101 protein-coding genes, 6 tRNA genes and 1 riboswitch (2 of these 108 only partly in view) are annotated in these 115343 nt (G+C 56.9%); of the genes, 22 read left to right on the forward strand and 85 right to left on the reverse strand.

Annotated elements, in window-relative coordinates:
* The 17 genes from NNL35_RS27395 to cobD all read right to left on the reverse strand — a co-directional run.
* A protein-coding gene (locus NNL35_RS27395; RefSeq protein ID WP_006678110.1) for an ABC transporter permease crosses the window boundary here: on the reverse strand, positions 1-570 show its 5' portion. Its footprint begins 132 nt before the window's first position; the window shows 570 of its 702 coding nt (coding positions 1-570); its start codon is at positions 568-570; its stop codon lies off the left edge, out of view.
* Positions 571-584: 14 nt separating this feature from the next.
* Positions 585-1481: a glycine betaine ABC transporter substrate-binding protein gene (locus NNL35_RS27400; RefSeq protein ID WP_006678109.1), complete on the reverse strand. Its 897-nt coding sequence runs from the start codon at positions 1479-1481 to the stop codon at positions 585-587.
* A 62-nt stretch (positions 1482-1543) separates the two neighbouring features.
* Positions 1544-2203, reverse strand: a complete 660-nt coding sequence (locus NNL35_RS27405) for an ABC transporter permease (protein WP_006678108.1) — start codon at positions 2201-2203, stop codon at positions 1544-1546.
* Positions 2204-2206: 3 nt separating this feature from the next.
* On the reverse strand, positions 2207-3370 hold the full coding sequence (locus NNL35_RS27410; RefSeq protein WP_006678107.1) for an ABC transporter ATP-binding protein: 1164 nt from the start codon (positions 3368-3370) through the stop codon (positions 2207-2209).
* A gap of 340 nt (positions 3371-3710) precedes the next feature.
* Positions 3711-4226, reverse strand: coding sequence for a DUF2179 domain-containing protein (locus NNL35_RS27415; protein ID WP_006678106.1), 516 nt, complete (start codon positions 4224-4226; stop codon positions 3711-3713).
* Positions 4227-4443: 217 nt separating this feature from the next.
* Positions 4444-4575 carry a hypothetical protein gene (locus tag NNL35_RS30485; RefSeq protein WP_274380416.1) on the reverse strand — a complete coding sequence of 44 codons (132 nt, stop codon included), beginning with the start codon at positions 4573-4575 and terminating at the stop codon, positions 4444-4446.
* 566 nt (positions 4576-5141) lie between these two features.
* Complete coding sequence (locus tag NNL35_RS27420; RefSeq protein ID WP_006678105.1) at positions 5142-6806, reverse strand: cobyric acid synthase; 1665 nt, start codon at positions 6804-6806, stop codon at positions 5142-5144.
* A 5-nt stretch (positions 6807-6811) separates the two neighbouring features.
* The gene (cobS, locus tag NNL35_RS27425) at positions 6812-7651 is read right to left on the reverse strand and encodes an adenosylcobinamide-GDP ribazoletransferase (protein WP_006678104.1); all 840 of its coding nucleotides are present in this window, start codon (positions 7649-7651) and stop codon (positions 6812-6814) included.
* A complete protein-coding gene (cobU, locus tag NNL35_RS27430) occupies positions 7648-8259 on the reverse strand; it encodes a bifunctional adenosylcobinamide kinase/adenosylcobinamide-phosphate guanylyltransferase (protein ID WP_006678103.1) in 612 nt (203 codons plus the stop codon). The genes cobS and cobU overlap by 4 nt, the downstream gene beginning before the upstream one ends.
* Positions 8256-9335: a nicotinate-nucleotide--dimethylbenzimidazole phosphoribosyltransferase gene (gene cobT, locus NNL35_RS27435; protein WP_040732250.1), complete on the reverse strand. Its 1080-nt coding sequence runs from the start codon at positions 9333-9335 to the stop codon at positions 8256-8258. Before cobT ends, cobU begins: the two co-directional genes overlap by 4 nt.
* Positions 9336-9535: 200 nt before the next feature.
* Positions 9536-10402 (reverse strand): ABC transporter ATP-binding protein, encoded by an 867-nt coding sequence (locus tag NNL35_RS27440; protein ID WP_006678101.1) that lies wholly within the window; start codon positions 10400-10402, stop codon positions 9536-9538.
* Entirely contained in the window at positions 10399-11442 is a 1044-nt protein-coding gene (locus tag NNL35_RS27445; RefSeq protein WP_006678100.1) for a FecCD family ABC transporter permease, read from the reverse strand. The genes NNL35_RS27440 and NNL35_RS27445 overlap by 4 nt, the downstream gene beginning before the upstream one ends.
* 20 nt (positions 11443-11462) lie before the next feature.
* On the reverse strand, positions 11463-12458 hold the full coding sequence (locus NNL35_RS27450) for an ABC transporter substrate-binding protein (protein WP_006678099.1): 996 nt from the start codon (positions 12456-12458) through the stop codon (positions 11463-11465).
* A gap of 329 nt (positions 12459-12787) precedes the next feature.
* Positions 12788-13009, reverse strand: a riboswitch (cobalamin riboswitch).
* A gap of 118 nt (positions 13010-13127) precedes the next feature.
* On the reverse strand, positions 13128-14012 hold the full coding sequence (locus NNL35_RS27455) for a histidine phosphatase family protein (protein WP_006678097.1): 885 nt from the start codon (positions 14010-14012) through the stop codon (positions 13128-13130).
* Positions 14013-14044: 32 nt separating this feature from the next.
* Positions 14045-15007: an adenosylcobinamide-phosphate synthase CbiB gene (gene cbiB, locus NNL35_RS27460; RefSeq protein WP_006678096.1), complete on the reverse strand. Its 963-nt coding sequence runs from the start codon at positions 15005-15007 to the stop codon at positions 14045-14047.
* Between the two features lie 94 nt (positions 15008-15101).
* The gene (locus tag NNL35_RS27465; protein WP_006678095.1) at positions 15102-15839 is read right to left on the reverse strand and encodes an adenosylcobinamide amidohydrolase; all 738 of its coding nucleotides are present in this window, start codon (positions 15837-15839) and stop codon (positions 15102-15104) included.
* Positions 15840-16087: 248 nt separating this feature from the next.
* On the reverse strand, positions 16088-17266 hold the full coding sequence (cobD, locus tag NNL35_RS27470) for a threonine-phosphate decarboxylase CobD (protein ID WP_006678094.1): 1179 nt from the start codon (positions 17264-17266) through the stop codon (positions 16088-16090).
* Positions 17267-17529: 263 nt separating this feature from the next.
* On the opposite strand from cobD, the gene NNL35_RS27475 reads away from it, so the two are divergent.
* Entirely contained in the window at positions 17530-17988 is a 459-nt protein-coding gene (locus NNL35_RS27475; RefSeq protein WP_006678093.1) for a hypothetical protein, read from the forward strand.
* A gap of 92 nt (positions 17989-18080) precedes the next feature.
* Here NNL35_RS27475 and NNL35_RS27480 read toward each other — a convergent pair whose 3' ends face one another.
* A complete protein-coding gene (locus tag NNL35_RS27480) occupies positions 18081-18638 on the reverse strand; it encodes a nitroreductase family protein (RefSeq protein WP_006678092.1) in 558 nt (185 codons plus the stop codon).
* 150 nt (positions 18639-18788) lie between these two features.
* Between NNL35_RS27480 and NNL35_RS27485 the strand changes: the two genes are divergently transcribed.
* The gene (locus NNL35_RS27485) at positions 18789-19793 is read left to right on the forward strand and encodes a lipoate--protein ligase (protein WP_006678091.1); all 1005 of its coding nucleotides are present in this window, start codon (positions 18789-18791) and stop codon (positions 19791-19793) included.
* A 94-nt stretch (positions 19794-19887) separates the two neighbouring features.
* Here NNL35_RS27485 and NNL35_RS27490 read toward each other — a convergent pair whose 3' ends face one another.
* Positions 19888-20745 (reverse strand): MurR/RpiR family transcriptional regulator, encoded by an 858-nt coding sequence (locus tag NNL35_RS27490; protein WP_006678090.1) that lies wholly within the window; start codon positions 20743-20745, stop codon positions 19888-19890.
* A 209-nt stretch (positions 20746-20954) separates the two neighbouring features.
* Here NNL35_RS27490 and NNL35_RS27495 point away from each other — a divergent pair, with 209 nt between their 5' ends.
* Both NNL35_RS27495 and NNL35_RS27500 read left to right on the forward strand, forming a co-directional pair.
* Positions 20955-21866, forward strand: coding sequence for a DMT family transporter (locus NNL35_RS27495; RefSeq protein ID WP_006678089.1), 912 nt, complete (start codon positions 20955-20957; stop codon positions 21864-21866).
* A gap of 92 nt (positions 21867-21958) precedes the next feature.
* Positions 21959-22759 (forward strand): Cof-type HAD-IIB family hydrolase, encoded by an 801-nt coding sequence (locus NNL35_RS27500; RefSeq protein WP_006678088.1) that lies wholly within the window; start codon positions 21959-21961, stop codon positions 22757-22759.
* 43 nt (positions 22760-22802) lie between these two features.
* Here NNL35_RS27500 and NNL35_RS27505 read toward each other — a convergent pair whose 3' ends face one another.
* Complete coding sequence (locus NNL35_RS27505; protein ID WP_006678087.1) at positions 22803-23684, reverse strand: MBL fold metallo-hydrolase; 882 nt, start codon at positions 23682-23684, stop codon at positions 22803-22805.
* Between the two features lie 235 nt (positions 23685-23919).
* On the opposite strand from NNL35_RS27505, the gene NNL35_RS27510 reads away from it, so the two are divergent.
* The gene (locus NNL35_RS27510; protein ID WP_006678086.1) at positions 23920-24660 is read left to right on the forward strand and encodes a glycerophosphodiester phosphodiesterase; all 741 of its coding nucleotides are present in this window, start codon (positions 23920-23922) and stop codon (positions 24658-24660) included.
* Positions 24661-26095: 1435 nt separating this feature from the next.
* Here NNL35_RS27510 and NNL35_RS27515 read toward each other — a convergent pair.
* The 7 genes from NNL35_RS27515 to NNL35_RS27545 all read right to left on the reverse strand — a co-directional run bounded on the left by NNL35_RS27515 (position 26096) and on the right by NNL35_RS27545 (position 33158).
* Positions 26096-27238, reverse strand: coding sequence for a sulfate ABC transporter substrate-binding protein (locus NNL35_RS27515; protein WP_006678486.1), 1143 nt, complete (start codon positions 27236-27238; stop codon positions 26096-26098).
* A 19-nt stretch (positions 27239-27257) separates the two neighbouring features.
* On the reverse strand, positions 27258-28328 hold the full coding sequence (locus NNL35_RS27520) for a sulfate/molybdate ABC transporter ATP-binding protein (protein WP_006678487.1): 1071 nt from the start codon (positions 28326-28328) through the stop codon (positions 27258-27260).
* A gap of 1 nt (position 28329) precedes the next feature.
* On the reverse strand, positions 28330-29202 hold the full coding sequence (locus NNL35_RS27525; protein ID WP_006678488.1) for a sulfate ABC transporter permease subunit: 873 nt from the start codon (positions 29200-29202) through the stop codon (positions 28330-28332).
* Positions 29199-30014 (reverse strand): sulfate ABC transporter permease subunit CysT, encoded by an 816-nt coding sequence (gene cysT / locus NNL35_RS27530; protein WP_006678489.1) that lies wholly within the window; start codon positions 30012-30014, stop codon positions 29199-29201. Before cysT ends, NNL35_RS27525 begins: the two co-directional genes overlap by 4 nt.
* Before the next feature lie 392 nt (positions 30015-30406).
* Complete coding sequence (locus tag NNL35_RS27535) at positions 30407-31009, reverse strand: TetR/AcrR family transcriptional regulator (RefSeq protein ID WP_006678490.1); 603 nt, start codon at positions 31007-31009, stop codon at positions 30407-30409.
* An 11-nt stretch (positions 31010-31020) separates the two neighbouring features.
* Positions 31021-31653, reverse strand: coding sequence for a YigZ family protein (locus NNL35_RS27540; RefSeq protein ID WP_040732978.1), 633 nt, complete (start codon positions 31651-31653; stop codon positions 31021-31023).
* Positions 31654-31802: 149 nt separating this feature from the next.
* Positions 31803-33158 carry a glucose-6-phosphate isomerase gene (locus NNL35_RS27545; RefSeq protein WP_006678492.1) on the reverse strand — a complete coding sequence of 452 codons (1356 nt, stop codon included), beginning with the start codon at positions 33156-33158 and terminating at the stop codon, positions 31803-31805.
* 250 nt (positions 33159-33408) lie between these two features.
* On the opposite strand from NNL35_RS27545, the gene NNL35_RS27550 reads away from it, so the two are divergent.
* Positions 33409-34299, forward strand: a complete 891-nt coding sequence (locus NNL35_RS27550; RefSeq protein WP_006678493.1) for an NAD(P)-dependent oxidoreductase — start codon at positions 33409-33411, stop codon at positions 34297-34299.
* A 121-nt stretch (positions 34300-34420) separates the two neighbouring features.
* On the opposite strand, the gene rarD is transcribed toward NNL35_RS27550, so the two are convergent.
* From rarD to NNL35_RS27570, 4 genes are all read right to left on the reverse strand, one after another.
* On the reverse strand, positions 34421-35365 hold the full coding sequence (rarD, locus tag NNL35_RS27555; RefSeq protein ID WP_006678494.1) for an EamA family transporter RarD: 945 nt from the start codon (positions 35363-35365) through the stop codon (positions 34421-34423).
* Positions 35366-35510: 145 nt separating this feature from the next.
* Positions 35511-37529: a transketolase gene (gene tkt, locus NNL35_RS27560; protein ID WP_040732949.1), complete on the reverse strand. Its 2019-nt coding sequence runs from the start codon at positions 37527-37529 to the stop codon at positions 35511-35513.
* Between the two features lie 319 nt (positions 37530-37848).
* Complete coding sequence (gene purU / locus NNL35_RS27565; RefSeq protein ID WP_006678496.1) at positions 37849-38754, reverse strand: formyltetrahydrofolate deformylase; 906 nt, start codon at positions 38752-38754, stop codon at positions 37849-37851.
* A 115-nt stretch (positions 38755-38869) separates the two neighbouring features.
* Positions 38870-39988: a deoxyribonuclease IV gene (locus tag NNL35_RS27570; RefSeq protein WP_006678497.1), complete on the reverse strand. Its 1119-nt coding sequence runs from the start codon at positions 39986-39988 to the stop codon at positions 38870-38872.
* A 232-nt stretch (positions 39989-40220) separates the two neighbouring features.
* Between NNL35_RS27570 and NNL35_RS27575 the strand changes: the two genes are divergently transcribed.
* From NNL35_RS27575 to NNL35_RS27605, 7 genes are all read left to right on the forward strand, one after another.
* On the forward strand, positions 40221-40634 hold the full coding sequence (locus tag NNL35_RS27575) for a DUF2621 domain-containing protein (RefSeq protein WP_050979470.1): 414 nt from the start codon (positions 40221-40223) through the stop codon (positions 40632-40634).
* Between the two features lie 49 nt (positions 40635-40683).
* Positions 40684-41580 carry a TIGR01777 family oxidoreductase gene (locus NNL35_RS27580; RefSeq protein WP_337999316.1) on the forward strand — a complete coding sequence of 299 codons (897 nt, stop codon included), beginning with the start codon at positions 40684-40686 and terminating at the stop codon, positions 41578-41580.
* A gap of 294 nt (positions 41581-41874) precedes the next feature.
* Positions 41875-43587, forward strand: coding sequence for an ABC transporter substrate-binding protein (locus tag NNL35_RS27585; RefSeq protein ID WP_006678500.1), 1713 nt, complete (start codon positions 41875-41877; stop codon positions 43585-43587).
* Between the two features lie 86 nt (positions 43588-43673).
* Positions 43674-44627, forward strand: a complete 954-nt coding sequence (locus NNL35_RS27590) for an ABC transporter permease (protein WP_006678501.1) — start codon at positions 43674-43676, stop codon at positions 44625-44627.
* A 16-nt stretch (positions 44628-44643) separates the two neighbouring features.
* Entirely contained in the window at positions 44644-45576 is a 933-nt protein-coding gene (gene opp4C / locus NNL35_RS27595; RefSeq protein WP_006678502.1) for an oligopeptide ABC transporter permease, read from the forward strand.
* Positions 45577-45590: 14 nt separating this feature from the next.
* Positions 45591-46589 (forward strand): ABC transporter ATP-binding protein, encoded by a 999-nt coding sequence (locus tag NNL35_RS27600; protein ID WP_006678503.1) that lies wholly within the window; start codon positions 45591-45593, stop codon positions 46587-46589.
* Positions 46570-47535, forward strand: coding sequence for an ABC transporter ATP-binding protein (locus NNL35_RS27605; protein WP_006678504.1), 966 nt, complete (start codon positions 46570-46572; stop codon positions 47533-47535). Before NNL35_RS27600 ends, NNL35_RS27605 begins: the two co-directional genes overlap by 20 nt.
* Positions 47536-48323: 788 nt before the next feature.
* Here the strand turns inward: NNL35_RS27605 and NNL35_RS27610 are convergent.
* From NNL35_RS27610 to NNL35_RS27660, 11 genes are all read right to left on the reverse strand, one after another.
* Positions 48324-50129, reverse strand: a complete 1806-nt coding sequence (locus tag NNL35_RS27610; protein ID WP_040731873.1) for a DUF6382 domain-containing protein — start codon at positions 50127-50129, stop codon at positions 48324-48326.
* 24 nt (positions 50130-50153) lie between these two features.
* Positions 50154-50675 carry an A24 family peptidase gene (locus NNL35_RS27615; protein WP_006677672.1) on the reverse strand — a complete coding sequence of 174 codons (522 nt, stop codon included), beginning with the start codon at positions 50673-50675 and terminating at the stop codon, positions 50154-50156.
* Between the two features lie 50 nt (positions 50676-50725).
* Positions 50726-51607, reverse strand: a complete 882-nt coding sequence (locus NNL35_RS27620; protein WP_040731869.1) for a hypothetical protein — start codon at positions 51605-51607, stop codon at positions 50726-50728.
* Positions 51608-51716: 109 nt separating this feature from the next.
* Positions 51717-53969 carry a TadE/TadG family type IV pilus assembly protein gene (locus tag NNL35_RS27625; protein ID WP_006677670.1) on the reverse strand — a complete coding sequence of 751 codons (2253 nt, stop codon included), beginning with the start codon at positions 53967-53969 and terminating at the stop codon, positions 51717-51719.
* A gap of 22 nt (positions 53970-53991) precedes the next feature.
* A complete protein-coding gene (locus NNL35_RS27630; RefSeq protein WP_006677669.1) occupies positions 53992-54687 on the reverse strand; it encodes a TadE family protein in 696 nt (231 codons plus the stop codon).
* Positions 54688-54714: 27 nt separating this feature from the next.
* Positions 54715-54900: a Flp1 family type IVb pilin gene (locus tag NNL35_RS27635; protein ID WP_006677668.1), complete on the reverse strand. Its 186-nt coding sequence runs from the start codon at positions 54898-54900 to the stop codon at positions 54715-54717.
* Positions 54901-54943: 43 nt separating this feature from the next.
* Positions 54944-55822, reverse strand: a complete 879-nt coding sequence (locus tag NNL35_RS27640; protein WP_238535368.1) for a type II secretion system F family protein — start codon at positions 55820-55822, stop codon at positions 54944-54946.
* A gap of 51 nt (positions 55823-55873) precedes the next feature.
* The gene (locus NNL35_RS27645; protein ID WP_006677666.1) at positions 55874-56647 is read right to left on the reverse strand and encodes a type II secretion system F family protein; all 774 of its coding nucleotides are present in this window, start codon (positions 56645-56647) and stop codon (positions 55874-55876) included.
* Positions 56622-57920 carry a TadA family conjugal transfer-associated ATPase gene (locus NNL35_RS27650; RefSeq protein WP_006677665.1) on the reverse strand — a complete coding sequence of 433 codons (1299 nt, stop codon included), beginning with the start codon at positions 57918-57920 and terminating at the stop codon, positions 56622-56624. The genes NNL35_RS27645 and NNL35_RS27650 overlap by 26 nt, the downstream gene beginning before the upstream one ends.
* On the reverse strand, positions 57917-59143 hold the full coding sequence (locus NNL35_RS27655; protein ID WP_006677664.1) for a nucleotide-binding protein: 1227 nt from the start codon (positions 59141-59143) through the stop codon (positions 57917-57919). The genes NNL35_RS27650 and NNL35_RS27655 overlap by 4 nt, the downstream gene beginning before the upstream one ends.
* Positions 59144-59354: 211 nt before the next feature.
* A complete protein-coding gene (locus tag NNL35_RS27660; RefSeq protein ID WP_100226370.1) occupies positions 59355-61544 on the reverse strand; it encodes a methyl-accepting chemotaxis protein in 2190 nt (729 codons plus the stop codon).
* A gap of 57 nt (positions 61545-61601) precedes the next feature.
* Here NNL35_RS27660 and NNL35_RS30490 point away from each other — a divergent pair, with 57 nt between their 5' ends.
* Positions 61602-61736, forward strand: coding sequence for a hypothetical protein (locus NNL35_RS30490; RefSeq protein ID WP_276540145.1), 135 nt, complete (start codon positions 61602-61604; stop codon positions 61734-61736).
* 187 nt (positions 61737-61923) lie between these two features.
* On the opposite strand, the gene NNL35_RS27665 is transcribed toward NNL35_RS30490, so the two are convergent.
* Both NNL35_RS27665 and NNL35_RS27670 read right to left on the reverse strand, forming a co-directional pair.
* Positions 61924-63417: a potassium/proton antiporter gene (locus tag NNL35_RS27665; RefSeq protein WP_006677662.1), complete on the reverse strand. Its 1494-nt coding sequence runs from the start codon at positions 63415-63417 to the stop codon at positions 61924-61926.
* 177 nt (positions 63418-63594) lie between these two features.
* On the reverse strand, positions 63595-65490 hold the full coding sequence (locus NNL35_RS27670) for a heavy metal translocating P-type ATPase (protein WP_006677661.1): 1896 nt from the start codon (positions 65488-65490) through the stop codon (positions 63595-63597).
* Positions 65491-65810: 320 nt separating this feature from the next.
* Here NNL35_RS27670 and NNL35_RS27675 point away from each other — a divergent pair, with 320 nt between their 5' ends.
* Positions 65811-67148, forward strand: a complete 1338-nt coding sequence (locus tag NNL35_RS27675; protein WP_040731865.1) for an Nramp family divalent metal transporter — start codon at positions 65811-65813, stop codon at positions 67146-67148.
* 59 nt (positions 67149-67207) lie between these two features.
* On the opposite strand, the gene NNL35_RS27680 is transcribed toward NNL35_RS27675, so the two are convergent.
* From NNL35_RS27680 to NNL35_RS27695, 4 genes are all read right to left on the reverse strand, one after another.
* Positions 67208-67480: a hypothetical protein gene (locus NNL35_RS27680; protein ID WP_006677659.1), complete on the reverse strand. Its 273-nt coding sequence runs from the start codon at positions 67478-67480 to the stop codon at positions 67208-67210.
* The gene (locus NNL35_RS27685; RefSeq protein WP_158000456.1) at positions 67477-68778 is read right to left on the reverse strand and encodes a DUF4097 family beta strand repeat-containing protein; all 1302 of its coding nucleotides are present in this window, start codon (positions 68776-68778) and stop codon (positions 67477-67479) included. The genes NNL35_RS27680 and NNL35_RS27685 overlap by 4 nt, the downstream gene beginning before the upstream one ends.
* Entirely contained in the window at positions 68765-69094 is a 330-nt protein-coding gene (locus NNL35_RS27690) for a PadR family transcriptional regulator (RefSeq protein WP_006677657.1), read from the reverse strand. Before NNL35_RS27690 ends, NNL35_RS27685 begins: the two co-directional genes overlap by 14 nt.
* Before the next feature lie 172 nt (positions 69095-69266).
* Positions 69267-70520 (reverse strand): MFS transporter, encoded by a 1254-nt coding sequence (locus tag NNL35_RS27695; protein ID WP_238535366.1) that lies wholly within the window; start codon positions 70518-70520, stop codon positions 69267-69269.
* 260 nt (positions 70521-70780) lie between these two features.
* Here NNL35_RS27695 and NNL35_RS27700 point away from each other — a divergent pair, with 260 nt between their 5' ends.
* Both NNL35_RS27700 and NNL35_RS27705 read left to right on the forward strand, forming a co-directional pair.
* The gene (locus NNL35_RS27700) at positions 70781-70993 is read left to right on the forward strand and encodes a hypothetical protein (RefSeq protein ID WP_006677655.1); all 213 of its coding nucleotides are present in this window, start codon (positions 70781-70783) and stop codon (positions 70991-70993) included.
* Positions 70994-71082: 89 nt separating this feature from the next.
* A complete protein-coding gene (locus NNL35_RS27705) occupies positions 71083-71493 on the forward strand; it encodes a GNAT family N-acetyltransferase (RefSeq protein ID WP_006677654.1) in 411 nt (136 codons plus the stop codon).
* Between the two features lie 155 nt (positions 71494-71648).
* Here NNL35_RS27705 and NNL35_RS27710 read toward each other — a convergent pair whose 3' ends face one another.
* From NNL35_RS27710 to NNL35_RS27810, 21 genes are all read right to left on the reverse strand, one after another.
* Positions 71649-72521 (reverse strand): alpha/beta hydrolase, encoded by an 873-nt coding sequence (locus NNL35_RS27710; RefSeq protein ID WP_006677653.1) that lies wholly within the window; start codon positions 72519-72521, stop codon positions 71649-71651.
* Between the two features lie 34 nt (positions 72522-72555).
* Positions 72556-73587, reverse strand: coding sequence for a FecCD family ABC transporter permease (locus NNL35_RS27715; RefSeq protein WP_006677652.1), 1032 nt, complete (start codon positions 73585-73587; stop codon positions 72556-72558).
* Positions 73580-74587, reverse strand: coding sequence for a FecCD family ABC transporter permease (locus NNL35_RS27720; protein ID WP_006677651.1), 1008 nt, complete (start codon positions 74585-74587; stop codon positions 73580-73582). Before NNL35_RS27720 ends, NNL35_RS27715 begins: the two co-directional genes overlap by 8 nt.
* A gap of 10 nt (positions 74588-74597) precedes the next feature.
* Positions 74598-75605 carry an ABC transporter substrate-binding protein gene (locus tag NNL35_RS27725; protein WP_254553924.1) on the reverse strand — a complete coding sequence of 336 codons (1008 nt, stop codon included), beginning with the start codon at positions 75603-75605 and terminating at the stop codon, positions 74598-74600.
* Between the two features lie 143 nt (positions 75606-75748).
* Positions 75749-77353, reverse strand: a complete 1605-nt coding sequence (locus NNL35_RS27730) for an AraC family transcriptional regulator (RefSeq protein ID WP_040731859.1) — start codon at positions 77351-77353, stop codon at positions 75749-75751.
* An 873-nt stretch (positions 77354-78226) separates the two neighbouring features.
* On the reverse strand, positions 78227-78529 hold the full coding sequence (locus NNL35_RS27735; RefSeq protein ID WP_238535369.1) for a PepSY domain-containing protein: 303 nt from the start codon (positions 78527-78529) through the stop codon (positions 78227-78229).
* Between the two features lie 144 nt (positions 78530-78673).
* A tRNA-Leu gene (locus NNL35_RS27740) sits at positions 78674-78759 on the reverse strand.
* Between the two features lie 90 nt (positions 78760-78849).
* A complete protein-coding gene (locus NNL35_RS27745; protein WP_006677646.1) occupies positions 78850-79449 on the reverse strand; it encodes a response regulator transcription factor in 600 nt (199 codons plus the stop codon).
* A gap of 11 nt (positions 79450-79460) precedes the next feature.
* Entirely contained in the window at positions 79461-80582 is a 1122-nt protein-coding gene (locus NNL35_RS27750; protein WP_006677645.1) for a sensor histidine kinase, read from the reverse strand.
* A 57-nt stretch (positions 80583-80639) separates the two neighbouring features.
* A complete protein-coding gene (desA, locus tag NNL35_RS27755; RefSeq protein ID WP_006677644.1) occupies positions 80640-81701 on the reverse strand; it encodes a Delta(5) desaturase DesA in 1062 nt (353 codons plus the stop codon).
* A 153-nt stretch (positions 81702-81854) separates the two neighbouring features.
* Positions 81855-83198 carry an MATE family efflux transporter gene (locus tag NNL35_RS27760; protein WP_006677643.1) on the reverse strand — a complete coding sequence of 448 codons (1344 nt, stop codon included), beginning with the start codon at positions 83196-83198 and terminating at the stop codon, positions 81855-81857.
* Positions 83182-84090 (reverse strand): metallophosphoesterase family protein, encoded by a 909-nt coding sequence (locus tag NNL35_RS27765; protein WP_006677642.1) that lies wholly within the window; start codon positions 84088-84090, stop codon positions 83182-83184. The genes NNL35_RS27760 and NNL35_RS27765 overlap by 17 nt, the downstream gene beginning before the upstream one ends.
* Positions 84091-84095: 5 nt before the next feature.
* Positions 84096-84989 carry a CehA/McbA family metallohydrolase domain-containing protein gene (locus NNL35_RS27770; RefSeq protein WP_006677641.1) on the reverse strand — a complete coding sequence of 298 codons (894 nt, stop codon included), beginning with the start codon at positions 84987-84989 and terminating at the stop codon, positions 84096-84098.
* A 53-nt stretch (positions 84990-85042) separates the two neighbouring features.
* Entirely contained in the window at positions 85043-85942 is a 900-nt protein-coding gene (locus tag NNL35_RS27775; protein WP_006677640.1) for a carbohydrate ABC transporter permease, read from the reverse strand.
* Between the two features lie 83 nt (positions 85943-86025).
* Positions 86026-87753, reverse strand: a complete 1728-nt coding sequence (locus NNL35_RS27780) for an extracellular solute-binding protein (RefSeq protein ID WP_006677639.1) — start codon at positions 87751-87753, stop codon at positions 86026-86028.
* Positions 87754-87819: 66 nt separating this feature from the next.
* Positions 87820-88797 carry an ABC transporter permease gene (locus tag NNL35_RS27785; RefSeq protein WP_006677638.1) on the reverse strand — a complete coding sequence of 326 codons (978 nt, stop codon included), beginning with the start codon at positions 88795-88797 and terminating at the stop codon, positions 87820-87822.
* A 30-nt stretch (positions 88798-88827) separates the two neighbouring features.
* Positions 88828-89625, reverse strand: a complete 798-nt coding sequence (locus NNL35_RS27790; RefSeq protein WP_006677637.1) for a glycerophosphodiester phosphodiesterase — start codon at positions 89623-89625, stop codon at positions 88828-88830.
* 355 nt (positions 89626-89980) lie between these two features.
* Positions 89981-90247 (reverse strand): hypothetical protein, encoded by a 267-nt coding sequence (locus NNL35_RS27795; RefSeq protein WP_254553925.1) that lies wholly within the window; start codon positions 90245-90247, stop codon positions 89981-89983.
* A 544-nt stretch (positions 90248-90791) separates the two neighbouring features.
* Positions 90792-91604, reverse strand: a complete 813-nt coding sequence (locus tag NNL35_RS27800) for a DeoR/GlpR family DNA-binding transcription regulator (RefSeq protein WP_006679536.1) — start codon at positions 91602-91604, stop codon at positions 90792-90794.
* Between the two features lie 52 nt (positions 91605-91656).
* Positions 91657-93426, reverse strand: coding sequence for a LamG-like jellyroll fold domain-containing protein (locus NNL35_RS27805; RefSeq protein ID WP_006679537.1), 1770 nt, complete (start codon positions 93424-93426; stop codon positions 91657-91659).
* Positions 93408-93992, reverse strand: coding sequence for a 5' nucleotidase, NT5C type (locus NNL35_RS27810; protein WP_006679538.1), 585 nt, complete (start codon positions 93990-93992; stop codon positions 93408-93410). Before NNL35_RS27810 ends, NNL35_RS27805 begins: the two co-directional genes overlap by 19 nt.
* A gap of 476 nt (positions 93993-94468) precedes the next feature.
* On the opposite strand from NNL35_RS27810, the gene rocF reads away from it, so the two are divergent.
* Together rocF and NNL35_RS27820 are read left to right on the forward strand one after the other, a co-directional pair.
* Entirely contained in the window at positions 94469-95374 is a 906-nt protein-coding gene (gene rocF, locus NNL35_RS27815; RefSeq protein ID WP_006679539.1) for an arginase, read from the forward strand.
* 119 nt (positions 95375-95493) lie between these two features.
* Complete coding sequence (locus tag NNL35_RS27820) at positions 95494-96675, forward strand: ornithine--oxo-acid transaminase (RefSeq protein ID WP_193372698.1); 1182 nt, start codon at positions 95494-95496, stop codon at positions 96673-96675.
* Between the two features lie 475 nt (positions 96676-97150).
* Here NNL35_RS27820 and map read toward each other — a convergent pair whose 3' ends face one another.
* The 15 genes from map to NNL35_RS27895 all read right to left on the reverse strand — a co-directional run bounded on the left by map (position 97151) and on the right by NNL35_RS27895 (position 110839).
* A complete protein-coding gene (gene map, locus NNL35_RS27825; protein ID WP_006679541.1) occupies positions 97151-97900 on the reverse strand; it encodes a type I methionyl aminopeptidase in 750 nt (249 codons plus the stop codon).
* A gap of 161 nt (positions 97901-98061) precedes the next feature.
* Positions 98062-98147 (reverse strand) — tRNA-Leu (locus NNL35_RS27830).
* 48 nt (positions 98148-98195) lie between these two features.
* Positions 98196-98271, reverse strand: a tRNA-Lys gene (locus NNL35_RS27835).
* Positions 98272-98317: 46 nt separating this feature from the next.
* A tRNA-Glu gene (locus NNL35_RS27840) sits at positions 98318-98392 on the reverse strand.
* 551 nt (positions 98393-98943) lie between these two features.
* The gene (gene mgtE, locus NNL35_RS27845) at positions 98944-100335 is read right to left on the reverse strand and encodes a magnesium transporter (protein WP_006680048.1); all 1392 of its coding nucleotides are present in this window, start codon (positions 100333-100335) and stop codon (positions 98944-98946) included.
* Between the two features lie 240 nt (positions 100336-100575).
* Complete coding sequence (locus NNL35_RS27850) at positions 100576-101811, reverse strand: alpha-L-fucosidase (RefSeq protein WP_006680049.1); 1236 nt, start codon at positions 101809-101811, stop codon at positions 100576-100578.
* Between the two features lie 108 nt (positions 101812-101919).
* Complete coding sequence (locus NNL35_RS27855) at positions 101920-103599, reverse strand: ABC transporter substrate-binding protein (RefSeq protein WP_254553926.1); 1680 nt, start codon at positions 103597-103599, stop codon at positions 101920-101922.
* Positions 103600-103656: 57 nt separating this feature from the next.
* Positions 103657-104553, reverse strand: coding sequence for a carbohydrate ABC transporter permease (locus NNL35_RS27860; RefSeq protein ID WP_006680051.1), 897 nt, complete (start codon positions 104551-104553; stop codon positions 103657-103659).
* A gap of 15 nt (positions 104554-104568) precedes the next feature.
* Positions 104569-105531, reverse strand: a complete 963-nt coding sequence (locus NNL35_RS27865) for an ABC transporter permease (RefSeq protein ID WP_006680052.1) — start codon at positions 105529-105531, stop codon at positions 104569-104571.
* A gap of 197 nt (positions 105532-105728) precedes the next feature.
* On the reverse strand, positions 105729-105926 hold the full coding sequence (locus NNL35_RS27870) for a hypothetical protein (RefSeq protein ID WP_040734547.1): 198 nt from the start codon (positions 105924-105926) through the stop codon (positions 105729-105731).
* Between the two features lie 994 nt (positions 105927-106920).
* Positions 106921-109164, reverse strand: a complete 2244-nt coding sequence (locus NNL35_RS27875) for a helix-turn-helix domain-containing protein (protein WP_006677701.1) — start codon at positions 109162-109164, stop codon at positions 106921-106923.
* A gap of 95 nt (positions 109165-109259) precedes the next feature.
* A tRNA-Ser gene (locus tag NNL35_RS27880) sits at positions 109260-109348 on the reverse strand.
* Positions 109349-109357: 9 nt separating this feature from the next.
* Positions 109358-109433: transfer RNA gene (locus NNL35_RS27885), tRNA-Asn, on the reverse strand.
* Positions 109434-109521: 88 nt separating this feature from the next.
* Positions 109522-110349 carry a uroporphyrinogen-III synthase gene (locus tag NNL35_RS27890; RefSeq protein ID WP_006677700.1) on the reverse strand — a complete coding sequence of 276 codons (828 nt, stop codon included), beginning with the start codon at positions 110347-110349 and terminating at the stop codon, positions 109522-109524.
* Positions 110342-110839 carry a SprT family protein gene (locus tag NNL35_RS27895; protein WP_006677699.1) on the reverse strand — a complete coding sequence of 166 codons (498 nt, stop codon included), beginning with the start codon at positions 110837-110839 and terminating at the stop codon, positions 110342-110344. The genes NNL35_RS27890 and NNL35_RS27895 overlap by 8 nt, the downstream gene beginning before the upstream one ends.
* Before the next feature lie 90 nt (positions 110840-110929).
* On the opposite strand from NNL35_RS27895, the gene NNL35_RS27900 reads away from it, so the two are divergent.
* The gene (locus NNL35_RS27900) at positions 110930-111295 is read left to right on the forward strand and encodes a hypothetical protein (RefSeq protein WP_006677698.1); all 366 of its coding nucleotides are present in this window, start codon (positions 110930-110932) and stop codon (positions 111293-111295) included.
* 183 nt (positions 111296-111478) lie between these two features.
* Positions 111479-111598, forward strand: coding sequence for a cortex morphogenetic protein CmpA (cmpA, locus tag NNL35_RS27905; protein WP_006677697.1), 120 nt, complete (start codon positions 111479-111481; stop codon positions 111596-111598).
* Between the two features lie 155 nt (positions 111599-111753).
* On the opposite strand, the gene NNL35_RS27910 is transcribed toward cmpA, so the two are convergent.
* Positions 111754-113988 (reverse strand): Tex family protein, encoded by a 2235-nt coding sequence (locus NNL35_RS27910; RefSeq protein ID WP_006677696.1) that lies wholly within the window; start codon positions 113986-113988, stop codon positions 111754-111756.
* Positions 113989-114552: 564 nt separating this feature from the next.
* Here NNL35_RS27910 and NNL35_RS27915 point away from each other — a divergent pair.
* Positions 114553-115343 carry the 5' end (the start) of a M60 family metallopeptidase gene (locus NNL35_RS27915; protein ID WP_006677695.1) on the forward strand. The gene runs 1681 nt beyond the window's last position, so 791 of the gene's 2472 nt are visible here — the first part of the coding sequence; it begins with the start codon at positions 114553-114555; the stop codon falls past the right edge of the window.

Consider the following 115343-nt stretch of genomic DNA (forward strand, 5'->3'; position numbering starts at 1 on the left):
CCCGGCGTAAATGCGCAGCGGGTTCTGCGAATTGATGCCGGCATAGATTTCCCGGCCTAATCCGTCCCCGCCGACGATAGGCGCAATCGTCGCGACCCCGATCGCGATGACGGCCGCGATGCGCAGCCCGGTCAGCATATACGTCAGCGCCAGCGGGAACCGCACCTTGAAGAGCAGCTGCAGCGGGCTCATGCCGACGCCGCGGCCGGCTTCGACATAGCTCGAATTGACCTGCTTCAGCCCGACGTACGTATTGCGCACGATCGGGTTGAGCGAGTACAGGAGCAGGCCGACGACGACCGTCTTCGTGCCGAGCCCGAACGCGAGCATCAGCAGCACGAGCAAGGCCAGACTCGGGATGACCTGCAGCGTGCTCGTCACCGCGAGAATGAGCTTGGACAAGCCTTTGTACCGGGCGCACAGCACGCCGAGCGGAACGCCGATGACGAAGGCCAGGCCGACGCCGGTGAGCACCATGATAATATGGGTCACGAAATATTCCCATAATAAATCCGTATTGCGGCCCATATAAGCGAGCAAATCCGCAATTGTCCATTCATAGCTTCCCATAGCGGGCCTCCTTTCTACTGAAGCAATCCGACTCGTTTTAAATAATTGACGGCCACTTCCCGTTCACTTTTCTTTTCGACATCCACTTCATAGTTCAGATCGATCATCGTCTTCTCGTCCAAGGTTCCCACAAGCAGGCCGAGCACCTCCTTCAAGTCCGGATGCGCCTCCAGCACATCATTGCGCACCACCGTCGAAGCGTCATACGGCGGGAAAAACTGCTTGTCATCCTGCAGCGTCTTCAATTGGTAAGCCTTCAGACGCGAATCGGTGGAATAAGCAAGCACAATATCGACCTGTTTGTTCGCCACCGCCTCGTATACGAGGCTTTGCTCCATCGGGAACTCCTTACCGAACCGGAAGCCGTACTCATCCTGGAAGCCCTTGTATCCGTCCAGTCCCCGCTCAAGCCAGGTCGTATCGACGCCAAGCCGCAGAGTGCCGGCATCCTTCTGCACATCGGATATTTTCTGATATCCCCGCTCCTCCGCCAGATCGCTGCGCACGGTGAAGGCATACGTATTCTCGAAGCCGAGCGGATCGAACCATGTAAAATCAAAATATTGATCGAAGCCCTCCTGGGCCTGCTTCAATACCTCATCCCGCTGCTTCGTCTCGACGACCGGGAAATGGTTGTTGAAGATTTCGCCCGTATAGAGCGTGGCAATCTGAAGCTCGTTCTTCTTCATCGAGTTAATGACGATGCCGCTCGCCGCCAGATCTGGCAGCACCTTGGCCTTCAGGTCGGTGCGGTCTTCAATAAGCGCCTTGTACATTTCGGCCAATATTTTCGCCTCGGAATAGGTCTGCGTCCCTATAACGAGCCGATTGTCCAGCCCGCAGGAAGACAGCAATATCGTCAACGCCAGCAGGGCAATCGCGATGCCCGCCGGCCGTGTTCGTCCAGTCATACCGAATCCTCCTCCTTCATTCACACAAGTCCCGGACCGTACACCCCGTTACGGACGGCAAATTAAGCAGACAAGCTGCTCGTCCGTCCAAAACGGCGTGTAAGTGCTTTTTCCAATAGCCCGAGCAGTCCGTCGATGACAAACGCGAGCACGATGGCTCCGACGGCTCCGGTAACGATCAGCTCCGGCTTGTTGACGCCCATGCCCGATACGATCAGCTGTCCCAGACCCCCGGCCCCGATCAAGGCGGCGAGCGTCGCCCAACTGATAATATAGACCGTCGTCACGCGCACGCCGGACATAATATAAGGCAAGGCCAGCGGAAGCTGAATGCGCACAATCCGCTGGAACGTTCCATAGCCCATGCCGCGGGCCGATTCCAGCACGCTGTGGTCCACAGATTCGAAGCCATCGTATGTATTGCGCAGGATCGGCATAATCGAATAGAGGAACAAAGCGAAGATGGCCGGCTTCATGCCGATGCCCATCAGCGGAATCATAATGGCCAGCAGCGCCAGACTCGGCACGGTCTGCAGCAGATTGGCAACGAAGAAAACGATGCTGTTCAGCCAGGAAAAGGTGTTGTAGATAAGCGCGATGCCGAGCGGAATCGCAACGAGGCACCCAATCAGCACCGAGGCGGCCGAGATGACCATATGTTCAGTCAGCGCTGTGGCGATGTCGCTTCCCCGCTCTTGCAGAAATGTCCACCATCCATCCATCGGTTACGCCTCCTCTCTGAACGTATTCGGCGCGCTCTCCACGATCGAAGGATAGACGTCCGCCAAATGCTTCACGATGCTGCCACGGGTAATCAAGCCGATGAACTTGCCGTTCTCATCGACGACCGCCAAAATCGTAAGCCGATTGTCGCTCATGATCTGCACCGCTTCCGGCAGCGGCGTTCCCGGCCGGACGAAGTAGCCGATCGGCCGCATCACATCCTTCACCCGCTTGTTCTCCTCGCCGTATTGGTCCAGCACCTTATAAATGGAGACGATGCCCTGCAGCTTGTCGTCACGGTCGACGATGAACAGCGAGTCCACCTTGCGGCTCTCCATCAGCTTGATCGCTTCCGCCAGCCCCCGGTTCGGATACGCCGTGACCGGCTTCGGCACCATCACTTCATCCACGACCGGAATATCGAAGCCGGCCGCTCCTTCCAGGCGCTTCTGCCCGATGAACGTGCGGACGAAATCATTGGCCGGGTGCCGAAGTATGTATTCCGGCGATCCGGTCTGCACGACCTCGCCATCCTTCATCAGCACGATCGTATCCGCGATTTTGATCGCCTCATCCATATCATGGGTAACGAAAATAATCGTCTTGTTCAGCTCCTGCTGCAGCCGGATCAGCTCATCCTGCAGCTGCTCCCTGCTGATCGGATCGAGCGCGCTGAACGGTTCGTCCATCAAGATGATGTCCGGATCGGCGGCGAAGGCGCGGATGACGCCAATGCGCTGCTGCTGCCCTCCGCTCAGCTCGGAAGGATAGCGATCGCGGTATACTTCCGGATCGAGGTGAACGAGCCGCAGCAGTTCATCCACCCGTTGTTCGGTCTTGGCTTTATCCCATTTCTTCAATTGCGGGACGACGGCAACATTTTTGCCGATGGTCATGTGGGGGAATAATCCGATGTTTTGAATGACGTAGCCGATATTGCGCCGGAGCTCCACAGCGTTCTGCTCCGAAATATCTCGGCCGTTAATGAGGATTTTTCCGCTTGAAGGGGTCATCAGACGGTTAATCATTTTCATAGTGGTCGATTTGCCGCATCCGCTCGGTCCGATCAGGACGGTGAGCTCGCCCTTCTTGAATTCCAGATTGATGTCTTTCAACGCGTGAAAGCCACCTTCGTACACCTTATTCACTTGTTGGAATTGGATCATGCACCATCACCTCTTTTTTATAAAAAATATTGATAGAAGCTGTTGACCCCTGCGGGTGCTGCCAAGTATGTAGATGAATCCGGCCGGCCTGAAATGGGGAGCAGTTATTTGTTATGTGTACGCGAATCAGCACAAGGAATAGAACGCGCGATCGCTGATAGCGCATTTACACATAAGCATACTTTATAATTACACCGATCCTGACCATATGAAACAAAAGACTTAGGTTTCGACAAAAAACAGGACTGTTGGTCTTCATTATCTGCAATTTTTGGATTCTTATGTTTACCAAAAAAACCGTCCTTGTCCGGGGATCCGCAACAAAAAAAGGCCCCGCGCCCTAACGGCGCGTGACCTTGGTCCAAAATCCTCCGTGAAGCTGTGTCGGCTCGGAGGTGACGATAAATGCCTTCGGTTCGATCTCCAAAATCGATTGTTGGAGCATCCCGCGGTTCTTCCGCTTCGCCAGCACCTCAAGCATGAGCCGATGTCCGTCCCGGCCGCTGCCGATCCAGGAGGTGACGCCGAAGCCATGATCCCGCAGATAATTCGGCAGCGGGCTGTCCGGATTGTTGACGATGACCTTGAATACGACATAGCCGAGCGCAATTTTGTCCTCGATCCAGGAGCCGACCAGCACCCCGATGCCATACCCGACGGCGTACACGATCAAGCTGACCGGTTCATCCAAATATTTGAGCACCATGTTCAGACCAAGCACATAGATGATAATCTCGACCGTACTGATCGAGGCGGCCAAATACCGCTGTCCCTTCAAGGTCAAGATCATGCGCAGCGTGAAAAAAGAAACATAGACGATTTGTATCGTGAAAATGGCGATGAGAATCGTAAACATGCGTAATCCTTTCCTTCCGCCGATGCAATTGCAACGCGAGTAATAAATATCTATACCCTTCTACGCCTTTCCGGAAACGCAGGCACAAAAAGAAGGACCCCGGCAGGCAGCCAGACTCCCTTGATTGTAATCTCTTTACAGCCGCAACACAAGCGGCTTCCTGGCGGACGGCCCTTGCCAATTCAAGGGTTCGGGCAACCGAATCCCCACTGTGCCGTTAGCCGGAGGCATCCATCTCCTTGCCTGCCGTTCTTCCCGTCGCTTTGCCCATCCTTCCATGCACCTTGCTCGTCCTTCCATGCGCCTGGCGCGTCCTTCCATGCTCCCTGCGCGTCTTTCCCCCCGTCATGCCCGTCTTCCGTTCCGGCACGCTCGGATCACGTACCTTCTATCGGTCCCGTTCCGCTTGAACAGACCTACCTTCTGTCCAGCCTTCGGCCCATCCACCCGCTAATAATCGGGACAGCCCACTCGACATGCTCGATCATGATCATATGGCCCGCGTTGGCGACGACTGCCATATCCTTCTCTGTCGTGGCCAGACAGCGTCCACAACATCAAGCACATCCTCCAAAAGCTATGCCTGGGAACGAGGAAAAGAGGAGGGTGCTTACCCCTTACGACCACTCTCCCATCGGGTCAGAATCCGGGAGGCACGATACATTGAGCGAAACACCACATCGGAAAAGCGCGATACATCAGGAAGCACGATACATCAGAAGAGCACCGGAGCGCTATACATCGGGAGAAGACGACTTATCGCGAGAGCAAAATACTTGGGGTAGAAGCACTTTTTGAGCAGGACAGCTTCTGAGTAAAAGGGAGAGTACTCCAAAGAGGCCGAGCCCCCTGTCCAGGCCCCATTAAGCGTACGCAAAAAGCCCGGCACCTGCATCGCAAGCGCCGGACGGTCCGCTATCGAGCGGCCATACGGCAGGAGGCAGCATTGCTGCCCCCCTCAATGTCAGGACTGGGTTCCGCAATCCGCAGTATACGATAGATCCGCTCCATGTCCAAGTGGCTGCGAGCCCGATCCGCCAGGCGGTCAAAGGCGGCCTCCCGCTGGGCGGCAAAGTTCAACTCGACGGGCAGAGGCGCAAGTCCTTTCGCCTCGCGGAGCCTGTTTAACCATCCCCTGCGGAAGGCGTCATTATGGAACAAGCCATGCAGATAGGTACCCATGACGCGTCCATTCGGATGCAGCAGGCCGTCATGACCGGTGCAACCCGCATCTGCCTCGTCCGCAGCCCGCAGCTCCAGCAGCGGTTCAGCCGCGATATCCGCCGCCGTCGGCAGCGAACGGCCCATATGAATCTCATAGCCTTCCATCGGGCAAGCTTCAAGCGGCGTCCCACGCAGTCCGGAGGCGATGACCGTTCCCCGCACGCGCTCCGTTCGCTTGTCGGCGGCGAACACCGTCTCCATCGCCAGCAGCCCCAAGCCATCCATGACCGCACCCGCTTCGTCCTCCGCTCCGTGCGGATCGCGCAGACGCTCGCCCAACATTTGATATCCCCCGCAAATGCCCGTCACGACCCCGTCCTTCGCATAAGATACCAATGCGTCGGCCAGCCCGTTCTCCTGCAGCCATTGCAGATCGGCCATCGTGCTCTTCGTCCCCGGAATAATGATGGCATCCGGCGTGCCCAGCTCTTCCGGCCGCCGAATATAACGGATGCGCACATCACGCTCCGCGGCCAGCGGATCGATGTCGGTAAAGTTGGAGATGCGCGGCAAGCCCACGACCGCAATATCCAGGTCGTTCTCCGGGAGCACCTTCCCCTTCCACTGCTCCAACGCGACCGAATCCTCCGCTTCAATGTCCAGATCGTCGGCATAAGGCAGCACGCCGATTACCGGAATGCCGGTGCGCTCTTCGAGCCAGTCGAGTCCGGGCTGCAGCAGCGTGACGTCGCCGCGGAATTTGTTGATGATGAATCCTTGAACCCGCTCCCGCTCATGCGGCTCCAGCAGCTCCAAGGTGCCCACGATAGAAGCGAACACGCCGCCGCGATCGATGTCCGCCACGAGCAGGACTGGAGCCTCCGCCCAGGCAGCCATGTTCATATTGACGATATCATTCTGCTTCAGATTGATTTCGGCCGGGCTGCCCGCTCCCTCCATAACGACAATATCGTAGGCGGCGCGCAGCCGGTTCACCGCGTCCACCACGGTCCGCTTCGCTTCGGGCAGGAAGCCTGAACGGTAATCGCGGGCGCTCAGGTTCTTATAAGGCTTGCCGTGGACGACGACCTGCGAATGCATGTCCTTCGTCGGCTTGAGCAGCACCGGATTCATATCCGTCGTCGCCGCGATGCCGCAAGCTTCCGCCTGCACGCCCTGTGCGCGCCCAATCTCCTTGCCGTCCGGCGTCACATACGAATTGAGCGCCATATTTTGCGACTTGAACGGGGCTACCCGATACCCGTCCTGCTTGAATATGCGGCATAGCGCCGTCGTCACGACGCTCTTGCCGACATCGGAGGCGGTTCCTTGGAGCATGATCGTCCGCCCCTGCGGCCGTCCTTCCGTCTCCTTCGCCTGTTCCGCGCCTTGCCCGGCGCCGGATTTCTCGCTCATATCCTTCATCCTTTCCCGGTTGCCGCCAGGAGAAGCAGCAGCAAGCCGACAACCTCCGTCCATTCGTTAATCGCACCGTACGTATCTCCGGTCAGCCCGCCCAGCTTGCGCGACAAGTATTGGATCGGCAAGCAGGCCCCCGCCGTGCACAGCAGCGGCGCAGCGACGCTCATCACCATCGCGGCGTCCGAGGACGAGAGACCCAGCCCCGTGAGCGCGCTTAGGCTCGTTCCGGCATCTGCCATTCCCGATGCTGCAACGGCCAGAGCGGCAAGCGCGAAGCCGAGAAGATAGGCGATCGTGACATGCCCGGCCTTCACGCCAAGGAAATACCCGCCGAGTCCCTCTTCCGGGCGCGCCTGAGGCTTGCTCGCCAGCGCCAATACCATCGCGACACGCGACCAGATGAACGGAACGACAACCCAGCCGTTCCATAAGCCCAGCTCCATCAGAGAGACGAGGAACGTCCATTTGAGCAGCAGCAGCAGAACGCATGCGATCACGCCCATCGCGCCGGAGCGGCTGTCCTTCATAATCTCGAGCATCCGCTCGCGGGAACGCGAGCTGAGCACGCCGTCGGCCGTGTCCATCCAGCCGTCCATATGAAGCCCGCCCTGCAGCGCAACGGCCAGGGTAAGCGTCAGCGCGGCCGCCGGGAAGACGGGAAGCAGATGCAGCAATCCCCAGCCGACCGCCCAGACCAGCCCGCCGATGCAGAAGCCCGCCAGCGGAAAGAAGAAGGTGCTTCGCTTCAGCACCTCGTTCGTGAACGGCACCGAGAACGGAACCGGGATCCGGGTCAGAAATTGCATCGCCGCAACGAGTCCTTGCCATGTCTCCTTCATAGCCGCACCTCCCGGCTCTTCAGCTCGATCGGTATGCCTGCGGTCACGAGATACACTTCATCCGCCTTCCCGGCGATGCGCTGGTTCAAGCGGCCGGCCGCGTCGCGGAATATCCGGCCGAGCTTGTAGACGGGAACGATGCTGTCCCCGACCTCGTTCGTAACCATCACTAGGGTTCCGCGGAAGCGGCTCGCTTCCTCCGCCAGCCGTTCGATGCGCGCCTCCAGATAGCGCTCGGCTTCCGGGCCCTCTCCCCACTGCCGCTCGGCCTGAAGCAGCTCGTTCGACAGCCAGAGCGTCAGGCAGTCGATAAGCACGGCCGGGCCTTCATCCGCAGCTTCTGCGTCCAGGCTGGTGCGGGCGAGCCATTCCGGCAGCCGGAGCGGCTCGTTCACCGTCATCCAGCCGTAGCCCGATTGCTCCCGGTCTGACTGGTGGCGGCGAATCCGCTCGCGCATCTCGTCATCATGGGCTTCCGCGGTCGCGACATAGATGCCCCCATCCGGGATGCGCTTCATGAACAGCCGCTCCGCGAAGCCGCTCTTGCCGCTGCGTGCGCCGCCCGTTACGAGGACAAGCTTATATCCTTCGGCAGCCGTACCGGTCATGCTTGTCCCTCGCTATCGTCCGTGTCTTTATTGGATACGCCTGCTTGAGCGAAGGTGGCCATCTCTTGCATAATGCGCAGCGAAGCATCGATAATCGAGAACATCAGAGCGCCGCCCGTTCCTTCGCCGAGGCGCATATTCAAGTGCAGGCCCGGCTTCAGGCCAAGCTCGGCCAGCAAGGCGGCATGACCGCGCTCTTCGGACAGATGCGAACCGATCAGATAAGGCTGCGCCGCCGGAGCGAGCCGCACCGCCGCCAGCGCCGCCGCGCTGGAGATGAAGCCGTCGACGACGACCGGGAGGCGATGGGCCGCCGCGCCGAGAATGACGCCGGTCAATCCTGCGATCTCGAGTCCGCCAACCTTCGCGAGCACATCCAGCGCATCGTTGCGATCGGGCTGGTTCACCTCGAGCGCCTGGCGTACGACGTTGCATTTATGCGCCCACTGCGCATCGCCGATGCCGGTTCCCCGGCCGACGGCCTCTTCCGGAGCAAGTCCGGTCAAGGCACACAGAATAGCGGCGCTTGGCGTCGTGTTGCCGATGCCCATTTCCCCGGTAGAGAACATGCGAATGCCGGCCTGGACGCACTCGTTCACTGTATCGACGCCGGCCAGAATCGCCGCCACCGCCTCTTCCCGGGTCATCGCCGGACCTTGGGCCATATTGCCGGTTCCGCGGCGCACCTTGCGCGATTGCAGCTGCGGATGGCTCAAATCCGCGTTGACGCCGACATCAACGCAGATGACCTCGGCTCCGGCCTGCCGCGCCAGCACATTGACGGCCGCGCCGCCGGCAAGGAAGTTCATGACCATCTGTGGAGTCACTTCGGCCGTGAAGGCGCTGATCCCTTCCGCGCATACGCCATGATCGCCCGCCATGACAATAATCGCCTTTTGCTTGAATTCCGGTGTGACCGTTCCCGTAATGCCGGCCAACTGAACCGCAAGCTCCTCCAGCAGACCGAGGCTTCCCGGCGGCTTCGTCAGCTGATTCTGATGCGCAGCGGCCGCCTCCATCGCCGTATTGTCAAGGGCAGGAATCCGCCCGATTACTTCGCTAAGCCGTTCATTCATCACATTCATCGCATTCATCTCATTCATCTCCGTTTTCCCATTGTTGGTTGCTAGTTGTCATTGCCATTGATGTTCATCCCAATTACAGAAATGATTCTTTTCCTGCGTATTCGTCATTCCATCTCCCGCCATGCCGTGGAAGCGGCCCGCTTCCCGTTCACGGCTTCCACTTCCTTCCGCGCCTCTTTGATCCCCGCCTCCTATTCCGCGTCCGTGTGGGCCGGACACATCAGCAGCTGCGGACGGCCGTTCCCCGGATGCGGCACGATGGCGGCGCGGGTATCGAAGTAGCGCGCGATGACATCCGGCGACATCATCTCTTCCGGAGAACCATCGGCTGCGATGCGCCCCTCATGCACGACGACGAGCCGGTCGCAATACAGCGCCGCCAGGTTCAGATCATGCAGCACCGAGACGACCGTCAAGCCGCAGTCCTGCTGCCAGTCGCGGACGACATCCATGAACTGCACCTGATACCGGATGTCCAGATAGGTCGTCGGCTCATCCAGCAGCACGATAGACGGCGATTGGGCCATCAGCTTCGCCAGGGCGACCCGCTGGCGCTGGCCGCCGCTGAGCCGGTCGATCGGCCGCTCCTCCAATTCCGTCAGCTGCAGCCGCTCCATAATCGAATCGATATAGGGTCCGCTGTCCTCCGTCTCCGAGCCGAACCAGGACTGATACGGGAAGCGGCCCATCTCGACAACCTCGCGGACCGAGTACCCAATCGGCGGAAGCGACTCCTGGAGCAGGACCGCCATCGTTTGCGACAGCGCTTTGCGCGTGTAGGATCGCAGGGAGCGCCCCTTCAGCTCGATGCGCCCGCCGGCAGGAGAATCGGCGCCGGACAGCAGCGAGAGCAGCGTTGACTTGCCGCTGCCGTTCGGGCCGATGATGCCGACCCATTCTCCGGCGCGGACAGTCAAGGAGACGTCGTTCAGCACCGAGCGGCTGCCGTAGCTTTTGCTGATATGCTCGGCCTGAAGAATCGGCTCTCCCGGGCGGACCTGTCCGGATGATGCCCCCGGCTTCGCGGTGAATTCCCGATGCGCAGCTCCCGTCCTCATGACCATCTCCTCCGTTTCGACCGTTTATTTCGGATGAGCAAATACGCGAAGAACGGAGCGCCGATGAAGGCCGTCACCACTCCGAGCGGTATCTCAGTCGGCGCCAGGGCCGTCCGTGCAATCGTATCCGCCCACATGACATAGATCGCTCCGCCCACAGCCGAGAACGGCACGAGCAGGCGATAGTCGGGGCCGACCAGCAGCCGAATCATATGCGGGACGACGAGCCCGACGAAGCCGATAACTCCCGATACGGATACGGCCGCCGCCGTAATGAACGTCGACACGAGCAGAACGACCCACTTCGTGCGCTCGACATTGAGCCCGAGATGAGACGCCTGCCGCTCTCCGAGGGCCAGCAGATTCAGCGGGCGGGCATAGGCGATCAGGGCGATGAGCCCGATCGCCATATACGGCGCCAGGACTGCCGAATAAGACCAGCCCCGCAGCGCCAGGCTTCCCATGACCCAGTATAGAATCTCGTTGATCGTCTGCTTCGACATCGCAACGAGGAAGGAGACGATCGAGCCGAGGAACGCCTGCGTGACGACCCCGGCCAGAATCAGCGTCTCGATCGGGATTTTGCCGTCTTCCCTGGCCAGGCGCATGACGGCCAACAGCGTAAGCGTGCCGGTTATGAAGGCGACGATTGGAACCGTCCACTGACCGAGCAGCGCATATTGCAGACCGAAGTAGATCAGGAACGCGGCACCGACGGAGGCTCCGGAAGACACGCCCAGGGTGTACGGATCCGCCAGCGGATTGCGCAGCACGCCCTGGAAGCCCGTCCCCGCCAGCCCCAGCGACGCGCCGACGAGCATCGCGAGCACGACTCGCGGGAAGCGGACCTTCATCATAATGGTCGCGGAAGCGTCATCCCAGGTGACGGGTATGAGCGATTCCAGCCCGGGAACGTGATGCAGCAATATTTTCGCAATCTCTCCCATCGGCATCTTCACCGACCCGACGGACAGACAACCTACAATAGATAAAAGGAGCAGCGCCAACATCGCTACTCCAAAGCCAAACCCTTTTTTCATCGATATGTCCATCCCATCATCTATTTGAACAAATCAGGATAGATCGCCTTCGCCACATCCTGCAGCGCTTCGGCTACACGCGGGCCCGGGCGGCTCAGCTTGTTATTGTCCAGTCCGAACAACTGATTATCCTTGATCGCGGTGATCGCTTCCCAGCCGCTGCGTCCGCGGATAATGTCTTCCAGCGTCTTGTTCGTCTCGCTGTCGACGAGATCCTTCGCGAACAGAATGACGTCCGGATTCTCCTTGATGATGTTCTCCTCATTAATCTGGTTCCAGCCGGTCATGTCCGCGGCAGCAATATTGACGCCGCCCGCCGTCTCGATCAGCTCGTTCATGAATTCGCCGCTGCCGACGGTCCAGCCCGGCGAGAATTCAATATAAACCTTCTTCTTGTCGGTGACGCCCTTGACCGCTTCAGCTACGTCATCGCGCACCTTTTTCATCTGATCGGTAATTTCTTTTGCTTCCTTCTGATGATCGGTAATGAGACCATACAGCTCGATATTGCTGATTACGTCGTCATAGGTTTTCGGCTCGACCTTGAAAATTTCAATGCCCAGCTCACGGAATTTGTTGACTGCTTCTTCCTTCATCGAGATGCCGGTAAATACGACATCCGGCTTCGCCGCAATGATCGCTTCCTCATTCGGTTTCGTGATGCCGCCCATTTTCGGCTTTTGCGCCGCTTCTGCCGGGTAGTCGTCATAATCCGACACGCCGACGATATTGTCGCCAAGGCCAAGGGCAAACAACGATTCCGTCTCTGCCGGCGATACGGAAATGATCCGTTCCGGCGCTTTGTCGAACGTGAATTCATGCCCGGTCGCATCCTTCACCGTCAGCGGGTAGGTCGTCTTCGCGGCCTCAGAAGCCGCATTGCCGTTCTCCTGCTGCTGCGCAGTCTCAGGAGCTTTGTCCGCCTCCTTCGACGGGGCCGCTCCGCAAGCCGCCAAGCTCAAAGCCAGCACGGCCGCTGCCGCGACCGCTATCGTTCTGTTCCACCATTTGCTCATCATGTTTTTTCTCCCTCGCTTACCTGAATATCATACCTGCTTCCTTGCGGAAGCGGTGCGAACGCCGTTCCTTCCTGCAGAAGGGCCGGCGCCTGGTTTTCCCCGGTTCGGCATGATGCCTAACCGGTTCCTTCATCCGCTTCAAGGCGGGGTTGTCAAAGAGCGCACAAACACAAAACCCCCGATCCTTGGGATCGGGGGAACGCAGTCTCCTGGATAGGACCTTCCGAACTGATCTGCAAAGCGATCTTACGCTGTCTGACAGCATGGCCGCTCAGCAGCAACAGGAAGTCCGTTCCAATGACGCCGCTCCTCTCCGCGAAGGAAATAACTCGTCTTCCTATCGGGCAGGTCTCCTGACTTAGGAGCATCTTGCTGTGCTCGCCTTCCCATCAGCGGATTCGCTTGAATCCGCGCAGACAGTGGCATTCTGAGCGCAACACTCCATTTACAGTGGCGGGACCGTGCCGGATTCACACCGGCTTCCCTATTATCCTTGGGCACAAGCTCAATGCTCGTGCGGCGCAAGGACCCGATAGATTACTATTCGCTTGTCTTCTAATCATAGCTTGACTATTGATTATAGGGGAATTGCCCTGTCCTTGCAATAACATTCCTCACATACCGCAGGGCATCTATCTGTTCCCTCGCTCATCGCAGATCGCTCCATCAAGGCAGCCGCTCCGCCCGCAGGAACTTCCAGCGGCGGGGAGACTTGGCAGCCGTAATCAAGATCCCCGCCCCGATCGGGACGGTCGCTTCCCAGAACGTCTTCTTCGGGAAGGCGAGCGTGTACAGCCTCCGCACCATTCCTCCGTGGGTTACGACCAGCACATCGGGCCGCGCCTCATACGCGTTGCCTACCCGTCCCGGCCGCTTCCGGCACAGCCGGGCCGTTCTGCCCCGATCGCTGCCCGGATAAGGCCCGTCCCTGTCCGGCTCACGTTCCCGCCGATGGCGATGCCCGCGGGCGCCTTGTCCCGCCGTCACAGCCGTCTGTCTCCCAGCCTTCTGCAGAATCTCCCACCAGACATGGGCCGTCCGCGTGCTGAATGTCTGCCACGGCTCGCCGCGCGGCGGCTGAACGGAGGTCATATCGTCCAGCCAGCGGCGGTAGGACGGATCCTCCTTCAGATCGTTGTACGTCAAGCCTTCCCACATGCCAAAATCGTATTCGCGCAGCCTCGTGTCGACGTGAGCCCTTCCCGCATCGCGCGGACGCAGCTGAGCCAGCGTCTCGCGGCAGCGCCGCATATCGCTCGTATACAGGAGCGGCGCCGGATGGGCAACGGCCCTGCGCATCGGCCGCAGCACCTCTTCCGCTTCCGGTAGAAGCGGGCTGTCCGTATAGCTGATATACCGCCGCTCCACATTCGCCTGCGTCAGCGAATGTCTAACGAGCGCGAACCGCACGATGACGCTGGACGCGCCTGCACGGCGGCAGATATGCCGGGTGCCGCGGCGCGGAGGCTTGGGCCGGGATTGTCGTCTAGCTCCTGCTTGACGCCGCTTGCGGCGAACGGGGGGAGCTTTGTATGTGCGCTTTTGTTTCATTTCATCCCATTACTCCTTCATTCGCCTTTCGTCTACAGGAGCCATCCGCCGCAGGCCCAGAGGACGCTTGCGGCCAGGATGGCGAAGAGCAGTGTGCTTCGGGTCAGCAGCCTGCACACTGCCGCAATATGTTCCCCTCCCATCTCCACGACGGGATCGCCCATATGGGCGCGGAAGGAACATACGCCTTTGTAACAATTCAATCCGCCAAGGCGGATGCCGAGCGCCCCGGCGGTGGCCGCTTCCGGCCATCCGCTGTTCGGGCTCGGATGCTTCGGCGCGTCGCGCAGCGCCGTCTTCCACGCCCGCTTCGCGTCATAGCCGAACAGGGCGCATACGATGATCAACAGCGCGGTCAAGCGCGCCGGTATCCAATTCGCCAGATCATCAAGCCGCGCCGAGGCGTAGCCGAGATTGGCGTATTTCTCATTTTTATAGCCGACCATGGAATCCAGCGTATTAATAGCCCGATAGGCCATAGCCAACGGCGCGCCGCCGATGGCCGCGTACAGGAGCGGAGAGATGACGGCATCCATAATATTTTCAGCTACCGTCTCGACGGCGGCGCGGGTAATTTCCGGTTCATCGAGCGTCTCGGTGTCCCTTCCTACGATCATGCCGACCTCGCGCCGCGCTCCGGCCAGATCCCCTGCAGCCAGTCGGGCATAGACGGCCATTCCGGCATCGCGAAGCCCTTTGGTGGCGATGGTCGTGCCGATCAGAAGCGCCTCAACCGCCGCGCCCAGCCAGACGTTGACAGCATAAAGCCCTGCCAATACACCCCACGTCAAGGCAAATGCCCCGCCCGCCATCACCAGCGGCAGCAGGAAGCCCAGCGGCTTGAGCGCCGCTTCGGACGGTGCCGCTCTCCGGATAAGGCGTTCCAGGGCCGAGATCGCTTTCCCCATGCCGATGACCGGATGGGGGAGCCACCTCGGATCGCCAACGACCCGATCCCATACATATGCTGCGATGATTATTAATGCCGCGATCATGATTGCTCACCTGACTCCTCTTGCCTGCAGCCCGCTCCTCCACTGCCGCCGCGGCGCCGCTCCCGGCTGCCTGGCAGTGGCGCGCCTGCTTCACTTATTCGAACAGCGGCCCGTCGTCTTCCCGCTGCGTGCGGACCGCCTCCGCAACGGTGCCGTACACCAGCCGCCCCACGGCGGCGCCCAGCGTCGTCGCCGCGCCTGCATAACGGTGCACGACCTCGTAGCGCCCGCTGTCGACGATCGCGATCGCCACCGCATCGGTCGTCGTTCCCGTCGCGACGCCGCCCGTCTCCTTGTCGATCACGCCTAGGTCGTCCAACGCCGCGCTCTTGGCTTCCGTTGCGGTAATGACCGCATTCCATACCGCCGCTTCCGCGAGCCTGCCGTCCAGCACGATGATCGTGTTGATCGTGCCCGGCTTCAGCGGCTCGTAAGCCGAGTATACCTGCCGCGGCAGCCCGGCGCGGGCGGCGTTGCCCGTTCCGGCCGTCGTAACGCACAGCAGAGAGAAGCCGTCGCCCTCCTCTTCCATCACGGACGCATGGGTCACCTTCGCCGCCGTCATCAGGCCGACGGTAGATTCCGGCGCATACCCTTGCTGGAGGCATGTCTCCTGCATATAGGCGACCGGATCGGAGCAATCGAACCCGGTCCGAACCATTCGGTTCATGATGCGCGACGCTAGCTTGGAGCCCCCGTTCCATACCGCGCTGCTCCATACCGGAGTCCGCTCCGGCAGCTCCACGGTCATGGTCTCGCTGCCCCAGCATACCTTCACGCCCAGCATGACTTCCGATGTATAGCTGCGAATGCCTTCGCGGCAAGGCTGCATCACGCTTCCCCCTTGCTTGTCCGCTCCGATTGCGTTCTGTCTTGCAAATGCCGTTCCAAAAAATGGCCTTGCCTGATCACCTTCCCGGTGCTGAAAAACCGACTTTTTGAACAGGCGCTTACAGAGCGGGCTTCACCAAAATGATCTATACGAGCCGATAACGGACATCCTCACAACTCGTTCCTCATATCCCGGCAATGTAGCAAAGCCAACGGACGAAGGCCTCTGCACATTGCAGGATCCACATCTTATAAATGTAACACAGCTTGCAGGGCCTCGACTAGTCGTTTATTTGCCTGACGATCCTTCACCGCGATGCGGAAATGTCCGGCCCCAAGCCCTGCGTAACCGTCACAATTGCGGATCAGGACGCCCCGGCGACCAAGTTCTTCCTGCAAGCGCCGGGCGCTCCACGGCGCCGCAGCCTCAACGAGCAGGAAGTTCGCCTGGCTCGTCCACAGCCGCAGGCCTAGCGCGGTTAGCTTCCCGCTCAGCCATTCCCGTTCGCCGGCAATCAGGCTTCGGGTCCGTTCCGCATAGTCATCCGCCGCTTCGTCAAGCAGCAGCGCCTCGCCGGCGGCGAGCGCCAGCCCGTTCACGCTCCACGTGACCTGCTTCGAAGCCAGCGAGCGGATCGTATCCGGATGCCCCGCCGCATACCCGAGGCGAAGGCCCGGAATGGCATAGAATTTCGTCAGCGACCGGATGACAAGCACGTTCCGGCTGGCTGCCGCGAACCGCAGCAGACTCGCCTCTTCCTCATTCGGGAGAAAATCGATGAACGCCTCATCCACAATCAGCAGCGTTCCGTTCCGCTCCGCAACCCGGCCCGCTTCCTCCAGCATCCGGCGTTCGTATACGGCGCCAGTCGGATTGTTCGGCTGGCCGAGGAAGACGACATCGGCATCTACAATCAGCCGTTCCAGATCAGGCCAGTCTGCCAAGTAATCCCGGGAGGCCTGTCCGATGACACGCTCGACGTCCGCGCCGAATTGCCGCGACAGCGCCTCGTATTCCGAGAAGCAGGGCGCCACCACGCCGACCGTACGCGGCGCGTGCGCCAGAATCGCCAGAGCCATGCATTCGGCCGCGCCGTTGCCGATCAACAGCTGCTCGCTGCCCACCTGAAGGCGGCGGGACAGCGCCTCCTTCATCCGCCGGTGCCCCGGATCAGGATAATGAATAATGCCGGCCATCTCCTCTGCGAGCCGCGCCATTACAGATGGCGGCGGTCCGAGCGGATTGATGTTCGCGCTGAAATCCACGAACTCGCCGCTCGATCGCCCGAATGCCTCCGCTGCCGTCCATACGTCCCCGCCATGTCCAAACCGTTCAATTGTGACCATAAGCCCCTCCTTGAAGACGGACAGACGGTCGCGTACAATATCTCTATAGCGGTTGTTCCAACGGAACTCCGCCATCGTCAATCGGTCCGGTCTGCCCTTGTTCTGCCGTACGCTCCATTCTCCTCAGTCCACCCTGAAGGCAGACGGAGGAAGCAGGACGCGCATGATTTCTCATGGTACATTATGCGTAACGCAGACCCATTCGTCAAACGGTTTTTCCTTTTCTACGAAATGCCGAAAAACATTGGCACATCGCACACTGTAACGCTACTGTTAAATGCTGTATAATCACATTGCAGACCGGTATTGGCGCAATGCTATGTCAAGCTCAAGGAGGTTCAATTATGTCGGTGCATCACAAAACATCATGGGCATCCCTGGGCGCCGCCATTATCGTCACCACCTATTACGCGGTGATCCTGTTTCGCCTCAAGGGTGACATCGGTTTGTACAGCACAGAGATGATGGCGCTGGCCCGCAACGTGTTCGGCGTCGCCGCCGTCGTGCAGGCCGTCATGTACTTCGTGAATTTCATGTCCAAGGACGAGCCCGAGGACAAGGAATTGTCCCGCCTGATATCGCTGCAAGCGAACCAGATGGGATTGGTCTTCCTTGTGCTCTCGGTCGCCTGCTGCGCGGCTTATCTGATATATGTGTCCGATACAAGCACTCTGCTGCTGTCCCCGTTGGTCAGCGCCCATTTGCTGGTCAGTGTGCTGTTGGCCGCCTGGATCATCAAGTATACGGTCGAGCTGGTGCTGTACTACCGCTATCTGAAAGCCGACTCCTCAGACCTTCCCTAATTATGAAAACGATTACTTTCGTTCCTGACATTGACAACACGAAGCAAGCGCAGCGGCCGCCGGCCCTGCGCTTGTCAGTTATTCGTATCATATTAGGAGAGCTCGGTGAAGCGTTCCGATGCGTCGGTACGCGGGCGGGCCGGCGGAATCTCATCGAAATGCCCCATCCGCAGCACCCCGACGATCTTCTCGCCCGGCTGCACCCCTGCCATTTCGCGGAACTTGCGATTAAAGATATAGTCCCCGGTATGCCACAGCATTCCGAGCTCCCGTTCCCACGCCAGCAGCTGAAAGTTCTGGATCAGGGCGCTTACGGCCGCCAGATCCTCTTCCCAAATATGAGGCCGCGGATCCTCAGGCATGACGACGATAAGGTAGGCAGGCACGGCCAGATTCGTCTGGACGAACTTCGCCTTTTTCTCTTCATCCCAGCCTCTCATTTTCGTTCCTTCGACCAGTTCCATCACGCAGCGCACAAGCCGATCCTTCGCTTCTCCCGCCGCATAAATGAACCGCCACGGCTCGCGCAGCCCATGATTGGGAGCCCAGACGGCATCCTTCAGCAGGGATAGCACCAATTCCTTGTCAACAGGCCGATCAGAGAATCGATGAATGCTCCGGCGTTCCCGGATTGTATTTGCAATTGACATTGTTTATCCTCCTTGAATCCCTTTTTACTCTCATTCTCTTTCTATGCATCCGATACTCCCATTATATTGATAACGATTATCAATATCAAATATAAGTTGTGTTTTGTTCCAAATTGATTACAATTAACAGAAGAAGGAGGCGGACGAGCCATGAAGTTTATCGACAATCAAGGCATCACCGACCCTCGCGTCAACCTGGCGATCGAGGAATTTGTTCTGAAGCATTTGCCGCTGGAAGAGGATAGTTATTTGTTATTTTATATCAACGAGCCCTCCATCATCATCGGCAAAAATCAAAATACGATCGAAGAAATCAACAGCGATTACGTCAAAGCGAATAACATCCACGTTGTGCGCCGCCTGTCGGGCGGAGGCGCCGTGTATCACGATACAGGCAATTTGAATTTCAGCTTCATCACGAAGGATGACGGGCAGTCATTCCACAATTTCCGCAAATTTACGCAGCCGGTCATCGATACGCTTCGCTCTCTCGGCGTCAATGCCGACTTGACCGGACGCAATGACATCCAGGTCGGAGAGCAGAAAATATCCGGCAATGCCCAATTCTCCACGCGCGGACGCATGTTCAGCCACGGCACGCTGCTGTTCAAGTCCGAGATGGAGCATGTCGCCTCGGCGCTCAAAGTAAAGGCCATCAAAATCGAATCCAAAGGAACGAAGTCCATTCGCTCCCGCGTCGCCAACATTTCGGATTTCCTCCCCGAGCCAATGACGATCGAGCAGTTCAAGGACACGATCCTGCGCCATATTTTCGGCATGGAGCCGGATCAGGTGCCGCAGTACAAGCTGACGGAGCAGGATTGGGAGACGATTCACCGCATCTCGCAGGAGCGATATCAGAACTGGGATTGGAACTATGGCTCATCGCCGAAGTTCAACGTCGAGCATTCGAAGAAATTCCCGGCCGGAATCGTCGACGTGCGCATGGATGTCGAGGACGGATTGATTCAACGCATGAAAATATACGGCGACTTCTTCGGAGTGGGGGAAGTCAGCGATATCGAAGCGCGCTTGCAGGGGGTCCGCTATGAGGAGAAGGCGATTCGCGAAGCGCTTGCCGATATGGATATCAACCATTATCTCGGCAATATCAGCGCGGAAGACTTCATCGGACTCGTCATGCTGAACGAATAGATTAATAGGCCCGGACTGTCTTGGATGTCAAGACGGCCCGGGCCTGTCTATGTTTGCCTGACAGCCCGAGCATGGGCGGCAGGCAGTTCAATGGTCAGTATAGCTTGTCCTGCACGGCTTGAGCCGTCCGGTTGATGGCTCGGTACGCCCTGTCCTTCGCCTGCAGCGCCACAGCGGTAGACAAAATGTCCAGCACGTGAATTTGCGCGATTTTGGACGAGAACGCCCCGCCCTGAAGCGGCGTCTCCTTCGCTTGGATCAGCAGAATCGAATCCGCGTATTTCGTGATCGGCGACTTCGCATGGCTCGTGAGGCAGATGAAAAAGACGTTGTTCTCCTTCGCCAGGCGCACGGCGTCAACCAGATCCTTCGTGCTGCCCGAGGTGGAGATGCCAAATACGACATCTTGATCGGTCATTAGCACCGCGTTCATGGCCATCACATGCGGATCCGTTATCGCCTCTCCCGCGAAGCCCAGCCGCATGAAGCGGTACTGCGCATCCATCGCAGTCATGGCGGACAAGCCGACGCCGAAGAAAAAGATCCGGTTGGAACGAACGATCGCTTCCACCGCTTTTTGCAGGTCCTTCATATTCAGCAGGGACAGCGTATGCTCCAGCGACGCGACGTTCTCCAGCGTCATCTTCTGGGCCACGGCCGCCAGATCGTCCTCCTCGTCAATCTCGCTCTCTTGATGCTTGAGCGGCGTCACCAGATCTTTGGCCAGGGACAGCTTGAACTCCTGGTAGCTGGTATAGCCGAGGTTGCGGCAGAACCGCAGCACCGACGTCTCGCCGGCATCCGACTTCTCGGCCAGATCCGTTACCGTCGCATACAGGACCTCGTCCGGGCTCCTCAGCACGTAGTCCGCGATTTTTTTCTCCGTTTTCGTCAAAGAAGGATATAAGCTCCTTATCAAGAGAAGCGTGTTCGTATGCTCGCCAGTGATCATGATGGATTCACTTCCATTCCTCATTCTCCCCCCATTATACCGAACCGGAAAATAAGCCGTCCACACCGATTCCAGGCAAGCTTCATCCCGATCCCAGACCCGCAAGCAAGGAAGCGCATCGAAGCCTATCCCGCTGCGTTCTTGCCAACTCGCCGCGCCTGCTGTAAAATTTGAAAATTCATCCGCACATCAAAGGAGCGTCGCTTGCTGTGAAACATCGTCAATTCGCGTCGGATTTATGCTTGTTGCTTATTGCTTTCGTATGGGGAAGCACCTTCCTCGTTGTCCAGCATGCCGTATTCGTCCTGCCCCCGCTGGCCTTCAACGCCGTAAGATTCGCCGGAGCCGCACTCCTGTTCGGCCTCGTCGCGCTGCTTAGCAGAAAGCGCCGCCGCGGCAGCCGCTCTGGCACGCGAGCGCTCCTTCTGCATGGCGCGCTGCTCGGCGTCTTCCTGTTCGGGGGCTACGCCTTCCAGACCATCGGTCTCGTGTACACGACGACGACCAATGCCGGCTTCATTACCGGGCTGTCGGTTGTGCTCGTGCCCTTTATCAGCCTGCGGCTGGCCAAGCAGCGCCTGCAGCCGCCTACCTGGATCGCGGCCGTTCTGGCGCTGGCGGGACTCTATTTTCTCGCCTTCAATGGCGGTGCGGTTCAATTGAATGAAGGCGACGGCTTCGTGCTCCTATGCTCGTTCTGCTTCGCGCTCCATATCGCCTTCACCGGGAAATATGCGGCCATCCATAACACCGTGCTGCTCGTCACGGTACAGTTCGCGGTCGTCGCGCTGGCGGCCGCCAGCAGCTCCTTCCTGTTCGAGCCGCAGCTTACGGGAGCGGCGCTGTGGGAAGCGCTGACGGAGCCGAAGGTCATCGTCGCCCTGCTTATCTCCATCTGCATCTCCACCGCCTTCGCGTACTGGGCGCAGACGTGGTGCCAGCAATACACCTCCGCCAGCCGAGTCGCCGTCATCTTCGCGATGGAGCCGGTCTTCGCCGCCATTACGGGCGTGACCTTCGCCGGAGAGACGCTCGGCTTGTGGGCGATCGTAGGTTGCCTGCTGATTTTGGCGGGAATGATCGTCGTTGAATTGAAATGGGGCCGGCATGCGGTACAATAGAGGGAGAGATTCGCATCTATTGACTATCATCGGAGCGCCGGTCTGACATAGAGAGAGTGCCTGGCGGCTCGGAAAAAGGAGAGACATCGACATTGTACAAGCTCATTGCCATTGATATCGACGATACGCTCATTACGGACGCCAAGGAGATTACGCCCGGCACGAAGCGCGCGCTTGAGCTGGCTGTCGCCGCCGGCGCTACCGTCACGCTTGCCACGGGCCGCATGTATGCGTCCGCCCGCAACCTGGCGCTGCAGACCGGACTGAACGTTCCGCTCATCACCTATCAGGGCTCCCTCGTGAAAAACGTGATGGACGGCCATATTTTGTACGAGCGGGCGGTCCCGAAGGAAGCGGCGATGCGCCTGCTCCGCTATTGCGACGAACGCGGACTTCATCTTCAGCTCTATATCGACGATCATCTGTACGCCCGCCAGGAAAATGAGAAGTTGATCGCTTATGCGCAGCTATCCGATATTCCTTATACGATCGAACCGGATTTCGATCGGCTGCTCGCTTCCCCTTCCACCAAAATGCTCATGATTGACGAGCCGGCGACGCTGGACGCGGCCGCCGCCGAATTGAAAGAGCTGCTTGGACCGGATGTCCATATTACGAAGTCGAAGCCTCACTTCCTGGAAGTAACGCACCGGGAAGGCACCAAGGGCAGCGCCCTGCGCCATTTGGCGCAGCATGTCGGCTGCAGCCTGGAGGAGACGATCGCCATCGGCGATTCGTGGAACGATCATGACATGATCGAGACGGCCGGCCTCGGGGTCGCCATGGGCAATGCCGTCGACTCGCTGAAGGCCGTCGCCGATTACGTGACACGCACCAACAACGAGGAAGGCGTGCGTCATGTTATCGAGAAATTCGTCCTGAACCAGGCATAAAGCCTGCCTACCGCCGCCGGGCTCGTTCCCGGCGGCTTCTCTGTTATTGCAGCGGAATGACCAGTCCCGTGCGGGCCAGCGTGACCGAGGCCGGCAGCTGCGGGTAATTCTCCCGGAGGTCGACGCCGTGTGACAAGTGGGTGAACACCGTCTTGCGCGGCTTCACCTCGCGAAGGACCTCCTCTGCTTCCCGCATGTCATAGACCGAACGGGTCTCGTAAGGGGCCTCCTCATAGACGAAATTCGTCCCGAGAATCAGCAGATTCAGCCCCCGGAACCAGGCCAGCTCCTGCTCGCCGAGCCCGATCGCATCCGAGGCATAGAGCCAGCTGTGAACTTCCGGCTTGTTCTCGCTTGCGGGCCCGCCGCTTGTCCACGGATCGAAGCGATAGGCGTACGAATAGCCATTTTTGCCGTGATTGACGCGAATCGGCTGAATGCTCCAATCCTTCCAGCGCCAAGGCCCTTCGATATATTGGAACTCAATATACCGATCCAGCCAAGGATACATCGTCCGGATCGTCTCTCCGACCTCGGGCGGCATCGTCGCCCGCCCCTTCCGCTGCAGCCAGCGGCAGGCGTCCGCGTACGCCGTCAAGCCCGCAATATGATCCTGATGCGCATGCGTAATCAAGATATCATCCAGCCAGAACAGCCCTGCTCTCTCCATCTGCCCCGTCCAGTCCGGCCCGCAATCAACGAGCAGCCGGTCTTCGCCCCGTTCGAGAAGCACGGACGAGCGGTAGCGCCGGTTAACGCCTTCCTTCCTCGCCTCCTCGCACACCTGACAAGCGCAATATACGCGCGGCACGCCCATCGAGTCGCCAGTCCCCCAGAACGTGACGCTCCAGCCTCTGTCGGAACCTTTGGCGGAACCCACTTCGTCACGGGGGAATCCTGGAAGCTGCATCGATTGGTCTTTCATGTCTATTCCTCCTCTAGAACAGGCGGTGCCTTTACAATATTCATATGATTTTGTTGGCAATTCTCCATTGTTCTCCTGTCATGCTTCCAGTATAATCGGTTTCGAATCGATATGCATGGCAAGCAAGCGGCAGCCTGCAGATTTCCCTTGCCGACGAACATACAGCCGACAGCTGGCCGCCTCGTTAACCCAAGGATGCTGCTACATATCGTCAACACCGAAGGAGGCCTATTTCATGACCGTTCCATTAAAAACGAGCCCTGTGGAAATCGTCGCCCATCGCGGCTACGCCGCCCTTTTTCCCGAAAATACGATGATTGCATTCCGGAGGGCGCTTGACATGGGCGCGGATGCGCTGGAGATTGACGTGCACCATTCGGCTGAAGGCGTGCCAGTCGTCATCCATGACGACACGCTCGATCGGACGACAGATCGCTCGGGATCTGTCCGGAGCAAGACCGTGGCGGAGCTGCAGCAGGCTGACGCCGGCGTCAAATTCCATCCCGATTACGCCGGAAGCGGCATCCCTCTCCTCGAAGAGGTGCTGGCGCTGCTGTCCGAGGGCCAGGCCGGTCTCCAACTGGAGTTGAAGGAGCGCATTAACGAGCAGGAAGCGGCAGGACTGCTGCATTTGCTGGATACCTATAAGTTGACGGAACGAACCATGATCATTTCATTCCATGTAGACAATTTGCGATTGATTCGAAGCCTGCATTCCGATATCGAGGTAGGCTGGCTCTCCGATAAATTGGTCGATCTCGACCTGTTGACCAGACTCGGCCATGCGGCGCTGCTGCTGCAATATCACGCCGTCCTGAAACATCCCGACATCGTCGCCACCGCCCGGGAGAAGGGCTTCAGTCTCGCTGCCTGGACCATCCGGGACGAAGCTGATGCCCGCAAGCTGTACGATCTGGGCGTGCGCCGCATAACGACCGACATTCCATTGAAAGGCGTCTTGCCCGCCTCGGAATAATCCGTAAGCGTAAGGGGAGACTTCTGCTGCGATGTAAACCATCGCTTTGCCTCTCCCCTCGTAAGAGAATCTGTCGCCTCGCTCAAGCCACGATGTGGGGTCTGGGCGGGGCTTTCTTATTTTTTGGACTGACTTATTGATGGTGGCAGATGGCATTTTTCGGTTGCTTGGAGGCAGTCTCTTACTCATTCTTTATTTTTCCGTTTTTTCCCTCTCGGTTCCTGGTTCCCGTTCCCGCTCGTTCCTGTTTCGACTTGTTCCTGCTCGTTCCTTCTTTCTCGTCTTCACGCGTTTCCCTGCTTCGCTGTTCCACTTATCCAAGCTTTTTATTTCCTTATCACCATTCTCCCGTCTACTCAGAACCGGTCGCATTCCGGGCTGAAAAGCCAATTCACCTATCCGTCTTTTCCCTTTATCCGCATTCTCCCACTCACTCAGAACCGGTCGCATTGCTTCGCCTATATCCACCCATCCGGTCTTATATCCCTTATCACCATTCTCCCGTCTACTCAGAACCGGTCGCATTTCGGCTGAAAAGCCAATTCACCTATCCGTCTTTTTCCTTTATCCGTATTCTCCCATCCGCTCAGAACCGTTAGGATTGCTTCACCTGTATCTACCCATCCGGTCTTATATCCCTTATCACCGTTCTCCCGTCTACTCAGAACCGGTCGCATTTCGGGCTGAAAAGCCAATTTACCTGTCCGTCTTTTTTCCTTTATCCGCATTCTCCCACTCACTCAGAACCGGTCGCATTGCTTCGCCTATATCCACCCATCCGGTCTTATATCCCTTATCACCATTCTCCCGTCTACTCAGAACCGGTCGCATTTCGGGCTGAAAAGCCAATTCAGCTATCCGTCTTTTTTCCTTTATCCCCATTCTCCCATCTGCTCAGAAGGTATTATATTGATGAACGGTTTCTAAATGAACGGGTCACTCCGGTATCCATGGGATGCTGCAGGGTAGAGAAGAACTCAAGGTCTGTTTCAAAATCCTAGCTTGCGGTCCGAACGACTAATTCTCTTTTCTGAGTAGAGGGGAGAGTGCTCGTAAGGACATGAAAACCTATATCTTCATCTGCAGCAACCCATTATTTACACATCAAAAGAAACTACTCAAGTACCCCTATCCCGCGCATTCATATATCAAAATTATTTCTTAACCGATGGGCCGTATCGGCACCACCAAGCGGCTGTATGTATAGAACTCAATGCATGTTGAAAACTCCTATCTTTGCGGCCCGAACGACTAATTCTCTTTTCTGAGTGGAGGGGAGAATGCTCGTAAGGACATGAAAACCTATACCTTCACCTGCAGCAGCCCATCCCCATCAAAAGAAAATGCGCAAGCATTCCCGCCCGCGCATTCTATATAGCGTATAACATTCTATATAGCGTATAAGTTTGTTCGTTACGCATTGCTTAACCGGGTTCTACTCTTCAATCCCTGCAAGCACTTCGTACCAGACGCCCCGCTTGCTGTACAAGGTCTCGCGGACATGCTTCCAGCCGCCCATCTCTTCGATGCCGAACAATCCCGCCGGTTCGGGATAGCGGTCCCCCGTCTCCTCCCTCACTGACGGAGCGACAGGACGGAACCCGGCTTCCGCCAGCAGGCGCTGGGCCTTCGGCTCCCGCAAGTAATCGACGAACGCTTGGGCGATGTCTGTCGTGCCATGTTCTTGTGCATAGCGATCGACTACGACGACAGGGTTGTCGATGCGAATCGTCCGCTCCGGCCGGACCAGCTCGTATGCGACGCCCGCTTGCATGCGGGACAGGATTTCGTTCTCGTAGGTCACGATGACGTCGCCTACGCCGTATTCGAAGGCGGCCATCGACGCCCTGCCGCTTTTGTCCATCGAGATGACATTCCGGTGAACGCTCATCAACAGCTCCTTCGCCCGGCGCTGACCGTCCTCACCCCGATCCTTCGCCTCCAGAAGGCCGGCTCCGTATATCGCATTAATATCCCATTGGGCGCCGCCCGATGTCTTCGGGTTCGGATAGAGGACTTGAACGCCCGGCTTGGTCAGATCGTTCCAGTCGCGAATCTGATGCGGGTTCCCTTGCCGCGTCCCCAGCACGACGATGGAGCCGGTGACCATGCCTCCATAAGTGTCCCGTGATTGCCAATCAGCCGGTACCAGTCCGGCCTGTACGAGCTTATCGACATCGCCCTCCATCGAGAAGAGCGCGACATCCGCTTCCAGGCCGCCGGCAATCGAGCGCGCTTGCGTGCCCGAGGCTTCGTAGGACTCCTGGAATACGACATGCTGTCCGGTCTTCGCCTTCCAATCCGCCGCGAATTCAGGCAATATCCGCTGCATCACGTCCTTCATGACGGAATAGGCGCCAATGACGAGCGTAACGCTGTCTTGACCAGACTCCCCCGGCAAAGGAGAGACGATCTCCCCGGACGGGGACGGTAGAGGGGCAGATACGGCAGTTGTCTGGTCCTGCCTCCCCTCCTGCGGAGAGGAAGCCCGCTCGCCTGGACTGCAGCCGAACAAGAGGATGAAGATGATGACTGTCGCTATAAAGCCGGATAGGCCGCGTGATTCGTCCCTGTCCATCTTGCCCCTCCTCCTTCGTTCAGCCCGTAATATGAACAGGCACAAGCTCCGACTTCAGCCGGTTCTCGACCACCCAGCTCTCGTCTCCCTCGAACATATAGACGCGATGGATCAGAACCTGGACCTGCTCGCCTGCCTGAAGCTGCGGTCTTTCCAAGGAACGGTACGTTTTCAGCACCAGATCGCCCACCTGGACCTCTACCATCCATTCGCTGCCCCGGAAATGGACCGCCTTGACGCGTCCGGACTCGCTCGCGGACGCCAGCCTTACCTCGCCTTCCCTCCCGACCTCGATATATTCCGGCCGAATAAGGATTCTCATCTCTCCCCCGGCGTCCAGCATTTCAAACCCTTTCAAGGCGTATATATCATTCAAAATGGTCGATTCCCCAATGAATTCGGCGACAAAAGGCGTCTCCGGCATTTTATAGATTTCCCATGGCGTCCCTTTCTGCTCGACGCGTCCCTGGTTGATGATCATAATCTCATCCGCCACCTCGATCGCCTCGTCCTGATCATGCGTCACGAAAATCGAGGTGATGCCTACGCGCTCGATCAGCTCCCGCAGCCAGCTTCGCAGCTCCTGGCGAATCTTCGCATCAATGGCCGCGAACGGCTCGTCGAGGAGCAGCAGCTGCGGCTCAGGGGCCAGCGCCCGGGCGAATGCGACCCGCTGCCGCTGCCCGCCGGACAGCTGATGCGGGTACCTCCGTTCCACTCCGGATAGTCCGGTCAGCTCCAAGAGCTCGGCTACACGTTCACGAATCCGCGGCTTCGGCCATTTCTGAATATGCAGCCCGAAGGCAATGTTGTCATAGACATTCATATGCTTGAACAGCGCATAGTTCTGGAACACGAAGCCGATGCCCCGCTGCTGCGGAGGCACATCATTGACGACGGTCCCCTGGAACAATATCTCGCCTCGATCCGGATGTTCCAGCCCGGCCAGCATCCGCAGCACCGATGTCTTCCCGCCGCCGCTCGGCCCGAGCAGGCCGATGAGCTGGCCGGGTTCGACGGAGAAGCTAACATCCCGAACGGCGTGATAGGCGCCGAACCATTTATTTAACTGGCGAACCTCGATATGCATGTCAATCGACTCCTTTGTGCCCTTTATGCTTTTTTGCCCATTCCATAAGCAAAAGCAGTACGACCGATACGCATGCCAACACAAGCGCGAGGCTGCCGGCCGAACCGATATTGAAATTCTCCACATCCTGGTAGACCAGCGTCGTCGCCGTCTGTGTCTTATTCATGATGTTGCCGGATACGACCAGGACGGCCCCGAATTCACCCAGCGAACGGGCAATCGTAAGCACGACCCCGTACGTGACCGCCCATTGGATGGACGGCCAAGTGACCTTCCAGAAGATCGTCCAGTCGTACGCTCCCAGCGTCGAAGCCGCCTCTTCCTGCTGCGTACCAAGCTCCTGCAGCACGGGGGCCACTTCCCTGACCATCATCGGGAACGTCACGAACAAGGTCGCGAGCACCATTCCGGGGAAAGCATAGACGACAGGCATGCCCATCCCGGAGAACAGGGCGCCGAGCACGGTATTCGGCCCGAGCAGCAGTACGATCATGAAGCCGCCGATGACAGGCGATACGGCGAACGGAAGATCGACGATGCTGTTCAGCAGCCGCCGGGCCCGCTTGCCCAGCCAGCGCCCGCGAACGAGCAGCAGGGCGAACAGGACGCCGAATATCGTGTTGAGTATCGTCACGACGATAACAACGGCTCCGGTCATGGCCATCGCATGCAGCGCCTCCGGCCGGGTGAGAGCGGCAGCGAAGGAGGAGAAGCCGCCGCGGAACGCTTCGGCTCCGATCTGGGCCAATGGAGCCAGCAGCAGGAGCAAAAAAATGGCATACGTCATCCCGATGAAGGCGGCGCGCGTTTTGGATAACTGCGCTGGTCTCGAATGCCGGGAAGCTACGGGGAGGGAAGCGGATTTGTCTGTCATGGCGATACCCTCCGCGACTGCAGCATGCCCACCAGCCAGAGAATGAGGAACGAGATCGTCAGCAGCAGCACCGAGACGACGGCGGCGCCTTGGGGATTGTCGCTCTCGATCTCCCCGAAAATATAGACTGACGCAACGAGCGTCTTGCTTGGAATGTTGCCCGCGACGAGCACGACAGCCCCGAATTCGGCCATCGCCCGGGAGAAGGCGAGCATCGCGCCGCTGAGGATGCCCGGCAGCATCTGAGGCAGCAGTACGCGCAGGAAGGTCCGCAGCCGTGACGCGCCGAGCGTGTAGGATGCTTCCTCTTCGGAGCGATCCGCCTCTTCGAGCAGCGGCTGCACCGCCCGGATAACGAACGGGAACGTCACAAAGACCATCGAGACGACGATCGCCGGCTCAGCAAGCACAAGGCGCCAGCCAACGGCTTCCGCCGTCTGGCCCGCCAGGCTGCCCGGACCGAGCAGAAGCAAAATCATCAGCCCGCCCACTGCGGTCGGCAGCGCAAACGGCAGATCAACGAGGCTGTTCAGCCATGCTCTTCCCACGAACCGGTACCGGTGAAGCACCCAGGCTGTCATCGTGCCGATGATCATATTGATTGCGGTCGCGATCAGCGCCAACCGGAACGTCAATGCAATGGCATGCCAGGCGAGCGGCTCGGCAATGCTTTCTCCAAATGCCTGCCAGCCTCCGCTGAACGATTGCACATAAATCCCGCCGATGGGCAGCACAATGAGCAGAAAAACATATAACAGCAATGTCGAGCGGAATCCCCAGATTGCCCCTTTGTGCCGCAGGACACCATTCACCCCAGACTCCTCCAATCCGCAACAAATATAACATTAATCCTACTTGTTTACTTGGTGTTTATTGTGAATACAATACCAAAAACTAGAACAGAACGTCAATACCTAACTGATTCTTATGCAACTTATTCGAAATGCTTATGATAGGTGATTACCCAGTGCTAGATTTTTGCGGAGGGTGATAATCTTGGGGCGGATGCTTCGGGCAAGAACGGAAAGAGCGGAAAAGTGCTTCGGAGGCGAAGGCAGCAGAATCGGAGGCAAATACAGCAGATTTCAAAGGGGATGACGTGGGCATGGGAAGCCGGGTCAGATCTAAACAGGACAGCCGCGGCAAAATGACGAGGCTGCCCTGTCTGTCGGATGAGCAGGATATATCGGGGGAAAGGCAGGAACTACGCCGATTGCGCCGCATCCAATACCCTCCGGTACAAAAAACGAATATGGGCCAGGGCAGCCGGTTTGATCTCTTCATAGGTGACTTGATCTTGAATGTAGAAGGAGATGAATCCGTGCATTGCCAAAAATATACTAAGCGGAATATTATGACGCTCCTGCTCCGAATGCGCATTGCCTGCCATGGCCTGCCTGACGATGGTCGAGAACATCTCCAGGCAGCGGCCCTGCTCGGTCCGTGCATAGGCAAGCAATTCCTCATCTCGCGTCATGAACATAATCTCGTAATGGTGGGGATGATCCAGACCGAACCGGACGAACTCCAGCATGACTTGCTCCATCTTGGACAATCCTTCGGAAGGAGCCTGGTTGAGAACACGTTCGAACAGCCGTTCGAGCCGATTGAAATCTTCCCGGACAAGCGCATAGAACAGTTCGGCTTTATCTTTGAAATGATAGTAGAGCGAGCCATGGCTGTACCCCAGATGCTGGCCGATGCTTCGCATGGAGATAGCCCGGTACCCTTTGGTTACGAACAAGTGGCGCGCCACTTCCAAGATTCGCTCTCGCGACAATTCTTGATCCACTGCTTTTCTCGGCATAGCGGTTCTCCTTATTCCCCTTCAATGTAATAAGTAGGATCTCCCTTCCGAATCACGGCCTGCCCTTGCGTGAGATCCGTGATCCATGCGACAAACCGGTCGGCGTCCGACGCCACGGGCAAGCACGTCAAGGTCACCTTGTCGGTAAATTGCGTCTCTCCCATCCTCGTCTCTTTGTTACGCAATTCATTTTCCAATTTGCCAAGCCATGTGTAATCAATGTCAACGAACACTTCCTGATGCAGCACTTTCTCAATAGCCTCCGCCGCTTCGATAGCGGCAACGGCACCATCGGTGTAGGCCCGAATCAGACCTCCGGCTCCGAGCAGAATTCCGCCGAAATACCGGGTTACGACGATAGCCGTATTTTTCAGCCCTTGGTTGCGAATGACTTCCAGGATCGGCTTGCCGGCCGTTCCGCTTGGTTCGCCGTCATCTGACGCCTTCTGAATCTCGTCGCGCTCGCCTATCATATAGGCCGAGCAGTTGTGCGTGGCATTCCAATGTTTACGTTTAATCTCCTCTATAAATGCAATTGCCTCTTCCTCGGTCTCGACCGGGCGGCCGTATCCGATAAAGCGAGACTTTTTGATGACAATCTCCTTGCTCCCGAATTGACGAACCGTCTTGTAACGTTCTAACAGGGGAATCACCTCTCCATGCATGTTCAACAAGGCCCGGTATCCGCCCCTGTCAAACACCCTCTTCCATGAGTGCCAAGAAAGCAGTTCTCCCGTACGGAGAACTGCTTCCCGGCTTATCGCTTATCTTCGATGTATCGGCGGCTGCCCGATTAGCGGGACAGTCTCGCCTCCAGTTCAGCCTTCTCTGCCTCATAGCCTGGTTTGCCCAGCAAGGCGAACATATTTTTCTTATAGGCTTCCACGCCCGGCTGATCAAAAGGATTGACGCCAAGCAGGTAGCCGCTGATCCCGCATGCCTTTTCAAAGAAGTATACCAAATAACCGAAGGAGTAAGGGGTCATGTCCGGAATCGTAACAATCAGATTCGGCACATTGCCATCCGTATGCGCAAGCATCGTTCCTTCGAACGCTTTCTTGTTGACGAAGTCCATCGTCTTGCCGGCCAGGAAGTTCAGCCCGTCCAAATCGTCCGCATCTTCCTGAATCGTTACTTGATGCGGCACTTCCGCAACCTGAATAATCGTCTCGAACAGGTTCCGCGTTCCTTCTTGAATGAACTGCCCCATCGAGTGAAGATCAGTGGAGAAGTCGACGGCGGCCGGGTAGATTCCTTTGTTGTCTTTGCCTTCGCTCTCCCCGTACAGCTGCTTCCACCATTCCGACACATAGTGCAGGGACGGCTCATAGTTCACGAGAATCTCGATAGCCTTGCCTTTGCGGTACAGCGCATTGCGGACGGCCGCATACTGATAGCTCTCGTTCTGCGCCACATCAGGGTTGCTGTACGCTTCCGCCGCGGCTTGCGCCCCTTGCATCATCTCGTCGATGTTGATGCCGGCTACTGCGATTGGCAGCAAGCCTACCGCTGTCAACACTGAGTATCTTCCGCCCACGTCGTCCGGAATGACGAACGTCTCGTAGCCTTCCTCGGTCGACAGCTTTTTCAGCGCGCCCTTCTCGCGGTCCGTCGTCGCAAAGATGCGCTTCTTCGCTTCTTCCTTGCCATATTTTTTCTCCAGCGCCTCGCGGAAGATGCGGAACGCAATCGCCGGCTCTGTCGTTGTGCCGGATTTGGAGATGACATTGACGGAGAAATCCTTGCCCTCGATGAGTTCCATCAGATGGGCGATATACGTCGAGCTGATGTTGTTCCCCGCGAAATAAATCTCCGGCGTCTTGCGCTTGTCCTTCGGCAGCATGTTGTAGAAGGAATGTCCCAGCATCTCGATGGCTGCACGCGCTCCCAGATAGGAGCCCCCGATGCCGATGACGATCAGCACGTCGGAGTTGGATTGAATCCGGGCCGCCGCTTCCTTGATGCGTGCGAATTCTTCCTTGTCATATTGGGAAGGGAGGTCGATCCAGCCCAGGTAATCCGTACCGGCTCCGCTCTTATTATGTAGCTGCTCATGCGCCAAGCGAATGGGCTCTTTAAAGTAATCAATTTCATGCTGACTTACGAATGTCAACGCCTTGCTGTAATCAAAGTGCACTTTTTTGGTCATCGTACACCCTCCTCGAGTATTGGTTGACTTTGCCACTTTAACCCATGAAAATCAATATAGTCCTAGGATACTGGATTTCGCCTTGAAACACAAGGGAACGCCCTGTAATAAAAAGGTTTACATGATAAAATTAATTGTTATTATACCATGAAACGGGCGGTAACATACAGAAACAACATGCAGACAAGAAGGTTGCTTTCCTATGTTACAATGGAGACGAAGGAAATGACAACGTGAGGTGACGATGCGAATGAAAGTAGCCGTATTGGGTTTAGGAACGATGGGGGCGCCAATGGCCGCCAATCTGATTCGCCAAGGCTTCGAGGTGACGGTGTACAACCGTTCCGCCGGCAAAGCGGACGAGCTGGTGGCGATGGGTGCCCGTGCAACGCAATCGCCGCAGGAAGCGGCCCTCAATCAGGAAATCGTCTTGACGATGGTAAGCGACGACCAGTCGATTGAAGCGGTCTATTATGGCGAGCAGGGTCTATTGAACAGCGTTCGCGAAGGCATGATCGTGATTGATTCGAGCACCATCTCGCCTTCTCTGGTCAAGCGGGTGACTGCGGATGTGGAAGCTCGCGGGGGAACCTTCCTCGATGCCCCGGTTACGGGGAGCAAGCCAGCCGCGATCGCGGGCACGCTCGTGTTCATGGTCGGCGGGCCGCAGGAGGCGCTCCACAAGGCAATGCCGGCTTTCGAAGCGATGGGAGGCCGAATCGTCCATGTCGGACCGAACGGCAGCGGATCCATTACGAAGCTGGCACATAACGCCATCGTCGGCATCAACAATGCGGCGCTCGCCGAAGGCTTCTCGATGGTGGCGCGCGCAGGCGTCGACCCGGCGGCCTTTCTCGAAGTGGTGCGCAACGGCAGCGCCGGCAGCAAGGCAGCCGAGCTGAAGGGAGAGAAAATTATCGAAGGCAACTTCGACAATCAGTTCTCCTTGAAGCTGATGCTGAAGGATCTGAAGCTCGCTTCCCGTCTCACTGAAGATATGCAATCGCCTTCCCCGATGCTGGATGCGGCCAAGAGCCTGTTCCAGATGGGGCAGACGGCAGGTTATGGCGAAGAGGATTTGTGCTCCGTCGTGAAAATGTACGAGCAGTGGATCGGGCAGCCGATCGGGAAAAGCAAATAAACGTCGATGCATAATAAAGGGAGTGGGCGCCTATGCGCCGCACTCCCTTCGTGCGTTTATCCGCTAAGGACCGCGGACATCAGCCTCCCGCCGCGAGCTAGCGCCCGTGCAAGCTGAGCGCCTAGGCCTGCAGCTTCTTGCGCGCGTCAAGCTTCCCCTCGCCCGTTCTGCGCGCGAGCATGTCTCTTGACCGGGACCAGGAAAAAATAATAAGCGCGACCCAGATCAAGGAGAACGCGAACAGTTGCGACGCGTCGAACGGTTCATGGAACACGAACAACCCCAAGAGCAGCATGATCGTCGGCGCGATGTATTGAAGAAAGCCCACCAGCGTAAACGAGATGCGCTTCGTTCCCGCCGCGAACAGAAGCAGCGGAACCGCCGTCACGACGCCCGCCCCCATCAGCAGCAGCACGGTCGATAGCTGCTCCTCCGCCAACGGAACCGCGCCGGAATTGAAAAAGAACAAGAAGATAAGAGCAAAAGACGCCATAATGAAGGTCTCTAAGGTCAACCCCGTCCAGGCGCCAACCGGAATTTTCTTTTTGATGAGCCCGTACACGCCGAAGGTCGCCGCCAACGTCAGCGCCGCCCAAGGAAAGCTGCCGTAGTATACCGTCAGCCACAGCACGCCGGCCGCCGCGATGGCAACCGACAGCCATTCGGCCTTGTTCAAGCGCTCCTTCAGGAAGAAGGTCGCCAGAAATACATTGAACAGCGGATTGATATAATAGCCCAGACTTGCCTCGACGACATGATTGCTTTCTACCGCAAAAATATAGATGAGCCAATTGATGCTGATGAGCACGGAGGCGATGATGACGCCGGCGGCCTGCTTTTTGTGCCGGCAGATCGCTTTAATCTCCGCGGCGACAACCTTCCACTTCCCCAGCAGGAGCAAGAGAAAGATCATGAATACAAGCGACCATATGATTCGATGCGCCAATACCTCTCCGGCAGGAACCGTGCCGACGGCCTTCCAGTACAGCGGCAGAAAGCCCCAGATCAGATAAGACAGCCCGGCTGCCAGCACCCCCATCACATATTGGCTTTGCTTTTGTTCCACCGTTAATCCACCCTTCCATCCATTGCAAAGACCGCTGGCATCGGACTGAGAGCTATGCCCATATCCGTCCGCCAGCGGCCTGTATGCTATTGCAACCCGGTACATCGCGCCGGATCACGTCTATGATATTGCCAGAGGCCTGCTATTACAGCAGCGCCTTCACGCGGCTGACGACATTCTCAACCGTGAAGCCGTATTCGGCCATGACACGGTCGCCAGGCGCGGATGCGCCGAACGTCGAGATGCCCAGGATGTCGCCTTGATCGCCGACATAGCGTTCCCATCCGAATGGATGAGCCATTTCCACCGCCAGGCGGGCTTTGACATTCGGCAGCAGGACGGAATCCTTGTATTCTTGCGTCTGCTTCTCGAACAGATCCCAGCTTGGCATGCTGATGACGCGAACGTGGATGCCTTCTTCCGCCAGCGCTTGCTGCGCGCGCACAGCCAGTTGCACTTCGGAGCCCGTCGCGATAATTTGCGCCTGCGGCTGGCCGTTCGCCGCGTCGCTGACAACGTACGCGCCGCGGGCCACGCCTTCGCGCGCACGCTCTGCCGACGTATCCAGAATCGGCAGATTCTGGCGCGTCAGAACGAGCACGACCGGATTCGAACGGTTCTCCATCGAATACGCCCAGGCAGCCGATGTCTCGTTGCCGTCTGCCGGACGGATCACCGTCAAGCCCGGAATGATGCGAACGGAAGCCAGCTGTTCGATCGGCTCATGCGTCGGTCCGTCTTCGCCGACCGCAATGCTGTCATGCGTCAGCACGTAGGTGACCGGAAGCTGCATCAAGGCAGAGAGGCGAACCGCCGGACGGAGGTAATCCGTGAACACGAAGAAGGTGCCGCCGAATACCTTCACGCCGCCGTGCAGCGCCATGCCGTTCATGGCCGCCGCCATCGCGAACTCGCGGACGCCGAAGTAAATGTTGCGGCCGTCATATTGGCCCGGACGGTATACCGGCAAGCCTTTGAGATGCGTCATCGTGGAGCTCTCCAGATCCGCCGAACCGCCCGTCAGGTTCGGCACGTTGCCTGCCAAGCCGTTCAGCGCATTTCCGGAAGAGACGCGTGTCGATACCGGCTTGTCTGCTGCCGTATATGCCGGCAATTCCGCATCCCAATTCGCAGGAAGCTCGCCCTTCACCGCCGTCTCGAACTGAGCGGCCAATTCCGGATACGCCTGCTTATATTGCTCGAACATGCGATCCCAAGCTTCGTTCGCCTGGATTCCCTTGTTCTTCACATTCTCTTCGAAATTTTGGTATACTTCTTCCGGCACGAAGAAATCTTCATGCTCCCATTGGTAGAATTGCTTCGTCAGCTTCGCTTCCTCCGCTCCGAGCGGGGAACCGTGGGTGCCGCCATGGCCGCCCTTGCCTTGCTTGTTCGGGCTGCCGTAGCCGATCACCGTTTTCACTTCGATGAGCGTCGGCTTGTCCCCTACTTGCTTCGCCTGCGCCACTGCGCGCGCAAGCGCGTCGAGATCGTTGCCGTCCTCGACCAGCAGCGTCTGCCAGCCGTACGCTTCATAGCGCTGGCGCACATTCTCGCTGAAGGACAGGTCTGCTTCCCCGTCCAGCGTAATATTATTGGAATCGTACAGAACGATTAATTTGCCCAATTTCAGATGGCCGGCTAGAGAAGCCGCCTCGCTGGCCACGCCTTCCATCATGTCCCCATCGCCGCAGATGACGAAGGTATGATGGTCAATGACTGAATAACCGTCACGATTGTAAGTGGCTCCCATTTGCGCCTCGGCCATTGCCATGCCGACAGCCATGGCGATACCTTGGCCCAGCGGACCGGTCGTCGCATCTACCCCTGCTGTATGGCCGAACTCAGGATGCCCCGGCGTCTTGCTGCCCCATTGGCGGAACTGCTTGATTTCTTCCATCGGAAGATCATAGCCGCTCAGATGAAGCAATCCGTACAGCAGCATCGATCCATGGCCCGCGGACAATACAAAGCGGTCACGGTTAATCCATGTCGGATTGGCTGGGTTATGTGTCATCTCTTTCGCGAACAGATGATAACCCATCGGTGCAGCCCCCATCGGCATTCCCGGATGTCCCGACTTTGCTTTTTCGATCGCATCGATAGCCAAAGTTCGGATGGCCGCTACAGAGAGCGTGTCCAATTGCGCTTGGTTGACAGTCATTGCTGATTTCCTCCTCATATCCTTCTATGTCCAAGCGAACGAGCGGCTGCGGCAATTCGCCCGCCCTCGCTCAACTTGTCCTTATATGCATTTGATTTATTGTACCATTACTCTTGCTCCGACGCCACTTTTTACATGACGAAAAGCCGCCTGCAGCCGGAATGAAATCATTTCCATAAAGGATCGATGCTCCTTCTATTATGGTTCGATTCCTGGCTCTGCATTCGGGCCGCCGCGGCGACAGGCCGGGCCCAAATGCCGCAACGCCCTTCTGCAGCGAAGGGCGTTGCCGTTGACTCTCACATTTTGAACTACCACTTTAACTGAATACGACCGTCTTGTTCTGATGCACCAAAATCCGGTCTTCAATATGCCAATGGACGGCCCGTGCGAGGACAACGCGCTCGATCGTGCGCCCCATTCGCTTCAGCTCGTTCACGTCGGCGCGATGAGTTACCCTCTCCACGTCCTGCTCGATAATCGGCCCGCCGTCCAGTTCTTCCGTCACATAATGCGCCGTCGCGCCGATCAGCTTCACGCCGCGCACGTAGGCCTGCTGATAAGGCTTGCCTCCGATAAAGGCGGGCAGGAAGGAATGGTGGATATTGATAATCCGGTTCGGATACCGTTCGATGAATTCCGGAGGGATGATCTGCATGTAGCGGGCCAATATAATGAGGTCCGCCTTCCCTTCCACCGCTTCCAGCTGCAGACGCGCCGCTTCCGGCTTATTGTCCGGGGTGACCGGAATATGCACATACGGAATGCCGAAGGATTCCACGTATTCCCGCATATCCGGATGATTGCTTACGACCATCGCGATGTCGGCGTCCAGATCGCCGGCCTGCCACTGCCAGAGCAGCTCGACGAGGCAATGATCCTCCTTCGATACAAAAATCGCCAACCGCTTCTTCTGGCTGACCCGCGAAAAACGCCACTCCATCTTGAATTCTTCCGCGATGACGCGGAAGTCCTCCTCCATCTGCGGCAGGCGCTGCTCCAATCCGGCCATGTCGAACTCGATCCGCATGAAGAACATGCCGCCCTCCGGATCCAATGTATATTGATCCGACTGAACGATATTCGCTTCATGCTCGTACAGGAAGCGCGATACCGCCGCGACAATCCCCGCCCGATCCGGGCAGGAGATAAGCAAGCGCGCGCGGTTCCGCGTGTTCTCGCCAGCCTGCTCGCGGGCGTGAACCATCGTATGCTGGTGCTTCATTAGCCTATGTCCTCCACTGCTCCAATATTGGTCTATCGTTCTCTTTATTCACATTTCTTATATCTAGTATCTAGGCATCGCTAACGGCCATCGCGGCCCGCGGGGCCCGCAAGCGCTATTCCGCAGCTTGTCCCGTATACCATGCGGTAATACGCTGATTAATCTCTTCTTCCGTTCGATCCGGCAGCAGTTCCGCATCGACGATCATATCGTACAGACGCTCCATCGGCTCGCGCGGATCGGCCTTCTTCGCCTTCGCATCGTTTTTGAGCACATTCCACGTCTCAAGCACGAATTCGCGGCAATGGACATCCTGCTTCTCGAAGAAGTGACGCATCCGCTCGACGTCCGCCCAGAACTCCTCGCCGAAGCGCTCCTTGGCATCGCCGCGCAGAAGCGCGATCTCCGCCTCGTACATCGGGCGCTGCTGCTTCGGATCTTTGCCGATCCAGGGCGTCTCCAGAATGAACGGTCTGCCGAGCAGCGCTTCATGCTGCACGACATTGCGAATCGCGTCGAAGCCGAGATAGCCCGCTCCGATCGGGGCATGGCGGTCTTTGCCTGCTCCGGTCGGATTTTTGCTGTCATTGATATGAACGACGGCGATGCGGCCGAGGCCGATCACGCGGTCGAACTCCTCCAGCACGCCGTCCAGATCGTTGACGATATCGTAGCCGGCATCATGGATATGGCAGGTGTCCAGACAGACGGTCAGGCGGCCGTTGTCCTCGACCTTGTCGATAATCGCCGCGATCTCCTCGAAGCTCCGGCCGACCTCGGTGCCTTTGCCCGCCATCGTCTCCAGCGCGATATTCACCTTCGTCTCCTTCGTGTTCCGCAGAACTTCATTCAAGCCTTCCGCAATGCGGCTGATCCCGTATTCCGCATCCTTGTCCGTATAGGCGCCCGGATGAAGCACGATATTGTTGACGCCGATGCAATCCGTGCGGTGAATCTCATCCTGCAGGAACGACACGGCCAATTCGAACGTCTGGGGCTTGTACGATCCAAGATTGATAATATAAGGCGCGTGCACCACGATTTCGTCGATGCCGTGCTTGTTCATCAGTTCCTTGCCTTCCTCGATGAACAGCTTGTCAATCGGTTTGCGCCGCGTATTTTGAGGCGCTCCGGTATATATCATGAACGAGCTGGAGCCATAGCTTATCGCTTCCTTCGTCGCCGTCAACAGCCCTTTTTCGGAAAAGGATACATGAGATCCAATCTTCAGCATACGTTCTCTCCTCTCAAATCATTTCCCTTATTCTACAAGGATTATCGAAATAAATCTAGGAATGCGGTATAATTTCTATAGCTATCATTTATGTTCATATAAAGCTGATTTCGGAACGAATCTTAGGAAAAATAAGCGCGCAAAGGGAATAGATTATCATCCGGTGAGGTGAATTGGTGTGCATTCTTTCTTCTATTTACCACTGGCGGCCGAGGCGCCTAACACGTGGTTCATGAATTCTATCGCGTTCTGGACATTCGTTCTTCTTGGGCTCATGGCGATCGGCGGATTTTTCATGTTCCGCAAATTTCTCAAAGTGCTGCCAAAGAGCGACGGGATGTCCAAGCTCGACTGGCAAAATTACTGGGTGGAGCGAAGCCGGGATCTGTGGACGGAAGATACGAAGGCGTTCCTGGATATGCTGGTTGCCCCGGTTCCGAAGCCGTTCCGCGATATCGCGCGCCACTCCATCGCCGCCAAGATCGGCGAAGTCGCCATTGAGAGCGGCGCCGACGAAGTAACCCGCGAACACTGCATCAAGGGATATATTATGGCGACGCCGAAGCGGGACTACCGCAGCCTTGTCCGCTACCTGGACAAAAACAACATCGACTATAGTCCATACCAGCATCTGTTGAACAAATAGATGGCCGCTGCCAGGGCATCCGTTCGAGGGGGGGATTGGATTGAAAATCATGATTAGCGGCGGTACCGGACTGATCGGGAAAGCGCTGTACAAAGCATGGCTGGAGCAAGGACATGAGATCATTATTTTGTCGCGCTCCGGCACGAAGCTGCGGGCGAAGGAGACTCACCCGCATATTCATGTCGTCAGCTGGTCCGAACTGGAGAATCATCCCCCAAGCTGCAGCGACGTCGACGTGGTGGTCAATCTGGCCGGCGAGACGATCAGCCAGCGCTGGACAGTGACAGCGAAGAACCGGATCGTCGCTTCGCGCATCGTGCCCGCCCGCAGGCTGGCGGAATGGGCAGAGCAGCAGCCGCGCAAGCTCCCCTTGCTCATCAACGCCTCAGGCAGCTCGGGCTACGGTTCGTCCGAGACGGTGGTCTTCGACGAAGAGAGCCCGCTTGCGGGGCAAGATTTTTTGTCGGATGTGATCCGGCAATGGGAGGCGGCGGCTGACGCGATTCCCGCCGAACGGCGCGTCAAGCTCCGCATCGCCCCCGTACTCTCCAATGACGGCGGCGTCTTCCCTCTCATGAGGTTGCCCTACAAGCTCGGCTTCGGCGGTAAAATCGGGAGTGGGCGTCAGCCCTTCTCCTGGATTCATATCAACGATATGGTGCGGCTTATCGATTACGCCGTCCAGGAACCGTCCCTGTCCGGCCCCGTCAATGCCAGCGCTCCGGATGCGGTGACGAATGATGAGTTCGGCCGGAAGCTGGGGGCCGTCTATCGTCGTCCGCACTGGTTCCCCGCTCCCGCCTGGGCGATCAAGCTGGCGCTCGGCGAGATGTCGATGCTGATACTGGAAGGGCAGCGGGTCTATCCAGCCGCCGCCTTGAACGCCGGCTTCACCTTCCGATACGGGCAGCTGGATGAAGCATTGCAGGCGCTGCGGGACGAGTAAGCGCAGCCCCTCGTTATTTTTCACGCGCGTGCTTCTAGATAGCGAACAGCGGCATGATCCGGATGATCGCATCACGATACGGCATGCCGAGTTCATATCACATAGTAAACGGTGCCTGTCCTTGAGACAGACGCCGTTTTTTGCGTTTCCCGCTTCTCTGCCTGTTCCTGGTCGATAGATTCTTTTGCCCAAAATGAATTCAACTTTTAATGTTGACTTATCCGATCGGATTAATTAAAATTTGGCTTACATTTCAATGATTTTCCATCTCATCGTTCAGGAGGTAATTCATTCATGGCCAAATTGATCCGCACGCTCGTCCTGCTGTCCCTTATCGGAGGCTTGCTCGCAGGCTGCGGGGCCCAGCCGCCTGCCGCTTCCGGCAAGGAGTCTGCCGCCGCCGCTCCCGTCAGCACGAGCGTTCAACATTTGGGCACCGATGTCATTCCCGCTTCGGATATCAGCAAGCTGCCGGAAGCAGCCAAGAAGCGCAGCGATACATTTGTCGCCGGCTTGATCGAGCCAAGCGGTGCGTTCACGCCGCATTTCCACCAGAGCGGCTATGACGGCAATGTCGCATCCGTCCTGTTCGCTCCGCTGGTCACCGTCGACAAGACGGGGCTCCCTATTCCGCTGCTGGCAGAGAAGTGGGAGATATCTCCCGACCAGCTTACGTACACATATACGCTGCGCAAAGGCTTAAAGTTCAGCGACGGTTCGCCGCTGACCGCAGACGATGTCGCCTTTACGCTGACGATTCTGCACGACAAGTCCTATGACGGGGGCACAGACATTTTCCAGACTCATATCAAAGGCGGGCTGGCCTACAAGGAGGGCAAGGCTGATACGATCGAAGGCATTAGGGTCATCGATCCGTTGACAATTGAGATCACGACAGAGCAAGTGAACGCGACCGCTCTGCTCACCCTTGGCGGCATGGTGCTGTCGAAGGCCTATTATGGCAAAGACTACGTACCCGGACATCTCGACTACATTCGCGAGCTTCATGCGAAGCCGGTGGGCGCCGGCCCATACAAGCTGGAGAAGCATCTGCCGGGGCAGGAAATCCGGTTTATTGCCAACGAGCATTACTTTGCCGGCAAGCCGCAGGTCGAACGGTTCATTTATAAGACGACGGAGGGCGACACGTTCCAATTTCTCGAGACGGGAGAGCAGGACTTCGCTTCCTTCGCGGCGACACAGGACAATCTGGAGAAGCTTCAGCGGCTCGGCTTCGTCAATCTGCAGTTGAACACCTCCAGCGCTTACGGCTATATCGCGTTCAACCACCACAAGCCGTATTTGAAGGATAAAAAGGTTCGCCAAGCGCTCATCTATGGACTGGATCGCAAGACGATCGTCGAAGGCGTGTCGCAAGGCTCCGCTCAAGTCGCCAACGTGCCTGTCGCTCCTACCTCCTGGGCCTACACGGAGGAAGGCATCAACCCGTACGACTATGATCCGGACAAAGCGAAGCAGCTGCTGGAGGAAGCGGGCTGGAAAGCCGGGGCACAGGGCATCCGGGAAAAAGACGGTCAGAAGCTGGTCATCCGCTATCTATCGTCCAAGAGCAAAAACAGCGACGCCTTCATCGCCATCGCCAAAGAAAATTACGAAGCGATCGGCATCCGATTCGAGCCGGAGCAGTTCGCCGACTTCAACTCGCTGCGGGCCAAGGTCGAGGGCGGAGATTACGATCTCGCCAGCTTCTCGACGCCGATGATCATCGATCCGGCATACGGCGTAGCGGATTTCTCCACGGAGGAAGCGGAAGGCTACTCCAATCCGACCGTCGACAAGCTCATTCAGGAAGGGCTGGGGATATTAGACACCGAGAAGCGGAAGGAAATCTACAAAAAGCTGTTTCAGGAGCTAAACGAGGATCCGCCGTACATTTTTTACAGCTATTCGAAGCTGCTCTACGCCTATAACGCCCGGGTACAGGGACTCGAGCCAAATCCGTACCGGGGGATCGCCACGAGTCTGCCGTCGATCCGCATCGAATAGAAAAGCATCCATCTCCCGCCTGATGCCATGGCGGCGCGCCTAAGCAGGCGGGCGGGATTCACTTTTATTCAAAGGGGGCGCATCAATTGGGCACGTACTTGCTGAGAAGAACGCTGTACATGCTGCTTACGCTGCTGGGCGCATCCGTCCTTATTTTTGCGCTGTACGCGCTGACGCCGGGCGATTTCGTCGACAACGACATGAATCTGACCCAAGCCCGGAAGCTCGAATTGAAAGAAATGTACGGTCTGAACAAGCCGATTATCGAACGTTACCTTATCTGGATAGGCAACGTGCTGAAAGGGGATTTCGGTTATTCTCTCCAGCACCAGCAGCCGATCACCACCTTGTTCAGCCAATATATTTGGAACTCTTTCCTGCTCGCGGCCGCTTCTACGTTCCTGACCTGGTTCATCGCCGTCATTATCGGCGTCTTGAGCGCCTATAAGCAATATTCATGGTTCGATCGGATCGTGACGATCAGCATCTTCGCCGCGATGTCGGTGCCGGTGTTCTTCATCGGGCTGTTCCTCATCAAGCTGCTGGCAGTGGATGCCAAGCTGCTTCCGCCAGGGGGCATGATTACGACCGGAAGCAATGCGACCGGACTGGCCTATATTATGGAGGTCGCGCATCATATGTTCCTGCCTGTCATGGTGATGACACTGCTCGGCACTGGCGGGCTGACTCGATATTTCCGAACGCATATGCTCGAGGCAATGAAGCAGGACTACGTGCGCACCGCGCGGGCCAAAGGAATGAAGGAGCGGGTGATTTTGTACCGTCATGCCTTGCGGAATGCGATGCTGCCGGCCATTACGCTCATCGGCTTCGAGCTGCCGGGGCTGTTCGGCGGATCGCTGATATTGGAGAAAATCTTCAATTGGCCGGGAATCGGCCAGTTATACATGCAGTCGTTCACCATGCGGGATTATCCCTTGCTCATGGGCTTCACAATGCTCATCGCGATCCTGACTGTTATCGGGACCTTGCTGTCCGACTTGCTGTATCGTGTCGCCGATCCGCGCGTTCGGCTGTAGGAAGGAGGAATCGATCATGACCAATTTATCGGTGACAGGAAAATTATCGCGCCGGCGTTCCGTTGCCCAGCCAGCGGCGAGGCCCTCGCTCTGGAGGCAGTCGCTCCAGCGGCTGCAGCGCAACAAGCTGGCGCTAAGCGGGTTGGCGGTCATTGCCTTCATGTTCACGGCCTGCTTCATCGGCCCCCTCTTCTCGCCCTATGCGGCAGGCAAAGTGAATCTGGCTGTCATGAATCAGGCGCCCAGCGCAGCGCACTGGCTCGGGACCGATCATCTGGGCCGCGATGTACTCACCCGCCTGCTGCAGGCCGGACGCATCTCCTTGACGGTCGGGCTGGCCTCTATGGTGCTGTCGGTCATCATTGGCACTGTGCTTGGCGCGATCGCGGGCTATTACCGCGGCGTGGTCGATCAGCTGATTATGCGAACCGCGGATCTGCTGATGACCATTCCCGGCCTGCCGCTGCTGTTCATTATCGGCGCCATTCTGTCCGAATGGAAGGTGCCGACCGATTACCGTCTATACATTGTCATGCTGATGCTCAGCCTCGTCGGATGGCCGGGGCTCGCCCGGCTGGTGCGCGGAGAGCTGCTCAGTCTGCGGGAACGGGACTTCATGCAAGCGGCGGAGGCGCTCGGTCTGAATGATCGCCGCAAGCTGTTCCACCATCTCCTGCCGAACCTGTTCCCCCTGTTGATCGTCGTGGCGACGCTCAGCACCGGCGGGGCGATTTTGAGCGAATCGGTGCTCAGCTACTTCGGCCTTGGCGTCATGCCGCCCACGCCGACATGGGGCAATATGATCGATGCCGCGAATTCGATCATCGATTTCGAGAAGCGGCCCTGGCTCTGGATCCCGCCGGGATTGGCGATCTTCATCACGGTCATGTCCATCAACATCTTCGGAGACGGCTTGCGGGACGCGCTCGATCCGAAGCAAAAGAGATAAGTGGAGGGTAGCTCATGAATGCACTGCTCGACATCCGGAATGTAAGCACTTATTTCTATACCGGGGAAGGCATCGTCAAAGCCGTCGATGATGTCAGCCTGCGCATCAAGGAAGGAGAGACGGTCTGCGTCGTCGGGGAATCGGGCTGCGGCAAAAGCGTGACCGCCATGTCGGTCATGGGGCTGCTTCCCGAGCCGTCAGGGCGAGTCGTCTCCGGCGAGATCCGCTTCGACGGCCAGGACATCAGGCAGTGGAGCAAGGAGCAGCTCCGGCGGCTGCGCGGCAACGAGATCGCCATCGTATTCCAGGAGCCGATGTCGGCCATGAATCCGGTGCTGACCATCGGGAAGCAGATGACCGAACCGCTGCGGGAGCATCTTCATCTGAAGGAGCCCGCTGCACGGTCCAAGGCGGTTGAATTGCTCAATCTGGTCGGCATTCCCCGGGCAGAAGCCATCTTGAACGCCTACCCGCATGAGTTGAGCGGCGGAATGCTGCAGCGCGTCATGATCGCGACCGCTTTGGCATGCCGCCCACGCCTGCTCATCGCCGACGAACCGACTACAGCCCTCGATGTCACCATCCAGGCGCAAATTCTCGATATTTTGCATCAGGTGAAGGAAGAGATGCAGACGGCGATCTTGCTGATTACGCATGATCTGGGCATCGTGGCCGAGATGGCGGACTATGTCGTCGTCATGTACGCCGGCAAAATCGTGGAGGAAGCCCCGGTTGAGGAGCTGTTCGATCGCCCTCAGCACCCGTACACCCAAGGGCTCCTTCGATCCAAACCGGTGCTGCATCAGCGGCGGAAGATGCTCTATTCCATACCGGGCCAGGTGCCCAACCCGCTGGAGCTGGGCTCGTCCTGCTACTTCTATGACCGCTGCGATCAGCGGACGGAAGCATGCCGGACGGCGCATCCCGAATTGCGCCGCACAGCTCCGGATCATTCTGTCGCCTGCTGGCTGTACGGGGAAGGAGAGGAACGCCATGAGCGAAGCGTTGATTGAAGTTCAGCAGTTGAAAAAATATTATCCCCTTCGCGCGGGCCTGTTCAACCGCACCGTCAACCACGTCAAGGCGGTCGATGGTATCAGCTTCTCGATCTACCGGGGCGAGACGTTCGGCCTCGTCGGCGAATCCGGCAGCGGCAAGAGCACGGCCGGGCGGGCGATCCTGCGGCTGACCGACAAGACCGCCGGCGATGTCCGGTATCAAGGGACCGACATCCATCAGCTGTCCCGCACAGATATGCGCCGGCTGCGCCCCGAGCTGCAATTCATCTTCCAGGATCCGTACAGCTCGCTGAATCCGCGGATGCACATCGGCGATGCAATCGGCGAGGCGCTTCTGCAGCACGGGCTGGCCGGCAAGGAAGAAATCCGTGACCGGGTGGAGGACATCCTGTCCGTCTGCGGCATGGCGGCCTATCACTATGATCGGTATCCCCATGAATTTTCCGGGGGACAGCGCCAGCGAATCGGCATCGCCCGGGCTATCATCCTCCAGCCCCGCTTTATTGTCGCTGACGAGCCGGTATCCGCGCTGGATGTATCCATTCAGGCGCAGATTATCAATCTGTTCCGCCAGCTGCAGGAAGAGAGAGGGCTGACCTATCTGTTCATCTCGCATGACCTGAGCGTCGTCGAGCATTTATGCTCCCGGATCGGCGTCATGTATTTGGGCTCGCTTGTCGAGCTTGCCCCGCGGGACGAACTGTTCCGCCAGCCGCTCCATCCGTATACCCAGGCGCTGCTGTCGGCCATCCCGATCCCCGATCCGAAGCGCAAACGATCGCGGATCGTGCTCCGCGGCGACATCCCGAGCCCGGTCAATCCCCCGTCCGGCTGCAAATTCCACACCCGCTGCCCAGCGGCCAAGGACATTTGCCGTCAGGAGGCCCCTCTCTTCCGGGAAGTGGGCAGCCAGCATTATGCAGCATGCCACCTCATCTGAGTTGACAGAGGGAAAGAGGGGGGATCCCCCTCCCTTTTCTGTCCTCCAATTGTGGAATATGAGAAAGAATGTCTTTCAAATAGTGGACACTTTTTTAAGAGAGAGACCTATTCTATCTTGGCGTCACGCCCCTATATGTATTGTTATTATTTTATTAAACCACTATATATGGACATCCATCCCTGCAAAAGAATATCCCCCTCCTTGTCTACCTTTGTATAGACAAATTCGCCAGTTGTCCATTCTGAATGTACAAAAAATCATCTAACCTTACGTCATAAGCAAGCATACATCAGCCCTTATGTTCATTCTTCACTGCAACCTTATTGACGAACCGCGCTGCATCAGATTGATGACCCCGCTCCGTTCAGCCGGCCTCAGACCGCCCCAATATTTCTAATGAGCTCACCCAAACTCTTCAGGATGATCTCACTTGCACTCTCCAGAATGATCTCACGTGCACTCTTCAGAATGCAGTTACCTATATTCTCAGAATGATCTTGCCTACGCTCTCAGAATGATCTCACCTGGACTCTTCAGAATGCAGTTACCTATATTCTCAGAATGATCTTGCCTACGCTCTCAGAATGATCTCACCTGGACTCTTCAGAATGATCTTGCCTACGCTCTCAGAATGATCTCACCTGGACTCTTCAGAATGATCTTGCCTGCGCTCTTAGGATAGTCTCACCTGGACTCCCCAGACATGATTTCACCTGTACCTTAAGAAGGCTCTCATCTGCATAAATTGAGAAAAATATGTCTATCCGCATTTCATCTGGTCAAGTTCAGCAATGAAACTGAAATACCGTACCGGCCACCGAAAAGCGATCCCCGCTCTGCAAGGGGTACAGCTGATAGGGAATGATCGGCTCCCCCTCCAGCTCGGTTCCGTTGCGCGATCCGAGATCGCGGATCGCCACGGCGCCGTCGTCGGCCTGAACCAGCTCGCAGTGATGCTTCGATACGCCCGCGCCGGCTTCACGCCACTGCACCCCTTGTTCCGATCGGCCAATCACGAAGGGAAAGGCCAGGGGAATTCGTTCAACAGCGGCTGCCGCTTCCTTCGGAATGCCTATCCCTCCGGCTCCCGCGCTTCCGCCCAGCCCTCCAAACCCGCAAAACCGCTGCAAATAAGGCGTGCACCATCCCCCTTCTCGCAAGTCCGTATGGGGCCTTTGTCCAAGGACGACCGTCGCTTCGGAGCTGGAACTGTCGAGCACGGTTGTATGCATAGGCAGATCAGCGTAGAAGGAATCCATCCGCGAGCCAACAGGCGTTGAAAATTCGTTCCCCAATCCCTGCAGGAAGCCGGAATATTCCCTTGAGTGGCTATCACGTTCCACTGAGGGGCGAACGGCATCCGGCGCAGCGCGGCGAACGGCATGCCCCCCAGCCAAGCGTACGGCATCTGCCCCAGCCGGGTGAACGGCATCCGCCGCTGCCGGTTCGCCCCCTGCCTGGAGCTCCAGCTTCATCCATTCCGGCCGCAGCAGCTCATCCCCGGAGTGAGCCTGCCTAGGGGAGGGAGCTTTCGTTCCTTCGGCCGAAGATGGAGCGTCGCTCTCCCTGCGGGCGAGCATTCCCGGAATGCGGGGTAACATTCCCGAGATCCAGGCGGCCCCCAATGCAACGGCCCCTATGCTGATTCCAACCGAGATAAGCAGCGTATTCAAACCTGGATTATCCATATAGATATATCTCCAGGCCAGCGCAGCCGTTACGATGGCGGCGCCTCCCGCCGCATAATAGCTTTTGCCGGAAGGCGTTCCCCTGGTCTCCGGAACGGTATTCTCGTCCTCTCCCCGGATCGTCTCGGCACCTCCCGGGACCGGGACGCCTGCGGCAGCCAGGAAAGATCCGGAAGCGGCCAGTCCATGAAGGGGACCGGATTGTTCATTATCACCCTCCGGCTTTTTCGAGCAATCGAGGCTTGCATCAGGCAGAGACAAGCTTACCATCCCCTCGGGAAGCCGTTGGCTGACCGGGCGTTCTTCTCCCATCCCGCTTGTTCCGGCAATGAGGGAGTTTAGCAGCTTCCGCACATCGGCAAGGGAATGATCCTCCTGGGATAAGCATTGAACCAGCCGTTGGAATCCGTCCCCAGTCCACTGGGCAACATGGGTGGACAGCAAAATGCCCAGCCTGCGCAGACCGTCCATGCCCGCCCGCGGCTGCAGCGGTTCCAGCAGCGGCAAGTAGGCGACATGCAATCCTCCGTCCGCGGCTTGTTCGTCGACAAACACGCATTCCTCATGGAGAAGCACATGATCCGGATGAAGCATATAGGCCCGGCAATTCTCCAAAATGCGGACCAACTGGAGCATCCACTCGAAATATTGGTTCGAAGTCATTCGCATGCTCCTTAGAGCCTGCTTGAGCATTCGTTTGCCGCTGATATCATAAATAAAGGAGAGCTCCAAATCGACTTCGCGGATGTCAAGGCGAAGAAAATGCGGCACCCGGTTATAGGCCAGCATTTTGGCTTGATGCGGATCCAGCGCTTCGGATGGAACGGGATTATCGCGGGTCAGCAGCAGGCCCATTCTTTCTTCCTGAATAAATTGAACCCGGTAACCGTAAATGAGACTCACGCTCCTTCCTGTTCGAATGGGTCATCACGCGGGGGAGATCACGGCCAAGTATGCGGTCACCGCTCCCGGCAGCACGGCCCACATGAAAGGAAAGGTGGCTTGCCTCCCCGCTTCCGCCTGAACGGGCGCGAAGGAGCGTTGCAGCCAGCCGCTCATCAGCGCTGACCACCAGCCGCGAATTCTCCCGCTGCGCCCGCATATCAAAATGCATGCCGCAATGAGCCCGCCATACAAAATCGAAAAGATAAAGACCTGCCAAGTCAAATACATTCCCGTCAGCGCGCCAATGGCTGCAAACAGCTTCACGTCCCCGGCCCCGACGCCCTTCATGATGTACAACACCAGCATGATTCCGAACCCGCATCCCGCTCCGAGAGCGCTAAAAGCAAGCCCCTGCCATCCGTTTGCAACACCGTGAATCATAAATCCGGCGGCAGCGGCAAGCATCGTCAGCCGATTCGGTATTTTATGTGTCCGCACATCGGCAGCAAACGCGGCGAGCAGCAGCACCCCGCATGTCCATATCGCACCGTTCATCGCGTTCATTGCTTTCTCCCTTCTATCATCCGCTTCAGTCCGTTTCCGGTTGGGACCCGTTATTTGACCTCAAAGGCCCGTTCAGCGCTTCGCCCGTCCTCCTTCTTCACGGCCAGCCTCCATGTTCCTGAGGTCGTATTGCCCGAGACATGCCATTCCCACGTAACAACGCCATCCGCGTCGGCGGTTGCCCAGCCGACATGCTTCGCCTGGCTCTTGCCGCTCTTGTAATACACGACCAATTCCACCCGTTCATTCGGCTCCGCCTTGGCGGTAAGCCGCGCTTTTCTGCCGGGAAGGAGCGGATTGGGCGTCAGGTCCACCAAGGACGGAGCCGGCTTGTCCGACGAATCGTCGCCCGAATCAGACGGGGCCGGCCCGTCTCCGACCCAGACTCGCTCCACGGCTCGAGCGGACAACGTCAGCGTCGTGTTCAGAAACGGAACGCGCATGGGCAAGTCATAGGCAACCTCGATCGCGAAGTAAGGATCGGTCTTCTTATCCAGATCCGGCAGCTTCACATGCGTGACCCGGATCCGGTCCTCTCTCAACACGCCTTGGACGCCGTACCGGACAAGCAATGGCTTGATAACCGTCTCGGCGAGGCGAGCCTGGCCCCATTCCCCTGCCGCCTCCGCCTGCCGGGCAGCCCACTCCGTGCCGTCCTGCACCCAATCGCTGACAGGCTTCGGCAGCTCGCTCCCGAATGATCGGCCGAATTCCTGCACTGCCATCTTCATTCTCTGGGCTGGAGGCTGCCATTTGCCCGGCTTTCCCGAAACATCTCCATCCCCACCAGCGGACTGAACGGCCAGCAGACTGACAGGATACAAATGGGCGGACACCTGCTTCACCGCATTCATGGCAGCTGATTGCAAAGACGTCGTGATGACGGCGGCCTGAATCATGAACACGAAGAACATGAATACGAGCAGCACCATCGGCAGAAGCAAAGCCGCTTCAATCGTGATGCTTCCGCGCCTGTCACCGAACAGGCTCCGGGGCGGAATCCGGCAGGCTCGCGGTCGAAATGCCGGGTGGATTCTGCTGTTAATAGGAGAATACCGAGCACTTGACCGCGTAATAACGTCCATTCTCGATCTCACCGTCCCATAGTCCGGCATGACCCAGCAGCTTCATCAATCCCGGCAGGAACCAAAGCGGCGTGCTGAGACGGACTTCCGTCTCGCCATATGTCCCCCTCAGGGCCGGATCGATTCCGGTATTATAGTGAATCAGCGCCAGCATCCGCTTCAGCATTCCTTCCCGGCTTCCATGAGCCAGCATGAACAGGCGAAGGTGATCGGCATAGTTCAGCTTCACCGCCGGCAAATAACGCGAGATCGGAATCTCGTTCTTCGTAACGAGCAGAAGCATATCCTGGACCGCTTGCTGAATGCCGTAGAGAATCGCTGACGCCAGGATAAGCAGCGGGTGTCCGAGCTTGCCGAATTCCACGAATCCTTCCATCGTGCGTATGGCGAGGCGCATCGTAAAAATCTCTCCATAGGCGGCCGCAATATTGCCGACAGGATTATGAAAGCCGTACAGAATATACTCGAGCTCCTGGTTGACAATACCCAGCGACTTCACGACCTCCTCTCCCGGATTCCCTGAATCCAGCAATGATTTCAATTGCCGCGGGTCATAGGAGGTGAAGTACATATAGGCATATTCGTTCCGGTACAGACGATCGCGCAGCGACAATAACCCGTCTGCCGCTTGATCATACAGCGTCGTAACGGAATCCATGGACTGCTTGCTCTCCTCGACGGCATGGTCGCCGGCCGATCGCTCCGCAGGCGCTTCGGTTGACGATTGGTTATGCGCATCAATCGCTTCCATCTTGCTGCGGACATCATCGAAAGCAGCCTGGTGCTCCTGCAATTTGCTTTTCAGCTCAGACAGCGAAGAGAGCAAGTTTTTAGCTTTTTCCAATTCCTTGTCCGCTTCCTTCTCTACCCGTTTGCGCTCCTTGTCCTTTCCTTGGTGATTGGTCATTGCTTCCTCTCTCCGCTCGATATAGCTGCCGGCCGTGTGGATAAACTCGGAATCATATGTTTGGTAGGCCTCCAGCAGATCTCTTGCCTTATTCTTCAACGTAGAAGCAGAGGTGGAGTAAGCGGATATGCTACCCGCCAAGTGTTGGAAGACGGAGGCAGCGTTATCGATCTTCGACATGAGCGCTTGCTGGCGATCGATCTCTCGGCTCCATTCCTTGAAGAAAAAATCAGGCATAACCAATTGCTCGGCAGAAGCATTAATTTCGTTGATGGCATCTTCAACCTGCTGGCCATTCTCCATTGTTCCCCCATCCGGGATATCTGACTGGCCTACCTTGTCATAGCCGGCATAGTCTGGGCTGGAACGCACCTCTTCGATGACCCGCTTCATCTCTTCGTTGAAGTGCCTGGCTTCCTTCAGATGCGATTCGGCTTCGCGGAGCCAGCTGTCATGATTCCCGTTATGCAGGGAGACGGCCCGCTTCAATCTCGATGCATGCTCGCGCGAGTCGGCCTCGTAACGATCCGTATCGTCCCGATGCTGCGGATCCTCGTCCTCTCCCCTGCGGTCATCTTCACGCTTCTTCTCGGCATAATCGGCATATTGGGCGGCAATATCTGCCGCTGATCGGATCGAGCCGAGGGGACGATCCTCCATCCTATCGTGTCGATGGACCGCGATTCCCTTGTCAATCCCCGAGCGGTCCAGCTCATCGCGGGACTTTGTCTGAAGCTTCAAGACAGCCAACAGCTCCTTGTCCCTCCGATCGACCAGCTTCTGCAGCTTCGCCAGCAGCTCTGTCGTCTGGGCCGCTTCCTTCAACGCTCCTGCCATCGGCTTCAGCTTGCCGGACAGCTCGAACACAAATTGTACCGGCGCCTTGTATTTCATATCCTCCAAAATCTGTCGTTCTATCTCATCATAGTCCGCAAGCGGGCGGGTGACCGACGTCGAATGACTGTCCAGCAGCAGAGGAACCCAAGGAAATACGCCTGTCGATCGCAGCTGATGTTGATCCTGCATCACATAGTCCAAGATATGCGCCGGATCGGTTGCTCCGTATGCGAATAATTGGTATCTCTCCTGCAGCTCCGGCTCATAGGCGGACATGACCGAGCGGATGCCTGCCCGGGCCAACGCCTCGATGCGCCACTCCGCCGCCGCGATGCGGGCATAGTCAATGAACACTGATGTGAAGAAGAACATGGCAGCCACAATAAATACAAGCAATATCGACACCGATCCGTCCTTTGCCTTAAAAATCCGCTTTGCCCATCGGTTCAGACGATTGCGATTCACAGGCAGCACTCCCCTCTGCTCGTCATGACGGTCCCGCAGTCTGTCCCGCCGCTTTCTTCAATATGCCTTCCGCTTCCTCCGTCGGAACGCCTTGTCCTTTCCATTCCTTCAGCTTCGTTGCCATGTACCGCGCGAACTCCACCGCACGAATGAACTCTGGCGGCTCCACAATGGCCGATGCGGCCTGCCCCTCATTCGAGATCTCTCTTCCCGCTATGTTCCGGAACATCGCCTGATAGAGGGGCTTGTCCAAAAACGCGGTAATTCTGCGATCCAGCAAGCCGTTCTCATAGCTCATCTTCCCGTGAAAGGCGTCAGGCACCAGCCTGGCTGCCCGCATCAGCTTCCGTTCGGGAAGAGAGCTGCCGGCGCTGGCGGCAGGCAGCTTCACCGTATGGTTCTCTCCGCCGAAGCCTCCCCCGAACACCTTATCCAACAGCCGATCGTCGAGCAGGCGCCAATACATTCCGTCATGCTGTCCTGTGTCATAGGCGCCGGTTACTGCCTCCTTGTGGCTGTTGTCCCAGAAGGCCGCCGCCCGTTCCGCGGCCAGCGCCGCGGCATGCGAGCTCAGCACCGTCTGATAGATGAGCATGCCGAAGAATAGGATCGCCAGCGTACAGTAGAAGATAACGGGAAATATTAGCGAAGCTTCCACGATCATCGAGCCTTCTTCCTCCTGAACGGAACGCAGCCAGCGGCGTAGCTTGTTGTTCAAGCCAGCTCCTCCTTTTCAAAACGGCTTCTATTTAAAAATCTTATCTGTTTCTTTTGTGGCCCTTGAGATCAAATTTTCCAGGAACGTACTGATCTGCTCTCTGAATACAAGCGCCAACACAACAATCACCGCGATAATAATGACAATCTCCACCATGCCGAGCCCATCTTCCTCTTTCCATAGCCGTTTGAAAAATAGCAAGCTTTTGTCCATATCCGCTTCCTTCTTTCTGATTCATTTTCGTTGCTTCATCTCATTACTTCATCATGAGCAGAGCGGGAGCGCCCACGACGGCCAAGATGACCAGGAACATCAGCATCATCGGGAAGACGAGCTTCGTCGACGCCTCCTCCCCCCTCCGGCGGGCCACCGCCTTGCGCTTCTCCCATAGCTGCCGGCCGACATCCTGCATCGCCAGCACGAATGTATCTCCGCCCCGGCGCTGATTGATCAGCACCGTCGTGACGAACATCGATACCTCCTGCAGGGAGCATCGCTTCGCGAACTGCTCCATTGCCTGCGCGAACGAGTACCCGTTATGCACATCCTTCTGCATCCTGGCAAGCTCGGCGTAGAGCGGATGGCTCCATTCCTCCCACTTGCGCTCGATGCAGATGGACAGCGCCTTCTGCACTGTCTCGCCCGCCTGCACGAGCAAGGTCAGCTTGCTGATCAGCTCCGGCAGCTCCAGCTGCAGATCCTGCTTCTTCCGCTCAGCCCGGTTCAGCGTATCCTTCACCTTCGCCAGCGGCAGAATGACGGCAACCAGCAGGCCGCCAACCAGATTCGTCACGCTGCCGTCCGTCAGCGCCGGCAGCAGCAATGACCCGCAGATGCCCGCGTACAGGTACAACGCCAGCTCAGCCAGCAGTACCCGGTACATCGTATGGCTGTGGGCCGGGCCATGAATTTGCATTAACGCTTGGCGAACCGGGGAGAGAGCCGGATTCGTATCGAGAGCAGGCTGAACCTTCTCCAGCCAGCGAAGCGGCGCCGCCAGCCAGCGGACCGTCTTCGTCCGGGGGGTCAAGCCCGCCAGCAGCGTCCCGTAGCGCCGCTGATTGCTATGATTCAGCAGCAGGAACACGAGCAGGAGAACGGCGGAGCCGGAAGCCCATATCCATGACGGCATCATCGGTTCCTCATCACCTCATTTCCAAGAAAAATGATGCAACTGGCGTCAAGGCTACACACGGATATCCATCAGCTTGTGAATCAACCACGCGCCAAGCAGCAGAAGCAGCAGCGCCACCGTGGCGATAACGCGGCCGACACCTTCATACAGCGCTGCCATGAAATCCGGGGAAGCCAGATTAAGAAAGGCCAAAAACAGGAACGGAGCCGCCATCATCACTTTCATCTCCAGCCGCTTCTGGGCGACAAGAACGTCAATCTCCTGCTTAATATCCATCTTCTCGCCAATAACGGAAGACGTTCTGCGCACGACCTCGATTAAATCGCCTCCCGTCCGTTTGCAAGTGACCAGCACGTCGGCGAAATTCGAGATATCCTCCTGCGCCGCCCGGCGGCTCAAATCCATGACCGCCTGCTCGATCGGCTCCCCATTCTCCATCCGCATCGCAATAATTCGCAGCTCCCGCTCCATCTCCACCTCGGTTCCCGGGTAGAGCAGCTTCAGATCGGCTATCGCTTCGCGGAACGCATTCTCCATCGAGCGCCCGGCTGAGAGCGATGAGAATAAGGAATAGAGGGCTTGCTTGAACTGCTGCGCGAGCCGGGCCCGCTTGCGCGCGAGCAGCGTGTGCCGGCGAATGCGGGTATAGCGCAGTCCAGCGGCAGCAAGCAGGAGCATCCCCAGCCAGTGATGATAGAACAAGTACCCGACAGAAGCCATGACAGCGGCTCCGGAACTCAGGGCCGCCACCTTCTCCCTGCGGCTCAAAATATACTCGCTATATTGCGGCAGCCGCTGCTCAGCCGTCTCCGGCTGCTTCCCCATCGGTATGCACCTCCTTGTCCTCCGGCAGCCGCAATCCTGCCATCGCCAGTTTGTGCCTGTCCCGAAGCATATGCTGTACGGTCAGCCGGCCGGCCACTTGGCCTTCATCTGTTCCGGACTCCTCGAACCGGAACAGCGGCGCAAGCAGCACCTCCCCGTCCTGCAAGCCGATCACCTCCGTAATCTCCATCACCTTGCGCGATCCGTCGCGAAGACGGGCCAAATGCACGATAATATCGATGGCTGAGGCTATCTGCCGCCGAACGACCTCGACAGGAAGATTCGCGCCGCTCAGCACCATCGTCTCCAGGCGGCTGATCATATCGGCGGGCCCGTTGCTGTGGCCGGTGGACAAGGAGCCGTCATGTCCTGTGTTCATCGCCTGGAGCATATCCAGCGCCTCCGCCCCCCGGACTTCCCCGACTACGATGCGGTCGGGCCGCATCCGCAGCGAGGCCCGAATCAGATCCCGAATCGTGACGGCGCCCTTTCCCTCCGTATTGGCATTGCGGGTCTCCAGTGACACCAGATTCGGAACGGTGCGAATCTGAAGCTCGGCCGCATCCTCGATCGTAATGACCCGTTCCTGGGAAGGAATGTATTGCGACAATGCATTGAGAAATGTCGTCTTGCCCGAACCGGTCCCCCCGCTGATGAAAATATTGAACTTGGCGGCGACCAGCGTCTGCAGGAGCAAAGCGGCCTGCTCGCTCAGCGCGCCCCAACGGATCAGATCGCCCATCTTCATCGGCTCGGCCGGGAATTTGCGAATCGTAACCGTCGGCCCCTTCAGGGCGATCGGCGGCAGGACCACATGGACCCGCGAGCCGTCCGGCAGCCGGGCATCCACGATCGGGGATGATTCGTTGACGACCCGGTTCACTTGGGACACGACAGCCTGGATGACATCCTCCAGCTTCCCCTCGTTCTCAAAGCCGATCTCCAGCCGTTCGACCCGCCCCTTCCGCTCAATGAAGCACTCTTCATGGCTGTTGATCATAATCTCCGTAATGTCCGGATCGTCTACCAGCGGCTGGAGGGCGTCCAGGCCGCGGAACGAGTAATAGACCCGCTTGACGATCTGGTCCAAGGCTTCCGACGTGAACTGCCCAGCTAGGGGGCTGGAGAACAATGTCTGCTCGATCCGTCCCATGAGCGCTACGTCCGGAATGGGATCCCCCCATTCCAAGCTGTCCCGAACGCGCTGCCGGGTCCAGACATACGCTTCATCCATCGCTTCCTGAACGGAAGGAACAAGCGCGGTATCCTTCATGTGACCTCACTTCCGGACACCAGCCTGTGCAGAAGCTGCCGATCGGCCCACTCCGCCACGGCAGATTGATAGACGGCGGACTGCAGCCACTGATCGATGCGGTGCATCTGTTTCCAACTCGGAATATACGGCAAGTACCCGCTAATCGGCGCATCGCGGTACATCCACCGGTTCGCCATCATGCCCATATAGCGGTTCACGAGCAGCGCAAGTCTGCGAATCCGAGTGCGGACCGCCGCATCGCCAGAGCGTTCCCATTGCCGGAACAGAAGCTCCGTCTTATGCAAATGCGGCAAATCATCCTGCAGCAGCCAGACGATTCGATCCGCCTCTTCCCACAAGGCATCGAATGCGGGTTGGCTGAACCCTCCCTCCGCAATGATGAGGTCGTGCCGGCCGCTCCGGAGAAGAAGCCGGAGCAGCTTCCGCATCAGCGGCCCATCGATGCCCTCCCATTCCTTCATCCAATCGGCCGGGGCGAAGATATCCGCGCCTTCGAGATCCGGAACGCCCAGAAGATACGATTCCAGCGGCAGCGGGTCTCCCGCTTGATCCTTGCGCAGGTAGTACAGAAGCTGCGCCAACGGAGCGATCGCCCCCGGCTCTGGACGAGCATGCAGAAGCGCATACTCCTGGACCGGGTCAACATTCAGCAGCAGGACGCGCTTCCCCTTGGCTGCGGCATAGCGGGCGAGGTGAAGGGCTGCCGTCGTCTTGCCTGCGCCGCCTCCCAGCGAGCTGATGCCGAGCAGCATACAGGAGTGACCCTCCGTTCGGAAGACAGCGCCTTCGTATTCCGCCCTGCAGCGCTCGATCAAGGATTGGAACAGCTGCGGCAGCGGCTGATACGGATTCTCTATCGCGTGGGCAAACGGAAATGCATCAAGCCGCTCCTCCGCTGACAAGACCGTAATCAGAATTCCATCCATCTCCTCTTCGCTCATCTCCTGCAGCACTCCCGGGTCGGCGACGACCATATGGATGCCCGGCTTCAATCCCAGGTAACGGCGCAGCGTGTCCGCCTGAGTGAACACACGGAGGTGAAGCTGTTCCGCATAATCGGACTGCTTCCAATATTCCGTCCATGCATCCAGCATTCGCTTCTGCGGATGGGCGACAACAATATCCCAAGCCTTCATCTTCTTCCCCTCTCCTTCCGGGTACGGATCCGCAAAACGCAAAAAAGCACCGTCATCAAGCAGGACATGCGCTGCATGTCCCATCTGCTTGATGACGGTGCTTCCGTACCAACATTCGTGTGAAGTTATTCCTAACATACCATAATCTTGATGCTGTTGCAACTGGCTATTCCCTGATTTCGGAATAAAAATGAACCCCAGGCGGAGGCCGCTTCATCCACATATAGAGCATGCCCGCTTCCTTGCTCCAAGGATGCGGGCATGGCTGCTGGTGCGAACGGCACCGGCCTGTAATTTAGTATTTGAACTGGGAGAGCGTATCCTTCAGGTTGGTGGATACTTCCTCCAACTGCTGGGACAGCTCGACCAAGCGGTTGGAGATGTTCAACTGCTCGGTGCTGAGCGACGCTACCTCCTCCGAAGTAGCCGAAGCCTCTTCGGCAACGGCGCTTACGTTGCTCATCGCTTCGACGAGAATCGATTGCGCCTCGTTCAGGCGGTCGATCGAACCGGTCACATTGCCAAGATGCTCGATCATGCCGCCCATCTGCTGCTGAACCGTGCCAAAAATGGCATCCGTCTCTTGCACCGCTTCGGCTTGCTTCTGGAATATCGGGAACGCGGCGGACAGCGCTGCTACCGTCTCGGTAATCTCCAACTCAATCCGCTCCGTAATCTGCCCGACGACGTCGATCGATTGGCGTGATTGATCGGCGAGATTCCGAATCTCGTCGGCTACCACCATGAAGCCTTTGCCGGCGGCTCCCGCTCGCGCCGCTTCGATGGTCGCGTTCAAAGACAGAATATTCGTCTGCTTGGTCATGTTATGAATCATTTCCAATACTTTGCGAATCGACTGCGTGCTCTCGCTTAATTGCTTGATCCGCTCTGCCAGCGAGCGCATCATGTCCCCTGTCGATTCCGTTCTTGTCAGGAGCGAGGTCATGTTGGATGCGCCCAATTCGCTGGATTGGGCAACCGCTTGGGCGGATGTATCCATTTGCACATTCGCGTCGATCACATGCTTCATATGAGAAGCCATGTTATGGGTCAAATCATGCCCGCGCTCGGCCTCGACAGCCAGCGAGGTCGCTCCCTTGGCAATCTCTTCGGTCGCCACGGCAATCTCTTTCGCCGATGTCGCGGTCGATCGGGAAGCTTCCGACAGGGAAGTCGCCGTGTCCAATACGGAGCGCGCGCTCGCCTCGGTGCTCTGAACGAGCGACGTAATCTGCTCCATCATCGTATTGAAGCCGGCAGACAACTGCCCGATTTCATCTTTGGTCTTCACGGTGGCCCGAACGGCCAGATTGCCTTGCGCCCCTTCATTCATCAGAGCAAGCAGCCTTACCATTGGCGTCGCTACCCACTGAATGACCAATCCGCCGATAATAATGGCCAGCAGCGCCGCCCCGCCCATGCACAAGAAGGTAACCAGGAGAATCGTAGTGGCGTCCTTGGTCAACTCCGTCACCGGCACGGCTCCGACAAGCGTCCAGCCATTCACTTTGACCTGATCATAGACGAGCATCATCTTGCCGTCCTGATCCGAATAAACGATGGAGCTTCCGCTCAGCTTCTTCTGCCCTTCTTCCTTGACCGGCTGAAGCCAATCGGCAGCAGCCTGAGTCAGCAGCTTGTCGTCCGGCGCATAGATATATTGCCCGTTCGAATTCAAAATTTGAATACTGGATCCGTCACCAATATGAATGTCCCGCAACGAGTTTTTCAGCGTGCGCTGCTTGATTTCCATATAAATAATAAAGTTCGCCTCGCCCGAGTTCAGATCCCGCATCGGTCTCGCAATCCCGAATGTCGGCTCCGCAGCGTCGCTCAACCCGCCCAATTGAGTGCTGACCCATATGGATTGTCCGCTGCTGCTCTTCGCCTCCTGGAACCAGTCGGAATCCCAGACTTTGTCCAGACCGCGGCGAACGCCCATGGCGGCGATAACCAGTTCGGTCTTTTCCTTCGGAATCAAATATATATTCTCGATCTGATCGTTGCTCATGCTATAGGTCTGCAGCGTCTTCGAGATGCTGTCAATCGCCTGGATCATATCATAAGTGCCATCCTTGAGCCCTTTCAGCTTCGCCACCTGGGTCTTCAAGTTCGGATCGAACATAATCTGCATCGTCATATTGTTGAACTGCGTCAGCTGCATGTCCAGCTTCTGGGATGCTTGAATCATCGTCTGGTAGCTGGATTCCGCCGAGCGATCCTCGATCGCATTCTTCGCTACCGAGTAAGAAAACATCCCGACGGCGAAGACGAATATGATAATGCTGATGACGAACACCAGGAACAGCTTCGCCCCGACCGATCGGGTCGGACTTTTGAATACGGAGGAAGAGATCATCTTAACGGTTTGCTTCACTGAATTCACAAAAGCGCTCTCTTTCCGCTGTCCCGATTTTTCTTTGGGCGCTTTTGGCCCTGATGTCCTCTTTTTGTCTTTCTCTTGCTTCTCCTTCAATTGTTTCATCTCCTTGTCACAGTTGCGTTCTGAGCTGCGAATACGGCGATAGCGATATCTCCGTTCGTGGCGATATTCAGATATTCATTCGAGACAAGCTCTGCGACTATGGTGCTTGCGAACCATATCGCAAGCTGCCGGCTCGTCCCTGCCGCAGCTCCGCTGGTTGCCGTCCGGCTGCGCAAAGCATTGTCATGGTAAATGAGGGCACATAATATAAGTATCGGATCGTAGGTCCTATTTCACAATAGGAACAGGGAAAATTTCTCTGAGAATGTAGCACGCCCCTGGAAATCTGCAAAAAAAAAGACCGCATACCTACGAGCTTCCCCGCAGATATCGGTCTATAGTTGCTTTTTTGTTGATATATGCCGTATATCATCTCGTACTATGGCACCTCGGCGTCCCCTTCCCGGTTCCGGTCAGAGCAGCAGCCCTCCCTGGCCGGCTCGGTGAACATGCTGCGCACTGTATCCAGATTTTTTTTGGCTACGAGCACATAAGCGACATCGCCGGCCTGCAAGCGGGTATGCCCCCGGGGGGCCAGCATTTCTTCCCCTCGCACGATGGCGGTAATCAGCGTATCTTCCGGCAGCTCCAGCTGCTGCAGCGTGCAGTTCTCGACACAGGTTCCCGGTTCGATTGACTTTTTGACCATATCCAGATTCGCCTTGCCGACAGAGACCAATTCAAGCCCTTGCGATATTCCCGCAGATGGATCGCCGGCCAACCCCAGCCTTCTCGCCAGAGGCGATATGGTTGCTCCCTGCACCAACGCCGAAGTCAGGACGATAAAGAAGATGACATTGAAGAACAATTGGCCTTGCTCCAGCCCTGCAATCATCGGGTAGGTGGCGAGGACAATGGGCACGGCGCCCTTCAATCCCGCCCAGGCAATAAGCGTCTGCTCGCGCAGCGAGAAGCGCCCGAACAGCAAGCTCACCGCCACCCCTAGCGGACGGGCAATCAGCATCAAAATCAGCGACAGCAGGATGGCCTGCCACATCACTTCAACCAGTTCCCCCGGAAAGACGAGAAGCCCGAGCAAAATGAACATCAAAATCTGCATCATCCAGGCGAAGCCTTCATTGAAGCGGCTGATCGTGAAGCGATATTGCAAATCGGCGTTGCCCAGCACCAGTGCCATGACGTAGACGGCCAGGAACCCGCTGCCATGGAGCATCGCGGCTCCGCTGTACGTGACGAAGGCAAGTCCGATCGACAGCACCGGATACAGCCCGGAGGTGTCCAGATGGATGCGGTTGACGATCTGAATCGCCAGCCAGCCGACGCCCAGCCCGAATACGAGTCCGAACCCCATTTCCCATAGGAACGACAGGAACATAGAAAACAGATTCGCATCCGGCACCTGAATCCATTCAATTAATGACACGGTGAGGAACACCGCCATCGGGTCGTTCGTGCCCGACTCCGCTTCCAATGTCGAGGACAGCTTGCGCTTCACCCGCTGGCTCCCCATGACGGCAAACACGGCCGCCGCGTCGGTGGAGCCGACGATAGCGCCGATGAGCAGCCCTTCCTTCCAGGAAATATCAAGAATATAGGCCGCACACAGGCCGAACACCAAGGCCGTTACGACAACGCCTATCGTAGCGAGCGAGACGGCTGCACCGACAACGGGCCGCATTTGCTTCCAGCTGGTCTGCATCCCGCCTTCGAACAGAATCACAATCAGCGCCAATATTCCGAATAACTGTGCCAGCTTCGTGTTGTCGAAGTAGATGAACCGGTTCATGATCATGCCGACGGCGATGAACAGCACGAGCGAAGGAAGGTTAAAGCGATTCGAAAACTTGGCGCTGACAACCCCAGCCAGCAGCAAAACGCCAAGCAGAAATAGAATCGTATCGGTCGTCCACAATCTAGCTCACCTCCGCTGGCACCCTATTGTCCGACTACAATACTAGGATACCCAATTTGGAGGAATCGCAAATAAGCCGGAGACTGCTTGCGCAGCTCCGGCTCTTCGCCTGTCTTTCATGTATGTCAAATATGGATTTCATGATATGGATACGAATCGGATTATTGCGGATAGCTCTTACGATCGAAGCAGGCGCAATCCGTTCAGGATGACGAGGATTGTACTGCCTTCATGCCCGACGACGCCTAGCGGAAGCGGTATTCCGAACAAGAAGTTGGCAGAGATGAGAGCTACGATTACGGCACCGGCAAAAATAATATTCTGCTTCACGATGGTCTGGGTGCGTCTGCCGAGTGAAATGGCATGTTCGATATTGCCCAGATCATCATTCATCAGCACCAAGTCTGCGGTCTCCAGCGCCGCATCGCTGCCGGCGGCTCCCATCGCAATGCCGACATTGGCCGCGGCAAGCGCGGGCGCATCATTGACGCCATCCCCTACCATCGCTATCGCGCCATACTCCGACTTCAGCTTTTTGACGATCGTCAATTTGTCCTCCGGCATCAATTCGGCAAATACGAGGTCGATTCCGGCCTCGGCCGCAATCGCCTGCGCCGTCCGTTCCTGATCCCCCGTAAGCATCGCCACCTGAATGCCGCTCTGCTTCAATTGACGGACAATGGCCGGCGTCTCCGGACGAATCCGATCCTGGAGCGCGATCAAGCCGACGACGACTCCGTCCCGCTCAACCCCAATGACGGTCTTGCCTTCGCTCTGAAGCTCGGCCGTCCGGGCGAGAACCTCCGCCTCGGTCTTGTTCAAAATATAGGACGGCTTGCCGATGCGCCAGCGCGCACCTTCCATCTCAGCCTCGATTCCAAGTCCCGACCGGGCTTGGAAATCGGTCGGCCGAGCCCAGGCGGCTTCGCTGCCGTCCGGCCGCGCGCGCTCCGCTTCCAGGACGATCGCTTTGGCAATCGGGTGGGTCGACAGCGACTCCAGCGCCGCTGCCGCCTGAAGCAGCTCCGAAGCCTGTAGTCCGCCGCGCGGTTCCAGGTCGGTTACCGTCAATCGGCCCTGCGTCAACGTTCCGGTCTTGTCGAACGCGACCACCTGCACGCGCGAGATGTGATCGAGATAAGCGCCGCCCTTGAACAGCAAGCCTTTGCGGGCGCTATTCGATATAGCCGACAAGGTGGCCGGCATAATGGACGCGACGAGCGCGCAAGGGGAGGCGACGACGAGGAACACCATCGACCGGTAGAAGGCAGCCTCCCACGTCTCGCCGAGAAGAAGCGGCGGGATGAAGATTAGCAGCAGAGTGACCAGAATAATGACCCGCGCATAAATCCGCTCGAACTTCTCAATGAAGCGCTGCGATTTCGGCATCTCGCTCTGCGCTTCCTGGACTAGCCGAATAATTTTGGAAAACAGCGACGATTCGCTGGATTGAGTCACTTCCATATAGAGCGCGCCTTGGCCGTTCACCGTGCCTGCGAATACTTCATCGCCGGGGCCTTTGTCAACCGGCACGCTCTCCCCGGTAATCGAAGCTTGATCGACGGCCGAGCTTCCTTCCTGCACGTGCCCGTCCGCCGGAATGCGCTCTCCCGGCTTGACCAGAACCGTCTCGCCTACTTGCAGCTGCTCCACCGGAACGATAACTTCCTGCCCGTCCCGGAAGACGATGGCTTGCTCCGGCTTCAAATCCATCAGAGCCGAAATGTCGCGCGAGCTTCGGTTCATCGTGAACGTCTCCAGCGCCCCGCTCAAGGCGAAGATGAAGATGAGAATCGCGCCTTCCGACCAGTATCCGATGCTGGCGGCGCCCAAGGCTGCGGCGATCATTAACAGATTGACATCCAGATCCTTATCCCGGATAAGCGTAACCAGCCCATCCTTCAGCTTCAGCCAGCCTCCCATTACATAGGAGAGCGCATAGAACACAATCGCCAACGTCTCCGAGGCATAGCCGGCGATGAACGCCAAGGCGATAAAGCAGGCGCTTCCGGCCGCAGCCAGCGCCTCTCCGTATTTATCCATCCATTCTGTGAATGATTGCTTTCTATTCATTCTTTACACACCCTCTTCATTGATAATGACTATCGTTGTTATTCCCCTTAAAATGCGACATGCTGTTCCCTGATAGGGAACAGCATGGTATTGAGAATGAGATTAGTTTTCACTGGGGCTATTTTTTTTGAAGAGAGTAATTATTTCAATTTTTATTATAGTACTCTTTTGGCAAAATGTGAATCCTAACCATTCAGAAAAAAGCTGTCGCTGATACAATGCGTCCGGTCAGGGTAATAATATCACATAATAAAGGGGGAATCAGGAAGCTGTACGGCATGGCTTGGCAGGGTGAAGTCATTAAGGAAGGGGGATCTGGGATGGGCAAGAGAACGAAATCCTCCGGCAGCGGCTGGCGCCATGAGCGAACGGAGCCAACGCTGGCCGAATCGTATAAATCGATGCCCGTGCCGACGAAAGGATCCTGGTTCCGCAAATTTTTAGCGTTTGTCGGGCCCGGGTATATGGTCGCCGTCGGATATATGGATCCTGGCAACTGGGCGACTGATATTGCGGGAGGCTCTCGCTTCAATTATACGCTGCTGTCCGTCGTGCTGTTCTCCAATCTGATGGCGGTGCTGCTGCAGTCGTTGTCCGCCCGGCTCGGCATCGCGACCGGACGGGATCTGGCCCAAGCTTGCCATGATCATTACAGCAAACCGGTGAATTTCGTCTTGTGGGTATTATGCGAGCTCGCCATAGCCGCCTGTGATCTGGCCGAAATTATCGGCTCCGCGATCGCGCTTAAGCTGCTCTTCGGCCTGCCGCTGTTGATCGGGGTCATCATTACCTCTCTCGATATCTTTATCGTATTGCTGCTGCAGCATAAAGGCTTTCGCTACATCGAATCCATCGTCGTCACTCTATTTCTGATTATTCTGGCCTGTTTCGGCGTCGAGTTGTTCCTGTCCCGGCCGGATATTCGGGAAGTCGCGCAGGGGTTCATTCCAAGCCCGGATATGATCCGGAATCCGGAGATGCTTTATATCGCCCTCGGCATATTGGGAGCGACCGTCATGCCGCATAACCTGTACCTGCATTCCTCGATCGTGCAGACGCGCAACTTCGAAGACTCGCTTGCAGGCAAGAAGCAGGCGATCCGTTTCGCCACGCTCGATTCAACGATCGCCTTGATGCTGGCTATGTTCGTCAACGCCGCGATTCTCATGCTGGCTGCTTCGACATTCTACCGGACTGGACATACCGAGATCGCGGAGATTGAAGATGCGTATCAAATGCTTGCGCCGCTCCTGGGCACGGGGATGGCCAGCATCCTGTTCGCCGTCGCCCTGCTCGCATCCGGCCAGAATTCGACCTTGACGGGCACGCTCGCCGGCCAGATCGTGATGGAGGGCTTCCTGAATGTTCGCTTGAAGCCGTGGGTTAGGCGCCTCATCACCCGGCTGATCGCGATTATTCCCGCGGTAGCGGTCATCGCCATCTATGGGGAAAAGAGCACCGGCGAGCTGCTTATTCTCAGCCAGGTCATCTTGTCGCTGCAATTGTCGTTCGCCGTCTTTCCGTTAATTCGCTTTACCGGAGACCAACGCAAGATGGGCCCCTTCGCCAGTCCGCGCTGGATGCATACGCTCGCCTGGATTGCCGGAACGATCATCGCCATACTTAATCTGTATCTGCTAGTCACTACGTTGGCCTAGAAATAAAGGCCGATTCCCGCCCCGCAAGGGAAGAGTCGGCCTTATAGCAGACGATATCATTATCTTAATGCGAACCACCGGCGCCGGCGGCAGCCGCTCATAATAATCTCGGCCGCGCGCAGCCTCACGTCATCCCGCTCTGAATTCAGCAAGTCATTCAGAACATGAAGCGCTCTCTCCCTTACTTCTTCACCTGACAATCTTCCCGCCGTAAAGGCTCGCCACAAGCGGCTTTGCTCCGCCTCCCGGGCCGCTTCCCACTGTACCTGCTTAATTTGCTTGTACGAACTGAAATAATCCACTTTCTCCTCGTCCTCCTCCTGGTGATTCATATCGACGCTACGGAAATCGAGCCTGCCTTCGTCGCCAGTTGAACTCTGGGACCGTTCGACCCAAGCTGTCCGCGGAAACGGCTGGTTGGGGCATGCCCTTCCGGGAATTGAGGAAGGCGGACCGACACTGATCCAAGCACGGTGGACGCCTCCAGCTCCAGCTCCTGCATGTCGGAAGGAACCAGAAGCCGTACATTCCCTGCCAAATTCTCGATTGTAGCTTGACTCGTTGCCGAAGCCAGCTCGCATTCGACTTCCCCGCTCTTGGCCAGAACGGTCAATGAACCGCGGACACTCTTCGTCGAGATGCTGCCGGATGCCACGTCAATGTGGACGTCGGCGGCGATGGACGCCAGCTCCAGATCGCCGGAGGCCGCCGTAAATTTCCAGGTGGCGCCCTGCCCTTCAACGATATGCATATCGCCGGACAGCAGCTCGGCACGCAGCGCTTGAGCCGCCAACCGGTGCAGTTCAATATCGCCGGACGCCGCTTTCAACGCGAACTCGTCGGCCTGGAGATCAAATATCGTGATATCGCCCGACAGCGTATGCAGATCAGCATTGACGCAAGTGAAATCATGGAGTTCGGCATCGCCCGATTTCATCCTTACCGTTAGATGTCCGCATGAGCTGTCAACAATCGTGAGATCACCCGATTTCAGCTCCGCGTCAAGGCGTTCTGCCCGAAGCTGCCGCACCTCGGCATCGCCGGATCCGCATGCCAGCTCCACGGTTCCCCCGAACGAGGCCGGGATGCTAACATGAAGATCTCCGCTTACCGGAGAGAAGAAGCGCTTCATTCCGCTCCGCCGAAGCTGGACGGTCAGACGGTAGGTATCCCCTTCTCTCATTTCCCGCACATCGAATTGCCCCGCGTCGAATGAATCAAAATGATAAGATATGTCTTCGCCGTCATGAGTATCGAGATGAACATCGACAACATCCGTGTCCAGCCGGATAAGCCGGAGTGGAGAATCGGTTCTGGAGCCGAACGGAGCGGTGAAGGCGCTATGCGCTAAAGCGCTGCGATTCGAAGCGGCATTCGGTACCGCTTCCTCTTCCGCTGCAAGCGGCTCCTGGACGTTCGGAAGCTCCAATCCATATTGGGCCAGTATCTCGCGGGCAATCGCCTGCTCGCTTCCCAGGGAGCGAAATATCTCTTCCTCCGATCTCCCCGCCTCGTGGGCCTCCTGAAAATGTGACTCGAAATCGGACATAATCTCCCGGCGCTCCGCCTCGGGAACCGCTCCCAGCAATTGCTCCAGCCGGGTCAAAAACTGATGTTTACGCTCGCTCACCATTCATAACCTCCTTAATAATCTCATCTACGCCTTGCGAGAACAAAGTCCACTCCTTCACCATATCCCGCATATACGCCTCTCCCGTTTCGGTCAGCTTATAGTACTTGCGGGGCGGGCCTTCCGACGATTCCTTCAAATACGTCGAGCAATGCCCTTCCTGAGTCAACCGGCGCAGCAAAGGATACATCGTGCCTTCCGCGACCTGGAATTTCTCCGAGATCCGGTTCACGAGTTCATATCCGTAGCGATCCTTCTCATAGGTGAGAACGAGGACGCACAATTCCAGCACGCCTTTCTTGAATTGGGTATTCACGCCCTAGCCAACCTCCCCTCAACGTCAATATGATTTCCATCGGTGTTGAGTACATCGTAACATACGCTACTGTATATTGCAAGGTACCTTTTCAAACAAAAATCTTGGTGATGCAAAAAAACGGAAGCCCAGGCTGAATGCCCAGACTTCCGCTGTTATGTTAGTCAGGTTGTTAGAAGGAGGCTGCTTCTGTCCGTTCCCTCCGCCGTTCCAGCCGATCCGCCGCGGCGAAGCCGCCTGCCGCGATGGCCAACACCGCCCCCATCACGAGGAACAGCGCTTTATTGCCCCATTGGCTGTAAATATACGCCCCGATAATGCTGCCCGTCATCGTCGCGCCAATGCTGAGCGCCACCTGCATTACCGCCTGCCCGCTGGCCCGGAACTGATCCGGTATCAGGTCCATCATGTACTCGGCAAGATAGATGAAGAACAGCGCAATGCCGATTCCCTGAACCGCCTGCATGAACAGAATGAGAGGCAGCCAATCGGTAACGTAGATGACGAGCGCCCGAATGCCGAGAATGACGGCAGACCAGGCCAGCATCGTCAACGGGCGGAACTGTCTGCCCGCGCGGCCCAAATACAGGAAGATAATGACTTCCGTAGCTGCCGGCAGCATCCAGCCAAGTCCGATATGGAAGGACGTTCCGTCCAATTCCCGGATGAGGAAGCTGAAATATTGATCATTGAATATTAAGGTCATGTTGTACGTAATGAGTACCGTGATGAATAAGAGGAAACGGCGGGCGAATACGTATTTCCAAAATTGGGACATGTCCGCCGCTTCCGTTCGCGAAGGCGTCCCGCTCTTCTCCGGTGCTTCCCGGTCGTCCGCCTCCGGGCGCCGGGGATCGCGGATCATCAGCAGTACGCCCCCGGTTGCCGCAAGCAGAGCCATCATGATCCATCCCATGGCAGCATGCCCCGGCAGCCGGCCGAGGAGCCAGCCGATGATGAGAGCGGACACCGCAAACCCGGCCGCGCCGAAGCCGCGAATGACCGCATAGGAATCTCCAAGTCTCCGGGAAGCCAGCATCGCCATCCCGTCCGTCAAGGTCATCATAGGCACCCATAGAAATTGGAACAGGAAAATCAACCCCATCACGGTCCAAGGATCCGTGACGTGGAAGACAAAGTACAGTACGGCTATCAAAGCGAGAATCAGCCCCAAAATCAACGGCTTCATCCGCGCGAATTTGTCGCTCACATACCCGAACAGATAGTTGCCAACTACAGCGATAATCGGCATAATCGCGTTCTGCATTCCATACATCGCGTCGGTGTATCCGATATCTCGATAATATAGCGGAAAGAATGAAGAAAATACCGCTCCCGGCGTAAATATCATAAACATGTACAGATACATGCGGCGGATTTGCGACTGGCGCACATTCATGGCATCTTGGATGGTTCGGGTCGTCATCGTCCTGCCGCCTTCGCCGCCGTGAAAATGGAAAGTGATGCAATACAGCATCGATGGAATCGGCTCTCGTAAAGTCTATTCATGATGATAGGATCCCTTCTGCTATTAAATTGGCAACCATCATTGTATCACAAACTGGAGATGAATACGGTCATCTTTTTTATATCCTGCTTTTGGCTTGTACCCATCTGTTCTATAATAGAATGAGAATGGAAGATAGAGATCGAACCCATAGAATCAGAAGAAAGAAGGCAAATTCAATGAGTAAGGAAACATCCGTTCAAGCGTTCGCGGAGAGAAAACAGGCCCTTGAGGGCGGATTAAGCGAAGAGGCTCGCCAGTTGCTCGATGAGATGATGATCCGGATGGAGGCATTGACGCGCGAGAATGAACGGCTCCGCAAGTCTGCGCTCGCTGCGGCCCGCAGCCGTTCAGGCATGTCTACCAAGCTGAAGGACGCCCTGTATGAATAACGATGATGATTGATCCCGTATTTTGAAAAAAATTATCCCTGAATGACAGCATAGCTCCGCCCGCAGCTCAGGGGAAATGGAGGGTATTTATGAATTCCAATGTACTTATTTTGCATGAGGCTCCCAGCCCGGAAGAGTATGTTGCCATTCGGACAGCGGCCGGTTTGAGTTCCAAAAGCTTGGAGGGAGCCGCCGTCGGGCTGCAGAACTCCTGCTTCACGGTAACGCTGCGGCAGGACGGCAAGCTGATTGGCATGGGCCGAATCATCGGAGATGGCGGCTGCTTTTTTCAAGTGGTCGATATTTGCGTGATGCCTTCCCATCAGGGACAAGGCTGGGGAAAAACGATTATGACGGAGATTTCCCGTTACCTGGACGAGAACGCGCCCAAGCAATCGTATGTCAGCTTAATTGCCGATGGGCCTGCCGATCAATTGTACGCGCAATTCGGCTTCGATTACACCTATCCCCGCTCGGTAGGAATGTACAAGCGCTACTAAGCGCAGCCAAACAGACCCCGCCGTTAAGCAGCCTCAGGACCTCACGGCAGCAAGCCCCCTAAGCCGAAGATGGCATAGGGGGCTTCTTTGCGGCAATGGACAGGGCCGGGTCTCCGCTTAGGGCGGCGAACCCGCCCGGCCCTTCTGCCCATCATTCAGCCCGTCTTGATCGGGCTCGTTAACGCATAGCGTGCGGCATGGCTCATCAAGACAGGAAGCAGCGAAATATGCCCTTCGCCCGCGAACTCATAGAACGCGGTCCGCACCCCGGACGGCGAGACGGCAGCCAGCCGTTCGGCCAGCTCCCTCGCATTCTCGGTCATGCGGCTAGGATGGCCTTGCTCCCGTTCCCCTGCCGCAATCATGACCTGAATATCGGCATGTTCCTGCTGCATGCGAGCCAGGAAACGTTCCCCCGCTTCCCGGATGAACGACCTGTTCCAATGAATGGACGGGCTGCCCGCGATATAGGTCCGGAACGTCTCGGGGCGGGTGAACAGCATTTGCAGCACGCACAGGCCGCCCAGCGAGTGGCCGATAATCGCCTGCCTGCTCCGATCGATGGCGAACTTGCTCTCGATGGCCGGCTTCAGCTCTTCTTCAATGAAGCGGCTGAATGCTTCGGCTCCGCCCATCTCCGGCCACGTGTCTCCATGCGGATGGGGCGGCAGCTCGTCGGCCGGAACCGGCAGCGTAAAATCATAGAACCGCGCCGGATCGAACGGGGCATCGGTCGGATAGCCGATGCCGACGACAACGGCGGGATCGACGCCGGTTTTGGCTTTGGCGCGGGACTGGGCGCGAACCGTCTCGACTAACGTGCCGAATGTCGAATTCGCGTCCAGCACATAGATGACCGGATGGCCGGCCGGCGGCGCCTCCTCGGCTGGCAAGGCCACAAAAATCCGGTATGGCCGGCCGCTGCCTCGGGAACAGACATCCCACTGCTCCGAACGCGGCAAGGTGACTTCACGGCCCGCCTGATCCGGAAGCAGCGGTTCAAGCGGCGCCATATGGCTATTAGACATCAATGTCCACTCCTCATCTGTCGTAAATAACGGTCTAGCCTCGCTTTTTTCTTCCCCGGTACAGCAGCATCATGAAATAGGGAACGCCGATGATGGCCGTTACGATGCCTGCGGGCAATTCTGCCGGGGCGAACACGGTGCGGCCGATATAATCGGATACGAGCACCAGCAGCGCACCGACGATTCCACACACCGGGAGAATGCGGCGATGCGCGGTTCCGACGAGCCGTCTTGCGATGTGCGGCGCCATCAGCCCGATAAATCCGATGCCTCCGGATACGGATACGCAGGCGCTTACGATGCCGATGCTGCACAGCAAAAGCACGGCTTTCTCTTTTTCCGAAGAGACGCCCACGCTGATGACACTTTCCTCTCGCAATTGAAAAATATCCATAATATAGGACTTGCGAATAATGACCGGAAGCAGCAGCAGAAGCCAAGGAATGATGGAAACGATGTATTTCCAGTTCGCATTGTAGATGCTGCCGGAGCTCCATACCGCGGCCATTTCAAAATCATTCGGATTCATTTTCAGCGTCAAAAATAGCGATACTGCGCTCAGGCCCGATCCGGCGGCAATCCCCGTAAGCAGCAGACGCTGCGGCTCCAGCCTGCCGTCCTTCCAGGCGAACAAGTAGATGAGGACAGCCGCAAGCAGTCCGCCCAGCAAGCCGAACAACGGCATCGCCATAATCGCCAGCAGCCCGGTCCCCTTGATCTGACCTTGGAAAAAGAACATAAAAATAACCATCGCCGCGCCGGCCCCCGCATTGATCCCGAGAATGCCCGGATCCGCCAATCCATTGCGGGTAATGCTCTGAATGACCGCGCCGGCGATGCCGAGTCCCATCCCGACCAGGATGGCAATGACGATCCGCGGCAGCCTGAACTCGAAAATGACGAGATCATAGTCGTCTTGCGGCTGAATGCGCAGCAATGTATCGATAACATCCTTCACGCTCATATCAAATATGCCGTTGGTCAGGCTGACATAGGTGACGATCAAAATCAGGGCAGCTCCGGCGAGCAGCACAGCCGCAAAGCGGGCGCCCGAGATGTTATTCATTCTTCGCGCCTCCTCTCGTCCGCACAAGATAGAGGAAGAACGGAACGCCAAGCAGCGAGGTGATGACGCCAATCGGCATCTCGAACGGATAATTCACGTAGCGGCTGAGCAGGTCGCAGAGCGCAAGGAACAAGGCTCCGAGCACCCCCGAGCACGGGATGATCCATTTATAATCGACCCCGACAAGCATCCGGACGATATGCGGAATAATAAGACCGACGAACCCGATTTTGCCGGCGATCGCCGCCGATATCCCGGTCAGCAGGACGACGCTGAACGTGGCGCCGAATTTGATCCATGTTGTTTTTTGGCCAAGTCCGACCGCCACCTCTTCGCCAAGAGACAGGACCGATATCGATCGGGACAGTCCGACCGCCAACGCGATTCCGATAACCGCGAACGGGATCGCCATCTTGATCAGCTCCGGATCCATCTGATGAAGCCGGGCGTTGTACCAGAAGCTGATATTTTGCGAGATTTGAAAATAGGATGCCAGCGCTGCCGAAATACTGCTCAGAAACGTGCCGATAATCGTGCCCAAAATAGCCAGTCTCACCGGAGACAGCCCCCCGGGCAGCAGCGACGCCATGCCGAATACGAGAATGATGCTGAGTGCCGAGCCGATAAAAGAAAACACGATTAATTCCAGCGACGAGGAGCCCGGCAGCCAGATCATGCATACCGTTACGGCAAACACGGAGCCGTCCAGCACCCCCATAATGGAAGGGGATGCAAGATCATTTCTTGTCATCCCCTGCATCAGCGCGCCTGATATGGCCAGGAACGCGCCGATGAGCAAAGCCCCAATCACCCGCGGGAACCGGGAGTGCATAATGATTTGATGATTCACATTTCCCGGATCAAAGTGAAACACCGCTTCATAAATCGTGCCGGTATCAATGTCTTTGGCCCCGTACTGAACCGATAATAGGATGAGCAGCACGGCAAGCAGAGGCGAGCCCCACAGGATGATCGCTGTTGCATATGATTTTAGCCGCATAGGAACCGGCTCACTTGGCTTGAACGAGCTTGCTGTTTTTTAGTGCTTCCAGGAAGGAGATTTTGCTGTAAGCCGTGCCTCCCTGAGCGGTCGGGTCGACCAGATTGACGAACAAATTGTCGTTTTTCACGGCATTGATGCTGCCCCAGATCGGATTTTTCTGCAGATCCTCCAACGCCTTCGGATTATCTTTGTTCTCCGCTTCCGCGAACTGGACGAACAGATAATCCGGGTTCATCTGAGACAACTGCTCGATCGTAACCATCTGCTGCGCCTCCGCCTTCTTCACTTCCTCCGGAACGGAAGCTCCCAGATCGGCATAGACGGAAGGATTGAAGAACACATCTTCCGGATAAATGAACAAATTGCCTGCGCGCAGCCGGAGAATCAGCACATTTTTGTCCTGGAGAACGGGTCCGATTTGACCTTTCAAGGCTTGGACCTCGTCATTGTAGTTCTGCAGCGCTTGCTTCGCCTGCTCCTGCTTGCCGGACAGCTCGGCCAGCAGATTCAGATTGTCCTGCCAGTCGGTCGCGATATGGGAGACAGGAATGGTGACGGCAATCTTGCTGAGCTTCTCAATGGCCTCCGCCGGGAACTTGGTGCTTGCCAGGATCACGTCCGGCTTCAGCTTCAAGATCGCTTCCAGATTCGGCTGGGATTTCTCGCCGATCCCTTCCGCTTGATCCGTAATCTTGGCGAACATCGGCGCGAACTCGCCGCCGGTCGTCATCGCCCCTGCCGGGTGAACGTCCAGCACGAGCGCGTCTTCCAGCGATTCCACCGAGCCCGTAATGACCAGCTTGGCCGGCTGCACAGGGACGGTATACTCTTTTCCAAGATATGTAATCGTTTTTGTCTCGCTGGCCGTATTGTCTGTATTCGCAGCCGGAGCGCTCTCCGTCTGTGTCTCCTGCTGCTGCGGAGCCGATGCGGCGGGCTCATCCTTCGTTCCGCATGCCGCGATACTGAACATCATAGCTAAAGATAATAGTAGAACCCCTACTTTTTTATTCATGTTACTTCTCCTTCTCAATGAATAATGTATGAGAATTATTATCAATATAATGATAACGATTCTCATTGAAAATTATATACTCGCTCTTCCCTTAGCGAACATGGATAATCTCCGGAATTCACTTGGACAAATTCCAGATCGGGCTATTCTTCCATGCCAAGCTCGTGCGCAAGCTGCTTTATCAGATTGTCGATCATCCGCTCGCAAGCATAGGCCGAGTATTCACGCCACGGATCGGAAGAAATGGGATAGACATGATTGCGGCGCACGGCCTTCATATCGGACCATAAGCGGGAAGCCTGGACAGCTTGCCACGCTTGCAGCGATTCCGGCTCCTGGCATACATTCAGCAAGATCCGATCGGGGTTCAGATGCGCCAGTTCTTCCAAGCTCATAGCCTGTCTGCCGGAATCTCCGGCCGGATACGGCGCTCTGTTCAACTGCAGCTCATCGTACAGCACTTCACTCATTCCGCGGCAGGTGCAAGGATAACAGCAATCTTTGTGGATGCACATAATGAAAAACGCCTCGCCGGACAGCAGCTTCTGCAGACGCTCCCTTGCGGCAGCCGCTTTCTGTCCGTAAGCGGACAACCAGCTTTCCGCCTCCGGCTCAGCGCCGATGTAACGGGCTGTCAATCTGAATTGCTCCCGCCAGTTGTGATCCCGGCCGGATATATACTTCACCTCGGCCACGCTTTCCAGACAAGTCTTCTCCTCTGGCTGCAAATATTGCGAGTCGCAAATGACGAGCTCCGGTTTGGCTGCGCGTAACGCTTCGATATTGGTTTTCCAATCCTTATTGTAGCGATAGGCGCTCAGATGATGCGGGATATCAAAGCGGTATTTCTCATAATAGTGAGCGGACCATTTCGGATGAAGCGGCGCGGCATACGGGATTTGCCCGAGGGCAAGCATATGGCCGGCAATCCCCGGCGTATAAGCGACGATTTTGCGCCGCCGCTTTTTCATATAGACGGTCGGGGCGACGCCAATTTGCTGCTTGAACTTGCGGCTGAAATAAAATTCATCGCTGTAGCCGACCTGCTGGGCAATATCCCGCAGCCGGGCATCCGCCTGCAGCATCATGCGCTTCGCATGGCGGATTCTTACTTCCGTAATATAGTCGATCGTGCTTTGGCCGTATGTTTTTTTGAACAGATCGACATAGTATTTCGGACTGATATCGGCCATCCGCGCCAGCTTCCCAATCGTCAGATTCTCGTTGAAATGATTATCAATGTACGCCTTCGTGCGCTCCAATGCCGCCCGCGGATCGTCCGGCAGCCGGCGAATATTGGCTACTACCGCGCACAGCAGCTCCTGGAAGGCCGCTTGAGCGAGCAGCCGTTCCGTCCTCAGCTCAGAGCGGCTCTTGTCATACAACATTTCACAGAGCACGACGGTCGGCGCTTCCCGGTGCACAGGCACCTCCCCGCGCAGGGGAAACTCCGCCTCCGGCTCCCCATCGGATTGGGTATCGAAGCGAATCACATACGCTTCTGCCTCCTGCCCTTCTTCCGCCGTCATCCCGATCGTTTGTCCGGGCGCGGCCACATGAACGGCTCCCTCTCCCAGCCGGTATTCGGCGTAATCAATGGCCACGCGCCCTTCGCCGTGCTTGGACAGGACGAGGACATGCGTGTTCAGCAGCTGCGGCTCCATACGCCCGAAGCGCGCAATATCAACGCCGCGCAGCTTGAACCAAAATTGCTCCAAGCAGCGGCAAATATGTTCGGAGTCCATCATTGTCGTTATCAATTCAAGCACCTCGGCTGTATTCTAATATGTGATAATGATTATCAGTATCGCTTTATTAAAGTAGCATAGCTGCCGAGTCCGGTCAATGTAAAACAAGGACGGAATGCCCCGGAGGAGCGGGAGGGGCATTGGAGCCGATGCTGTCCAGCGGGGCGGCTAGAGGGGAACAACCCCGCTTCGCCTGAGCGTCGGGGAGACGCCGCTTCTTGAATATGCCGCTCCGCGTTAGAGCGGGCCGGCCGGCATGCGCGTGGCGAAAGGCAAAGCCGCGAAAAAATGGCGTTGTGATGGTGGAATTGAGCCGGGGAGTAGAAGTTATGCGAAAGTGCAGCAATTGTGATTTGAGCGTGCCTCGCAGCGGCAATCCTGCAAAAGTGCATCAATTGTGCCGCATTCGTGCCCCACAGCGCAATTCCTGCAAAAGTGCAGCAATTTCTCCTATTAATGTGCCTATTTAGTTTATCCGCCCAGAATTGATGTCTTTTTGCAGGAATTCTAACAAAATCCCCTTTTTGAACGGATAAATAATGTATATTTGCAGCAATTCACTCCTCAGCACAAGAACAAGAAGTCGGCGTGCATCGCGGCCATTGCATGTGGTTCTCGTTACGCTTCTTCTACCGTCTCTTCAAGCGCAACTTCCGTGCAACCTCCCGCACAATTCTCCGCGTTCAACCCCCAGCTCAACTCTCCGCGTTCAACCTCCTGATCAACCTCCAGCTTAACCTCCCGTTTACCCCTCCGTGCAACCTCCCTAGCAACCCCGAGCATGGCCCCGGATCTACGGCCCCCCCTTAACAGAGCCAACACAAAAAAAGCCGTCCTCCATACGGAGAACAGCCTTCTTGCTTGCTATACGGTTCAATCTTCCTGCTCGACTTTCAGCACCTTGCCGGTCTGAGCATCTACTTCTACTTCAAACACCTTGTTCTGATCCGTCATAATGATCACTTCATATTTGATCTTCCCGTCATCCGTGTCCAGATCAACATGAAGAACTCTTCCCTTCACTTGCTGAAGAGCAATCGACTTCGCCTCTTGTTCGCTAATCACTCGCTGGGCCGGCTGGTTAGCCTCATAGGCGGCATGCGCTTCAGATGCAGCAGGAAATAGGGTAAGGGCCGCCATGCCTGCATTGACCAGAGCGAGAACGCCAAGCACCACTTTTTTCAACCTAAACACGCTCCTATGTACTGTTGTCATTGTGTCTATGTTGTGTACAAGAAGCTGATTTTATACGTCCGGAAAATAGTTTCCATAAAAAACAAAAAAAGCCTTATATCAAAGGCTTCTCCATTAACTCTGTTATGGTGCGGTAGAGAGGACTCGAACCTCCACGGGCGTACGCCCACTACCCCCTCAAGATAGCGTGTCTGCCATTCCACCACTACCGCACATTGAATTCCTCAACAAGAGGACAACAACAGTTACTATACCATCATTTGAGCCGGATGTAAAGTGGAATTGTTCTCCATACACATCCCTTATTTGAACCAGCCCTTCTCCTTGAAGCGCGTAATCGCTTCAATCCGGTTGCTTACATTGAGTTTATCCAGAATAACGGAGATGTAATTGCGGACGGTCCCCGTCGTAATAAATAGCTGTTCGGCGATTTGCTTCGTATTTTTACCGTCGGCGATAAGCACCAGCACTTCCTTTTCCCGCTCGGTCAATGGATTCTCTTCGCTATACGCCTCGTCCACCAGCTCCGAAGCATAGATGCGCCGCCCGGCCATAATGATGCGAATCGAGTCTGCCAGCTCTTCGCTGGGACTATCCTTCAACAAGTAGCCGTGCGCCCCCGCCTTCACCGCTCGTTCGAAATATCCGGCTCTGGCGAATGTGGTCAAAATGATGACCTTGCATCCGCAGCCCTTAATCTCTTCGGCCGCATCCAAGCCGCTCATCCCCGGCATTTCAATGTCCATGATGCAGATATCCGGCTTATGCTGATGAACCAGTTGTACGGCTTCTTCCCCATTGCAGGCTCGGCCGACGACACTCATATCCTCTTCCAGATCAAGCAGGGATGCCAGTGCGCCCAGCAGCATCCGCTGGTCCTCTGCAATTACGATTCGAATCATTGCCCCGCCTCCTATTGTGACTGCTTGAATGCGTTCGGCACTGTAATGATGACCGTTGTTCCATTATCAGGTACGATGTCCATACTTCCATTCACGAACTCAAGCCGCTCCTTCATGCCCCGCAGCCCGTTGCCCCGCGAACCCGCTGAATCCGCCGCGATGCCGATTCCATTATCCTTCACCTTCACGCACAGCTCGGTATCCAAGGGCTCCATGATGATCGAGCAAGCGGAAGCATTGCTGTGCTTTACGATGTTGGTCACCGCTTCCTTCAGGCACATGCTGATCACATTTTCGTTCAGCAGCGAGGTGTTGCTGAGCTTCTGCTCGCCTTCCAAGGTGAACTCGATCTCAGCCGCCTTCAAAATCTGCTTGATGCGAAACAGCTCATCCTCTAACCTCGTCCCCCGCATTTGAGTAACCATTTCCCGCACTTCCTTCAAGGCAGTTCTGGCCGTTTGCCGGACATCCTTGAGTTCGATCTGGGCTTGAGCGGGGTTTTTGCTTATTAATTTATTGGCGAGATCGCTCTTCAACCCGATCAGCGAGAGCTTCTGGCCAAGCGTGTCGTGAAGGTCGCGCGCAATTCGTTGGCGTTCTTCCAGCTTGACCAGCTCGGAGATCCGTTTATTCGCATCCTCCAGCTGCCCCTCGAGCTTCTCCCGTTTATTGCGGTTATACGTGGTGACGGGAAGGAGAATCACACCGATGAGACTGATAAGCACGAACGGAAGTTGGGAGATCAATACCGGATTTTTCGTGACAAAACCGAAGTTGAGCGTTGCGATCGTACTGACGAGATGAATCGAGTACAGCGTAATAAATCCGATCCGGTGCTGAATATTTCCGATAAAAAACGCTAAAAACAGGGCGAAATAGACATAGCCGAACAGCACAGTCATCGTAATGGAAATCAATATTTGCAAGGAGGTCCAGAAGTATACTTGCCAACCTCTCGCAACAAAAGAAAGCACGTAGCACACGAAAAACATTAAAATCATGACGATCCCGATGACGACTTGGTACGTCGAAGAGGAACGAAATATGAAATAGAACGGGAGGATGTAAAAGACGACCCATATATAGGGACTAAGACCCGTGCTTTTGTAAAAAATCTGATACCACTTCTGCATGGTCGTCCTCCCTGAAGATCGATGTAATTGTATAGTAACACAAACGCCGCTGAACGGTCATTTTCCCTGGATGCTCTGGGTGCTCCTTGGAATGCGATCGGCCGCGCGGTTGGGCTTGCGTAACACATGCTTCACATCCTTGAACCCGACGAATGTTTTGTTCTGTTCATCCCACAGCCGGAACCGCAGCGACTTCAGGCTGGTTATGAGCGTAATCGTGGTCGCCATTTGGAGCGGAGGGGTTGCCTCATGCGCCTTCTCCAGATAATAGTTAGGCACCTTGGGACTCAAATGATGGACATGATGGAACCCGATATTTCCGGTTATCCACTGCAACGCCTTGGGCAATTTATAATAAGAGCTTCCCTCCACGGCAGCCTTCACATAGCTCCACTCGTCCTCGTTCTCGAAGTAAGAATCCTCGAATTGATGCTGAACATAGAACAGCCAGATGCCGAGCATGCCAGATACGTAGAAAACCGGCCCCTGAATAAGCACAAACGCCTGCCAGCCAATGGCCCAGCACAGAAGCGAATACAGAGCGGCGATGGACACATTGATTACGTAAGTGTTGATTCGCTCCTTCCGTCTCGCGCCTCTGCGGTTAAAGCGGTATGCAATCAGGAAAATAAAAATTGGCCCCAGTCCCAGCATAACGAATGGATTGCGGTATATGCGGTAGGCGATTCGCTTCGACAGGGGAGCCGCGGCATATTCATCTACAGTGAGTACCCACATGTCCCCGGTTCCCCGCTTATCGAGATTGCTGCTCGTCGCATGATGGATCGAATGACTGTGCTTCCACTGCTGGTATGGCACAAGTGTCAGGATCCCCGTGATGGTGCCGAGGATATCATTGGCCCTGCGGCTCTTGAAGAACGATTGATGACAGCAGTCATGGAAAATAATAAACGTACGAATAACGAATCCAGAAGTAATTATCGCAAGGGGAAGCGTAAGCCAGTACGAGACGGAAAGGCTTGCGTACGCCGCATACCAGAGCAGCAGTAATGGCCCCAAAGTGTTAATCATTTGCCGAATGCTGGACTTCGTATCGTTTTTTTCATACGGAGCGACGCTTTTCTTTAGATGGGCCAGCTTGGAATGAATCGTATTCATCTTATGGTTTTCCTCCTAGTATGACGCATCGGGAACGTATCCCTTCATCAACGGCAAATTCCTATCTTCAGTATAGAAAAGACAACCCGCCGGTTGTAGTCATAAACGTCAAGTCGAGAGTATGATAAACGTCATATAAGGAGGATAAATATGTTATTCAGGAATAATGCTTACCCGCTCCCAGCCGCGCTTGCTCCATCTGCGCAGCATGACGAGCGCCCTCACCCATTCATCAACGGCGAAGGCGAGCCAGATGCCCGCCAGCCCCAAGCCGAATACGATTCCGAACAGATAAGCCAAGGGTACGCTGATTCCCCACATCGAGACGAGACCGATCAGCACCGGGAATTTGACGTCTCCCGCCGCGTTCAAGGAGCTGATAAGCACCATGTTGCAGGCCCGGGCCGGCTCTAGCAGCACGGACAAGAGCATCAGTTGCCGTCCAAGCTGGATAATCTGCGGGTCGGAGGTGAAGAGTCCGATCAGCGGCCCGGACAAGGCGAACAAGAGCAGGGAGACGGCCAGCGTCACGCCGGCCCCAAGCTTCAGATGGCGGATGCCGGAATGATAGGCTTCCTCCTTGCGCGCCGCCCCGATGAAATGGCCCACGATGATTTGCGTGCCTTGGCCGATCGCCATCGAGAAGACGAAGACGAAGGACGTGATGTTCTGCGTATATATTTTGGTCGTCAATGCCGCCGCCCCGAGGATGGCTACCAAATACGTAATGACGACCTGGGACAAATTATAGGAAACATGCTCCCCGGCGGACGGGATGCCGAGCTTGAAAATAAGGCGAAGATCAGCTCGTCGCATGCGCAGCGGATGCATCAGGCGGACGGGCTGATCCAGCCGCCGGCTGCATACAATCCAGTACGCGATCATCGCGGCGGCCCGGCTGATCCAGGTCGATACGGCCACCCCTTCCACTCCGAACGAAGGCAGGCCGAACGGCTCCATCAGCACGATATAGTTGCCGACGATATGCAGCACGTTCACGCCGAACGAGATGACCATCATCTCCTTCACCAGGCCCCGGCACCGCAGCATCGTTCCGAGCGTCATGCTGAGGGCGATTAGGAAGACCGAGCTGCCGGTGATGGACAAATAAGCCCCGCCTTCCGCCAGCAGCCCGGGAGGCAGCTTGAACAGAAGCAGGAAGGCGTCGGCGCAGGTGCATAATATGGCGCTGAACAGGATGCCGATCATCAGATTCAACGTGAGCGCCGTTCTCCCGAGGTCACCCGCCTCCCCCAGCTTGCCCGCGCCAAGCCATTGATTCAGGATGACGCTTGTCCCGACCGTGACGAAGCCGAACATGAGACCGGCCACCGTCAAAATTTGATTGGCCACGCCCACAGCCGCCACGGCGCCGTCGGAATAGCTGCTCAGCATCATCGTATCGGCCATGCCGAGCAGCATCCCGAACAAGGACTCCATGAAGATGGGCCAAGTCAACGTCAGAATGCCGGTGCGGCGATTATTCGCAAGGCTCATGGCTTACCTTGCTCCCGTCATCCAGCCGGATCCATGTCCGGAAGCGGCGCTGCCCTTCCAGCAGACGGATAACCCGCGCTCCCCGCTGCAGACCGCCGTAACCGCCGTATCCGGTCACTCGCCCGTACCCGAGCCGGATGCCGTGCACACTGCCCACATAATCATTATCATGATCATGGCCGGCGAAGGCGCCGATCATATCGCCGCTCTCCACCATCGCGGCGAAGAGCCCGCTGTTCAGGCGGGGGCAGCATACGGCTTCCTGCCGAATGCCCGCGGCCTGGCCGGATTCCCAGGCCTCCCGGAACTCCGGCACCGGAATATGGAAGAAGGCCAGGCTCGGCAGAGCGCCATGTCGCTGTCGTTGGCGGAGCGCTTCCCGGCGATACCAGTCCACTTGATCCGGGCGGATCCAGGCATATCCGCCAACGGATGGCGGAGCCACATCGCCGGAGTCGAACAGGTAGAGAAGAGCGGCCGGCCCCGCCTGGGCAGACGCCTTCACCGCGATGACATAATTGCCGACCCCGTGTATATCAGCAGGGCCGGCTTCCGCCAGCGACATCCTGCAGGACGCAATCCCCTCCAGCAGCTCCTCGCGGGAGGCTCCGCCCTCCGCATCATGATTGCCGAAAATAACGGCGAACGGCACCTCCCTTCGCTCCGCAACCTCGACAATGCGGCGAAGCGCGGCGACGGGCTCAACCGTTTCCTTCCCGTACAGCATATCCCCGGAGTAGATGACCAGATCGGGCCGCTCCGTCTCGATGATGCGCTCAGTCAGGGCCAAGGTGCGGGCATCCAGCTCCGACTTCCCTCCTCTAACATGCAGATCGGTGAATTGAACGATCGTAAACGTTCCGTCCGGACGGAACTGCAGCGGTATGCTCATCCCGCTCATTCCCCCTTGCTCAGGAACAGCGGCTGCGAGAACGCGCCGAAGCCCCCTTCCAAATAAACGGCCAAACGCACATACTGCTCGTCCCCTTTGCATTCGTACACGAGCTGCTTGAATCGGCCCGTCTGCTCGTGAAGCACGCGGCCGTCCTTGCCGATGACCGTCGCGTATTTGTACATGCCATCCAGATGAACGTCGGACAATAAGTCAGCGACAATGGCCGTCCCCTCGACGCGGATCGACCCGAAGCCGTACCCGGTGGAGACGTAGAAGCTGCCCTGCCGGATGGCGCTCAGCACCGCCTCGCGGCTGTTCTCGCGGGCATACACCATATTCCACGCCCGCCGCTCCTGGCCGTACGCGTGGAAGTCGTCATTGCCGAAGCCCCATACTTTGCGTCCGGAGGACAGCAGCGCATCCCATTTGTCGAAGGCGATGTCATACTGCGGATGGCCGTCGCCATTGATGATCTCGATGCCAGTATAAGCGGGCAGCCGCAGCATATCACCGAATTTCCAATATTGCGAAAAATACCGGTTCGGATGAACGAGCACCGAGATGCCTCCGTTCTCCAGGCAGAGGGACGAGAGACGCCCGTAATTTTCGATCGTAAATTCATTCGAATACTGTTCCATCAGCGTCTCCGGCGGCTGTACCAGCAGCATATGCGCCTGCGGGCTGCTCACCTCGATCGCCTCGAACAGCGTCGGGATGGGGCAATCCCCCGCATGCGGCGTAATCTGATCATGATCGGAGATCCCCAGGAAGTCATAATCATGGTACATCCGGTACACCGTCGCCAACGGATGATGCCCGTCGCTGTTCGTCGTATGGTTGTGGAAGCTTCCCCGCAGCCATACCCCTTCTTGTGCATATGGATTTCGAATCTTCATCCAGCCGGCCTCCTGTCTGTTCGTAAGCATTGAGCGGGTAAGACGTTGTATCGCTACTCCTTCATGGAGCCAATCATGACGCCCTTGGCGAAATATTTTTGCAGAAACGGATAGACAAGCACTATCGGCGTGATAACGATAATAATCGTGGCCATCTTCAGAGACGTGCCGGTCACCTGCATCTTGTCCAGCATATCCATCTGCAGCGAGCCTGCCGTGTTCATTAGCGTCTCTGTCAACGCCTGCTGCTTCGTCAGCATCTCCTGCAGCACCGTCGACAATGGCTTCAAGTTCGGATCGCGCACATAGAAGGTGCCCGTGAACCAGTCATTCCAGTGCCCGACCGCATTGAACAGCGAGATGGCCGCGATGACAGGCTTGCTCGTCGGCAGAATGATGCGGAAGAAAATCCCGAGATCACTGCAGCCGTCAATCCGCGCCGCCTCCTCGAGCCCTTCCGGAACCTGCTGGAAGAAGGAGCGCATAATCATCATGTTCCAGACGCTGTACAGCGCAGGCACAATATACACCCAGATGCTGTTCGTCAGGTGAAGCTCCTTCAGCACGATATAGTAAGGAATAAGTCCGCCGCTGAACAGCATCGTGAAGAACACGAAGAAGGTGATCTGCTTCTGCCCGGGCAGCGTCTTGCTCTTGAGCGCGTAGGCGGCCATCGCCGTCAGCAGCACGCTGAGGAAGGTGCCGACGATCGTGCGGAATACCGAGATCAAGAAGCCGTTCACCATGTTGGATTGGCTGAACACTTCCTTGAAATTATCGAGCGTGAATTGGCGCGGCCAAAAATAGATACCGCCCTTCGCCGCATCCGTCCCCACGTTCAATGCCAGCGCCAGCACGTTCAACGTCGGCAATATTATGGACAGGCACAGCAATCCGAGCAGGGCGTAATTCAGGCCCGTCAGAAGCCGTCCGAACGCAGCCGTCTTTCTCATCCTCGTTCCTCCCCTTTATCCATGGATGGAGAGCCCTCCGCTCTAGCGGAAAGGCCCTCTCATACTCTCTTAAAACCGTTCGGTTAGAACAGCAGCTTCGTCTTCGGATCCTTGTCCTTCTCTTCCAGCAGCTTGATGTAATCTTCCAGCCCCGCCGTCTTGAGCAGCGCTGCCGCGCTGTCCAGAATCGCCTGCGCTTCGGTCATGTTTTTCGCGTAGTAGGCACGAATCAAGCTCTCTTTGTATTTATCGAGCGCCATCGTCAGCTGCGTGCCTTTGTTGAACTCACCGATGAACGCCAACGCCGCATAGCCGTCCTTAATATTCGCCTGCTTCTTCTTCTCGTCATAGTGCCAATCGTCCGCAATCTCCAGCGGGCCCTTATTCATGTCCGGCTTGGCGGCTTCGCCATAGCTCGCCTCGCCGAAGTCGGCCAGGTCGTTCAAATCCGTGCCGCCGAGATACCAGCCCCAGTCATTGCCTACGCCAGCGAAGCCAAGCTCCTTCGCCTTGACCGGATCCTTGTCCAGCAGATCGAGCACCTCCTGCTTCGGCACCGGGTTGCCCTTCGCGTCGAGCTCGTAGTCGCGTCCTTCCCGGCCGTACTTCCACAACAGCTTGCCTTCGCGGCTCGCCAGGAAGTCAGCCAGCTTCACGATATCCTCCGGATTTTCCGTCGTCTTCGGAATCGACCAGGCACCGTAACCGCCCTTATAGGTCAAGTTCATCTGATATGTGCCATTGACCGAGTTCAACGGTCCAAGCGGAATATAGCGGTTGTCCTTGTTCTCGATGACATAATTGTGCATATCCCCGATAATGGCGAACGAATCGTTGAGCACGCCTTCTTTGGCGCGATTTTCTTCCATTGAATAATATTCGGGATGCATCAGCTTCTCGCGGAGGAGCTTCTGGACGAATTCGACGCGCTTCTTGCCATATTCGGTCTGGCTTTCATGCAGAATCTTGCCGTCCTTATCCCGATTGAACCCTTCGCCGTTGAAGCCGGTCCATACCAGGTCGTTATACAACACATCGCGATCGATGCCTCCCCATACCGTCGGACCGATTGGGTATACTTCTTTGCCGTTCTTGTCCTTGAAGTGACCGTCCTTAATCTTCTTGGCCAGCTCATAGAGCTGCTCCGAGGTCGTAATCGTGCGCGGATCCACGCCAAGGGCATCGGCAATATCTTTGCGGATGTAAGGGCCCGGCACATATTTGCGCACCTCATAACCGCCCTCGCGCGGAATGTTCAAATGCATCGTATAGGCGGCGCCGTTGAATTCCGGCCGGAACACCACGCCATACTGCGTATCGAGCGGCAAATACCCTTCTTCCGTATACTTTTTATAGATCTTTGTATTTTGCAAAAACGGGGTAAGATCGTGAAACATTTCTTCGCGCGCCGCCTTGTTGATCATCTCCATCTCCGGCCGTCCGCTATGGTTGAGGTAATAGCCGATGAAGTCCGGCAGATCCCCTGCCGCCAGACCCGCCGCGAGCGCCTTCTGCGATCCGTCATGCCCGACGGCCTGCAGCTCCAGCTCAATTCCGGTCATTTCCTTCAGCTTCTTCGCAATCTCCGGATTCATGGCTTCGGTGACGTCGCTGCCCATGAAAATCAGGCCTTTGATTTTGCGATCGGCAATCCAGGTCGAAGGCTTATCCGCGGCAGCGTTATTCGCATCCGTTCCCGCCTCCTGGCCAGATTTCGTATCGCTTCCTCCGCCGCATGCGGTCAACAGGATGGAAAATACAAGCGTCAATGCCGTCAATTTGGACCAGAGCTGCATTCGATTCACTGTCATGTCTGTTTTCTCTCCTCTGCATTGAATATGTGAACGGCTGCCGGGCAGGTGCTCCATCCCTGCTGCCTACCACAACGAAGATTGGAACCATTTCTTGGCTACCCGGTTCACGGTCAGGACGAGAATCAAGCCGACGACGCCCTGCATCATGCCGATGGCGGTGCCGAAGCCGAATTGGCCGCTCTCGAGCCCCATGTAGATGATGTACGTGTCCAATATTTCCGAGACATTCATATTGCCCGGCGTCTTGAGCAGGTAGATTTGGTCGAACCCGGCGGACAAAATATTGCCTAACGATAAGATGAACAGCACGATAATCGTCGGCCGGATGCCCGGCAGCGTAATATGCCAGATCTGGTGCCACTTGTTCGCCCCGTCCATCTTGGCCGCTTCATACAGGGAAGGGCTGATGCCTACGATGGCGGCAAAATAGATAATCGAGCTCCAGCCGACATCCTTCCATATATAGCTCCAGAACATCGTTGGGTAAAAGGCCTTTTCCTCCATCAGGAAAAAGGTGCTGCCATCGCCGCCGAACCAGGAAATCAACTGATTGACGAGCCCGGTATCCGGCGCGAGAATGCGCTGAAGCATGCCGATAACGATGACCCAGGAGAAGAAGTGGGGCAAGTACGCGATTCCTTGAAACAAATTGCGCAGCCTCGAGTTCTTCACTTCATTGAACATCAGCGCGAGCACAATCGGGAACGGCATCGCCAGGAACACCTTCATCGCGCTAATAATGAGCGTATTCCGGATTAACTGGAGACTCTGCGGATCCTGAAAGAACATTTCGAAATAAGTGAAACCAATCCAGGGACTGCCGAAGATTCCTTTGTTGAATTGATACTCCTTGAACGCGAGCACCAGCCCGGCCATTGGAATATAGGAAAAAATAATGAAGAACGTGATGCAGGGCAGCAGCAGCAAATACAGCTGGTAATGACGGCCCACCCGCTTCCATAACCGCGACCGTTCGCCGGTTCCGGCCCGATGCCGCCGGCCCCATCCCGCCGCCTTCACCGCGGACGCTTCCTGTGTCATCCGTCTCGCCCTCCCTTCACATCGATGCGCTTACGCTTCATGCCATTCATCCACCTTCCTGAGCCGGAGCAGCTGTTCCGGCCGCTTCGTCGTCATGCTGTCCACCTTCATCTCCATCAAGCTCCGCATCGCATCGGCGTCATCGACCGTGTAGACCGAGACGATAAGCCCGAGCGCATGCGCGCAGGCGACGAAGCCGGGACTGCATCGTTCATAGGGCACATTGACGCCCCGGTAGCCTTGCCGCTTGGCCCGCTCGCAGAAGGAACGGATGAATGCCTCTTCGGCAGCCGCATTCGCAGCACCAGATGCAGCGCCAGTCGCATTCACAGCCCCAGGCACCGCACCAGTCGCATTCGGAGCCGCATCGGCGCTCTCCGGCACATTCAGCAGCAGCGATATCCCCTCCGTATCGACCTCGATCCCTTCCGTACAACCCGTAACGAAAACGAGCCGTTCGGCTTTGAGCTCCTTAACGAGCCGCAAGGTCGGATTGACGCTCTCCGCATTTTTGATATCGAGGTTCAGCATCAGGCCGCGGCGCTTCGCCTCTTCGAGCACATCGGCCAGCAGCACCAGCCCGTGCTCGCGGTGCGGCGGCCCGAGTCTCGCTCTGGCCGGCATCCGGTTCAGCTCTCTCGCGTCGTACAACTCAAGCAGGAGCGAATGATCATGGAGCAGCACGGGCTCGTCCTTGCAGGTGACGCGGATATCCACCTCGGCGACATCCGCTCCCGTGGCCGCCGCTTCGATCAAGGACGCCCACGTATTGGCTGGCGCTTCGCCGCAGCCGGTATGGGCGGTGACGAGCAGTCGTTTTTCTCTCATTGGCATGTAACTCCTCTCTCATCCACTGCCGCGAACAGGCAGGCGGCCGATTCGCGCCGGATGCTAGACTTCAACGCTTGCTGCGGATTCCTTTTGATTCCTTCTGATGTTGTGATATGTACACTATAAGGAGTGAATGTTTTCGTGAGATGAACGGGATATTAACGTTTTTTGAAGCCCGATCTTATCCGTTGCCCCGCCAGACAGGCGGATGCAGGCGAGATTTGGCGCGCGGGGCGAGAGAGGTTTGTGGTTTGTTGTGGTATTTTTCCAGCCTCATCGTAAAAAAGAACCGGACTCACGTCCGGTTCTTCAACACTGTCGACAATGGAGATAGGCCGCCTTATACACGGTGTCATTCGTCAATTCCCTGATAGGCGGTCGAATTCCATTCCGTGAGAACCAATTCCTTGTCAGACAGCCCTTGCTCGGCCAGCAGCCTCATCACCTGCGCAAGCATGTCCCGCAAATCATCCGGATTCGGAAGAGTCTCCATGAACTCTCCACTATTCGGCGGTACGGATGCAACGGGAGCCGCAGCAGAGCGGGCGGTTCGGCGTGAAGCACCCTCCTCGATATGGTCATGCGGATAAAATGAAGCGGGATGAAGTCCGGCAAACACGGATTGCTGCGGCAGAACGCAAAAAATTCATCATTCAGCCGCGGCGAGCGGATGGTGATGATCCGCCCGGGTGCGCAGCCGCTCCGAAACTCCCTTCAAGGTCCGATAGGTTCGCAAATCCATCTCTATATATTCTTCCACCGTTCCCGGCCAGGACGTCCGCAGCTCCGGTCATCCACTCCACTAAAGCTGCAATATCTCCCGCCACTCTAGTCATCTGCTCCGCGAATGCTGCAAAAATGCAGCAATTTCATTGAGACGAGGATGCGAAAATAGGATTGCTGCAAAAATACAGCAATTACCCTACGGCAAGGCATAAATAGCATTCAAAATGGCGAAATAATGTAATTTTGCAGGATTTTCTCAAAACTTAGCCTCTTGAGGTTAAAAATGCTGCGCCTGTGCAGCAATTTCATGCGGGGAACAGCTTGCTTCATGCGCGGACCAACTTCCCTAACCTAACCTGTTCTGCCTTCCCCGGCCCCGCCCATCCTAAGAAAATAACTATCGACGGGACTTGGTCGACAGTCAGAAGGAACCGGACTCATGTCCGGCTCCCCGTCTCCATGCGGCCATCCGCGACGATCCAGGTGATGGCTTTGATCTCCAGCTCCTGCGCCCATGACGCCGGATGCTCCTGATCGCAGACGATGACATCGATTTGCTCCAGCGGCGCGATATGGCAGAAGGCCTGAATGCCGATCTTGCTGTAGTCGGCCAGCAAGATGACCTCCTTCGCGCTCGCGGTCACCAACCGGGAGATGACGGAATCATTCATGTCATAATCGCTGATTCCGGTCATCACCGACATCCCGCCCACGGAGATGAATGCTTTGTCCACATAGAAATTGCGCAGCATCTCCTGGCATAGATGCCCGCTGACCGACTGCTGCTCAGGCGAGATCTCCCCGCCGAGAATGATGACCCTGCCGCTGAACAAGCCCTGCGTCAGCGACTCGCGAAGCAAGCTGGCCACCGCCAATGAATTGGTGATGACCGTCACCCGCTTTTTGCCCTTCAAGGCACGGGCCAGCTCGTGAATCGTCGTGCCCGTATCCATATAGACGGTATTCCCGTCCTGAATCAGTTCGGCGGCGCGGCGGCCAATCGCCTGCTTCGCTTCATGGTTGAGGACTTGGCGCTGCTGGTATGGAGGCTCGCCCTCCTCATACTGCACCTTGACCGCTCCGCCGTATACGCGCCGCAGCCGTCCTTCCTCCTCCAGCACCGCCAGATCGCGCCGGATCGTCTCGTTCGAGACATGCAGCCGTTCGGCGAGCGAGACGACGCGCACCTTCCCGACCGCATCGAGCTGCTCGATAATATAACCTTTGCGTTCTTCCGCCAAAAGCGACATCGGCCTCACCCCTCCCCTTTTTCCTATAAAATCGCCTTATGCCTTCCATCCTCTACTCCCGCAGCGCGAAACGCTCTTCGAATGACAGCGGAATGGTGAAGTAATCATACGATCCCGTCAACAATCGGTAATCCGGATAAGCCAGCTTCTCGGCTCCGGTCAGGCCAGCCAAGCGATCTACCCATGGGGAAAAGGTGCGGAACGTGATGCGGTTCCCCCGCTCATCGAATTCCGCCAGCCTCAGCCAGCCGTTGCCGCCGCGGTAACTGTCCTGATAGTTGATAAGGAGTTGGATAACGTCCTGCCCCTTCGCATTATGCCGAATCCGATGCGCCGTGCCGTCAAAATGCCCGTTCACCGTCATAAAGACTTGGGGACAAGGCCAGACCAGTTCATTCCAGATAAGCGTACCGTTCTCCGAATCGCGGGCCGTCCGCCGCCCGGCTTCATTCCGTTCCGCATACAGGATATCATGCGAGACGAGAACGGTCGGCAGCGTCCGATGAAGCTCCAGCATCTCCTTGCACCAAGCCATATCCTGCCGCAGATGCTTCATATCCGCCATCAGCCAGCCGTAATGGTAGCTCCCCGCTTCGATGATGCCGTACGAGCTGTACCCGGAAGGGGAGCAGCCCCGGACATAATGCTTGGGAAGGAAGCGCTCCGGCCCGAAATGCCGGAGATAGGTCCCGGCCGCATCATAATCATGATTGCCCGCGGTCATCATGTACGGAACATCCGCGTCATCCAGAATGGCGACCGCCCGCGACGCCCGGTCCCATTCCTCCTCCGCTTCGCTATGGTCGACGACATCCCCCAGCAGAGCGGTCATGGCGATGCGGTCCCGGGCCTGGTGCTTCGCCAGCCATTCCGTCTGCGCCTCGAACATCTCGGGATTCAGATAGACCAGCTTCTGCGCATCCGGGACAAAAGCAAACTGATAGTTCTCTGCCCGTTCCAACAGAGGGAAGGGGTCATTGGCGCCTTCCAGCACCCGCTTCGGTTCGATCTCCACTAACCAATCTGCCCGCTCCAGAGGCTCGCCCGCTATGCGAATCTCCCGAATCGTTCCGGTGAACAGCTTGTCGAGACGTCCTCCCCATTCGGATGCGCCGACATTCCAGCCCTTGCCCTCGATGGCGGCGATGCCGATCATGTTCCGCGCCGGACTGTTGAAGTCGCATATGCCGTTCACGTACAGCAGCGTCCGATCCCCATCGTTGACGATGACGATATGATGCCACTCCTCTTCCTTCAAATAACGCGACCAGCTTGTCGCCGGCATATCCCGGCTCCAGGAATGGCTGACCCATTGATATTCCATGCAGTTCGAGACGGATAAGGTGGCGAGCAGTTCATTCTCCCCTTGTCTGCCGATATCCGCTCCGCGCCCCTGCCGGGTGAGCACCCCCATCCAACTGTGCTTCTCTTCCCGGAACGGACGGGGAAGATGCACGATGGCTTCGATCGTATAGCCCTGTTCGAAGCGTTCCCGGTTAATGGGCGCGTCCGCCGCCGTCCGGAAATAACAACCGAAGGGGGTGTTATCGTTCCGGAAGACGAGACCGCCTTTATCCCCGCAGCCGTCTGCCCATGACAGCGGCAGGCTTGCCTCCGCCTCCGGCTCCTGCCCTGCGGCATCCGGCCCCTGCCTAACCGCAACGGACTCCAGGAGGTTCCCGCTGCCGCTCAAGTCAGCGAGCACAAGCGCACCCGCTTCAATGGAGCCGGACACGACCTGTCCAGGATCGAATCGCCAATGCGCCAGCACGGACAAGGGCTGATATCGTTCCGCTAACGGCATCATGCGTTCACGCTGCATCGCAAGCCTCCCGCTGCAGCCGCTTCATCTGGGCCCCGCAGCTTGGCCATGAACCACGCCCCGGCTTCCAGCCAGGAATCGACCCGCACGAACCCCTGCTCCCCCGCATTATGCGGAGCCGAGAAGAGAATGCCCTGGCCCTGGAAGCGCCGCAGTTGGTTCACATTGTCGTCGATCATATAATCGGCGCGAATGATACTCTTGTCTCCGCAGAAGACGAAGTTCATGTCGGACAAAAAGTCAAAATGCTCCTGCAGCCACTCGTACTTGGCGCGGAACGAGGCCGGAACCTCCATTGCCGCCGTCGTGATGAAAATCTCATAATGGCGGCTAAGCTCGCGGATAACCTCCTGGCTATGTTCCATCACCTTCAACTGCCGGAAGAAGTCCTCGCGCCCGAAGTAGCTGTCAATCTCCCGCTTCCGCTCGGGCCTGACCTGCGCCAAGGTCCTGCCCTGCAGTTCGGCGGCCGTAACCATGTCGCCAAAATCCCGGTTGTACCATTCCCGGTGCGTGCCGGCCGTATCGGCCATCACCTCATCCATATCGATTGCAATGCGCTCCATCGCGATTCCTCCCCTTTCAGACCTGGCTGTATGCAACCAAGCAACAATACAGACAAAACACAATCAAACAAACCGGATACCACAATCATAGAAGGATTATGTTTTCATCAGATCAATCTATTGTAAATGTATTGTAAAAAGTATCATTTTTCCAACAACTTGTTCCTTCATATTGATGCACGGCGATTCAAATCCATTCATCGGGTATACAGCTCATGCATTCGATGCCGTTCCCTGAAATTAAAAACGAACCGATTTTATGCATTTATGCATAAAAAACCTGCATAAAAGCAAGCCGTCCCTGTTTCGAAATGCTTAATTTTTAAGCTTTTTCCCCGAAAGATACCGGATTCCACCCGCAACTTCCTTCCAAAGCGGCCGTAATATATAGAGCTTCATCCTGATTGTTCCACTACATCCTGAATCCTCCTTCATACATTTGTTAACGCTTACATTTTCGAGAGAGGAGCCCTCTTATGGACCGTAATCTGATTTCATTGCTGCGCGTTCCCTACGGCAAGGGAGGCGCACGGCCGGGAGCGGAGCAAGGACCGGATGCACTGCTGGAGGCCGGACTCGTCCGGCATTTGTCGCAGTTGGGCTTGCAGACGATAGACGAAGGGGCCGTCCTGCCCCCCAGCGCGCAAGACAGCACTCAAGCGTCCGGTACGAAGCTGAAGCATCTGGAGGAAATCGCCGCTCTCAACAGCGAGCTGGCCGACCGCGTCGCGGAAGCGGCCGCCAGCGGGCGGTTTCCGCTCATTCTCGGCGGCGATCACAGCATTGCCATCGGCACGATTGCCGGGTTGACAAGACATTACCGCAATCTCGGCGTCATCTGGTTCGACGCCCACGGCGATCTGAATACCGAGGACACGAGCCCGAGCGGCAATATTCACGGCATGTCGCTGGCCGTCAATCTTGATCAGGGGCATCCGCTGCTCACCCGGATCAGGCGGCAATCGTCCCGCATCGATCCCGCGAAAGTGGTCATTATCGGGGCGAGATCGCTGGATGAAGGCGAGCGGGCGTACATCCGCCAAGCCGGCATTACGTGCTTCACGATGCATGATATCGACCGCAAGGGTATGCCTTATGTGATGGAGCAAGCCTTGCGCATCCTCGGCGACGGAACCGACGGCGTCCATCTCAGCTTCGACATCGACAGCCTCGATCCCGCCGAAGCTCCCGGCACCGGGACGCCCATTCCGGGCGGGGTCAGCTATCGCGAAGCGCATCTGGCGCTCGAAATGATGTATGAATCCGGCCTGATCACATCCGCCGAATTCGTGGAAGTCAGTCCGCCGCTGGACAGCCAGAAGCGCACGGTCCGCTTGGCCATCGGCCTCATCGGCTCGCTGCTGGGCGAACAGATTTTATAATGGCAGGCAAGCCGAGACCTTACCCCCTTATCGTAAGGAAGATACCAAGCAGCTTGTTCACTTTTGCCTGAGACCATTCCAGCACTTTGAAAAAGGAGGAGACGAGATTGAATCAATCGATGCGAATTATCGACCAGACGGAGCAATACGGCGCACGGAACTATCATCCGCTGCCAATTGTCATTGCGAAGGCAGAGGGAGTATGGGTCGAGGATCCGGAGGGGCGCCGCTATATGGATATGCTGAGCGCCTATTCCGCCCTGAACCATGGACACCGTCATCCGGCCATTATCCAGGCGCTCAAGGACCAGGCCGATAAAGTGACGCTCACCTCAAGAGCGTTCCATAATGATCAGCTCGGCCCCTTCTACGAGCGCCTCTCCAACCTGACGCGTAAAGCGATGATCCTGCCGATGAATACGGGCGCCGAGGCGGTAGAGACGGCCATCAAGGCTGCGCGCCGCTGGGGCTACGAGCGCAAGGGCATCCCGGACAACCAGGCCGAGATCATCGTCTGCGACGGCAACTTCCACGGCCGGACGGTCACGATCACATCCTTCTCGTCGGAAGAGGAGTACAAGTCAGGCTTCGGCCCGTTCACGCCCGGGTTCAAGCTCATCCCGTACGGCGATATCGGCGCGCTCGAGCGGGCCATCACCCCGCATACGGCCGCCTTCCTGGTAGAGCCGATTCAAGGCGAAGCCGGCATCATCGTGCCGGAGCCGGGCTTCCTGAAGGCGGCACGCGCGTTGTGCAGCCGGCACAATGTCCTGTTCGTCGCCGACGAGATCCAGACCGGGCTCGGCCGCACCGGCAAAATGTTCGCCTGCGACTGGGAAGAGGTCGTGCCGGATATGTACATCCTCGGCAAGGCGCTCGGCGGCGGCGTCATTCCGGTATCCGCCGTCGCGGCCGATGCCGAGGTGCTCGGCACGTTCACGCCCGGGTCGCACGGCTCCACCTTCGGCGGCAATCCGCTCGGCTGCGCCGTCGCCAACGCCGCCCTGGAGACGCTCGTCCGCGAGCGGCTGGCCGAACGGGCGCGGGAGCTTGGCGATTACTTCATGGACGGACTCGCCAAGCTCCAATCGCCGCGCATCAAGGAATTGCGCGGCCGCGGGCTGCTGATCGGGCTCGAGCTGACGGAGCCCGCCCGCCCTTACTGCGAGCAGCTCCAGAAGGTCGGCCTGCTCGCCAAGGAAACCCACGACCATACGATCCGCTTCGCCCCGCCGCTCGTCATTACGAAGGAAGAGCTGGATTGGGCGCTGGAGCGGATTCGGGAAGTGCTGCCGGCGTAAGTCCGATTCAAGCCAGGCAACGGGCCGCTGGGACGATCGAATGATCATCGTTCACAGACCGGACGCAAAAGAAAGGGGCCGTCCCGACGGCCCCCTCCTGATTCTCAAAGCTCGACTTGCCGAAAAGCTGCAAGAATGCAGTTTTTCTATCTGACGTTTATTCCGTTACAACAATTCCTGCAAAACCGCATCAATTTCAGCCTATCCATATAGATAGAAGCAAAGATCAGCGGAAATAATGCTCTTCTGCAGCAATTTAATAAAATATCGACTCAAATAGTGTAAATTCCTGCATTAGCGCAGGATTTATTTCCTCATCCATCTTCCGCAGCCTTCCGACGCTTTTTCCGACGCTTTTCCCGCTGCTGCCTTCCGCCGCTTTTCCGACGCCATCTTCCCGCCTCTTAATTCTCCGCTGTCCTGTCTTGCCCCGTATCCTTGTGCACGGAATGGGACAGCCTCGTTTTTCAGCAACTTAGTCCTGCATCGTCAAAATAAGCGGGCCGTCGGCCGTAATCGCGAGCGTATGCTCATACTGCGCGGATAAGCCGCCATCCTTCGTTCTCGCCGTCCAGCCGTCCGGATCGCGCTTGCTCTGCCAGACCCCAGTATTCAGCATCGGCTCGATCGTGATGACCATGCCTTCCTTCAGGCGCATGCCTTTGCCGGCAGGCCCGTAATGAAGCACCTGCGGCTCCTCGTGCATATCCTGCCCGATCCCATGGCCGACGAATTCACGCACGACCGAGAAGCCTTCGGCCTCGGCCAATGTCTGAATCGCATGGGCGATATCGCCGAGGCGGTTGCCGATGACCGCTTGCTCGATGCCCTTGTACAGCGACTCTTCCGTCGTCTTCAGCAGATGTGCGGCTTCGTCCGAGATGTTGCCCACCGGATAGGACCAGGCGGAATCGGCCAGCCAGCCGTTCAGATTCACGACCATATCGATCGTGACGATATCCCCGTCCTTCAGCTCGGTCTCGCTCGGAAAGCCGTGGCAGATGACATCGTTGACGGAAGCGCATGTCGCATAAGGATAGCCCATATAGCCTTTTTGCTCCGGTGTTGCGTTATGCTCCTTCAGAAACCGCTCCACAAAGCGATCGATTTCCATCGTCGTGATGCCCGGGCGGATCATTTTCGCAATCTCTTTGTGACAGGCCGCCAAAATTTTGCCCGCTTCGTGCATTTTGGCAATTTGTTCTTTGGTCTTGATAATAATCATATTCAACACCTCTTGGTTCGCTGCCGGATCAGATTCGGAACGCTCCTTCGCTCCGTCCGGCGCTTGGAAATGGTAACGAGGTTCAAGTTCAATGCGATGTCCCGGTAAAAAACAAAAAAAGCCTTGTATGCCAAGACTTCGCTCATTCGTCATGAATATTATGGTGCGGTAGAGAGGACTCGAACCTCCACGGGCGTACGCCCACTACCCCCTCAAGATAGCGTGTCTGCCATTCCACCACTACCGCACGTATGTTGGGAACGATGCTTCCGCATTGCAACCGAAAAAAGAAAACTGGTGAGCCATGAAGGACTCGAACCTTCGACACCCTGATTAAAAGTCAGGTGCTCTACCAACTGAGCTAATGGCTCGTGCTGACTGAACATTGCTGTCCGCCATAACATCCATAAAAAATGATGGTGACCCGTACGGGATTCGAACCCGTGTTACCGCCGTGAAAGGGCGGTGTCTTAACCGCTTGACCAACGGGCCATGTCCTCTTCAAAACTGCATCACCTCGCGGCGACAATTAAGAGTATAACAAACGACATGGCCGTTGACAAGCTTTTTTTTCGGGATTTTTTCAATGTGCTTTTCAGGACAGGCATAGTCGGGGACAACGTCCTCATTTCGTGGAAAATATAAGGAAATGTCTTTCAAATAGTGGACACTTTTCTGTGAAGGAGATATGTTCTCTTCGACACCAAATACACTAGATATAGAATAAGGCATCCATCATATACACTGTATATAGATTTCCTCTTTAATTGAAGCATATCCCCTTCGTGTCCGCATTTGTATGGACTTCTCCGATATTTGTCCACTCAGAGAGAACAATCATCGCGACAGCCCCCATCACTAGCGTAAATCACCCATTGCCCCATATCCCCCAGTGCGCGATACCACAATACAATTCTAAACAGCATGGCACCGGTCAACAGCACAATTGAATGTACGCCTACAGATGCCTGCCTTTCTTCCCTTACATTATTCCCCTATATATCGGAAATGAATGCTTCTTCCCCTTAGCTCCTTCCCGCTTCTCACAGGATATAGGACAAGAACAGGGTCGCCGTTCCGAAATAGACCGTGAGCGAGAAGATATCGTTCAGCGTCGTAATGAGCGGACCGGACGCTACCGCCGGATCGGCGTTCAGGCGGTACAGAATAAGCGGGATGACGGTCCCTGCCATCGTTCCGATAATGACTGTCAGGAACAAGGAGCTGCCGACGACAAGCCCGAGCGGAAGGCTGGATTGCCAGAAGCCAGCGACAAGAGCGACCGCGAGGCCGCATACGGTGCCGATGATAAGCCCGACGACCAGCTCGCGTCCGATCAGCCGGCTGACAGAGCCTTTGTCCAGCTTCTCCGACGCCAGGCCGCGGATGACAACCGCCAGCGATTGCGTGCCCGTATTCCCCGTCATCCCGGCGATCATCGGCATGAAAAAGGTCAAAGCGACGACCTGCTGCAGCGTCTCTTCGAAGCGGCTGATAATGCTGCCCGATACCAGGCCGAGGAACAGCAGCATAATGAGCCAGGGCAGACGACGCCGCGCTGCCGTGAACGGATTCGTGCGGAAATCGATTGTCTTGTCCGTAGCCGAATATTTATTGAAGTCCTCATGCGCCTCTTCCCGCAGGACGTCGATGACGTCATCGACCGTCACGATCCCCATCAGCCGGTTATTCTCATCCACGACCGGCATCGAGAGGAAGTCATACTGCTCGAACAGGCGGGCGACTTCTTCCTGATCCGTATCGGCCGTAACGGAGATGACCTTCTCATTCATCAAGGCGTGAATCGTCTCCGTCTCCTGGGCCAGTACCAGCTCGCGGTACGAGAGCGTGCCGACAAGACGCTTTGCTTCATTTACGACATAAAAATAATGCACATGCTTCGTCAATTCGGCGAATGCCTTCACCTTCTCGACGGCTTCACGCACTGTATAGCGCTCATAGAACCAGACATAGCGGTTCGTCATCAGACCGCCGGCCGTCTCCGGCTCATAGGTCAAGAGCTGACGTACCGTATCGCTCTCTTCCCGCTTCATCAGCGACAGCAGGAATTCCTTCGCTTCGACGCTGACGGCCGCCATCGTATCGGCCAAGTCATCGTTATCCATACGGTTCAATACTTCCGCAGCACGCTCGTGCCCGAGCATCTGAAAAGACTCCAGCTGCAGCGCCGGATCCAGCTCGCGCATGATGCCTGTAAGCTGATCGACGTCGAGCACGTCCAGCAAGCGGGAGCGGTGCGTCATCTTCGCGTCCCGATAGACGAGAGCGAGGTCATACGGGTGCCAGTACCGGAAGGCATGCCGGATCGACTCGTTATCTCCCTCTAGAATCTGAATCGCCTCCGCCACGATATCTTCGGGCTCTCTGCCTCCGTTAACCGCTTCGTTCGGGTCATCGGTCTGTTGTCTGCTCACGCCGCCACCTCCTTCATGATGTTCTGCGGGCTTTCTTCCCTCACTGTCCATGCACCGCACCAAGGCCAATCGCTTCATCATATGATTAACACATTCGTTGGGTACCGACACATCGTGCTGCCTGCGAACTTTACCTATTAAATCTTTCATATTATATGAAAAAAAGCAAGGATTAACCGCATTCCTTCCGCTGCGGTCCATCCTTGCCGTTATGGCTCCGTATGCCAATCCACTTCTGCCTTACTCCCCCGCCGAATAGGCGGCCAAGCTGCGAATATGCGGCTCTGCCGCCTCCTCCGTTACGCGGATCCGGACGCGGGATGTCCGCGTCGGCTCGATGCGGTCGATCTTCTTGTGACCGATGGCGCTTCCCGCTGCGACCGGCTTCCACTCCCCGCCGACCTCCGCTTCGATCGTGTAGGCGTGCACCCGTTCTCCGTGGGCGATATTCTCCATCGTGACGACATGATCGACGAGAGCTTCCTCGTCCAGCGCCAGCTCGAGCTCGGATCCCGTGCCGGAGGCGGAGCCAAGCGGCTGTCCGAAGCGGCGGCGGATCTCCGCCCCGAATTCGAGCACGCGCTCCGTGTCGGGCTCCGGCAGCAGCCCGCGTTTGTCCGGAGAGACATTCAGCAGCAGCGTCGTGCCATGCCCGACCGAGCGGTAATACAAGTCCATTAAATGCTCGAGGGAGTGCAGGCTCTGCTCATCGTTCGGATGCCAGAACCAATGCCGCTTCCGGATCGGCACGTCGCATTCCGCGGGCACCCAGCCCGGTGTCTCTTCCATCCATGTATTCATGTCGCTCGTGAACATGCTCACCCGGGCGCTCTCCGCCGTGTTCCAGCACGGATACGGCGCGACGCCGTCCTCATTCCCGACCCAGCGGATCGTCGGAGCGCCCATATTGAAGATCATCGCGTCCGGCTGATGCTGCTTCACGAGGCCGATAATGCGCTTCCAATCATATTCGCGCCCTTCGGAGCCGGCCCCGTCGAACCACACCTCGACGAGAGGCCCGTATCCGGTCAGCAGCTCGGTCAACTGCTCCGCATAGAAATCGTCATACGCAGCCGGGTCGGCATAGCATGGCGCATTGCGATCCCACGGCGACACGTATAGGCCGAACTTCATCCCTTCCTCCCGGCAGGCGTCCGCGACCTCGCGCACGACATCGCCCTGGCCGTTCTTCCACGGGCTCGATCGGACCGAATAATCGGTCGTCTTGGTCGGCCACAGACAGAAGCCGTCATGATGCTTCGCCGTCAGAATGACATAGTTGAAGCCGGCTTCCTTCGCGGTCCGGATCCATTGCCGCGCATCCAGCTCCGCCGGGTTGAACAATTCCGGGGAATCCGTCCCGTCTCCCCATTCCTGATCGCAATACGTATTGATGCCGAAGTGAAAAAACATCCCCAACTCCAAGTCCTGCCACGCCAGTTGCTGCGGCGTGGGCACAGCCAGCCTCTGATTCATCCTGCCGCTGCTCCTCTCTACCGATAGATTGGTTGTCGCTGCTCTCCAGATGACGAGCCGGCCGCCGTCCGAATCCGCGCCGAAGCGCTTCCGACGGCAGACTGCCCCTTATTTTTTCAAAGCCTTGCTATAAATTTCAAGATACTTAGATAATTGCAGCCCGTCAAACCCTTTGACATAAGCGTCCCAATCCTTGTCCAAATCTTTGCTGCCGGTAATGAACTGCGCCATGTTCGATTCGACGTAATCATTAATCGAGGTCTGCAGCTGCGCGGCCAGGGAAGCATCCTCCGCCGCAATGAAGATATCGGACGGGAAGGCGATCTCCGGCTTCGCGAACGGCTCGTATTTCTTCGACTCGTTGCGCAGGCGCAGCCCGTAGCCGTCTTCCGAATACATATCCTCCGGCACGGCGAAGGAGTCGCGCAGCTCATTGGTCATTTTCATGATGCCGAGCTCCTGCCATGTTCCATTCTGCACCTGGGCCACGTTCGGCTTCGGCGTCTGCTTGAAGCGCGCCGGCGTTCCGTCCGCCGTCTTCTCGCCCGCTTCGGCCTTGCGGTATCCATCCCCTTCTCTGCCCATGCTGGTGAACAGGGTCGCTTCCTCCGAGTAGAGATAGTCCGCGAACCGGATCGCCGCGATCTGCTGTTCGGCCGTCGCCTTGTTCGAAATCGCGAACTGGCCGTTGCCGGCGCCGACGAAATAGGCTGCAAGCTGCACGCCTTCCGGCCCCTTCAGCGGCGGAACCGTGACATAGTCCTTGTGGCGCGGGGTCAGTTCATTTGGCGAATACACATAGCTGATCAGCGCGGTGGCGACCGCTCCCATCACATTGTCCGGCCGGTTGCCGACCTGCTTCACGGCATCCGCGTTTTGCGTGAACGATGCTTTGTCAATCAGCCCTTCCGCATACAGCTTATGGATGTAGCGAAGCCCTTCCCGCCACGGCTCCTGATTCGGCGAGAACTTCAATTCCCCGTTGTCCAGATACATATAGGTCGTGGCATCGTTATAGATGAACGCATTCATCAAGTACGCGTCCAGGCCACCGCCCCACATTTCCTTCTTCCCGGCGGTCGTGAGCGGAATCTCATCCTGCTTGCCGTTGCCGTTCGGGTCCTTCTCTTTGAATGCCTTCAAGGTCTCATAGAACTCTTCCGTCGTCGTCGGCATCTTCAGCCCGAGCTGATCCAGCCACTTTTGGTTGATCCACATTTTCGACGCATAGGTGCAGTGATAGCACTCGTTCACCTTGGGGATCGCGTAAATATTGCCGTCTGGCGTCGTCATCGCGTCCTTCAAGTACGGAATATCCGCCATCGCCTGCTTAATGTTCGGCGCATACTTCTCAATCAGATCGTTCAGCGGGATGAAGACGCCCTGCTGGCCGTACTTCATTTGATCCGCCTTGCTGAAGGAGCCTGCCAGAATCACTTCCGGATAATCGCCGCTCGCCATCATGAGCTGCTTCTTCTCCTCCAGCGCGCCTTCCGGCACGACATCCCATTTAATCTGGATATTGGTCTTCTCCTCGAGGAACTTCGTGAACTCGTTCGTCTCCAGATTCTCGATCGCCGCCGATTGGGGAGCGAACATTTTCAGCGTCATCGGCTCCTTCGCAATCGGGAATTCCCCGACCGGGCTGAAGAGCTCCTCCGCCTTGGCCGCATCGGCCGGGTCGGTTGCTTCCGCTCCCTGCTTCGTGCCCCCTCCTCCGGAGCATGCCGCCAGCAGCAGCGAGATGCTCAACAGCATCGCGAGCAAGACAGCTCCCTTTTGTCTCATGGTTGGACCCTCCTTGAAAATGTCATTTAAGTATAGGAATGCATGAGGCATGCAGTGTTACCCTTTTAACGATCCGATTAAGACGCCCTTCACAAAATGCTTCTGCACGAGTGGATAGATCATCAGCACGGGCGCGCTGGCCACCACGATCAGCGAATACTTGAGCAGCTCGGCAATGCCCTGCAGCTGCAGCATGTCATCCACATTGGCCATCATGGCCGGATCAACAGTATTGAGAATCAAAATGTTGCGCAGCACAATTTGCAGCGGAAACATATCAGGCGACTTCAAATAAATGAGCGCCCCGAAATACGAATTCCAATGCCCGACCGCATACATCAGCGTCATGACGGCCAGAATCGGCTTGGACAGCGGCAGCACGACGCTTGTAATGAAGCGGATATCGCTGCAGCCGTCAATTTCCGCCGCCTCCGACAGCTCCTCCGGGATGGACGACTGGAAGAAGGTGCGGGCGATAATGACCTGGAACACCGCCAAGGCGCCCGGAATGATCATCGCCCAGCGCGTATCAATCAGACCGATCGACTTCACGACCATATAGTTCGGGATGAGACCGCCGTCGAACAGCATCGTGAAGACGAGCAGCATCATGAGCAGATGCCGTCCGTAGAACGTCTTGCGCGACAGCGGGTAGGCGATGAGCACCGTCATGACGACATTGACCAACGTGCCGAAGACGGCGTAGAAGATCGAGTTCGCGTAGCCAATCAATATATTGGAATTCGCGAAGACAGCCTTGTACCCGGCAAGCGTGAACTCGACGGGAAAGATCCAGACCCGCCCCGAATTCACCGCCTGCGGCGAACTGAACGAAGCGCTCAAAATATGAAGCAGCGGGAATAAAATAATAACCAGGATCAACGTTAAAAAAACGTACACGCCAGCGAGGAACAAGCGGTCGGGCAGCGATTCCCGAATCATCGTTTTGCTCATGAACGAGAGCCCCCTTTACCACAAACTTGACTCGGACAGCCGGCGCGCAATCGCGTTAACCGTCACGATCAAGATCAGATTGATGACTGAATTGAAGAGCCCGATCGCGGTCGAGAAGCTGAAGTTCGCATTTAACAGCCCCACCTTGTAGACATAGGTCGATATAATCTCCGACGACTCCAGATTGAGCGGGTTCTGCATCAGATACATTTTCTCGAAGCCGACGCTCATCATGCTGCCGACATTCAATATAAGCAGGATCACCATCACCGGAAAAATGCTTGGCAAATCGATGTTCCATATTTTCTGGAAGCGCGTCGCGCCGTCGACCTTGGCCGCTTCATACAGCTCCGGATTGACGCCGGCCAGCGCGGCGATATAAATAATGGCGCCGTAGCCCGTAAATTGCCATACGTCGGACCAGACATAAATCGATTTGAACAGCTCCGGCCGTCCCATGAAGTCGATCCCTTCAAACCCGAAGAGCCGCAGCACATTGTTCACCATGCCGACGTTCGGCGACAGGGCAACGATCACGATCGACACCATAATGACGGTCGAAATGAAATAGGGCGCGTACGTCACCATTTGCACGGTCTTTTTGAACCAGCCGTTCCGAATCTCATTCAGCAGCAAGGCCAACAAGATGGGCGCCGGGAACCCCACTGCCAGCCCGTACAGGCTGACGACGATCGTATTGCGGATGTAATTCCAGAAGTAGGGGGACTCGAGGAACTGCTCGAAATATTTCAGTCCGACCCACGGGCTGTCCCAGATGCCCTGCACGACGTTATATTCTTTGAACGCAATCAGCACGCCGCCCATAGGCACATATTTGAAAATAATCAGGTAGGCGACGGGCAGCAAGACCAGCAGGTAGAACTGCCAATGCTTCTTGATCCGCTTGCCGGTGCCTGGGGCAAACGCGAAGCGCGATGTCAGGCGGCGGGATGCAGATCCGGGCGTGACGTTTGCCAAGGGGCATTCCTCCTTTGTCAGATGCATTAATGCAGAATGTTACCGTTTTCAAGTCTGCGTATCCCATGGCAGGCTCTTCATCTCTGTTCGAGACGCATGGCGCAGAAGCGAAGCGCTGGTTTCCGGCTTCCGGAACGCCGGTCCGAAAGCCTCCCGGGTTGAGTTTGATTATAGGCGACGGAATTCCGCCGGCACAATCAACCATTTTCCCGGGGAAGAACCATTTTCTCCCGCAGCGATTCCCCTTGCGGCAAGCGGTCAATTGACCGTTTTCCCTTCGCTTGATAACTTTCGCCCGCCGCTTCCTTGGCGGGATCGCCTTGCGCGTTCAAGGGCACTACGAGTTGATCGTACCCGCCCGATCCGGACCACACGATTTTCAGATTCTCACACATGAGCTCGTGAAAACTGTAAAAGTACATCTTTTTCTACAGCATCGGGGCGTGGAATAGTAAAACCTGCAAATATACAGGAATTCTCTCCGTTATCGCTCGGTTCGGGACCGTTTCGGGCAAAAAACTGCACTGCTGCAGCTTTTTAAGGCAGTTCCCGTTCCGCTGGCGATCAATTCATGCACTTTTGCAGGCTGTTGAGAAAGTCCAAGGGATTTTTTGGCGCTTCATTTTTTATATGGTGGATCTCGTCTCTCCGTAGAAAAAATCGATTGAAAACGCTATGCGTGCCAAGTTTTGAGTAGGAAAATGGACAATCTCCACCCCTTCGTAAAAAACAGGGGTTTTCCAACGACCTGAAAACTGCACCATCTCCCTAGACACGTCTATCCGATAGGCGAAATCCGCAAAACTACACGATTTCTCCAGACACTCTATTCGGTAAGCGAAATCCTGCGCAAATACAGCAATTCGATATGGACGACTTTACCAGGAAGGGAATCCTGCAAAACTGCAGGAATTTCACCCGGTTTACTTCAACTTGAAGCAATAGGGCCATAAATGATGTAGATTTGCAGCAATTCCTCGGGATGTGGACTCATTGAGCCGAAATTCCTGTAAAATAGCAGCAATTCCCTCCACACGTTCAAGCCCCGAGAGGCAACGATGCTCCCTCTCCTGAAGGCAACGAGGCGATGATACCTCCTGGAGGCGATGATGCCCCGAGGATCCGACGTGGTCTCTTGGATCCCGTAAAATCAGGCCGCTGAGAAGTCTGTGGGAATTTTGTCCACTTCATTTTTTATATGGCGGATCTCGTCTCTCACTAGAAAAAATCGATTGAAAACGCTCTGAGGGCCAAGTTTTGATTAGGAAAATGGACAATCTCCACCCCTTCGCAAAAAACAGGGGTTTTCCAACAGCCTGCACTTTTGCAGACTCTCGCACTCCCGATGAACGCCAAAAGGGCGACGTGCATGCACGTCGCCCCATTCAATCACGGCGCCACATCCGCCGAAGCGGCGGCGCTATAGCTGCTCCGGTATTCCCCCGGAGAGATGCCTTCCATTCGTTTGAATACCCGGCTGAAGGAGACGGCCCCTCCATAACCGATCTGTTCCGCAATCGTCTGCACCGGCAGGTCGGTCTGCCGCAGCAGCCGCTTCGCTTCTTCCAGCCTTAGCCCGATCAGGACATCGATGAATTTCTCGCCGGTCACTTCCTTGAAGCTTTTGCTCAGCAGCTTCGGCGCGATGTCGAACGTCTCGCTCAGCAGATTCAGCGACATTTGCGGATCTGCATAATGCTCCCGCATATAGGCCTGCACGCGGCCGATAAGCAGGGCGTTGCGCTCCTGATCGGCGCAGGCGAGACGCTCTGCCGCCTGCTCCAACCCGTCCCGCAGCGTCCGCTCCAGCTCCTCCAGCGTCAGGCACGCATCCAGCCGCTCCAGCCAGGCCGCTTCCGGCGCTTCTTCCGCCGCGGTCTTCAATCGGCGCGCCACTTCCGGCACCCATTGGCGGCAGGCGCGGCGAACCTCCTCACGGGTCAGACACCCGGCGCGGAGCAGCTCCACCCATTCCGACAGGCGGGCCTCGCGATCTGCGGCCGTTCCCGCCAGGCTGTGGGCGATCGCGCGCGCCAACGGCTGCAAATCCGGCGGATCCCGGCGGAGTTCCTCCTCGATCAAGACCTGATTCGAGCCGCAGGTCATCTTCCGGCTCAAGGCGCGCAGCGCTTGATCGAGCGCATGGGGAATCGCCCGGATTGACGGCGCCGTGCCGCCGATGCCTGCCGTTGCCGTCCACTTCAAATAGCCGTTAATCCATGCCAGCATATCCTCCACAATCGCCGCCAGCCTGCGTTCGGCCTCTGCCGGCGCAACCGGCTCCCCATCGCATTGCTCCGGCGGCTGCCAGAGCATCGCCAACCGCTCTCCGGTCAGCCAGTCCGCCCACAAGGACCAGCCGTGCTGAGCGGCCGTCTCCTGGCATGCGGACTTGGCTGCATATTGCAGCAGGAACCGGTCCCGCTTCGAATACGCCTCGACGAAGGCGGCATAGTTATCGATCTCCAGCACGGCGACGAGGCATGGCCGATCGGGCGCGAGCGGCACATCGATATGCTGGGCCGTTCCGAGCGGATGATCCTCGTAAGTCCCGTCCAGCCATTGCCGGAACGTATAATTGCGCAGGAAGACCGCATCCTTCTTCCCCTGCTCGACAGACTGATCCCGCTCCGCGAACATGCGGTCCAGCGCCGATTCAATGACGGCGAACTCATCCCAGCGAACCGTGTCCGACCGCTTCGATGCCGGAGTCTCGGCGATTTCGTTCACACGGTTCACCAGCTTCGCAATCGGCTGATAATGCCGGTGAGTCACATAGACGATCCAGGCCACCGCAGCGAGCAGAAGCGCCATCCCCCCGATAATCCACACATTGAACCACCGATCGGCGGACAGCACCGCCTTGTCCTGGCGGAATCCGCTCTCATATACCCAACCGGTATACGGTGACATGTAATTCGAGACGACCTTGAAGCTTTTGCCCGCGGAGTTATCGGTATCATCGAAAAGCAGATCATTCGCTTCCCCATCCATAACGCGGATGCTGTTCAATTCGGTTCCGTACCAGTCCTTCACCATCGAGGTCACCGATGCGGCGGCCACATTGACGACGATCATTCCGCCGCTTCCGCCCGAATTCGGCACGCTGCGGACAAGCGAGATGACGCGCTTCGATTCCTGGAAGTCGAATTCCTTGAACGGCCGGGCTCCAATCCAGGGATAGTCGGTGCTCTTCAGATTCTGATGCTTCGCGATGAATTCCCGGTCAAGATACTGCTCCAGGCTCCATTCCTTGCTGCTGCTGAACACTTTGCCGTCTTGGAAGCGAACGAGGTAGATCGAGTCGATAAGCGGGTAGCTGGCGCTCATTCGCCGCATCAGCTTCATGATTCGCATATGCAGCGGAACGTCGTCATCCGTCGTTTGTTGAAAAAATTGGGCAAGTTCCGGAGAGTTCACCACTTCGGAGACCAGCGTCTGATCGATGGCTTTGAGCGAGGCATCGGTCGCACGCAGCGTCTGCAGCAGAAGCGAGGCATTGGTGCGCATGGCGTCATTCCGGCTCTGTTCGCTCAGCGTCTGGAAAAAGACGAAGAACAAGAAGCTGACGACGATGATGAACACGGGCATATACGAGAGCAGTAGACGGTAGAACCATCGCTTGGCATTCATCATAAGGGGCCTCCCTTGCTTGAACCATCCAAGGTAAACGCTTACATTCAGATAACAAAAAAATCCCTTGCGGGACTTGTTGTTGGAATCATAAGTGGCGGAGAGAGAGGGATTCGAACCCTCGCGGCTGTTACACCCTAACGCTTTAGCAAAGCGCCCCCTTCGGCCTCTTGGGTACCTCTCCGTATAAAAATGGCTCCCCGAACAGGACTCGAACCTGTGACAACTCGGTTAACAGCCGAGTGCTCTACCGACTGAGCTATCGGGGAATGACAAGTATTAATGTATCACAGGATAGAACAGATGTCAAGCAGGGGGAGATGAATTTCGTTGTCCCGTTCATCTCCCTCCCATCGCCTACTCTGCCGCCCCGCTTTCCTTCCCGAAATGCTTGGCCAGTTCCACGATAAGCGCGCCCATCCGCTCCTCTTCGGGGATGATGATCCGCTGCACTCCTTCCTCAGCGATGGCGGCTGCCGTAACTTTGCCGACCGCGGCCATCCATGTCCGGTTGGCGAACACCTCCAGGAGCCGCTCCGTCAACCCGTTCCGCTTCGCATAGTCGAACAGGAAGCGTGCCTGGGGAGCGCTTGTCATCGCGACGGCATCCACTTCCCCGGCGAGCAGCTCGGCCGCAAGCTGGCGCAGCACGTCCTCCGGCGGCGGCGTATGGCGGTAAGGCATCAGCTCCATTGTATCGGCACCGGCTTGCTTGAAGTACTGCACAAGCGCCGGCGCCGGATCGCCGTGCAGTTGGAGCGAGACGAGCTGCCCTGCCAAGCCGTTCCCGCTGGCGTTCAGCGAGCGGAGCAGGCCGGCTGTCGACCCGTCGTCATCCCGGACGGCAGGCCTGATGCCGATTCGCTTCAGCGCATTCACCGTCTTGTAACCGCGGGCCGCGTGCTTCATCTCCGCCATCTTGCGGAGGAACGCCTGCTCCTTGCCTGCTTCGCGGGCCGCTTCCAGCAGCCTGTCCAACCCCATGCCCGTCGTCCAGACGGCCAGCGATACCGGGGCCTCCAGCAGCCTGTCGACTTCCGCCTCCAGCCGCTCGAAGCCCTCGAGCATCGTTCCTTGCGTCGGCCTCACCCAAGGCGTCCCGCCCTGCTTGCGCACGAGCGCGGACATTTCTTCCGCCTTGCGAGGCCCCGTGATAACAATCGTCTTCCCTTCCAGCTTAGCCATGATCCTTCCTCCCCGTCTCTGTGCGGACCGGAACGATCCGGAGCTTGCCGCGGCAGCGCCCGCACACATATTTCGTCACATCCACTCTCCGCTTGCGGAGATAGGTGTGGCGGCAATCGACGCATTCCAAGCGATAACGGTAAGGCAGCCTGCGCTTGCCCTCCGCGCCGGGCAAGGAACGGCAGTAGCGCGAGCCCCCCACGGCCTGGAGCAGCTCCTTGAAGTCGCGGTCGCGGTGCCGGTACCCTCTGCCTTCCAGATGCAGATGGTAATGACACAGCTCATGCTTGATGATCCGTTCTACTTCCTCCTCGCCGAAGGCCTCCAGCTGCTTCGGGTTGATCTCGATATGATGCGAGGCCAGCAGATAGCGGCCTCCCGTCGACTTCAGCCGCCCATTATAGCGCGCCTGATGCCGGAACGGTTTGCCGAAGTCCCGCAAGGACACCATTTCCACCCATTGCTGCAGCGACTGATTCGTATAGGTCATCTGTATCACCCTGCTTCCCTACTTGAATTTGTACTGGATGTCCAGTACACTGTCAAGAGAAGAATTGCGGATGAAGAGAGGGATTGCCGGATGGCGAAGATGCGCTATATTCTGTTTCAACTGGGGAGCAACTGGGAATTCGTCGAGATGCCTGCCGAGTACGCCTACCAACTGAGCGCGCTGAATTTGCGCTTGCATAAAGAAATCAATAAGCTGACAGCGGAACGGGTGCCTAAGCTGCCGGTGGCGATCGCGGAATGCGAGCAGTTGGAGATGCTGCAGGAGGAGGCGCGCACGCTCAGCGGACTTGAATACATGAATCGGCTGGAACAGGCCTTCGCCGGGATTCAAGAGGAGCATTATCCCCTCATCGCGCTGCTGACGGAGATACGGGCGCTGCAGGCCCAGATGGAGCAATGGTACGAGGAAGAGGCCGAAGCGGCCGGCATCCAGTAAGCGGAACGTCAGCACGACAAACCGCAAGCGGAGAACCGAATAAGCAACAACGAATCATAACCGGAACGAAGCCCGCCGCTACGTTCCGGCTTTTTGCGTCGGACCTGCACCAAATGCGGCGACAGCCCATAAGATAGCGTTACAACAAGGAATCTGCGTCCCCGGGCTGAAGGAGGGATACTCATGCCGCAATGGTTATGCAACCAGCTGATGCGGGCCTTTCACAAGAAGGACCGCCGCCAGATTAAGCTGTTAAACGAGTGCTGGTTTTTTTATCGTTCGAAGCAGCGCGTTCATCCGTAAATGCAAGCGCTATTTCCACAAATCCAAGGCGCCTGAGGACATGTCCGGACGGCAGCCGTAGCCCCGATCGAATGAAGCCCCCGCGGCGACCGTCTATGCGACGGACGGCAGCGGGGGCTTATTAGCGTTCGCGTGCAGGCGAGCGCGATATCCTCTTATTGCAGGTTATCGACGCTGGACCGCTTCATCGTCAAGCCGACGCGGCCTTTTTTCACATCGACGGACAGTACCCATACTGTGACATTGTCCCCGACGGAGACGACATCGAGCGGATGCTTCACATACCGATCGCTCAGCTGCGAGATATGCACGAGGCCGTCGTTTTTGATGCCGATGTCGATGAAGGCGCCGAAGTCAATTACATTGCGGACCGTCCCCTTCAGCTCCATGCCCGGCTTCAAGTCTTCAATCTGAAGCACGTCCGTGCGGAATACGACCGGAGGCAGCTCCTCCCGCGGGTCACGGCCCGGACGGAGCAAGCTGTCGATAATATCCTTCAAGGTCGGCACGCCTACTTCCAGCCGTTCCGCACAGCCGTTCACGTCCACCTTCCGCAGACTCTCAGCCAGCTCTGGCGTCCCGATCTTGTCGGGACGGACCCCAAGCTCGGCGAACAGCCGGTCGACTACCGGATACGACTCCGGGTGAATCGGCGTATTGTCCAGCGGATGCGCGCCATCGGGTATGCGAAGGAATCCGACGCATTGCTGGAACGCCTTCGGCCCGAGGCGGGCGACCTTGGACAGCTGCTTGCGCTCGGTGAATTTGCCGTTCTCCTCGCGATGCTTGACGATATTTTTGGCCAGCGTCGCATTGATGCCCGATACATAGGACAATAGCGACGGGGAAGCCGTATTCACGTCGACCCCGACGTGGTTGACCGCCGACTCCACGACGGCGCCCAGACTCTCCTCCAGACGCTTCTGCGCGACATCGTGCTGGTATTGCCCGACGCCGATTGCCTTCGGGTCGATCTTCACCAGCTCGGCGAGCGGATCCTGCAGCCGGCGGGCAATCGAGACGGCGCTCCGTTCCGCCACATCGAGGCTCGGGAACTCCTCGGCCGCCAGCTTCGAAGCCGAGTAGACGCTCGCCCCTGCCTCGCTGACAATCGCGTAATGAAGCTTCAAGTCCCGACGAGACTGAATCCAGTCGGCGACGAACTGCTCGGTCTCCCGCGAAGCCGTCCCATTGCCGATCACGACCAGTCCGACGCGATAAGTATCCGCGAGCCGGTTGAATGTCTTGACGGCTTCCGCCGTCTTATGATGCGGGGCGGTCGGATACGTGACGGCCACCTCCAGCAGCTTGCCCGTGTCGTCGACCACCGCCAGCTTGCACCCGGTCCGGAAGGCCGGGTCGACGCCAAGCACGGTCTGGCCCCGTACCGGCGGCTGCAGCAGCAGGCTGCGCAGATTTTGCGCGAATACTTGAATGGCCTGCTCCTCCGCCTTCTCCGTCAGTTCCCCACGCACTTCCCGCTCAATCGAAGGCGCGATCAAGCGCTTATAAGCATCCTCGATCGTCGCTTGAAGCAAGTCGTTCACGACCGAATCGCCCCGAATCGTGCGCTTGCTCATATACACTACGATCTTGTCCACGGGAACATCGAGCGCGACCTTCAGGACGTCCTCTCTCTCCCCCCGGTTAATGGCCAGAATCCGGTGGGACGGCAGCCGCTTGACCGGCTCTGTATATTCATAGTACATCTCGTAGACCGATTCCTGCTCTTTATCCTTCGCTTCCGTGCGAATGACGCCCTGATCCATCGTATACCGGCGAACCCAGGCGCGTATATCCGGGTCGTCACCCAGCATCTCCGCGATAATATCCTGGGCTCCCTGCAGCGCATCCTCGGCGGCAGGAACGCCCTTCTCTTCATCTACATAAGCGGACGCCTCCTGCAGCGGATCGCCCTGCTTCGGCAAGGACAAAATCCACTGCGCCAACGGCTCGAGCCCGCGTTCCTTCGCCACGCTGGCGCGCGTCTTGCGCTTCTGCCGGTAAGGACGGTAGAGGTCCTCCACTTCCTGCAGCTTCGAGGCATGGACAATCGACTCCTGCAGCGGCTCTGTCAGCTTGCCCTGCTCATTGATGAGCCGTAGCACCTCGCGCTTGCGCTCCTCCAACCCCCGCAAATAACCGAGCCGCTCCTCCAACGTCCGGAGCTGCGTCTCATCCAGCTCGCCGGTCATCTCCTTGCGGTACCGGGCAATGAACGGAATCGTATTCCCTTCGTCCAACAGCTCGATCGTCCGTTGAACTTGTCCGCGTCCAAGAGACAATTCCGAGGTCAACTGATGGAGAAGACGTTCCGGTTCGCTTGTCTTCATCTGTTCAATTGCCGCGTCTAATGCTTGGACTTCCATCGTTTCGTCACGTACGGTCATGTATGACTTCCTTTCCATACCTGTTTCTGCAACCCTTTACAGCCTACTCATTATTGTCGCAAAAACAAGCCGCAAAATCCACACTCTTCTTCATTGCGATGTGCATACCCGTATGCAGAAGATGGTCGATACGCGGAGACTCCCGCGCCGGACTTGGTTCGACATCCAGCGCCTCCTGTTCTGGCAGTCCTCGGCGGCACGCGTCGAATTCGCAGGGAACGTGAAGCCTTCCGGGAGCAGAGCCAAGGCTTTTCGGACTAGGGCTATGACATTAGGAGCATTTTAGGCGAATCACGTTCCGCATGATTGTCAAGATCGTTCCGGTTATGTACAATTTAGTACACAACTAGAGCACTATAATGGACAGCATCCAATATATGCGATATGAAAGGAGGCCCGCAATGTCTCGCGGACAACGGTGTGTTGTCCCGCCGCCACCGCGCACGAAAGCATAAACGCAACACCGAACCCCGTTAGAAAGCGGCTATGCAACACAAGGTTATTTCGGCAGAGAACCTATCGGCAATCCTTTTCCCCAAACGATAAGAGATAAGGAGTGTTCGAATGTTGAACAAAAAGCTATCCCGTATCAGCGCGTTCTGCTCAATGACTCTCGCTGTATCCCTGCTGCAGCCTGTCCTCCATATCCATGCCGAGCCTGCCACATCTGCGCAGCAGTCCTCTTCTTCCGCAGTTGCAACCTTACCATCCTGCTCTCAGCATGATCTCGATGTGCTCAGCCGCGATCTTGCCGGCATTCCTCTGGACGGCAATTCCTATAATGGGGGCGTGGCCGCATTCGGGGAGCATGCCTTCGCCGTCGCTGCCGATCCGCGCTCAACCTCGATTATGGCCGCGGCCCGCTACGGCCAAGGCCGGATCGCCGCAATTGGCGGGGAGGCATATTTCAAGCTGACCGAGCCCGATACGAGCGGCAATGCGATTGTCGCCCGCAACATTTTGAACTGGATTACGGAAGGTTTGCCGCTCAGCTATGAGCAAGCGCGCACGGGACAAGGCCGTATTGCCATCATCACGAAAACTTCGGATTTCGCCGCCCGCCCGGATCTGCCTATCGATATTACCCATGTCGACCGATGGACAGCTACAGATGAACAAGGCAAGGCTCTGCTGGATCCTGCCGCATATCCGGTCGCCTTTATCGACTATACCTATGTGGAGGAAGAGGAAGTGCAGCCGCTGCTGGACTACATACGGGAAGGCGGCCGCCTCGTCTTCGCCGCCAAGGGCTGGGTATTCGAGCAGTATCCATCCGTCTCGAAAGAGACAGACCAAGCCACCGCATCGCTCGCATCCGATTATCCGCTGCAGCGTCTCCTGAATAAGGCGGGCTT

The organism is Paenibacillus dendritiformis (assembly GCF_945605565.1).
Taxonomy (GTDB): Bacteria; Bacillota; Bacilli; order Paenibacillales; family Paenibacillaceae; genus Paenibacillus_B; species Paenibacillus_B dendritiformis_A.

What these genes read in the sequence shown, in the direction of transcription:
- NNL35_RS27400 (WP_006678109.1), bottom strand. Translation starts at nt 1,481, where the DNA reads ATGACTGGACGAACACGGCCGGCGGGCATCGCGATTGCCCTGCTGGCG.
- NNL35_RS27405 (WP_006678108.1), bottom strand. Translation starts at nt 2,203, where the DNA reads ATGGATGGATGGTGGACATTTCTGCAAGAGCGGGGAAGCGACATCGCC.
- NNL35_RS27410 (WP_006678107.1), bottom strand. Translation starts at nt 3,370, where the DNA reads ATGATCCAATTCCAACAAGTGAATAAGGTGTACGAAGGTGGCTTTCAC.
- NNL35_RS27415 (WP_006678106.1), bottom strand. Translation starts at nt 4,226, where the DNA reads ATGTTTACGATTCTCATCGCCATTTTCACGATACAAATCGTCTATGTT.
- NNL35_RS30485 (WP_274380416.1), bottom strand. Translation starts at nt 4,575, where the DNA reads ATGACGGGGGGAAAGACGCGCAGGGAGCATGGAAGGACGCGCCAGGCG.
- NNL35_RS27420 (WP_006678105.1), bottom strand. Translation starts at nt 6,806, where the DNA reads ATGAGCGAGAAATCCGGCGCCGGGCAAGGCGCGGAACAGGCGAAGGAG.
- cobS (WP_006678104.1), bottom strand. Translation starts at nt 7,651, where the DNA reads ATGAAGGAGACATGGCAAGGACTCGTTGCGGCGATGCAATTTCTGACC.
- cobU (WP_006678103.1), bottom strand. Translation starts at nt 8,259, where the DNA reads ATGACCGGTACGGCTGCCGAAGGATATAAGCTTGTCCTCGTAACGGGC.
- cobT (WP_040732250.1), bottom strand. Translation starts at nt 9,335, where the DNA reads ATGAATGAACGGCTTAGCGAAGTAATCGGGCGGATTCCTGCCCTTGAC.
- NNL35_RS27440 (WP_006678101.1), bottom strand. Translation starts at nt 10,402, where the DNA reads ATGAGGACGGGAGCTGCGCATCGGGAATTCACCGCGAAGCCGGGGGCA.
- NNL35_RS27445 (WP_006678100.1), bottom strand. Translation starts at nt 11,442, where the DNA reads ATGAAAAAAGGGTTTGGCTTTGGAGTAGCGATGTTGGCGCTGCTCCTT.
- NNL35_RS27450 (WP_006678099.1), bottom strand. Translation starts at nt 12,458, where the DNA reads ATGAGCAAATGGTGGAACAGAACGATAGCGGTCGCGGCAGCGGCCGTG.
- NNL35_RS27455 (WP_006678097.1), bottom strand. Translation starts at nt 14,012, where the DNA reads ATGAAACAAAAGCGCACATACAAAGCTCCCCCCGTTCGCCGCAAGCGG.
- cbiB (WP_006678096.1), bottom strand. Translation starts at nt 15,007, where the DNA reads ATGATCGCGGCATTAATAATCATCGCAGCATATGTATGGGATCGGGTC.
- NNL35_RS27465 (WP_006678095.1), bottom strand. Translation starts at nt 15,839, where the DNA reads ATGCAGCCTTGCCGCGAAGGCATTCGCAGCTATACATCGGAAGTCATG.
- NNL35_RS27475 (WP_006678093.1), top strand. Translation starts at nt 17,530, where the DNA reads ATGTCGGTGCATCACAAAACATCATGGGCATCCCTGGGCGCCGCCATT.
- NNL35_RS27480 (WP_006678092.1), bottom strand. Translation starts at nt 18,638, where the DNA reads ATGTCAATTGCAAATACAATCCGGGAACGCCGGAGCATTCATCGATTC.
- NNL35_RS27485 (WP_006678091.1), top strand. Translation starts at nt 18,789, where the DNA reads ATGAAGTTTATCGACAATCAAGGCATCACCGACCCTCGCGTCAACCTG.
- NNL35_RS27490 (WP_006678090.1), bottom strand. Translation starts at nt 20,745, where the DNA reads ATGATCACTGGCGAGCATACGAACACGCTTCTCTTGATAAGGAGCTTA.
- NNL35_RS27505 (WP_006678087.1), bottom strand. Translation starts at nt 23,684, where the DNA reads ATGAAAGACCAATCGATGCAGCTTCCAGGATTCCCCCGTGACGAAGTG.
- NNL35_RS27510 (WP_006678086.1), top strand. Translation starts at nt 23,920, where the DNA reads ATGACCGTTCCATTAAAAACGAGCCCTGTGGAAATCGTCGCCCATCGC.
- NNL35_RS27515 (WP_006678486.1), bottom strand. Translation starts at nt 27,238, where the DNA reads ATGGACAGGGACGAATCACGCGGCCTATCCGGCTTTATAGCGACAGTC.
- NNL35_RS27520 (WP_006678487.1), bottom strand. Translation starts at nt 28,328, where the DNA reads ATGCATATCGAGGTTCGCCAGTTAAATAAATGGTTCGGCGCCTATCAC.
- NNL35_RS27525 (WP_006678488.1), bottom strand. Translation starts at nt 29,202, where the DNA reads ATGACAGACAAATCCGCTTCCCTCCCCGTAGCTTCCCGGCATTCGAGA.
- NNL35_RS27535 (WP_006678490.1), bottom strand. Translation starts at nt 31,009, where the DNA reads ATGCCGAGAAAAGCAGTGGATCAAGAATTGTCGCGAGAGCGAATCTTG.
- NNL35_RS27545 (WP_006678492.1), bottom strand. Translation starts at nt 33,158, where the DNA reads ATGACCAAAAAAGTGCACTTTGATTACAGCAAGGCGTTGACATTCGTA.
- NNL35_RS27550 (WP_006678493.1), top strand. Translation starts at nt 33,409, where the DNA reads ATGAAAGTAGCCGTATTGGGTTTAGGAACGATGGGGGCGCCAATGGCC.
- tkt (WP_040732949.1), bottom strand. Translation starts at nt 37,529, where the DNA reads ATGACTGTCAACCAAGCGCAATTGGACACGCTCTCTGTAGCGGCCATC.
- purU (WP_006678496.1), bottom strand. Translation starts at nt 38,754, where the DNA reads ATGAAGCACCAGCATACGATGGTTCACGCCCGCGAGCAGGCTGGCGAG.
- NNL35_RS27570 (WP_006678497.1), bottom strand. Translation starts at nt 39,988, where the DNA reads ATGCTGAAGATTGGATCTCATGTATCCTTTTCCGAAAAAGGGCTGTTG.
- NNL35_RS27575 (WP_050979470.1), top strand. Translation starts at nt 40,221, where the DNA reads ATGAATTCTATCGCGTTCTGGACATTCGTTCTTCTTGGGCTCATGGCG.
- NNL35_RS27580 (WP_337999316.1), top strand. Translation starts at nt 40,684, where the DNA reads ATGATTAGCGGCGGTACCGGACTGATCGGGAAAGCGCTGTACAAAGCA.
- NNL35_RS27585 (WP_006678500.1), top strand. Translation starts at nt 41,875, where the DNA reads ATGGCCAAATTGATCCGCACGCTCGTCCTGCTGTCCCTTATCGGAGGC.
- opp4C (WP_006678502.1), top strand. Translation starts at nt 44,644, where the DNA reads ATGACCAATTTATCGGTGACAGGAAAATTATCGCGCCGGCGTTCCGTT.
- NNL35_RS27600 (WP_006678503.1), top strand. Translation starts at nt 45,591, where the DNA reads ATGAATGCACTGCTCGACATCCGGAATGTAAGCACTTATTTCTATACC.
- NNL35_RS27605 (WP_006678504.1), top strand. Translation starts at nt 46,570, where the DNA reads ATGAGCGAAGCGTTGATTGAAGTTCAGCAGTTGAAAAAATATTATCCC.
- NNL35_RS27615 (WP_006677672.1), bottom strand. Translation starts at nt 50,675, where the DNA reads ATGAACGCGATGAACGGTGCGATATGGACATGCGGGGTGCTGCTGCTC.
- NNL35_RS27620 (WP_040731869.1), bottom strand. Translation starts at nt 51,607, where the DNA reads ATGGTGCTGCTCGTATTCATGTTCTTCGTGTTCATGATTCAGGCCGCC.
- NNL35_RS27635 (WP_006677668.1), bottom strand. Translation starts at nt 54,900, where the DNA reads ATGGACAAAAGCTTGCTATTTTTCAAACGGCTATGGAAAGAGGAAGAT.
- NNL35_RS27640 (WP_238535368.1), bottom strand. Translation starts at nt 55,822, where the DNA reads ATGATGCCGTCATGGATATGGGCTTCCGGCTCCGCCGTTCTCCTGCTC.
- NNL35_RS27645 (WP_006677666.1), bottom strand. Translation starts at nt 56,647, where the DNA reads ATGGGGAAGCAGCCGGAGACGGCTGAGCAGCGGCTGCCGCAATATAGC.
- NNL35_RS27650 (WP_006677665.1), bottom strand. Translation starts at nt 57,920, where the DNA reads ATGAAGGATACCGCGCTTGTTCCTTCCGTTCAGGAAGCGATGGATGAA.
- NNL35_RS27655 (WP_006677664.1), bottom strand. Translation starts at nt 59,143, where the DNA reads ATGGGACATGCAGCGCATGTCCTGCTTGATGACGGTGCTTTTTTGCGT.
- NNL35_RS27660 (WP_100226370.1), bottom strand. Translation starts at nt 61,544, where the DNA reads ATGAAACAATTGAAGGAGAAGCAAGAGAAAGACAAAAAGAGGACATCA.
- NNL35_RS27670 (WP_006677661.1), bottom strand. Translation starts at nt 65,490, where the DNA reads ATGAATAGAAAGCAATCATTCACAGAATGGATGGATAAATACGGAGAG.
- NNL35_RS27675 (WP_040731865.1), top strand. Translation starts at nt 65,811, where the DNA reads ATGGGCAAGAGAACGAAATCCTCCGGCAGCGGCTGGCGCCATGAGCGA.
- NNL35_RS27680 (WP_006677659.1), bottom strand. Translation starts at nt 67,480, where the DNA reads ATGAATCACCAGGAGGAGGACGAGGAGAAAGTGGATTATTTCAGTTCG.
- NNL35_RS27695 (WP_238535366.1), bottom strand. Translation starts at nt 70,520, where the DNA reads ATGACGACCCGAACCATCCAAGATGCCATGAATGTGCGCCAGTCGCAA.
- NNL35_RS27700 (WP_006677655.1), top strand. Translation starts at nt 70,781, where the DNA reads ATGAGTAAGGAAACATCCGTTCAAGCGTTCGCGGAGAGAAAACAGGCC.
- NNL35_RS27705 (WP_006677654.1), top strand. Translation starts at nt 71,083, where the DNA reads ATGAATTCCAATGTACTTATTTTGCATGAGGCTCCCAGCCCGGAAGAG.
- NNL35_RS27710 (WP_006677653.1), bottom strand. Translation starts at nt 72,521, where the DNA reads ATGTCTAATAGCCATATGGCGCCGCTTGAACCGCTGCTTCCGGATCAG.
- NNL35_RS27715 (WP_006677652.1), bottom strand. Translation starts at nt 73,587, where the DNA reads ATGAATAACATCTCGGGCGCCCGCTTTGCGGCTGTGCTGCTCGCCGGA.
- NNL35_RS27720 (WP_006677651.1), bottom strand. Translation starts at nt 74,587, where the DNA reads ATGCGGCTAAAATCATATGCAACAGCGATCATCCTGTGGGGCTCGCCT.
- NNL35_RS27725 (WP_254553924.1), bottom strand. Translation starts at nt 75,605, where the DNA reads ATGAATAAAAAAGTAGGGGTTCTACTATTATCTTTAGCTATGATGTTC.
- NNL35_RS27730 (WP_040731859.1), bottom strand. Translation starts at nt 77,353, where the DNA reads ATGATGGACTCCGAACATATTTGCCGCTGCTTGGAGCAATTTTGGTTC.
- NNL35_RS27745 (WP_006677646.1), bottom strand. Translation starts at nt 79,449, where the DNA reads ATGATTCGAATCGTAATTGCAGAGGACCAGCGGATGCTGCTGGGCGCA.
- NNL35_RS27750 (WP_006677645.1), bottom strand. Translation starts at nt 80,582, where the DNA reads ATGCAGAAGTGGTATCAGATTTTTTACAAAAGCACGGGTCTTAGTCCC.
- desA (WP_006677644.1), bottom strand. Translation starts at nt 81,701, where the DNA reads ATGAATACGATTCATTCCAAGCTGGCCCATCTAAAGAAAAGCGTCGCT.
- NNL35_RS27760 (WP_006677643.1), bottom strand. Translation starts at nt 83,198, where the DNA reads ATGAGCCTTGCGAATAATCGCCGCACCGGCATTCTGACGTTGACTTGG.
- NNL35_RS27765 (WP_006677642.1), bottom strand. Translation starts at nt 84,090, where the DNA reads ATGAGCATACCGCTGCAGTTCCGTCCGGACGGAACGTTTACGATCGTT.
- NNL35_RS27770 (WP_006677641.1), bottom strand. Translation starts at nt 84,989, where the DNA reads ATGAAGATTCGAAATCCATATGCACAAGAAGGGGTATGGCTGCGGGGA.
- NNL35_RS27775 (WP_006677640.1), bottom strand. Translation starts at nt 85,942, where the DNA reads ATGAGAAAGACGGCTGCGTTCGGACGGCTTCTGACGGGCCTGAATTAC.
- NNL35_RS27780 (WP_006677639.1), bottom strand. Translation starts at nt 87,753, where the DNA reads ATGACAGTGAATCGAATGCAGCTCTGGTCCAAATTGACGGCATTGACG.
- NNL35_RS27785 (WP_006677638.1), bottom strand. Translation starts at nt 88,797, where the DNA reads ATGACACAGGAAGCGTCCGCGGTGAAGGCGGCGGGATGGGGCCGGCGG.
- NNL35_RS27790 (WP_006677637.1), bottom strand. Translation starts at nt 89,625, where the DNA reads ATGAGAGAAAAACGACTGCTCGTCACCGCCCATACCGGCTGCGGCGAA.
- NNL35_RS27800 (WP_006679536.1), bottom strand. Translation starts at nt 91,604, where the DNA reads ATGTCGCTTTTGGCGGAAGAACGCAAAGGTTATATTATCGAGCAGCTC.
- NNL35_RS27805 (WP_006679537.1), bottom strand. Translation starts at nt 93,426, where the DNA reads ATGCAGCGTGAACGCATGATGCCGTTAGCGGAACGATATCAGCCCTTG.
- NNL35_RS27810 (WP_006679538.1), bottom strand. Translation starts at nt 93,992, where the DNA reads ATGGAGCGCATTGCAATCGATATGGATGAGGTGATGGCCGATACGGCC.
- rocF (WP_006679539.1), top strand. Translation starts at nt 94,469, where the DNA reads ATGGACCGTAATCTGATTTCATTGCTGCGCGTTCCCTACGGCAAGGGA.
- NNL35_RS27820 (WP_193372698.1), top strand. Translation starts at nt 95,494, where the DNA reads ATGCGAATTATCGACCAGACGGAGCAATACGGCGCACGGAACTATCAT.
- map (WP_006679541.1), bottom strand. Translation starts at nt 97,900, where the DNA reads ATGATTATTATCAAGACCAAAGAACAAATTGCCAAAATGCACGAAGCG.
- NNL35_RS27850 (WP_006680049.1), bottom strand. Translation starts at nt 101,811, where the DNA reads ATGAATCAGAGGCTGGCTGTGCCCACGCCGCAGCAACTGGCGTGGCAG.
- NNL35_RS27855 (WP_254553926.1), bottom strand. Translation starts at nt 103,599, where the DNA reads ATGAGACAAAAGGGAGCTGTCTTGCTCGCGATGCTGTTGAGCATCTCG.
- NNL35_RS27860 (WP_006680051.1), bottom strand. Translation starts at nt 104,553, where the DNA reads ATGAGCAAAACGATGATTCGGGAATCGCTGCCCGACCGCTTGTTCCTC.
- NNL35_RS27870 (WP_040734547.1), bottom strand. Translation starts at nt 105,926, where the DNA reads ATGTGTGAGAATCTGAAAATCGTGTGGTCCGGATCGGGCGGGTACGAT.
- NNL35_RS27875 (WP_006677701.1), bottom strand. Translation starts at nt 109,164, where the DNA reads ATGAATGCCAAGCGATGGTTCTACCGTCTACTGCTCTCGTATATGCCC.
- NNL35_RS27890 (WP_006677700.1), bottom strand. Translation starts at nt 110,349, where the DNA reads ATGGCTAAGCTGGAAGGGAAGACGATTGTTATCACGGGGCCTCGCAAG.
- NNL35_RS27895 (WP_006677699.1), bottom strand. Translation starts at nt 110,839, where the DNA reads ATGACCTATACGAATCAGTCGCTGCAGCAATGGGTGGAAATGGTGTCC.
- NNL35_RS27900 (WP_006677698.1), top strand. Translation starts at nt 110,930, where the DNA reads ATGGCGAAGATGCGCTATATTCTGTTTCAACTGGGGAGCAACTGGGAA.
- cmpA (WP_006677697.1), top strand. Translation starts at nt 111,479, where the DNA reads ATGCCGCAATGGTTATGCAACCAGCTGATGCGGGCCTTTCACAAGAAG.
- NNL35_RS27910 (WP_006677696.1), bottom strand. Translation starts at nt 113,988, where the DNA reads ATGACCGTACGTGACGAAACGATGGAAGTCCAAGCATTAGACGCGGCA.